Annotated in this window: 106 protein-coding genes, 1 tRNA gene and 1 other RNA gene (2 of these 108 running past the window's edge); 81 read left to right on the forward strand and 27 right to left on the reverse strand. The window is 73.6% G+C overall.

Annotated features, from left to right (window positions below; genetic code table 11):
• On the reverse strand, positions 1-261 hold the beginning of the coding sequence (locus ACTSKS_RS00270; protein WP_041104251.1) for a heparan-alpha-glucosaminide N-acetyltransferase domain-containing protein. 1,011 nt of this gene lie to the left of the window's left edge; 261 of the gene's 1,272 nt are visible here — the first part of the coding sequence; the start codon lies at positions 259-261; the stop codon falls past the left edge of the window.
• 41 nt (positions 262-302) lie between these two features.
• Between ACTSKS_RS00270 and dapA the strand changes: the two genes are divergently transcribed.
• From dapA to dapF, 13 genes are all read left to right on the forward strand, one after another.
• The gene (gene dapA, locus ACTSKS_RS00275; protein ID WP_036384223.1) at positions 303-1,220 is read left to right on the forward strand and encodes a 4-hydroxy-tetrahydrodipicolinate synthase; all 918 of its coding nucleotides are present in this window, start codon (positions 303-305) and stop codon (positions 1,218-1,220) included.
• Positions 1,221-1,234: 14 nt separating this feature from the next.
• Positions 1,235-2,920, forward strand: coding sequence for a ribonuclease J (locus ACTSKS_RS00280; RefSeq protein WP_134416528.1), 1,686 nt, complete (start codon positions 1,235-1,237; stop codon positions 2,918-2,920).
• Between the two features lie 54 nt (positions 2,921-2,974).
• Positions 2,975-6,121, forward strand: a complete 3,147-nt coding sequence (locus ACTSKS_RS00285; RefSeq protein ID WP_442927196.1) for a DNA translocase FtsK 4TM domain-containing protein — start codon at positions 2,975-2,977, stop codon at positions 6,119-6,121.
• Positions 6,118-6,732 (forward strand): CDP-alcohol phosphatidyltransferase family protein, encoded by a 615-nt coding sequence (locus ACTSKS_RS00290; protein ID WP_060974316.1) that lies wholly within the window; start codon positions 6,118-6,120, stop codon positions 6,730-6,732. The genes ACTSKS_RS00285 and ACTSKS_RS00290 overlap by 4 nt, the downstream gene beginning before the upstream one ends.
• Before the next feature lie 10 nt (positions 6,733-6,742).
• On the forward strand, positions 6,743-7,264 hold the full coding sequence (locus ACTSKS_RS00295) for a CinA family protein (protein WP_170721021.1): 522 nt from the start codon (positions 6,743-6,745) through the stop codon (positions 7,262-7,264).
• Between the two features lie 80 nt (positions 7,265-7,344).
• Positions 7,345-8,628 (forward strand): hypothetical protein, encoded by a 1,284-nt coding sequence (locus tag ACTSKS_RS00300; protein ID WP_442927197.1) that lies wholly within the window; start codon positions 7,345-7,347, stop codon positions 8,626-8,628.
• Positions 8,629-8,734: 106 nt separating this feature from the next.
• Positions 8,735-9,136 carry a helix-turn-helix domain-containing protein gene (locus tag ACTSKS_RS00305; RefSeq protein WP_036315027.1) on the forward strand — a complete coding sequence of 134 codons (402 nt, stop codon included), beginning with the start codon at positions 8,735-8,737 and terminating at the stop codon, positions 9,134-9,136.
• Between the two features lie 98 nt (positions 9,137-9,234).
• Positions 9,235-9,453, forward strand: coding sequence for a DUF3046 domain-containing protein (locus ACTSKS_RS00310; RefSeq protein WP_002856506.1), 219 nt, complete (start codon positions 9,235-9,237; stop codon positions 9,451-9,453).
• Between the two features lie 210 nt (positions 9,454-9,663).
• On the forward strand, positions 9,664-10,728 hold the full coding sequence (gene recA, locus ACTSKS_RS00315; RefSeq protein ID WP_041104259.1) for a recombinase RecA: 1,065 nt from the start codon (positions 9,664-9,666) through the stop codon (positions 10,726-10,728).
• Complete coding sequence (locus tag ACTSKS_RS00320; RefSeq protein WP_134416534.1) at positions 10,725-11,741, forward strand: regulatory protein RecX; 1,017 nt, start codon at positions 10,725-10,727, stop codon at positions 11,739-11,741. The genes recA and ACTSKS_RS00320 overlap by 4 nt, the downstream gene beginning before the upstream one ends.
• 39 nt (positions 11,742-11,780) lie before the next feature.
• Positions 11,781-13,328 carry a tRNA (N6-isopentenyl adenosine(37)-C2)-methylthiotransferase MiaB gene (miaB, locus tag ACTSKS_RS00325; protein WP_020628159.1) on the forward strand — a complete coding sequence of 516 codons (1,548 nt, stop codon included), beginning with the start codon at positions 11,781-11,783 and terminating at the stop codon, positions 13,326-13,328.
• A complete protein-coding gene (gene miaA / locus ACTSKS_RS00330) occupies positions 13,328-14,266 on the forward strand; it encodes a tRNA (adenosine(37)-N6)-dimethylallyltransferase MiaA (protein ID WP_256836270.1) in 939 nt (312 codons plus the stop codon). Before miaB ends, miaA begins: the two co-directional genes overlap by 1 nt.
• A 9-nt stretch (positions 14,267-14,275) precedes the next feature.
• Positions 14,276-15,229 (forward strand): diaminopimelate epimerase, encoded by a 954-nt coding sequence (gene dapF / locus ACTSKS_RS00335; RefSeq protein ID WP_442927198.1) that lies wholly within the window; start codon positions 14,276-14,278, stop codon positions 15,227-15,229.
• Positions 15,230-15,286: 57 nt separating this feature from the next.
• Here dapF and ACTSKS_RS00340 read toward each other — a convergent pair whose 3' ends face one another.
• Positions 15,287-15,922 carry a class I SAM-dependent methyltransferase gene (locus ACTSKS_RS00340; protein WP_134416538.1) on the reverse strand — a complete coding sequence of 212 codons (636 nt, stop codon included), beginning with the start codon at positions 15,920-15,922 and terminating at the stop codon, positions 15,287-15,289.
• 25 nt (positions 15,923-15,947) lie between these two features.
• Positions 15,948-17,111, reverse strand: coding sequence for an NAD(P)-binding domain-containing protein (locus tag ACTSKS_RS00345; protein WP_095695527.1), 1,164 nt, complete (start codon positions 17,109-17,111; stop codon positions 15,948-15,950).
• Positions 17,112-17,555: 444 nt separating this feature from the next.
• Between ACTSKS_RS00345 and hflX the strand changes: the two genes are divergently transcribed.
• Together hflX and ACTSKS_RS00355 are read left to right on the forward strand one after the other, a co-directional pair.
• Positions 17,556-19,196: a GTPase HflX gene (gene hflX, locus ACTSKS_RS00350; RefSeq protein ID WP_442927199.1), complete on the forward strand. Its 1,641-nt coding sequence runs from the start codon at positions 17,556-17,558 to the stop codon at positions 19,194-19,196.
• On the forward strand, positions 19,193-21,292 hold the full coding sequence (locus ACTSKS_RS00355) for an ATP-dependent DNA helicase (RefSeq protein WP_442927200.1): 2,100 nt from the start codon (positions 19,193-19,195) through the stop codon (positions 21,290-21,292). Before hflX ends, ACTSKS_RS00355 begins: the two co-directional genes overlap by 4 nt.
• A gap of 48 nt (positions 21,293-21,340) precedes the next feature.
• Here the strand turns inward: ACTSKS_RS00355 and lexA are convergent, their stop codons facing one another.
• A complete protein-coding gene (gene lexA, locus ACTSKS_RS00360; protein ID WP_063190303.1) occupies positions 21,341-22,057 on the reverse strand; it encodes a transcriptional repressor LexA in 717 nt (238 codons plus the stop codon).
• 293 nt (positions 22,058-22,350) lie between these two features.
• Between lexA and ACTSKS_RS00365 the strand changes: the two genes are divergently transcribed.
• From ACTSKS_RS00365 to ACTSKS_RS00400, 8 genes are all read left to right on the forward strand, one after another.
• Positions 22,351-22,725, forward strand: a complete 375-nt coding sequence (locus tag ACTSKS_RS00365; RefSeq protein WP_044658585.1) for a LysM peptidoglycan-binding domain-containing protein — start codon at positions 22,351-22,353, stop codon at positions 22,723-22,725.
• A gap of 43 nt (positions 22,726-22,768) precedes the next feature.
• The gene (locus ACTSKS_RS00370) at positions 22,769-23,890 is read left to right on the forward strand and encodes a histidinol-phosphate transaminase (protein WP_044658584.1); all 1,122 of its coding nucleotides are present in this window, start codon (positions 22,769-22,771) and stop codon (positions 23,888-23,890) included.
• Positions 23,891-24,071: 181 nt separating this feature from the next.
• Positions 24,072-24,653, forward strand: a complete 582-nt coding sequence (hisB, locus tag ACTSKS_RS00375) for an imidazoleglycerol-phosphate dehydratase HisB (RefSeq protein WP_152743305.1) — start codon at positions 24,072-24,074, stop codon at positions 24,651-24,653.
• A complete protein-coding gene (gene hisH / locus ACTSKS_RS00380) occupies positions 24,653-25,312 on the forward strand; it encodes an imidazole glycerol phosphate synthase subunit HisH (RefSeq protein WP_200968526.1) in 660 nt (219 codons plus the stop codon). The genes hisB and hisH overlap by 1 nt, the downstream gene beginning before the upstream one ends.
• Positions 25,312-25,470, forward strand: coding sequence for a hypothetical protein (locus tag ACTSKS_RS00385; RefSeq protein ID WP_004167696.1), 159 nt, complete (start codon positions 25,312-25,314; stop codon positions 25,468-25,470). Before hisH ends, ACTSKS_RS00385 begins: the two co-directional genes overlap by 1 nt.
• 32 nt (positions 25,471-25,502) lie before the next feature.
• Positions 25,503-26,288: a bifunctional 1-(5-phosphoribosyl)-5-((5-phosphoribosylamino)methylideneamino)imidazole-4-carboxamide isomerase/phosphoribosylanthranilate isomerase PriA gene (gene priA, locus ACTSKS_RS00390; RefSeq protein WP_200968527.1), complete on the forward strand. Its 786-nt coding sequence runs from the start codon at positions 25,503-25,505 to the stop codon at positions 26,286-26,288.
• Positions 26,285-27,286 carry an SseB family protein gene (locus ACTSKS_RS00395; RefSeq protein ID WP_282963420.1) on the forward strand — a complete coding sequence of 334 codons (1,002 nt, stop codon included), beginning with the start codon at positions 26,285-26,287 and terminating at the stop codon, positions 27,284-27,286. The genes priA and ACTSKS_RS00395 overlap by 4 nt, the downstream gene beginning before the upstream one ends.
• A 122-nt stretch (positions 27,287-27,408) precedes the next feature.
• Positions 27,409-28,653 carry a trypsin-like serine protease gene (locus tag ACTSKS_RS00400; protein WP_228062783.1) on the forward strand — a complete coding sequence of 415 codons (1,245 nt, stop codon included), beginning with the start codon at positions 27,409-27,411 and terminating at the stop codon, positions 28,651-28,653.
• A 99-nt stretch (positions 28,654-28,752) separates the two neighbouring features.
• Here ACTSKS_RS00400 and ACTSKS_RS00405 read toward each other — a convergent pair whose 3' ends face one another.
• The 3 genes from ACTSKS_RS00405 to ACTSKS_RS00415 are packed head-to-tail and all read right to left on the reverse strand — an operon-like array spanning position 28,753 to position 31,146.
• Positions 28,753-29,298, reverse strand: a complete 546-nt coding sequence (locus tag ACTSKS_RS00405) for a MarR family winged helix-turn-helix transcriptional regulator (RefSeq protein WP_227717910.1) — start codon at positions 29,296-29,298, stop codon at positions 28,753-28,755.
• Positions 29,270-29,959 carry an FMN reductase gene (locus ACTSKS_RS00410; protein WP_061867916.1) on the reverse strand — a complete coding sequence of 230 codons (690 nt, stop codon included), beginning with the start codon at positions 29,957-29,959 and terminating at the stop codon, positions 29,270-29,272. Before ACTSKS_RS00410 ends, ACTSKS_RS00405 begins: the two co-directional genes overlap by 29 nt.
• Positions 29,956-31,146: an LLM class flavin-dependent oxidoreductase gene (locus ACTSKS_RS00415; protein ID WP_036313995.1), complete on the reverse strand. Its 1,191-nt coding sequence runs from the start codon at positions 31,144-31,146 to the stop codon at positions 29,956-29,958. The genes ACTSKS_RS00410 and ACTSKS_RS00415 overlap by 4 nt, the downstream gene beginning before the upstream one ends.
• A 141-nt stretch (positions 31,147-31,287) precedes the next feature.
• Here ACTSKS_RS00415 and ACTSKS_RS00420 point away from each other — a divergent pair, with 141 nt between their 5' ends.
• Positions 31,288-31,869: an LURP-one-related/scramblase family protein gene (locus ACTSKS_RS00420; protein ID WP_036313994.1), complete on the forward strand. Its 582-nt coding sequence runs from the start codon at positions 31,288-31,290 to the stop codon at positions 31,867-31,869.
• 71 nt (positions 31,870-31,940) lie between these two features.
• Positions 31,941-33,344 carry an MFS transporter gene (locus ACTSKS_RS00425; RefSeq protein WP_135039693.1) on the forward strand — a complete coding sequence of 468 codons (1,404 nt, stop codon included), beginning with the start codon at positions 31,941-31,943 and terminating at the stop codon, positions 33,342-33,344.
• A gap of 19 nt (positions 33,345-33,363) precedes the next feature.
• Here the strand turns inward: ACTSKS_RS00425 and ACTSKS_RS00430 are convergent, their stop codons facing one another.
• Positions 33,364-33,942, reverse strand: coding sequence for a dienelactone hydrolase family protein (locus tag ACTSKS_RS00430; RefSeq protein ID WP_135039692.1), 579 nt, complete (start codon positions 33,940-33,942; stop codon positions 33,364-33,366).
• 531 nt (positions 33,943-34,473) lie between these two features.
• Complete coding sequence (locus tag ACTSKS_RS00435; RefSeq protein ID WP_141842602.1) at positions 34,474-37,473, reverse strand: FtsK/SpoIIIE domain-containing protein; 3,000 nt, start codon at positions 37,471-37,473, stop codon at positions 34,474-34,476.
• 237 nt (positions 37,474-37,710) lie between these two features.
• Here ACTSKS_RS00435 and ACTSKS_RS00440 point away from each other — a divergent pair, with 237 nt between their 5' ends.
• From ACTSKS_RS00440 to ssrA, 15 genes are all read left to right on the forward strand, one after another.
• Positions 37,711-38,937, forward strand: a complete 1,227-nt coding sequence (locus ACTSKS_RS00440; RefSeq protein WP_010079081.1) for a CpaF family protein — start codon at positions 37,711-37,713, stop codon at positions 38,935-38,937.
• Positions 38,937-39,794: a type II secretion system F family protein gene (locus tag ACTSKS_RS00445; RefSeq protein ID WP_010079080.1), complete on the forward strand. Its 858-nt coding sequence runs from the start codon at positions 38,937-38,939 to the stop codon at positions 39,792-39,794. The genes ACTSKS_RS00440 and ACTSKS_RS00445 overlap by 1 nt, the downstream gene beginning before the upstream one ends.
• Positions 39,795-39,805: 11 nt before the next feature.
• Positions 39,806-40,747: a type II secretion system F family protein gene (locus ACTSKS_RS00450; RefSeq protein WP_442927225.1), complete on the forward strand. Its 942-nt coding sequence runs from the start codon at positions 39,806-39,808 to the stop codon at positions 40,745-40,747.
• A gap of 87 nt (positions 40,748-40,834) precedes the next feature.
• Entirely contained in the window at positions 40,835-41,041 is a 207-nt protein-coding gene (locus tag ACTSKS_RS00455; protein ID WP_010079078.1) for a hypothetical protein, read from the forward strand.
• A gap of 2 nt (positions 41,042-41,043) precedes the next feature.
• Positions 41,044-41,472 (forward strand): TadE/TadG family type IV pilus assembly protein, encoded by a 429-nt coding sequence (locus tag ACTSKS_RS00460; protein ID WP_036381779.1) that lies wholly within the window; start codon positions 41,044-41,046, stop codon positions 41,470-41,472.
• A complete protein-coding gene (locus ACTSKS_RS00465; protein ID WP_036313982.1) occupies positions 41,456-41,884 on the forward strand; it encodes a hypothetical protein in 429 nt (142 codons plus the stop codon). The genes ACTSKS_RS00460 and ACTSKS_RS00465 overlap by 17 nt, the downstream gene beginning before the upstream one ends.
• The gene (locus ACTSKS_RS00470) at positions 41,884-42,342 is read left to right on the forward strand and encodes a Tad domain-containing protein (protein WP_036381775.1); all 459 of its coding nucleotides are present in this window, start codon (positions 41,884-41,886) and stop codon (positions 42,340-42,342) included. The genes ACTSKS_RS00465 and ACTSKS_RS00470 overlap by 1 nt, the downstream gene beginning before the upstream one ends.
• Entirely contained in the window at positions 42,339-43,073 is a 735-nt protein-coding gene (locus tag ACTSKS_RS00475; RefSeq protein WP_049147203.1) for an alpha/beta fold hydrolase, read from the forward strand. The genes ACTSKS_RS00470 and ACTSKS_RS00475 overlap by 4 nt, the downstream gene beginning before the upstream one ends.
• A gap of 12 nt (positions 43,074-43,085) precedes the next feature.
• The gene (prfB, locus tag ACTSKS_RS00480; protein ID WP_012750800.1) at positions 43,086-44,207 is read left to right on the forward strand and encodes a peptide chain release factor 2; all 1,122 of its coding nucleotides are present in this window, start codon (positions 43,086-43,088) and stop codon (positions 44,205-44,207) included.
• Positions 44,208-44,424: 217 nt separating this feature from the next.
• Complete coding sequence (locus ACTSKS_RS00485) at positions 44,425-45,492, forward strand: 2,3-butanediol dehydrogenase (protein WP_041104337.1); 1,068 nt, start codon at positions 44,425-44,427, stop codon at positions 45,490-45,492.
• Between the two features lie 190 nt (positions 45,493-45,682).
• Positions 45,683-46,891, forward strand: coding sequence for an acetyl-CoA C-acetyltransferase (locus tag ACTSKS_RS00490; RefSeq protein WP_041104293.1), 1,209 nt, complete (start codon positions 45,683-45,685; stop codon positions 46,889-46,891).
• 31 nt (positions 46,892-46,922) lie between these two features.
• Complete coding sequence (locus tag ACTSKS_RS00495) at positions 46,923-47,732, forward strand: CoA transferase subunit A (RefSeq protein WP_041104295.1); 810 nt, start codon at positions 46,923-46,925, stop codon at positions 47,730-47,732.
• A complete protein-coding gene (locus ACTSKS_RS00500; protein ID WP_036381762.1) occupies positions 47,729-48,394 on the forward strand; it encodes a CoA transferase subunit B in 666 nt (221 codons plus the stop codon). Before ACTSKS_RS00495 ends, ACTSKS_RS00500 begins: the two co-directional genes overlap by 4 nt.
• A 129-nt stretch (positions 48,395-48,523) precedes the next feature.
• Complete coding sequence (smpB, locus tag ACTSKS_RS00505; RefSeq protein WP_044659238.1) at positions 48,524-49,039, forward strand: SsrA-binding protein SmpB; 516 nt, start codon at positions 48,524-48,526, stop codon at positions 49,037-49,039.
• A 135-nt stretch (positions 49,040-49,174) separates the two neighbouring features.
• Positions 49,175-49,546, forward strand: a transfer-messenger RNA (tmRNA) gene (ssrA, locus tag ACTSKS_RS00510).
• A gap of 80 nt (positions 49,547-49,626) precedes the next feature.
• Here the strand turns inward: ssrA and ACTSKS_RS00515 are convergent.
• From ACTSKS_RS00515 to aroA, 5 genes are all read right to left on the reverse strand, one after another.
• Positions 49,627-50,073 (reverse strand): CrcB family protein, encoded by a 447-nt coding sequence (locus tag ACTSKS_RS00515; RefSeq protein WP_036381759.1) that lies wholly within the window; start codon positions 50,071-50,073, stop codon positions 49,627-49,629.
• A complete protein-coding gene (locus tag ACTSKS_RS00520; protein WP_061867906.1) occupies positions 50,070-50,555 on the reverse strand; it encodes a FluC/FEX family fluoride channel in 486 nt (161 codons plus the stop codon). The genes ACTSKS_RS00515 and ACTSKS_RS00520 overlap by 4 nt, the downstream gene beginning before the upstream one ends.
• Positions 50,556-50,632: 77 nt before the next feature.
• Positions 50,633-51,472: a histidinol-phosphatase gene (hisN, locus tag ACTSKS_RS00525; protein ID WP_036334996.1), complete on the reverse strand. Its 840-nt coding sequence runs from the start codon at positions 51,470-51,472 to the stop codon at positions 50,633-50,635.
• Between the two features lie 29 nt (positions 51,473-51,501).
• The gene (gene rsgA / locus ACTSKS_RS00530) at positions 51,502-52,602 is read right to left on the reverse strand and encodes a ribosome small subunit-dependent GTPase A (protein WP_044659234.1); all 1,101 of its coding nucleotides are present in this window, start codon (positions 52,600-52,602) and stop codon (positions 51,502-51,504) included.
• The gene (gene aroA, locus ACTSKS_RS00535; protein ID WP_135019364.1) at positions 52,602-54,032 is read right to left on the reverse strand and encodes a 3-phosphoshikimate 1-carboxyvinyltransferase; all 1,431 of its coding nucleotides are present in this window, start codon (positions 54,030-54,032) and stop codon (positions 52,602-52,604) included. The genes rsgA and aroA overlap by 1 nt, the downstream gene beginning before the upstream one ends.
• Before the next feature lie 200 nt (positions 54,033-54,232).
• Here aroA and ACTSKS_RS00540 point away from each other — a divergent pair, with 200 nt between their 5' ends.
• Entirely contained in the window at positions 54,233-54,949 is a 717-nt protein-coding gene (locus ACTSKS_RS00540; protein WP_036314006.1) for a sigma-70 family RNA polymerase sigma factor, read from the forward strand.
• Complete coding sequence (rsrA, locus tag ACTSKS_RS00545) at positions 54,946-55,224, forward strand: mycothiol system anti-sigma-R factor (protein ID WP_036381745.1); 279 nt, start codon at positions 54,946-54,948, stop codon at positions 55,222-55,224. The genes ACTSKS_RS00540 and rsrA overlap by 4 nt, the downstream gene beginning before the upstream one ends.
• 136 nt (positions 55,225-55,360) lie before the next feature.
• Here the strand turns inward: rsrA and ACTSKS_RS00550 are convergent, their stop codons facing one another.
• From ACTSKS_RS00550 to ACTSKS_RS00560, 3 genes are all read right to left on the reverse strand, one after another.
• A complete protein-coding gene (locus ACTSKS_RS00550) occupies positions 55,361-55,435 on the reverse strand; it encodes a 50S ribosomal protein bL37 (protein ID WP_095346645.1) in 75 nt (24 codons plus the stop codon).
• Positions 55,436-55,479: 44 nt separating this feature from the next.
• On the reverse strand, positions 55,480-56,085 hold the full coding sequence (locus tag ACTSKS_RS00555; RefSeq protein WP_041104309.1) for a GDSL-type esterase/lipase family protein: 606 nt from the start codon (positions 56,083-56,085) through the stop codon (positions 55,480-55,482).
• 76 nt (positions 56,086-56,161) lie between these two features.
• Positions 56,162-59,890, reverse strand: a complete 3,729-nt coding sequence (locus ACTSKS_RS00560) for a multifunctional oxoglutarate decarboxylase/oxoglutarate dehydrogenase thiamine pyrophosphate-binding subunit/dihydrolipoyllysine-residue succinyltransferase subunit (protein WP_135040049.1) — start codon at positions 59,888-59,890, stop codon at positions 56,162-56,164.
• A gap of 200 nt (positions 59,891-60,090) precedes the next feature.
• Here ACTSKS_RS00560 and ACTSKS_RS00565 point away from each other — a divergent pair, with 200 nt between their 5' ends.
• From ACTSKS_RS00565 to ACTSKS_RS00590, 6 genes are all read left to right on the forward strand, one after another.
• The gene (locus tag ACTSKS_RS00565; RefSeq protein ID WP_141842604.1) at positions 60,091-61,572 is read left to right on the forward strand and encodes a GuaB1 family IMP dehydrogenase-related protein; all 1,482 of its coding nucleotides are present in this window, start codon (positions 60,091-60,093) and stop codon (positions 61,570-61,572) included.
• Positions 61,573-61,756: 184 nt separating this feature from the next.
• A complete protein-coding gene (locus ACTSKS_RS00570; protein ID WP_041104315.1) occupies positions 61,757-63,073 on the forward strand; it encodes a hemolysin family protein in 1,317 nt (438 codons plus the stop codon).
• A complete protein-coding gene (locus ACTSKS_RS00575; protein WP_041104317.1) occupies positions 63,070-64,128 on the forward strand; it encodes a hemolysin family protein in 1,059 nt (352 codons plus the stop codon). Before ACTSKS_RS00570 ends, ACTSKS_RS00575 begins: the two co-directional genes overlap by 4 nt.
• Positions 64,129-64,203: 75 nt before the next feature.
• Positions 64,204-65,211: a metal ABC transporter substrate-binding protein gene (locus ACTSKS_RS00580; protein ID WP_041104319.1), complete on the forward strand. Its 1,008-nt coding sequence runs from the start codon at positions 64,204-64,206 to the stop codon at positions 65,209-65,211.
• Positions 65,212-65,213: 2 nt separating this feature from the next.
• Positions 65,214-66,113 (forward strand): metal ABC transporter permease, encoded by a 900-nt coding sequence (locus ACTSKS_RS00585; RefSeq protein WP_041104321.1) that lies wholly within the window; start codon positions 65,214-65,216, stop codon positions 66,111-66,113.
• Entirely contained in the window at positions 66,110-66,928 is an 819-nt protein-coding gene (locus ACTSKS_RS00590) for a metal ABC transporter ATP-binding protein (RefSeq protein WP_141842605.1), read from the forward strand. The genes ACTSKS_RS00585 and ACTSKS_RS00590 overlap by 4 nt, the downstream gene beginning before the upstream one ends.
• A gap of 18 nt (positions 66,929-66,946) precedes the next feature.
• Here the strand turns inward: ACTSKS_RS00590 and ACTSKS_RS00595 are convergent, their stop codons facing one another.
• Entirely contained in the window at positions 66,947-67,393 is a 447-nt protein-coding gene (locus tag ACTSKS_RS00595) for a Fur family transcriptional regulator (RefSeq protein WP_036381728.1), read from the reverse strand.
• A 111-nt stretch (positions 67,394-67,504) separates the two neighbouring features.
• Between ACTSKS_RS00595 and ACTSKS_RS00600 the strand changes: the two genes are divergently transcribed.
• On the forward strand, positions 67,505-68,632 hold the full coding sequence (locus ACTSKS_RS00600; RefSeq protein ID WP_036381724.1) for a sulfurtransferase: 1,128 nt from the start codon (positions 67,505-67,507) through the stop codon (positions 68,630-68,632).
• Between the two features lie 44 nt (positions 68,633-68,676).
• Positions 68,677-69,105: an HIT family protein gene (locus ACTSKS_RS00605; protein ID WP_036381721.1), complete on the forward strand. Its 429-nt coding sequence runs from the start codon at positions 68,677-68,679 to the stop codon at positions 69,103-69,105.
• Positions 69,106-69,129: 24 nt separating this feature from the next.
• Here the strand turns inward: ACTSKS_RS00605 and hrpA are convergent, their stop codons facing one another.
• Positions 69,130-73,233 carry an ATP-dependent RNA helicase HrpA gene (hrpA, locus tag ACTSKS_RS00610; protein ID WP_036381718.1) on the reverse strand — a complete coding sequence of 1,368 codons (4,104 nt, stop codon included), beginning with the start codon at positions 73,231-73,233 and terminating at the stop codon, positions 69,130-69,132.
• A 108-nt stretch (positions 73,234-73,341) separates the two neighbouring features.
• Here hrpA and putP point away from each other — a divergent pair, with 108 nt between their 5' ends.
• Together putP and ACTSKS_RS00620 are read left to right on the forward strand one after the other, a co-directional pair.
• Entirely contained in the window at positions 73,342-74,976 is a 1,635-nt protein-coding gene (gene putP / locus ACTSKS_RS00615; RefSeq protein WP_442927201.1) for a sodium/proline symporter PutP, read from the forward strand.
• A complete protein-coding gene (locus tag ACTSKS_RS00620) occupies positions 74,973-75,566 on the forward strand; it encodes a 2'-5' RNA ligase family protein (protein WP_049147185.1) in 594 nt (197 codons plus the stop codon). Before putP ends, ACTSKS_RS00620 begins: the two co-directional genes overlap by 4 nt.
• 54 nt (positions 75,567-75,620) lie before the next feature.
• Here the strand turns inward: ACTSKS_RS00620 and ACTSKS_RS00625 are convergent, their stop codons facing one another.
• From ACTSKS_RS00625 to ACTSKS_RS00640, 4 genes are all read right to left on the reverse strand, one after another.
• Positions 75,621-77,036 (reverse strand): NAD-dependent succinate-semialdehyde dehydrogenase, encoded by a 1,416-nt coding sequence (locus tag ACTSKS_RS00625; RefSeq protein WP_063190325.1) that lies wholly within the window; start codon positions 77,034-77,036, stop codon positions 75,621-75,623.
• Between the two features lie 63 nt (positions 77,037-77,099).
• Positions 77,100-77,849 carry a DNA-3-methyladenine glycosylase I gene (locus tag ACTSKS_RS00630; RefSeq protein ID WP_063190326.1) on the reverse strand — a complete coding sequence of 250 codons (750 nt, stop codon included), beginning with the start codon at positions 77,847-77,849 and terminating at the stop codon, positions 77,100-77,102.
• A gap of 294 nt (positions 77,850-78,143) precedes the next feature.
• The gene (gene thiC, locus ACTSKS_RS00635) at positions 78,144-79,967 is read right to left on the reverse strand and encodes a phosphomethylpyrimidine synthase ThiC (RefSeq protein WP_063190327.1); all 1,824 of its coding nucleotides are present in this window, start codon (positions 79,965-79,967) and stop codon (positions 78,144-78,146) included.
• 173 nt (positions 79,968-80,140) lie between these two features.
• Entirely contained in the window at positions 80,141-81,298 is a 1,158-nt protein-coding gene (locus ACTSKS_RS00640; protein ID WP_041105274.1) for a YkvI family membrane protein, read from the reverse strand.
• 73 nt (positions 81,299-81,371) lie between these two features.
• On the opposite strand from ACTSKS_RS00640, the gene thiD reads away from it, so the two are divergent.
• Positions 81,372-82,226, forward strand: coding sequence for a bifunctional hydroxymethylpyrimidine kinase/phosphomethylpyrimidine kinase (gene thiD / locus ACTSKS_RS00645; protein WP_041105272.1), 855 nt, complete (start codon positions 81,372-81,374; stop codon positions 82,224-82,226).
• A gap of 196 nt (positions 82,227-82,422) precedes the next feature.
• On the opposite strand, the gene ACTSKS_RS00650 is transcribed toward thiD, so the two are convergent.
• A tRNA-Arg gene (locus tag ACTSKS_RS00650) sits at positions 82,423-82,495 on the reverse strand.
• An 86-nt stretch (positions 82,496-82,581) separates the two neighbouring features.
• On the reverse strand, positions 82,582-83,325 hold the full coding sequence (thiE, locus tag ACTSKS_RS00655; RefSeq protein ID WP_036316591.1) for a thiamine phosphate synthase: 744 nt from the start codon (positions 83,323-83,325) through the stop codon (positions 82,582-82,584).
• Positions 83,326-83,470: 145 nt separating this feature from the next.
• Between thiE and ACTSKS_RS00660 the strand changes: the two genes are divergently transcribed.
• The 24 genes from ACTSKS_RS00660 to ACTSKS_RS00775 all read left to right on the forward strand — a co-directional run bounded on the left by ACTSKS_RS00660 (position 83,471) and on the right by ACTSKS_RS00775 (position 108,327).
• Positions 83,471-84,640, forward strand: coding sequence for an FAD-dependent oxidoreductase (locus ACTSKS_RS00660; RefSeq protein WP_036316589.1), 1,170 nt, complete (start codon positions 83,471-83,473; stop codon positions 84,638-84,640).
• Entirely contained in the window at positions 84,637-84,879 is a 243-nt protein-coding gene (thiS, locus tag ACTSKS_RS00665) for a sulfur carrier protein ThiS (RefSeq protein ID WP_041105270.1), read from the forward strand. Before ACTSKS_RS00660 ends, thiS begins: the two co-directional genes overlap by 4 nt.
• A gap of 3 nt (positions 84,880-84,882) precedes the next feature.
• Entirely contained in the window at positions 84,883-85,701 is an 819-nt protein-coding gene (locus tag ACTSKS_RS00670) for a thiazole synthase (protein WP_036316581.1), read from the forward strand.
• Positions 85,698-86,894 (forward strand): molybdopterin-synthase adenylyltransferase MoeB, encoded by a 1,197-nt coding sequence (moeB, locus tag ACTSKS_RS00675; RefSeq protein WP_041105268.1) that lies wholly within the window; start codon positions 85,698-85,700, stop codon positions 86,892-86,894. Before ACTSKS_RS00670 ends, moeB begins: the two co-directional genes overlap by 4 nt.
• Before the next feature lie 114 nt (positions 86,895-87,008).
• Complete coding sequence (gene argS, locus ACTSKS_RS00680) at positions 87,009-88,679, forward strand: arginine--tRNA ligase (RefSeq protein ID WP_041103245.1); 1,671 nt, start codon at positions 87,009-87,011, stop codon at positions 88,677-88,679.
• A gap of 8 nt (positions 88,680-88,687) precedes the next feature.
• The gene (gene lysA / locus ACTSKS_RS00685; RefSeq protein ID WP_041103243.1) at positions 88,688-90,160 is read left to right on the forward strand and encodes a diaminopimelate decarboxylase; all 1,473 of its coding nucleotides are present in this window, start codon (positions 88,688-88,690) and stop codon (positions 90,158-90,160) included.
• A 169-nt stretch (positions 90,161-90,329) separates the two neighbouring features.
• A complete protein-coding gene (locus ACTSKS_RS00690; protein ID WP_041103241.1) occupies positions 90,330-91,652 on the forward strand; it encodes a homoserine dehydrogenase in 1,323 nt (440 codons plus the stop codon).
• Positions 91,653-91,655: 3 nt separating this feature from the next.
• Positions 91,656-92,768, forward strand: coding sequence for a threonine synthase (gene thrC, locus ACTSKS_RS00695; RefSeq protein ID WP_036313078.1), 1,113 nt, complete (start codon positions 91,656-91,658; stop codon positions 92,766-92,768).
• 3 nt (positions 92,769-92,771) lie between these two features.
• On the forward strand, positions 92,772-93,725 hold the full coding sequence (gene thrB, locus ACTSKS_RS00700; protein WP_041103240.1) for a homoserine kinase: 954 nt from the start codon (positions 92,772-92,774) through the stop codon (positions 93,723-93,725).
• A 320-nt stretch (positions 93,726-94,045) separates the two neighbouring features.
• Positions 94,046-96,124, forward strand: coding sequence for a transcription termination factor Rho (gene rho, locus ACTSKS_RS00705; RefSeq protein ID WP_041103238.1), 2,079 nt, complete (start codon positions 94,046-94,048; stop codon positions 96,122-96,124).
• 115 nt (positions 96,125-96,239) lie between these two features.
• Entirely contained in the window at positions 96,240-97,349 is a 1,110-nt protein-coding gene (prfA, locus tag ACTSKS_RS00710; protein WP_221844891.1) for a peptide chain release factor 1, read from the forward strand.
• Positions 97,346-98,248 (forward strand): peptide chain release factor N(5)-glutamine methyltransferase, encoded by a 903-nt coding sequence (prmC, locus tag ACTSKS_RS00715; RefSeq protein ID WP_442927202.1) that lies wholly within the window; start codon positions 97,346-97,348, stop codon positions 98,246-98,248. The genes prfA and prmC overlap by 4 nt, the downstream gene beginning before the upstream one ends.
• The gene (locus tag ACTSKS_RS00720) at positions 98,245-98,979 is read left to right on the forward strand and encodes an L-threonylcarbamoyladenylate synthase (protein WP_036313064.1); all 735 of its coding nucleotides are present in this window, start codon (positions 98,245-98,247) and stop codon (positions 98,977-98,979) included. The genes prmC and ACTSKS_RS00720 overlap by 4 nt, the downstream gene beginning before the upstream one ends.
• Positions 98,980-98,988: 9 nt before the next feature.
• The gene (locus tag ACTSKS_RS00725; RefSeq protein ID WP_041103236.1) at positions 98,989-100,128 is read left to right on the forward strand and encodes an MraY family glycosyltransferase; all 1,140 of its coding nucleotides are present in this window, start codon (positions 98,989-98,991) and stop codon (positions 100,126-100,128) included.
• Positions 100,125-100,559 (forward strand): hypothetical protein, encoded by a 435-nt coding sequence (locus ACTSKS_RS00730; RefSeq protein WP_036382185.1) that lies wholly within the window; start codon positions 100,125-100,127, stop codon positions 100,557-100,559. The genes ACTSKS_RS00725 and ACTSKS_RS00730 overlap by 4 nt, the downstream gene beginning before the upstream one ends.
• Positions 100,560-100,790: 231 nt before the next feature.
• Positions 100,791-101,591 (forward strand): F0F1 ATP synthase subunit A, encoded by an 801-nt coding sequence (gene atpB / locus ACTSKS_RS00735; RefSeq protein WP_036382182.1) that lies wholly within the window; start codon positions 100,791-100,793, stop codon positions 101,589-101,591.
• Between the two features lie 150 nt (positions 101,592-101,741).
• Positions 101,742-101,957: an ATP synthase subunit C gene (locus ACTSKS_RS00740; protein ID WP_002857264.1), complete on the forward strand. Its 216-nt coding sequence runs from the start codon at positions 101,742-101,744 to the stop codon at positions 101,955-101,957.
• Between the two features lie 84 nt (positions 101,958-102,041).
• Positions 102,042-102,596 (forward strand): F0F1 ATP synthase subunit B, encoded by a 555-nt coding sequence (locus tag ACTSKS_RS00745; RefSeq protein ID WP_002857262.1) that lies wholly within the window; start codon positions 102,042-102,044, stop codon positions 102,594-102,596.
• Positions 102,593-103,408, forward strand: a complete 816-nt coding sequence (locus tag ACTSKS_RS00750) for a F0F1 ATP synthase subunit delta (protein ID WP_049145267.1) — start codon at positions 102,593-102,595, stop codon at positions 103,406-103,408. The genes ACTSKS_RS00745 and ACTSKS_RS00750 overlap by 4 nt, the downstream gene beginning before the upstream one ends.
• Positions 103,409-103,498: 90 nt before the next feature.
• Entirely contained in the window at positions 103,499-105,133 is a 1,635-nt protein-coding gene (atpA, locus tag ACTSKS_RS00755; RefSeq protein WP_036334989.1) for a F0F1 ATP synthase subunit alpha, read from the forward strand.
• 83 nt (positions 105,134-105,216) lie between these two features.
• Complete coding sequence (locus ACTSKS_RS00760) at positions 105,217-106,110, forward strand: F0F1 ATP synthase subunit gamma (protein WP_041103232.1); 894 nt, start codon at positions 105,217-105,219, stop codon at positions 106,108-106,110.
• Between the two features lie 53 nt (positions 106,111-106,163).
• Complete coding sequence (atpD, locus tag ACTSKS_RS00765) at positions 106,164-107,621, forward strand: F0F1 ATP synthase subunit beta (protein ID WP_041103230.1); 1,458 nt, start codon at positions 106,164-106,166, stop codon at positions 107,619-107,621.
• Between the two features lie 6 nt (positions 107,622-107,627).
• Entirely contained in the window at positions 107,628-107,903 is a 276-nt protein-coding gene (locus tag ACTSKS_RS00770) for a F0F1 ATP synthase subunit epsilon (protein ID WP_036313044.1), read from the forward strand.
• 34 nt (positions 107,904-107,937) lie between these two features.
• Positions 107,938-108,327, forward strand: a complete 390-nt coding sequence (locus tag ACTSKS_RS00775; RefSeq protein ID WP_230259842.1) for a DUF2550 family protein — start codon at positions 107,938-107,940, stop codon at positions 108,325-108,327.
• Between the two features lie 14 nt (positions 108,328-108,341).
• Here the strand turns inward: ACTSKS_RS00775 and nucS are convergent, their stop codons facing one another.
• Positions 108,342-109,037 (reverse strand): endonuclease NucS, encoded by a 696-nt coding sequence (gene nucS, locus ACTSKS_RS00780; protein ID WP_041103228.1) that lies wholly within the window; start codon positions 109,035-109,037, stop codon positions 108,342-108,344.
• 52 nt (positions 109,038-109,089) lie between these two features.
• Here nucS and ACTSKS_RS00785 point away from each other — a divergent pair, with 52 nt between their 5' ends.
• Positions 109,090-109,449 (forward strand): hypothetical protein, encoded by a 360-nt coding sequence (locus ACTSKS_RS00785; protein ID WP_041103226.1) that lies wholly within the window; start codon positions 109,090-109,092, stop codon positions 109,447-109,449.
• 33 nt (positions 109,450-109,482) lie between these two features.
• Here ACTSKS_RS00785 and ACTSKS_RS00790 read toward each other — a convergent pair whose 3' ends face one another.
• Positions 109,483-110,805, reverse strand: coding sequence for an AI-2E family transporter (locus ACTSKS_RS00790; RefSeq protein WP_041103224.1), 1,323 nt, complete (start codon positions 110,803-110,805; stop codon positions 109,483-109,485).
• Positions 110,806-110,930: 125 nt separating this feature from the next.
• On the opposite strand from ACTSKS_RS00790, the gene ACTSKS_RS00795 reads away from it, so the two are divergent.
• From ACTSKS_RS00795 to ACTSKS_RS00805, 3 genes are all read left to right on the forward strand, one after another.
• The gene (locus tag ACTSKS_RS00795) at positions 110,931-111,887 is read left to right on the forward strand and encodes a co-chaperone YbbN (protein ID WP_230956233.1); all 957 of its coding nucleotides are present in this window, start codon (positions 110,931-110,933) and stop codon (positions 111,885-111,887) included.
• A 64-nt stretch (positions 111,888-111,951) separates the two neighbouring features.
• Positions 111,952-112,776 carry an ABC transporter ATP-binding protein gene (locus ACTSKS_RS00800; protein ID WP_060973992.1) on the forward strand — a complete coding sequence of 275 codons (825 nt, stop codon included), beginning with the start codon at positions 111,952-111,954 and terminating at the stop codon, positions 112,774-112,776.
• Positions 112,767-113,200, forward strand: the beginning of a protein-coding gene (locus ACTSKS_RS00805; protein ID WP_060973991.1) for a hypothetical protein. The gene runs 1,168 nt beyond the window's last position; only the first 434 of its 1,602 coding nucleotides appear in the window; the start codon lies at positions 112,767-112,769; its stop codon lies beyond the right edge, outside the window. Before ACTSKS_RS00800 ends, ACTSKS_RS00805 begins: the two co-directional genes overlap by 10 nt.

A 113,200-nucleotide genomic window follows, 5' to 3' on the forward strand; every position in this document is an offset into this window, starting at 1 on the left:
GGCCAGCCCGACGCCGGCCAGCAGGACGAACAGCACCGAGGCGCGTCCGGCGAACCACAGGAACGCCGGGTGCGGCGCCCCGTCCGCCGTCGCCGGGTCGACGACGTGGACGGTGATCATGCCGAGCAGGGCGATCCCGCGGGCCGCGTCGACGCCGGGCAGCCGGCGACGCGCGGGCCGGTCCGGGCGGACGGCGGCGGGGGGCGGGGCGGGACGCAGGGCGGGCTCCTCTCGAGTCGCCGCGCGTCGCGGAGGGGCCACGGACGGCGCGGGCCCCCAGTCTCGCAGGTAGGGTGGGGCCCATGAGTGCCGTCCGTTCCGCCGTCATCCCCTCCGAGCTGCTCTTCGGCACGGTCGTGCCCGCCATGGTCACCCCCATGACGGACGAGGGCGCCGTGGACCTCGAGGCGGCCGCCGCGCTGGCAGAGCACCTGGTGGACCGCGGGGCCGACGGCCTCGTGGTCACCGGCACCACCGGCGAGACCTCCACGCTCACGGACGACGAGAACGTGGCGATGTTCCGCACCGTCGTCGAGGCCGTGGGGGACCGCGCCAGGGTCGTGGCCGGCACCGGCACCAACGACACGGCGCACACCCTCGAGCTGTCCCGCCGCGCGGCCGAGACGGGCGTGGACGGGCTGCTGCTCGTCACCCCGTACTACAACAAGCCCAACCAGGCCGGCATCCGCGCGCACTTCGAGGCCGTGGCCGACGGCGTGGACCTGCCGATCATGCTCTACGACATCCCGGGCCGCTCCGTGATGCCGATCGAGCCCGAGACGATCATCGCGCTCGCGCAGCACCCCAACATCCGTGCACTCAAGGACGCCAAGGGGGACCTGCAGTCCACCACCACCGTCCTGGCGCACACGGACCTCGACCTCTACTCCGGCGACGACGGCGCGACCCTGCCGCTCATGGCGCTCGGCGCCGTCGGGGTCGTCTCGGTGGCCGCGCACGCGGCCCCCGAGCTGTACCGCCAGCTCGTGGACGCCGTCCACGCCGGCGACCTGGCCGGTGCCCGTGACCACCACTTCGCGCTGGACCCCGTCCAGCGCGGCATCATGACCCACGTCCAGGGCGCGGTGGCCGCGAAGGCCGTCCTCGCCGCCCAGGGCGTCATCCCGTCCGCAGCCGTGCGGCTGCCCCTCGTCCAGGCCACGCCGGACGAGCTCTCCGTCATCCGAGCCGACCTCGCGGAGGCCGGCATCACCTTCTAGAAGGGACCCGTTCCATGACCGCAGGCACCCGCCTGTCCACCCCGCCCAAGCTCAAGCGGGGCACCTGCCGCATCGTCCAGCTGGGCGGCCTCGAGGAGGTCGGCCGCAACATGGTCACCTTCGAGATCGACGGCAAGATCCTCATCGTCGACTGCGGCGTCCTCTTCCCCGAGGAGCACCAGCCCGGCGTCGACCTGATCCTGCCGGACTTCGACTACATCCGGGACCGCGTGGACGACGTCGTCGGCATCGTCCTGACCCACGGCCACGAGGACCACATCGGTGCCGTGCCGTACCTGCTGCGCCTGCGCGACGACATCCCCGTGATCGGCTCCAAGCTGACCCTCGCCCTGATCGAGGCCAAGCTCGAGGAGCACCGGATCAAGCCGCGCACCCGCGTGGTCAAGGAAGACGACATAGTCGAGTTCGGCCCGTTCGAGTGCGAGTTCGTGGCCGTGAACCACTCGATCCCGGACGCGCTCGCCGTCGCCATCCACACGGACGCCGGCACCATCCTGCACACCGGCGACTTCAAGATGGACCAGCTGCCGCTCGACGGCCGCATCACGGACCTGCGCGCCTTCGCCCGTCTCGGCGAGGAGGGCGTGGACCTGTTCATGACCGACTCCACGAACGCCGAGGTCCCGGGGTTCACCACCACGGAGGCGGAGATCGGCCCCACCCTCGAGCGCTACTTCGCCACGGCGAAGCGCCGCATCGTGGTGGCCTCGTTCTCCTCCCACGTGCACCGCGTGCAGCAGGTCCTCGACGCCGCCCACAAGCACGGTCGCAAGGTGGCCTTCGGCGGGCGCTCCATGATCCGCAACATGACCATCGCGGCGAAGCTCGGCTACCTCGACGTGCCGAACGGGATCCTCGTGGACATCCGCAAGGTGGACAAGTACCGAGACGACGAGATCGTGCTCATGGTCACCGGCTCCCAGGGCGAGCCGATGGCGGCCCTGTCCCGCATGGCCAACGGGGACCACCAGGTGCAGCTGGAGGAGGGCGACCTCGTCGTGCTGGCCTCCTCCCTGATCCCGGGCAACGAGAACTCCGTGTTCCGCGTGATCAACGGGCTCATGAAGCTCGGCGCGACCGTGGTGCACAAGGGCATGGCCAAGGTGCACGTCTCCGGCCACGCCTCCGAGGGCGAGCTGCTGTACTGCTACAACATCGTCGAGCCCGAGTTCGTGATGCCGGTGCACGGCGAGACCCGCCACCTGATCGCCAACGGCCGGATCGCGGAGAAGACCGGCGTGCCGGCCGAGAACGTCATCCTGGCCGGCAACGGCACCGTGGTGGACATGACCGACGGCCTCGTGAAGGTCGTCGGCGAGGTGGAGTGCGGCTACGTGTACGTGGACGGCTCCTCCGTGGGTGAGATCTCCGACTCGGACCTCAAGGACCGCCGTGTCCTGGGCGAGGAGGGCTTCATCTCGATCATCACCGTGGTCAACCGGCAGACGGGCACGATCGTGTCCGGTCCGGACGTCCACGCCCGCGGCGTCGCCGAGGACGAGAAGGTGTTCGAGGAGATCAAGCCGAAGATCGTCCGGGCGCTCGAGGAGGCCGTGCAGTCCAGCAAGGACCACACCGCCCACCAGCTCCAGCAGGTGGTCCGCCGGACCGTCGGCACGTGGGTCAACCGCAAGCTGCGCCGGCGCCCGATGATCATCCCGGTGGTCCTGGAGGCCTGACCCCTCCGGGTCGCCATGCCTGCCGTGTCCGCGGTTCGCGGTAGTTTGGTGGGCATGGCGACCCGTACTTCCCCCACGCGTTCGTCGTCCTCCTCCTCCGCCACGTCCCGCTCCGGCTCCGCCGGACGCCGAGGCTCCGGACGGAAGGGGTCGACCGCGACCGTCCCCGAGGCCGACCGGCCCGCCGCGCCCCTGCGCGCCCTGCACACCCTGTGGATGGGGTTGGCCACACCGGTCGGCGCGGGCTTCCGCAAGCTCGGCCCGGACGTGCGCATCGACCGCGAGGAACGCCGTGACGGCACCGGCCTGGTCCTGCTGCTGCTCGCCGCGCTGATCGCGGCCGTGGAGTGGTGGGGCCTGCGCGGCACCGCCGTCGGCCGCGTGGTGCACGGGGTGGTGGGCGGCACCGTCGGGTGGTTCGCCCTCCTGGTGCCGATCGCCCTGCTCGTCGTGGCCGTGCGCTGCTTCCGCCACGCCACGGACCATCGCGCCAACGGACGCATCATCATCGGCCTGCTCATGGCCACCGTCGCGGGCTCCGGCATCGCCCACCTCGTGGGCGGCGTGCCCTCGGCCGCCGACGCCTTCGAGGACATGCTCGGCGCCGGGGGCATGGTCGGCTACCTCGCGACGGCGCCGTTGGCCTCCCTGCTGACACCCGTGCCCGTCTGGGTCCTCATGATCCTGCTGGCCTTCTTCTCGGTGCTCGTGCTCACCGCGACGCCCGTCGGCTCGATCCCGCAGCGGATCGCGGGCGGCTACGACTGGCTCACGGGCCAGGACCCCGAGGGTGCCTCCGAGCAGCGGGCCGCCCGCCGTGCCGAGCGGCGCCGGGCCCGGGAGGAGCGCCGCGAGGCCGAGGACCTCGCCACCCCGCTCTCCGTGGATGCGGAGACCGGGCGCACCCACCCGGACCACGACCAGTCCTACCTGGACGGCCCGGCCGCCGGCGCCCACGCCGCCGGGGCCTCCCGCCCCGGCCTGTTCGCGCGCCTGTTCGGCGGGCGCCGGGCACGCGAGGAGCAGGCCGCCGACGCCGCCCCGGAGCACACCGCCAGCACCGCCTACGACTCCCCGGTGATCCACGAGGCCGAGGCCGGCTCCCACGCCGCCCCCGAGGCGGAGACCACCCAGGTCCTGCCCCGGCCCGCCCCCCGGCGAGCCGCTCGCGGGGAGCAGGGCGTGTTCGACGCCGAGCAGGCCGCCGCGGACGCGCGGGACGCGGGCCGGGACGCCTCGGACGACTTCGACCCGTGGGTGGACGAGGACGACGCGCCCGAGGACGCGGACGCCGAGCCGCAGCCGCCCGCCGGAGTGCGCCGGCCCACGGCCGCGGACCGTGCCCTCGAGCAGGTCCGCGAGCATGCCCGCGCCCAGCGCGAGTCCGCCGCCCCGGCCGCCGCGCGCCAGGAGGGGGACGCGGGGGAGGACACCCCGTTCGCCCTGGACGACGCCCCGGGTCAGGGCTCCGGGGCCGCCGCGCCGTCGTCGTCCTCCGCCGTGCCCGCCAGCACCCCCGCGCCGGTGCCGCCGGTGACCGCCGAGCCGGCCCGCGGCACCCAGTCCGAGCTGGGCGGGGACGTGTCCTACACGCTGCCGCAGTCGGCCCTGCTCCCGGCCGGGCCCCAGCCGAAGGAGCGCTCCGAGGCCAACGACCGGGTCGTCGCCGCGCTGACCACCACGTTCACCGAGTTCAAGGTGGACGCCCAGGTCACCGGGTTCTCCCGCGGGCCGACGGTGACGCGCTACGAGGTCGAGGTCGCCCCCGGCACCAAGGTGGAGAAGGTGACGGCGCTGGAGAAGAACATCGCGTACGCGGTGGCCTCCTCGGACGTGCGGATCCTCAGCCCCATCCCGGGCAAGCGCGCGATCGGCATCGAGATCCCCAACACGGACAAGGAGGTCGTGGCCCTCGGCGACGTCCTGCGCTCGCAGGCCGCCCAGCGCACCGACCACCCGATGGTGATGGGCGTCGGCAAGGACGTGGAGGGCGGCTACGTGGTGGCCAACCTCGCGAAGATGCCCCACATGCTTGTGGCGGGCGCCACCGGCGCCGGCAAGTCCTCGTTCGTGAATTCGATGATCACCTCGATCCTCATGCGCTCCACCCCGGACGAGGTGCGCATGGTGATGGTGGACCCCAAGCGCGTCGAGCTCACCGCGTACGAGGGCGTGCCCCACCTGGTCACCCCGATCATCACGAGCCCGAAGAAGGCGGCCGAGGCGCTGCAGTGGGTCGTCAAGGAGATGGACACCCGCTACGACGACCTCGCGGCGTTCGGCTACAAGCACGTGGACGACTTCAACAAGGCCGTCCGGGCCGGCCAGGTGAAGCTGCCACCGGACTCCAAGCGCGTGCTGCGCCCGTACCCGTACCTGCTGGTCATCGTGGATGAGCTCGCGGACCTGATGATGGTCGCCCCGCGCGACGTCGAGGACGCGATCGTGCGCATCACCCAGCTGGCCCGTGCGGCCGGCATCCACCTCGTGCTCGCCACGCAGCGGCCGTCCGTGGACGTGGTCACGGGCCTGATCAAGGCCAACGTGCCCTCGCGCATGGCGTTCGCGACGTCGTCGGTCACGGACTCGCGCGTGGTCCTGGACCAGCCCGGCGCGGAGAAGCTGCTCGGCCAGGGCGACGCCCTGTTCCTGCCGATGGGCAAGTCCAAGCCCATGCGCGTGCAGGGGGCGTGGGTCAACGAGTCCGAGATCCACGCCGTCGTGGAGCACGTGAAGTCGCAGATGCAGGTCCAGTACCGCGAGGACGTGATCCCCGAGAAGACCGAGAAGGTCATCGACGAGGACATCGGCGACGATCTGGACCTGCTCCTGCAGGCCGTCGAACTCGTGGTCACCACGCAGTTCGGCTCCACGTCCATGCTGCAGCGCAAGCTGCGGGTGGGCTTCGCGAAGGCCGGCCGCCTCATGGACCTCATGGAGTCCCGCGGCGTCGTGGGCCCCTCCGAGGGCTCCAAGGCCCGCGACGTGCTGGTCAAGCCCGACGACCTCGCGGACGTGCTCGCCACCATCTCCGGAGACACCCCGCCCTCGACCGGAACCGGTGACGACGCCGCCTCGGCGTCCGCCGGTCCGCGCGACCTGGTGCAGGAGGACCTGGACTCGCGCCCGGCCGCCGTGGACTGGAACGATGAGGACGACGACGAGGGATCGGAGGACGCGTGGCAGCTGACGGGCAGATGAGCACGGCGGGTGGGGCGCAGCACGTGTCCGCCTGGAACCTGCCGAACATCCTGACCTCGGTGCGCATCCTGATGGTGCCCTTCTTCGCCTGGGCGCTGTGGGCCGGCGGGCCGTGGGGCGGCGACTCGCTCGTCGCCCGCTGGGTCGCGCTGGCGCTGTTCGCGGCGGCCATGTACACCGACAAGCTCGACGGGGACATCGCCCGCGCCCGCGGGTTGATCACCGACTTCGGCAAGATCGCGGACCCCATCGCGGACAAGCTGCTCACGGGCACGGCCCTCGTGCTGTTCTCCCTGCTGGGCGAGCTGTGGTGGTGGGTGACCATCGTGATCCTGGTGCGTGAATGGGGCATCACCCTGATGCGCTTCGTGGTGATCCGTTACGGCGTGATGCCGGCTGGCCGCGGCGGCAAGCTCAAGACCGTGCTGCAGACCGTGGGCATCGGCCTGCTGCTCCTGCCCCTGGCCCCGCTCGTGGGCGGCTGGTGGCCGTGGGCCGGATGGGTGGTCATCGGGGCCGCCACCGTGCTGACGGTGCTGACCGGTCTGGAGTACGTCAAGGACGCGTGGGTCCTGCGGCGGGACGCGCTCGCCGCCCAGCGGGGGGCCTGAGGCGATGACCATGGCGGCGGCCCGGGACGTGGTGCACGCGCTCGCGGACGCGGGCCTCACGGTGGCGACGGGGGAGTCCCTCACCGCCGGTCTGGTGGCCGCGCGCCTGGCCGACGTCCCCGGGGCGTCGGCCGTGCTGCACGGGGGCGTGGTGGCCTACCAGAACGCCGTGAAGACCGGCCTGCTGGGTGTGCCGGAGGACCTGCTCGCGCGGGTCGGGGCGGTGGACGCGGACGTGGCCCGGCGGATGGCCCTCGGCGCCCGGGCGGCCCTGGGCGCCGACGTCGGTGTGGCCACCACGGGCGTCGCCGGGCCCGAGCCGCACCAGGGCCAGCCGGTGGGCACCGTGTGGCTCGGCCTGGCCGTGCCCGACGCGGACGCGAGCGCGCTGGACGTGTTCGGCGGCGAGCGCGACGGCGCGGCCACCGCGATCCTCCTCCGGCTCGACGGCGACCGGGCCGCGATCCGGGAGGCCACCGTCGCCGCGGCGCTGCAGGCCCTGACGCGCCTGCTCGCCGGCCGCGGCCACTGAGGCTGCACGGGGGCGCCGACCGACCCGCCTCGGCGCCCCGTCCCTGGTGCCGGCCCGCCCCGCCGCGTAGGTTCGGCGCGATGGAGACCGCATCGCCTCCCACCCCGCCCGAGCATGCGCCGCAGGACGGCGACGACGCCCCGGGCCCCCGCGTCATCGGCCTCGTGGCCGACCCGGGCACCCCGTGGGCCCTCGTGCGCCGCATCGCCGGGGATGTCGAGGACCGGCTCGACGACCGCCTGTCGCAGCCCGGCGGCTGGCGGGTCGAGACCCGGCAGGAGTCGCTGCCGGTCGGTGCGACCGGGGGCATGGTCTTGGAGGAGCCGGTCCGCTCACTCGCGGACGGGCGGGGATGGGACACGGTGGTCGCCGTCGTCGACCTGCCCCGGTTCGACGACCGGCGCGGCGTGGTGGCGGACGTCGTGCCGCAGCTGCGGGTCGGCGTCGTGTGCGTCCCGGCGCTGGGGGTCATCACCCCGGCCCGCCGGCTGCGGGAGACGGTGCTGCGGATCGTCGAGCACATCGACACCGCCCCCCACGTGGACCCGCCGGACGGGGAGCTGGACGTGCAGTCCTCCGACGAGTCCGGCGAGGTGGAGGAGGACGACGACCGGTCCCCGACGGACGAGCCCCCTGAGCCCGACACGGACGCACTGCGGGGCATCGCCCCCCTGGTCGACGTCGACGCGGACGTGACCACGACCACCCGGATGGGCGGCGGGTCCCGGCGCACGTCCACGGTGTACGTGAAGGGCTGGACGGGCACGCTGCGTCTGCTGGCCGGGATGGTGATGGCCAACCGGCCGCTGCTCATGCCGCGGGACATGACGTTCACGATCGCCTCGGCCAGCGCGGCCGGTGCCTACGGCGTGTTCTTCGGCTCCATCTGGGTGCTCTCCAGCGTGATGTCCCCGGGGCGGCTCGCGGCGGTCAGCGTGCTGTCCGTCGTGCTGCTGGTGGCGTGGCTGGTCACCACGAACGGTCTGTGGACGCATGGTGCGGCCCACCGGCACAGCTCGCGGCTGGACGACCTCTCCACCGTGCTCACCGTGGGCCTGGCCTGCACCGTCGTCTACGTGCTGCTCTTCGTGACGCTGCTGCTGGTCGCGCTCATGATCATCCCCGTGGAGTATCTGGGGGAAGATCTCGACCAGCCCAGCGGCGTGGGCGACTACGTCCGGCTCGTGTGGCTCGCGGCGTCGATGGGCACGATGGCCGGGGCCGTCGGCTCGAGCCTGGACGACTCCGACCGCATCCGGAACGCCACGTACTCCCTGCGGGAACGGCATCGGCGCTCGGAGCGGCACGGGGGCGACGGGGCCGCGGAACGCCCGAGGGAGGGGGAGGCCGTGCCTCGGGAATGAACGCGACCCCGCCCGACGTTGAATGTAATGAGTCAAGAAGAGTGCCTCGCGGGATCAGGCCCGCGGCCCGGTGCCTTCAGGAAAAGTCCAGGAGCAGGCGATAGACATGATGCGACATCCCGTCCATTCCCACGGAATCACGCGCTGGGTCGATGACCAGCCCCGTCCCCGCGCGGCCGCCCCCGACATCAAGGAGCGCAGCATGCCCCTCCTCCGCCACGAGATCGGCGACGTCCTGCGCGACGTCCGGCAGCTCCAGGGCCGCACCCTGCGCGAGGTCTCGCACGATGCCCGTGTCTCGCTCGGCTACCTGTCGGAGGTGGAGCGCGGCCAGAAGGAGGCCTCCTCCGAGCTGCTGGCCTCGATCTGCCAGGCGCTGGACATCCCGCTGTCCTACCTGCTGCGGGAGGTCTCGGACCGGCTCGTGGAGCAGGAGGGCATGGTCGTCCCGGACACCCTGCCGGACGACCTCACGGACCCCAGCCTGGGCTCGCTGGCCGGCCGCTGACCCCGCCACACCCACGGCGCGGGCGCCCCGTCTCGGGGCGCCCGCGCCGTCTGCGTCCCCGTCCCTGACCCCGCGACCGACCACAGAGAGGACCGCCCGTGCGCGAGAGCGAGTTCCGCCGGCTGATGGACGAGGAGTTCGGCCCCGCCCGGGCCGGCCTCGTGGCCGACTCCCTGCACCTGCCCGGCCTGGACACCACCGCGACGGCGGCGCTCGCCGCCGGCGTGGACCCGCGGCGGGTCTGGCTGGCGGTCTGCGACCTGCATGAGATCCCGCAGGAGCGGCGTCTCGGTCGGGACGTGCCGCCGAAACGCTGACGCCGCGACGCGCTGGCGGGGCACTGCCCCTGTTCGAACACGTGTTCGAAGAATGCGGTAGAGTCCTGCACAGCAGTGCGACGGGGTGATCTCGTGCACAGGCGGGGCCGGCCACGCTTATCGTGTCCGCCGCCCCCCGTAGATTCACGGACATGACCGAGGCGGGCGCTCCAGCGTCCGCGGCAGCACCACCAGAGCTAGGGGTGAAGGATGAGCAAGGTGACGGATCGCGAGAAGGCCCTCGAGGCCGCTCTCGCCCAGATCGACAAGCAGTTCGGCAAGGGTTCCGTCATGCGGCTGGGGGACCAGACCCAGGCACCCGTCGAGGTCATCCCCACGGGCTCGGTGGCCATGGACGTGGCCCTGGGCATCGGCGGCCTGCCGCGCGGCCGCGTGGTGGAGATCTACGGCCCGGAGTCCTCGGGCAAGACCACCCTGGCCCTGCACGCGGTGGCCAACGCGCAGCGCAACGGCGGCATCGCGGCCTTCATCGACGCGGAGCACGCCCTGGACCCGGTCTACGCCCGCCAGCTCGGGGTGGACACGGACGCCCTGCTGGTCAGCCAGCCGGACACCGGCGAGCAGGCCCTGGAGATCATGGACATGCTCGTCTCCTCGGGCACCCTGGACATCGTCGTCATCGACTCCGTGGCCGCGCTGACCCCGCGCGCCGAGATCGAGGGCGAGATGGGCGACTCCCACGTCGGCCTGCAGGCCCGCCTCATGTCCCAGGCGCTGCGCAAGGTGACCGGCCGCCTGCACCAGACCAAGACCACGGCCATCTTCATCAACCAGCTGCGCGAGAAGATCGGCGTGTTCTTCGGCTCCCCGGAGACCACCACGGGCGGCAAGGCGCTCAAGTTCTATGCGTCCGTGCGCATCGACGTCCGCCGCATCGAGACCCTCAAGGAGGCCGGCAACCCCGTCGGCAACCGCACCCGCGTGAAGATCGTCAAGAACAAGATGGCCCCGCCCTTCAAGCAGGCCGAGTTCGACATCCTCTACGGGGTCGGCATCTCCCGCGAGGGCGGCCTGATCGACATGGGTGTCGAGGAGGGCATCGTCAAGAAGTCCGGCGCGTGGTTCACCTATGACGGGGACCAGCTCGGGCAGGGCAAGGAGAACGCCCGTCGCTTCCTCAAGGACAACCCGGACCTCGCCAACGAGATCGAGGAGCGCATCCTCACGAAGCTCGGCATCGGCGTGGCCCCGGAGGCCGAGGACGACGAGGCCCCGGCCCTGACCGCGGTTCCGGGGGACACCGCGGCCGGATGACCCGATCGCGCCGGAACGTCGGAGGCGGGGCCGCCCACCGGTCGGAGACGACCGGCCGGAGCGGCTCCGCTCCCGGTGCGTCCGCGTTCGACGACGCCCGGGACTCGGACGTGGGCCGGATGTGGCTCGATCTGGCCGGCGCACCGGAGCCGACGTCGTCCGACGCGGACGCCACGGAGGCCGCGCGGAACGCCGTGCCCGCGCACGATGCCGGGACCCCCGCGGGGGACGTCCCGGATCCCGCCCCCGGCGTGGCACCGGATCTCGGGGCCCTGCTGACTCGCGCGAGCGACCTGCCCAGCCCCGCGCCCGGCGCCGGGCCCCGGACGCTGCCCTGGTCCGGGCGCGAGGACACCCGGGCGGACATCGAGCGCCGGGGCCGGAAGCGGGCCACCACGCCCCCGCGGCGTGGCCGTCCTCGCGACGAGGGACGCCCGGCCGTGGATCCCCGCCCCGCCGTCGAGACCGACCGCCCCCGACGTCGCCCCGGCCCGGCGCCCCTGCCCACCGCACCGCGTGAGCGCGAGGAGGCCGCACGCGAGGTCGTCCTGCGCCAGCTCGCCCTGGGCCCCCGCTCCCGCGGCCAGCTCGAACGCAAGCTCGCCGAGCGCCAGGCCGAGCCCGAGCTGATCGAGCGCGTCCTCGACCGCTTCGAGGAGGTGCGCCTCGTGGACGACGCCGCCTTCGCCGAGGTCTGGGTCCGCAGCCGTCACCGAAGCAAGGGCCTGGCGCGCCGTGCCCTCGGGCACGAGCTCCAGCAGAAGGGCGTGGACCGGGAGATCGCCGCCGAGGCGCTCGAGGCCATCGACGGCGAGGACGAACGGGCCGCCGCCCTCGACCTCGTGCGCCGACGGCTGCGGGGCCGCACCGTCCCCGGCGGTGCCTCGCCGGAGGCCCGGGCCGAGCGGGACAAGGTGACCCGCCGCCTCGTCGGCATGCTGGGACGCAAGGGCTACGGCGGCGGCCTCGCGTTCGCCGTCGTGAAGGAGGTCCTCGCCGAGCACGAGGAGTGAGCGGACCCGGGCCGCGCCCGGAGTTCCTAGAATGGTGCGGTGACTCTGACGGACCCCACCCCCCGCACCACCCCGCTCGCGCAGGACGGCGCCGCCGCGCGCCCGCACGAGGGCCTGACCTATGAGGTCCGCACCTTCGGCTGCCAGATGAACGTGCACGACTCCGAGCGCATCTCCGGCCTGCTCGAGTCCACCGGCTACGCCCCGGTCGCCGAGGACGCCCAGGCCGACCTCGTGGTCTTCAACACGTGCGCGGTCCGCGAGAACGCGGACAACCGCCTGTACGGCAACCTCGGCAACCTGCGTGCGGTGAAGGACGCGCACCCGGGCATGCAGATCGCCGTCGGCGGGTGCCTCGCCCAGAAGGACCAGGCCGCCATCCAGCGCAGGGCCCCGTGGGTGGACGTCGTCTTCGGAACCCACAACATCGGCTCCCTGCCCGTGCTGCTGGAGCGCTCGCGCCACAACGCCGAGGCCGAGATCGAGATCCTCGAGTCGCTCGAGGTGTTCCCCTCCACCCTGCCCACCAAGCGCGACTCCACCCACTCCGGCTGGGTGTCCATCTCCGTGGGCTGCAACAACACGTGCACGTTCTGCATCGTCCCGTCGCTGCGCGGCAAGGAGAAGGACCGCCGCCCCGGGGAGATCCTCGCCGAGGTGCAGGCGCTCGTCGACGCCGGCGCCGTCGAGGTCACGCTGCTGGGCCAGAACGTGAACACCTACGGCGTCGAGTTCGGCGACCGCGGCGCGTTCGCCAAGCTGCTGCGCGCGTGCGGGGAGATCGAGGGCCTCGAACGCGTCCGCTTCACCAGCCCCCACCCGGCCGCGTTCACGGACGACGTCATCGACGCGATGGCCGAGACCCCCAACGTCATGCCGCAGCTGCACATGCCCCTGCAGTCGGGCTCGGACAAGGTGCTCAAGGACATGCGCCGCTCCTACCGGTCCGCGAAGTTCCTGCGGATCCTGGAGAAGGTGCGCGAGCGCATCCCGCACGCCGCCATCACCACGGACATCATCGTCGGCTTCCCCGGGGAGACCGAGGAGGACTTCGCCGAGACGATGCGGGTGGTCGAGGCCTCCCGCTTCTCTTCCGCGTTCACCTTCCAGTACTCCATCCGCCCGGGGACCCCGGCCGGGGAGATGGACCACCAGGTGCCCAAGGCCGTCGTCCAGGAGCGCTTCGAGCGCCTCGTGGCCCTGCAGGACCGGATCTCGGCCGAGGAGATGGCCACGCTCGTCGGCACCCGCCAGGAGCTGCTCGTCACCGCCGACTCCGGCTCCAAGGCCGCGGAGCGCGGCCGCCTGTCCGGGCGCGCACCCGACAACCGGCTCGTGCACTTCTCCGTGCCCGCCGGCGCCGAGACCCCCCGCCCCGGCGACTTCGTCACCGTGACGGTCACCGAGGCCCACCCGTTCTTCGCCGTCGCCGACCCGACCGCACAGGACTACGTCCTGCGCCGCTCCCGGGCCGGCGACGCGTGGGACCGCGCCCAGGCCGAGTCGTGCGGCGCGCCCGCCCCCGGCACGGCGGGCGGCTCCGGGGCCACGAGCCTCGGCATGCCGACCCTGCGCCCGCGGTCCTGATGTCCGCCGCCGCGGCCCGGCCGCCCGTCGTCGCCGTCGTCGGGGCGACGGCGACGGGCAAGTCCGCCCTCGCCGTCGCCCTGGCGCACGCGCTGGACGGCGAGGTGGTCAACGGGGACGCCCTGCAGTTCTACCGGGGGATGGACGTGGGCACGGCGAAGGTCACCCAGGCTGAACGCGAGGGCGTCCCGCACCATCAGCTGGACGTGCTCGACGTCGGCCAGGAGGCCTCGGTGGCGGCCTTCCAGTCCGCGGCCCGCGACCTGTTCGACCAGATCCGCGCGCGGGGTCGGACCCCGATCCTCGTGGGTGGCTCCGGGCTGTACGTGCGGGCGGCGCTGGACGTGCTCGAGTTCCCGCCCACGGACCCGGCGCTGCGGGCCGAGCTGGAGGCGCGCGCGCAGCGGGAGGGCCTGGCCGGGCTGAGGGCCGAGCTGGCCGCCCTGGACCCGGTCTCGGCGGAGCGGCTGCAGGACGCCCGCCGCATCGTGCGCGCGCTGGAGGTGTGCCGGCTGACGGGCCGCCCGTTCTCCGCGTTCATGCCGGAGCGCACGTACGCCCCGGAGGTCGCCCCCGTGGTGCAGCTCGGCCTGCGCCTGGACCGGGCCGAGCTGCACCGGCGGATCGCGGCCCGGGTGGAGCGCATGCTGGCCGAGGGCCTGCTGGACGAGGTCCGCCGCCTTGACGTCCCCGGGCCGGACGGGCTGCGGCAGGGACCGACCGCGTCCCGCGCGATCGGCTACGCCCAGATGCTCGCCGTCTTCGACGGCGAGCTCACCGAGGCGGAGGCGGCCGAGCAGACCGTCGTGGCCACGCGCCGGTTCGCCCGACGCCAGGAGACCTGGTTCCGGGCCGACCCGCGCGTCGTCTGGCTCGACGCGCAGGGCGAGGACGTCGTGGCGGAGGCGCTCGCCGTCGTCGCCGGGGGCGCCACCTAGACTGGGCCCATGACCGAGCAGCCCGCGGCGCCCGCCGCCCAGGACCCCCTCCACGCGAGCGCGCCGCGCGTGCCGTTCACGAAGGGCCATGGCACGGGCAACGACTTCGTGCTGATCGCCGACCCGGACGGCAACACGCAGCTCGACGCCCAGCGCGTCGCACGGCTGGCTGACCGGCACCGGGGGATCGGCGCCGACGGCGTCATCCGCGCCGTGCGGTCCGCGCGCCTGCCGGAGGGTGCGGCGCTGCTCGCCGAGCACCCCGAGGCCGAGTGGTTCATGGACTACCGCAACGGCGACGGCTCGATCGCCGAGATGTGCGGCAACGGGGTGCGCGTCTTCGTGCACTTCCTGGTCGAGAAGGGCCTCGTGGACCTGGCCCCCGGCCGGTCGATCACCATCGGCACGCGCGCCGGCGTGAAGGCCGTGACCCGGCTCGAGCACGGCTACGCGATCGACATGGGCCCCTGGTCGTACCTCAACCCCGAGCTGGCGGAGGAGGCGGCGTCGGACTCGATGGTCCTCGCCCACGGCCTCACCGATCCGCGTCCGGCGCTGAGCGTCTCGATGGGCAACCCCCACACCGTGGTCCCGCTGGCCTCCTTCGCCGACCTGCAGGGTCTGGACCTGGGCCGCGCCCCCGAGGTGGACCCGGCTCCGCCGCACGGCACGAACGTCGAGTTCGTGGCCGCGCACGAGCCGCTCGTGCGCGAGGGCGTCGGCCGCGTGCGGATGCGCGTGCACGAGCGCGGGGTGGGCGAGACCCAGTCCTGCGGGACGGGCGCGTGCGCGGCGGCTGTGGCGATGCGCGCGTGGTCGGGCGACCAGGGCTCGGACTCGTGGCTCGTCGAGGTGCCCGGTGGCGTGCTGGCCGTGGATGTCGTGCCGGGTCCGGAGGGGGCCGAGCACGTGGTCCTCTCGGGGCCGGCCGAGCTGGTCTTCGACGGCGAACTCACCGCCTGACCGCTTTCGTTCGGGAAACGGCGGGCCACGAACCGCTGTCGTTCGGGAAACGGCGCCTCAGCGCGCCCGCGCCACCCGCAGGATCCGGAAGCCCTTGACGCTGTCCGCCCGCTCCGCGGTGAACCGGCTGGGCGCGCGCTCCTCGAGCATCCGGCCGATCCACGGCAGCAGCGAGTCCGCGCCGAGGTTCTTCTGCACCACCAGCCAGGCTTCGCCGCCGGGGGCCAGTCGTGGCAGCCACCGCTCCAGCAGGGCGTGCAGCGCCGGCTTGCCGATCCGGATGGGCGGGTTGGACCAGATGAGGTCGAACTCCGCGCCCTCGGGGACGTCCTCCGGCCGCAGTGCCACGACATTGCCGAGGCCCAGCGCCGCGGCGTTGTCGCGGGTCAGCTGCAGGGAGCGGTCGTTGACCTCGACGGCGGTCACCTCCGCCTCGGGCGACCGCAGCGCCAGCGTGAGGGCGACCGGCCCCCAGCCCGCGCCGACGTCGAGGAACCGGCCCCTCGCCGGCGGCGCGGGCACGGCCGAGAACAGGGCCGCGGTGCCCTTGTCCAGACCGTCCGGGGAGAAGATCCCGTTGGCCGTCTGGACCTCGACGTCGCGGCCGGCCAGGCGGGTCCGCAGGGTGCGGCGCCGCTCGGGCGCGGAGGGGTCGGCGTCGAAGTAGTGGGATGCGGAGCTCACGGCGACCATGGTAGCCAGCAGGTCGTCGCGGCCCTCAGCCCGACGCCGGCCCGGCCAGGTCCGCGAGGATCGCGCGCGCTGCGTCGCGCCCGGCGCGGTTGGCCCCGACCGTGGACTGGGAGGGGCCGTAGCCGAGGAGGAACAGGCGCGGCTCGTCCAGGGCGCGCGCGCCCGCCACGCGGATGCCGCCGGCGGGCGTGCGCAGCCGCAGGGGAGCGAGGTGCCGGATCGCCGGCCGGAAGCCGGTGGCCCAGAGGATCACGTCCGCCGGTTCGAACGAGCCGTCGGGCATCCGCACCCCGTCCGGCTCGACGGCCGTGAACATGGGGTGGCGCACCAGCACGCCTCGTGTCTCGGCCTCGCGCACCCAGGACGAGCGGTGCATCCCGGTCGCCTCGACCACGGAGCCCGGCGGCAGGCCCGCACGGGTCCGTTCGTCCACCCCGCGCACCGACTCGGCCAGGGCGCCGGGCGCGGCCGAGTCCTGCCACTGCGGCTCGCGGCGGGTCACCCACAGGGTGTCCGCGACCGTGGAGGTCTCGGCCAGCAGCTGCGTCGCCGAGACGCCCATGCCCACGATCCCCACCCGCTGCCCGGCGAACTCGTCCTTGGACACGTAGTCATGGGTGTGCAGCTGCCGGCCGCGGAACGAGCGCATCCCGGGCACCGAGGGCCACCGCGGGGACGTCCAGGTGCCGGTCGCGTTGACCACGAAGTCCGCCCGCCACGTGCCCGGCGCCCCGTCCGTGCGGACGAAGAACCCGCGCGCACGTCCCGGCTCGCCGATCCGCTCGACGCGCCTCACGCGCACGGGCCGCCGGATCGGCAGGGCGAACCGTGCCTCGTAGTCCGCGAAGTAGGCCGGCAGCAGGGCGTTGGCGCGCGCGGCCGGGTCGGCCGGCGGCACCGGGTCGCCGGGCAGCTCGTGGATGTGGTTGACGGTGGCCATCGTGAGCGAGTCCCAGCGGTGCTGCCAGGCCCCGCCCGGGGCGGTCTCCGCGTCGAGCACCACGAACGTGCCGGGGGCGTCCTCGGGGACGCCGGCGGCGCCGTCGTCGTTCGGAGTCAGCCCCACGAAGCCGCGGCGGCGCAGGTGGTAGGCGGCGGACAGCCCCGCCTGGCCCGCGCCGATCACGACGACGGTCGCCCGGCCCGTCCGGCCGGGCTGCGGCGGGGCGGGGGAGGGGGACGCGGTCATGCCCGCAGGATACGTGCGCGTCGTCAGCGGACCGGGCGCCGGGGCCCCTGTCGCCCACACGCGCCGCCCGGTACACTCGACGCCCATGTGGATCTTCCTGCGCTGACGCCCCCGCGTCACTGCCCGCCCCCGCCCCCTCGCGCGCCCGCCTCGGATGAGGCCGTCGAGCGCGCCCCGGCACCTGATGGAGATCCCATCATGGACGATGTGGTCCGCCCCTGCACGCCCGCCGACGAGACTTCGTGGCTGCGGTGCCGCGTGCTCGCCTTCCTCCCGCGAACGGAGCCGCCGCGAGATCGTCGCAGCGCGGCGCCGACCCCTGCCCACACGGCCGTGCGCGTCACCCGTCACGTCCGCCCCCTGCGGACAGCCGCCTAACGCGTCCGCGCACCCCTTTACCCTGAGACCATCGGGCCACCCGACCGCGGCGGCCCAGAGGAGACCATGACTGAGAAGAACCAGCACACCCCCGGCCCCCAGGGCACCCACGGCTCCGAGGACGAGATCCAGGCCGTGATCGAGCGCATCCTGGCCGCCGATGACGCTCGCCGTGCCTCCGAGCGCGAGGCGACCGGGCGCGGCTCCGCGGTCAGCGTGGCCGCGGACGACGAGGGCGCCCCCGACGCCGGCACCCCGGACCGTTCCGGCGCGCTCGCGGGCCGCGCACTCGCCCTGAACGAGGGCGAGGACGGCCACACGGACGCCGACGGCGACCAGGACGAGCTCGCCGCGCGTCACTCGCTCAAGCGCGTGCAGGGCCTGTCCACCGAGCTCGAGGACATGACCGAGGTCGAGTACCGCCAGCTGCGCCTGGAGCGCGTGGTGCTGGCGGGCGTCTGGACCGAGGGCTCCGCGGAGGACGCGGAGAACTCCCTGAGGGAGCTCGCCGCGCTCGCCGAGACCGCGGGCTCGGAGGTGCTCGACGGCGTCATCCAGCGCCGTGCCACCCCGGACCCGGCCACGTTCCTCGGCAAGGGCAAGGCGCAGGAGCTCGCCGAGATCGTGGCGCTCTACGGCGCGGACACCGTGGTGGTGGACTCCGAGCTCGCCCCGTCCCAGCGCCGTGCGCTGGAGGACGTGGTGCGGGTGAAGGTGATCGACCGGACCGCGCTGATCCTGGACATCTTCGCCCAGCACGCGAGCTCGCGTGAGGGCCGCGCCCAGGTCGAGCTCGCGCAGCTCGAGTACCTGCTGCCGCGCCTGCGCGGCTGGGGCGATTCCATGTCCCGGCAGGCCGGCGGCCGTGCCGCCGCCGGCGAGGGCATCGGCTCCCGCGGCCCCGGCGAGACCAAGATCGAGCTGGACCGCCGCCGCATCCGCACCCGCATGGCGAAGCTGCGCCGGGACATCGCCGGGATGAAGCCGGCACGCGAGGCCAAGCGCGCCAACCGTCGTCGCAACCGGGTGCCGTCCGTGGCGATCGCCGGCTACACCAACGCCGGCAAGTCGTCCCTGCTCAACCGCCTCACCCACGCCGGGGTGCTCGTGGAGAACGCCCTGTTCGCCACCCTGGACCCCACCGTGCGCAAGGCCATGACGCCGGACGGCATCGGCTACACCCTCTCGGACACGGTCGGCTTCGTGCGGAACCTGCCCACGCAGCTGGTCGAGGCGTTCCGCTCCACCCTCGAGGAGGTCGCGGACGCGGACGTCATCCTGCACGTCGTGGACGGCTCGCACCCGGACCCCGAGGGCCAGATCGCCGCGGTGCGCTCCGTGTTCGCGGAGGTGGACGCGCACCGGATCCCCGAGATCATCGTGCTGAACAAGGCGGACGCGGCGGACCCGGCCGTCGTCGCCCGGATCCGGTCCAAGGAGCCCCACGCCGTGGTGGTCTCCGCGCGCACCGGCGAGGGCATCGACGAGCTCGAGCGCGCCATCGCGGCCACCATCCCGCGGCCTGACGTGCGGCTCGAACTGCTGATCCCGTTCACCCGGGGTGAGCTGGTCTCCCGCCTCCACTCGGCGGACGCGGAGATCCTGGCCGAGGGCTACGAGGAGGGCGGCACCCGCCTGTCCGTGCTGGTCCGTGAGGACATCGCGTTGGACTTCGCCGAGTTCGTCGTGGAGGCGGACGCGTTGTGAGCGGCGGGGCGGAGGAAGTCGGGGCGGGCGGCGCGCAGCCCCGCACGGAGCGCGAGCGCGAGGCGCTGCGCCTGCTGGACGCCGCGGTGCAGGCCACCGGCGGCCAGCATCGCGCGGGCCAGCGGGAGATGGTGCTGCAGGTGGCGCGCGCCCTCGAGTCGCGCCGCCACCTGCTCGTGCAGGCCGGCACCGGCACCGGCAAGTCCCTCGCCTACCTCATCCCCGCGATCCAGCACGCGATGACGCAGGAGGACCCCGTCGTCGTCGCCACGGCCACGCTCGCGCTGCAGGCCCAGATCATGAAGCGGGACGCCCCTCGGCTGGTCGAGGCGCTCAAGGACGAGCTGCCTCGCGAGCCCGTCGTCGCCCTGGTCAAGGGCCGCTCCAACTACCTGTGCCGGCACAAGGTGGACGGCGGCTACCCCGGGGACGAGGGCGAGGAGGCCCTCTTCACGGTCGCCGACGACGGCGGGGTGATCGGCTCCGCCACGGACGGCGCCGCCGGGCCCTCCTCCCTGTTGGGCAAGGAGGTGATGTACCTGCGGGCGTGGGCGGACCAGACCGAGACCGGGGACCGCGACGACCTCGAGGTCCCCGTCACCGACCGCGCGTGGCGGCAGGTCTCCGTCTCCGCGGTCGACTGCCTCGGCGCGTCCCGCTGCCCCCAGGCCGAGGAGTGCTTCTCCGAGCGGGCCCGCGCGGACGCGGCGGACGCGGACGTCGTGGTCACCAACCACGCGATGCTCGCCATCAGCGCCTTCGAGGGGCTCGCGGTGCTGCCGGCGTACTCGGCCGTCGTCGTGGACGAGGCCCACGAGCTGCAGGACCGGGTGACCGGTGCGGTCACCGGGCAGCTGTCCGGGTCGATCGTGCACGGCGCCGCCACCTCGCTGCGCCGTCACACCACCGTGGCCGTGGAGGACCTGATCGAAGCCGGGGCGGCCCTGGACCGCGCGTTCACGGACACCCCGTCCGGCCTGATCGCCGCCGGCCCGGACGAGGTGCAGGAGCAGGCCCTCACCGGCGTCCTCACGGCCGCGCGCCAGTGCCTGTCCGACCTCGGCCAGGACAAGGACAAGGAGGCCGACGCCGACGGCGGACGGCAGATGGCGCGCTCGCGGATCCTCGAGGTCCTCGAGGTGGTGGAGCGCATGCTCGCCGCCAGGCCCGAGGCCGACTTCCCCGAGGTGCTGTGGGCCACCCGCCCCGGCCACTTCGAGCCCGGCGTGGGCTGGCAGCCGGGGGACGAGACCGACCCGCCCCAGCTCTACGTGGCCCCGCTCTCGGTGGCCGGCAAGCTGCGGGAGGGCCTGTTCGGCAAGGCGACGACGGTGCTCACCTCCGCCACGCTCACCGTGGGCTCGGGGGAGCGCCGGTTCGACTCGGTGGCCGGCGACGTGGGCCTGGCCGGTCCGGACGCCCCGAAGTTCGAGGCCCTCGACGTCGGCAGCCCCTTCGACTACCCGCGTCAGGGGGTGCTCTACGTGGCCCGGCACCTGCCCCGGCCCGGCAGGACGGCCTCGCCGGAGTCCCTGGATGAGCTCGAGGCGCTCCTGAGGGCGTCGCGGGGCGGGGCCCTCGGCCTGTTCTCCTCGCGCCGGGCGGCCGAGGACGCCGCCGCCGAGATGCGCCGTCGGCTCGGGCCGAAGACCACGATCCTGTGCCAGGGGGACGCGACCCTCTCCGCCCTCGTGCGCCAGTTCGCCGAGGAGCCGGACACGTCCCTGCTCGGCACCATGAGCCTGTGGCAGGGCGTGGACGTGCCGGGGAACTCGCTGCGGCTGGTGGTGATCGACCGCATCCCGTTCCCGCGGCCGGACGACCCGCTCTCCCAGGCCCGCACCCGGGACGTCGCCCGGCACGGCGGCAACGGGTTCATGCGGATCTCCGCCACGCACGCGGCCGTGCGCATGGCCCAGGGCGCCGGGCGCCTCGTGCGCTCCGTGACGGACCGCGGCGTGGTGGCCGTGCTGGACCCCCGCCTGGCCACCGAGCGGTACGGCGGCTACATCACGAGCGCCCTGCCGGACTTCTGGCGCACCACGGACGGCGACGTCGTCCGTGGGGTGCTGGCACGGCTCGCCTCGGGCGATTGAGCTCGCTCGGCCTCGGGCCGTCAGCCCGGCCCGGTCGGAGGGAGCGGGTCAGAGCGAACGCAGGACCGTGACGACCCGCCCCATCACGGTGGCGTGATCGCCGAGGATGGGCTCGTAGGCCGTGTTCTGGGGGAGGAGCCAGGTGTGCCCGTCGCGGCGGCGGAAGGTCTTCACGGTGGCCTCGTCGTCGAGCAGGGCCGCGACGATGTCGCCGTTCTCCGCCGTCTCCTGCCGGCGCACCACCACCCAGTCGCCGTCGCAGATCGCGGCGTCCACCATCGAGTCACCCGTGACACGCAGCATGAACAGCTCGCCCTCGCCCGTGAGGCGTCGCGGGATCGCCATGACGTCCTCGACCTGCTGCTCGGCCAGGACGGGGCCGCCCGCCGCGATGCGGCCGACCCAGGGGACCGGCACGCTGTCCGCCTCGTCCGTGCCGGTGTGCCACGCGGGGATCGTGGAGACCTGCGACGACGGCGCAGCGGCGGGGGAGGCGGCCTCGCCCAGCGGGGTGCCGTCCACGTCGAGCAGCACCTCGAGGGCACGCGGGCGTCCGGGGTCGCGCCGGATGTAGCCGTGCCGCTCGAGACGGCCCAGCTGGTGCGTGACGGAGGAGAGCGAGGCCAGGCCCGCGGCGTCGCCGATCTCGCGCATGGAGGGCGGGTAGCCGTGGTCGGCGATCGCGTCCCGGATGGTCTGCACGATCCGCCGCTGGCGGTCGGTGAGCGGCGCGCGCGCCGCCGGCTGATCGTCGGTGGTGCTCATGGCTGCCGTCCGTTCTCCCGGGGTGATGGTGGCCGGACTCGTGTTCCGGCGTCCGGCTGCCGTCCGGACGCTTACCGTGTCCGCCCCCGCTGGTTGCCTGTGTCCTGGCGATCCCCGGGGGCGTTCCGGGGCGTCCGTGCATCGCTTCGAGCCTAGAGGAGAGCCGCCTCTCCTTCAAAGATATGTTCGATCTCGTCGTGGCGTGTCTCGAACACCTGTGCTAGAAAGGGATTCGAACGGATTCGAACATATGTTCGATCGCCTGGAGGGCATCCGCCCCGGAGGAGGACACCATGACGCTCACCACCGCCCAGTTCGCCGGTTCGCCCGCGACGGCGCGGCCGCGTCCGGCCACCATCCGTCTGACCCGCCGCGGCCGCCTCGTGCTGCGGGGGATCCCCGTGATCGCCGCGGCCGTGGCCGCCACGCTGGCGGCCGCCTTCTTCCTGGGTGTGCTGCTGTCGCCCGCCGCGGTGTCCGCGGACACCGCGGGACCGGCCACCCAGTCCGTCACGGTCATGCCCGGGGACAGCCTGTGGACCATCGCCGCCACGGTGGCGCCGGAGGCGGACGTCTACGAGGTGATCGCCACGATCGACGAGCTCAACGGGCTCGAGGGCCGGGCCCCCGCGCCGGGCGAGGAGCTGTTCGTCCCGGCCATGCGGTGACGCACGGCGGGCCTCGCCCTCCACGGTTCCTAGACTGGCGGCCATGACCGACCTCAGCTCCCTGCCCCTGCGCGAGAACCTCCGCGGCCTGAGCCCCTACGGCGCCCCCCAGCTGGACGTGCCGTACATGCTCAACACCAACGAGAACACGCATCCGGTGCCGCAGGAGGTCGCCACCGCCATCGCCGAGCGGGTCGCGGCCGTCGCCGGGGGGCTGAACCGCTACCCGGACCGCGAGTTCACGGGGCTGCGACGTGCGCTCGCCGGCTACCTCGGCCACGGCCTCACGGCGGACCACGTGTGGGCCGGCAACGGCTCCAACGAGATCCTGCAGCAGATCCTCCAGGCCTTCGGCGGCCCCGGACGGACACTGCTGAGCTTCCTGCCCTCGTACTCCATGTACCCGCTGCTGGCCGGCGGCACGGACACCGTGTTCGTGGACGGCGGCCGCGCCGCGGACCACACCCTCAGCGCCGAGCACGCGGCGGCCATGGTGCGGGAGCACCGTCCGCACGTCGTCTTCCTGGCCTCCCCCAACAACCCGACGGGCACGGCCCTGGACCTGGCGACCATCGAGGCCGTGTACGCCGCGCAGGCGCAGAACGAGGCCGCCGGCGGGCCCGGCGCGATGGTCGTCGTGGACGAGGCCTACGCGGAGTTCGCCCTCGCCGGCACCCGCTCCGCCCTTACGCTCCTGCCCGGCCGCGAGCGGCTGATCGTCACGCGCACCATGTCCAAGGCGTTCGCCCTGGCCGGCGCGCGCCTGGGCTACCTGGCCGCGGACCCCGCCGTCGCCGACGCCCTGCGCCTGGTGCGCCTGCCGTACCACCTCTCCGCGGTCACGCAGGCCACGGCGGAGGCCGCCCTCGACCACGTGGACGCGCTGCTGCGCACCGTGGAGGACATCAAGGCCCAGCGCGACCGCATCGTCTCCACCCTGCGCGGCCTGGGACTGAGGCCCTCGGTGTCCGACTCGAACTTCGTCTTCTTCGGTCACCTCGAGGACGCGTCCGACGTGTGGCGCCGCCTGCTCGACCGCGGCGTCCTCGTGCGGGACGTCGGCATCCCGCACCACCTGCGCGTCACCGCCGGCACCGAGGCGGAGACGACGGCGTTCCTCACCGCTCTCGCGGAGGTCCTCGGCGAGACCGGGGACCGGTCCTGAGGCGTCACCGGAGTCTCGGCGTCCGCCCGGCTCCCTAGGATAGGGACAGCGCGCGCGGCGCCCCGGCCCGCCGGCACCGGCCGCGCGCACCCGCATCCCCCCGCACCCGTCCCGGACCGGTGCGGACCCAGCCCGAGGAGGACCCGTGGCAGCCGAGTTGATCTCCGGACGCCGTGCGCGCATGACGCGCACCACGAGCGAGTCGGACGTGTACGTCGAGATGGATCTGGACGGCACCGGCCGCGCTGAGATCTCCACCACCGTGCCGTTCTACGACCACATGCTCACCGCGCTGTCCCGGCACTCCCAGATCGACCTGACGGTCCGTGCCACCGGGGACACGCACATCGACGTGCACCACACGGTCGAGGACGTCGCCATCACCCTGGGCGAGGTGCTCAAGACGGCGCTCGGGGACAAGTCCGGCATCCGCCGCTTCGGCGAGGCGTCCGTGCCGCTGGACGAGGCGCTGGCGCGCGCCGTCGTCGACGTCTCCGGCCGGCCGTACCTCGTGCACGAGGGCGAGCCCGAGGGGCAGCAGTACCACCTCATCGGCGGGCACTTCACCGGTTCCATGACCCGCCATGTGTTCGAGTCGATCACGTACCACGCGGCGATCTGCCTCCACATGGACGTCGTGCGGGGCCGGGATCCGCACCACATCGTCGAGGCGCAGTTCAAGGCCTTCGCCCGCGCCCTGCGCGCCGCCGTCGAGGACGACCCCCGCATGACCGGCGTGCCCTCCACCAAGGGCGCCCTCTGATGGCCCGCCCCACCACCGTCCCCGGCGTGCGGCCGCGCGTCGCCGTCCTGGACTACGGCTCGGGCAACGTGCACTCGGCGCTGCGTGCCGTGGAGCGGGCCGGCGCGGAGGTCGAGCTCACGCGCGATCCGCAGGCCGTGCAGGAGGCCGACGGGCTGCTCGTGCCCGGTGTCGGGGCGTACGCGTCCGTGATGCGGGCACTGACCGAGGTCGGCGGCACCCGCTGGATCGGCCGCCGCGTGGCCGGGGGCCGACCCGTCCTCGGCATCTGCGTGGGCCACCAGATCCTCTTCGACGCCGGCGTCGAGCACGGCGAGCGCACCGCGGGCATGGGGGAGTGGCCGGGTGTCGTCGCCGAGCTGCCCGCCAAGGTCCTGCCGCACATGGGCTGGAACACCGTCCGGCCGCCCGAGGGCAGCGCCCTCTTCGCGGGCATCGAGGACGAGCGGTTCTACTTCGTCCACTCCTACGGCGTGCTCGACTGGGAGTTCGACCAGACGATCTCCGCCATGCGTCCGCCCCAGGTCACCTGGGCGCACCACGGCGTGGACTTCATCGCCGCCGTGGAGAACGGCCCCCTGTCCGCCACGCAGTTCCACCCCGAGAAGTCCGGGGATGCCGGGCTGCAGCTGCTGCGCAACTGGCTGGAGACCCTCTGATGCCCTACTGGTCCGTCCTGTACCTCGCCCTCGGCGGGCTGCTGCTCGGCGCCGCCTGGTCCATGCGCACGCAGAAGGCGCCGCTGTGGGCCATCGTGATCGTCCTCGTGCTGGCCGGCATGGCCATCGCCGCCTCCTTCCTGACCGTCGGCGCCTGATCGCGCCGGCCGCCCCACCCGAGAGGAACCCCATGACCCCGAACGCCCCCGCCCTCGAGCTGCTGCCCGCCGTCGACGTCCAGGACGGCCAGGCCGTCCGCCTCGTCCAGGGCGAGGCCGGCAGCGCCACCTCGTACGGCGACCCGGTGACCGCCGCCCTGGACTGGCAGCGCGCCGGCGCGGAGTGGATCCACCTCGTGGACCTGGACGCCGCCTTCGGCCGCGGTGACAACCGTGAGGTCATGCGCCGTGTGGTGGAGGAGATCGGCGTGAAGATCGAGCTGTCCGGCGGCATCCGCGACGACGCCTCACTCGAGAACGCCCTCGAGATGGGCGCGGCGCGCGTGAACCTGGGCACCGCCGCCCTCGAGGACCCGGACTGGACCGCGCGCGTCATCGAGCGCTTCGGCGACCGGGTCGCCGTGGGCCTCGACGTGCGCGGCACCACGCTCGCCGCCCGCGGCTGGACGAAGGAGGGCGGCGACCTCTGGGAGGTGCTCGCCCGCCTCGAGGACGCCGGCTGCGCCCGCTACGTGGTCACCGACGTCACGAAGGACGGCACGCTCAAGGGGCCGAACACGGAGCTGCTGGCCCAGGTCTGCGCGAAGACCGCGAAGCCGGTCGTCGCCTCGGGCGGCATCTCCTCCCTCGAGGACGTCGCCGCGCTCGCGGCCATGACCGGCCAGGGCGTCGAGGGCGCGATCATGGGCAAGGCGCTGTACGCCGGCCGCTTCAGCCTGGAGCAGGCGCTGGCCGTCGCCGGCGGCGCCACGGTGGAGCAGGCGCGCACCGAGCAGCCCGGCCCGGTCGCCCCGTGACGGGCTCGCACGACGACGGCGGCCTGGCCCGCGGCGACGGGCTCGGCCCGATCGACCAGACGGTCGCGGTGCCGCATCCGGCGGCCCGGGAGCTGCCGGGGCACATCCGGGCCGCACTCGACCGCATGCGGGAGAAGACCGCGGGCGAGAGCACCGCGGACACCGCGGGCGTCCCGTGGCAGGGCCGTGACCTCTCCGGCCCCGGCGTGGACGGCTCCGCGAACCCGTTGCACGTGTTCGACGAGGACGACGGCACCAGCCCGGCCGAGTGGACCGCCGTCATGGCGGCCCTGACGGACGGCTCCGCCGGTGAGCGGGAGGTGACGGAGGTGCTCGCGCGCATCCGCGTGTTCGCCGCCGTCGTGCCCACCCTTGCCGTGGACGAGGGCGACGTCCACGACCACGCCGACCACACCGGTCACGAGCACGACGTCGCGGCGCACGGGGACAAGGCCGCGGACGTGGCCCTCGTGACCATGCGCGCGCCGGACGGCCGGCAGGCGCTGCCGGTGTTCACGAACGTGCCCGCGCTGACGGCATGGAACCCGGTCGCCCGACCCGTGGCCGTGTGGCTGCCGCGTGCCTGCCTGTCCGCCGTGGACGAGGGCTGTGAGCTCGTCGTCATCGACGCCGGCGCCGAGCACACGTACGTGGTGCGACGCCCGGCCGTGTGGTCGCTCGCCCAGCAGAGGGAGTGGACCCCCGCCTATCGGGACCAGGAGATCGCGGACGAGATCGCCGAGGTCGCCGACCTGGTCCCGAACCTGTTGAACCTGGGCCTCGCACCCGGGTCGGGGGTGGCCACGCACACGGGCTCCGGCGCGGTGATGAACGGAGGCGGGGCTGGGCCCGAGCTGCAGATCGTCGCGATGCCCACCCGGGACGCCGACGCGGCCGGGGTGCGCCTGATGACGGCCACGCTCAAGACCCTCCTGGCAGACCTGCCGCTGCTGGCCGAGCGGGCCGACTCCGTGGAGATCACGGTCCGCCGACCCTGATCGGTCGCCCGGCCTGTCCGGTACCGTTAAGGGGGAGGGGAGGGCCCGTGGTGGCCCCACCCCGTCCTGGAGGCCGTGCGCCGCGCGCCGGCCCCATGCCTCCCATCCTCCGAGGAGTACCCATGAGAACCAGAACCTTGACCGGCGTCGCCACCGCGGCGCTGGGCGCGGTGGTGGTGGCCGGCGCCGGCCCCGCCCTCGCGCAGACCACGCTCACCCAGGGCTCGGCGATCACCGCGCCGGCCGGGGCGTGCAGTCTGACCATCGTCGACGACGCCACCGCCTACACCGCGGCCCACTGTGGTGCGGGCCAATGGCAGATCGGCTCGACCGTCCGCGACGTCGACGGCACCGCGATCGGCACCGTCTCGGCACTGCCCGGCGATTCGGGCGTGGACGCGGTCCGCGTGGCCCTGGCCGACGACGTCGACGTCGTGGGCGACTGGTCCACGCGGCCGGCCTCGTCCATCGGTGTGGGCGAGACCGTCTACACCCACGGCTCGTCCGTGCCGCTGGGCGCGCCGAACACCGTGTCCCACACGCAGACCTTCGAGGCCGCCACGGTCTGCGACGACGCGTACGCGGATCAGGTTGCCCTCGACACCGCCTCGACCTACGCCGGCGACTCGGGCGGGGCCGTCTATGACGCCCAGCAGCGGGTGGTCGGGGTCATCTCGGGCATCGCCCCGGTGACCTTCGACGCCGAGGGCAACGTGGTGGGCTGCGACGCCCAGGCGATGTCCTCGATCATGGTCCCGGTCGAGTCCCTCGACGCGCTGGACGCCTCCGCGGCGCCCGCCGCCGAGACCGCCGCGGCCGCGGAGACCGCCGCGGCCGCGGAGACCGCTCCGGCCGCCGAGACCGCCCCGGCGATCGCCGACGTCGCGGGCCCCGTGGCCGACGAGGACCTGCCCACCGGCGGCGAGCCCGCCGTGGACGAGTCCGAGCTGACGGAGTTCACGCCGGCCGAGGAGGAGGCCATCGCGGCCGAGCTCAAGGCCCGCGCCGAGGCCGCCGCGGAGGAGGAGGCCGCCGAGGCGGCCCCCGCTGCTGAGACCCCGGCCGCCGAGGCCGCCGCGCCGGGCGTGACCGACGTCGTGGCCGCGCCCGCCGAGGGTGTCGCCTACGGCACCCAGGTGGTCGCGCAGACCGAACAGGGCGGCTTCGCCTCCGTCACCGTCACGGCCTATGACGCGGACGGCACCGTCCTGGGCCAGGACGGCCTGGACCTCACCGGCGAGTACCGCGCCTGGCTGCCCGTGCCGGCCGAGGTGCCCGCGGGCGGCTCCGTGGTGGTGACCGTGGTCGACGCGGCCGGCGCCGCCACGGACGCCACCGTGACCCTGGGCGGTCAGCTGGTCGGCTGATCGATTCCGCCCCCAACGGCACGACGAGGCCCGGTGATCCCGCACGGATCACCGGGCCTCGTGACGTCCCGGGGCGGCCCCGGCCAGGTGGGGACGCGGTCAGCACAGCCCCTCGAGTCGCCGCCCCAGGCGGGAGAAGATCCGGGTGAGGGACTCCGCCTCGCCCGGCGCCAGGTCGCCGAGGAAGAGCTCGTCCACCTGCCGGGCGTGCTCGATCGCAGCGCGTCGGAAGGCGGACCGGCCCTCGTCGGTGAGGACGGCCTCGAAGCCCCGCCGGTCACAGGCCACCGGGCGGCGGTCGATCAGGCCGCGGGCCACGAGCGTCTTCACCTGGTAGGTGATGCGGGACGGCGAGAAGACCATCCGGGACGCCAGCTCTCCCAGCCGGAGCCGGCCCTCGGGGGACTCGTAGAGGAGCAGCAGCAGGTTGTAGTCGGCCAGCGACATGCCGCAGTCCTGTTTCAGGCGGCGCTCCAGGACCTCCGTGAGCATCTGGGTGGCCTCGAAGTACGCGCGCCAGGCGCGCTTGGGCGGGTCCACCGGGCGGTGCGCCTCCGAGGCGGAGCCGAACCAGCCGCCGTCGGGCTCCGCCGGCGCCGCGTCCTGCGTGGCGGGCTCAGGGGCCGGGGTTGAGGAGCTGCTCAAAGGGGGTCACCTCCAGGTCGAGGTCCGCGGGCGCGGCGGCGCGTGCCCGCGGGGGGCGGTTCAGGGTGATCTCGGCCAGGTCGCGTCCGGCGGCCCGGATGCGGGACTGCAGCGGGTCGGTCCGCATCGAGGCCTGCACGCCGGCCGCCTCGCCCCAGTCGTCCGAGGCCGCGAAGACCGCGGTCGGCACGATGCGGGCCTTGAGGTAGGCGAACAGCGGCCGCATGGCGGTGTCGATCATGAGCGAGTGGCGGGCGGTGCCGCCGGTGGCGCCGAGGAGCACGGGCACCCCGACGACGGACGTGGGCTCCGCGAGGTCCCAGAAGGACTTGAACAGGCCCGAGTAGGAGGCCTTGTACGTGGGCGAGACCGCGATGACGGCGTCGGCCTGGGCGACCTCGTCCAGGGCGGCGCGCAGGGCCGGGGAGATCGCGAAGGTCACCAGGGCCTGCGCGATGTCCGTGGCGAGCTCCCGCAGCGTGATCAGGTGGATCTGCGGGACCACGCCGTGCTCGGAGAGCGCGGCCGAGGCGGACTCGGCCATGCGTTCGGCGAGCATGCGGGTCTGGGACGGGTCCCCGGATCCGCCGGAGACCACGGCGAGGTGCCGGGCCTGCGGCGTGAACGGGGCGGAGGCATCGGGGGCGCCGGGGGTGGTCACTGCGCGGCACCGCCCTTCGCGGCATCGGCGGTGGCGCGCTGCTCGGCGGCCGCCGCGCGGTCGAGCTGGGCCTGCGATCCCTCCTTGCCGCCGGGCACGGGAGCCTCGCCGCGGCGGGCGCGTGCCACGAGGAACTCGTGGGTCGGGGCCGCCGGGACGTCGTCCGGCTTCAGAGCGTCGAACTCCTTGCGCAGCACGGGCAGGACCTCCTCGCCGAAGAGGTCGATCTGCCGCAGGACGGTGTCCGTGGGCAGGCCGGCGTGGTCGATGAGGAACATCTGACGCTGGTAGTCGCCCACCCAGTCGCGGAACGTGAGCGTGCGCTCGATGACCTGCTGCGGCGAGCCGACCGTCAGGGGCGTCATCCTCGAGAAGTCCTCGAGGGACGGGCCGTGGCCGTAGACCGGCGCGTTGTCGAAGTAGGGGCGGAACTCCGCCACGGCGTCCTGCGAGTTCTTCGCCATGTAGGCCTGGCCGCCCAGGGCCACGTACGCCTGATGGGCCTTGCCGTGGCCGTAGTACTCGTAGCGCTGGCGGTACAGGCGCACCATCTGGATGACGTGCTCCTTGTTCCAGAAGATGTTGTTGTGGAAGTAGCCGTCGCCGTAGTAGGCGGCCTGCTCGGCGATCTCGGGGGAGCGGATGGAGCCGTGCCACACGAAGGGGGCGACGCCGTCCAGGGGCTGCGGGGTGAGGGTGAAGTCCTGCAGCGGGGTGCGGTGGTTGCCGCTCCAGTCCACGGTCTCCTCATGCCACAGGCGGTAGAGGAGGTTGTAGTTCTCCACGGCGAGTTGGATGCCCTGGCGGATGTCCTTGCCGAACCACGGGTACACGGGGCCGGTGTTGCCGCGGCCCATCGTCAGGTCCACGCGACCGTCGGCGAGGTGCTGCAGGTACGCGTAGTCCTCGGCCAGACGCACCGGGTCCATGGTGGTGATCAGGGTCGTCGCCGTGGAGAGCTGGAGGGTCTCGGTCTGCGCGGCCAGGTAGGCCAGCAGCGTGGGCGGGTTGCCCGGGGCCACGAAGGGCGGGTTGTGGTGCTGGCCGGTCGCGAACACCTCGAAGCCCGCCTGCTCGGCGTGGCGGGCGATCTTGACGGTGTCCTTGATCCGCTGATGCTCGGTGGGGGCGGTCCCGTTCGTCGGATCGGCGGTGATGTCGCCGATCGTGAAGACGCCGAACTGCATGGTGTGCTCCTCAGTGTGCCCGGGGGCGGGTCTCACGGTGCCGGCCGCGCCGTCGCCGTGTTCTTCAAAAATGAACTATACCGCACAACGAGCCGCCCCGTCCTGAATATTCCGCAGGGCCCGACACGGCAGACTGGTCCCATGAGCCCCGCCTTCGACGCCGGTCGCCTCGCCCACACGGACGTCCTCATCCTGCAGCAGGTGACGAGCTTCCTGTCCAACGACATCCAGGTGACGGACCCGGACGGGCGCACCGTCGTCTCGGTGGTCACTACGGGCGGGGGCCTGGGCCGAATGCTGATGGGGAACCGCAGCTTCGACGTGGTCGACGGTGACGACGGCCGCGTGCTCTTCCGCCTCGCCGACCCGGCCACGTTCGGCCGCGACCGCTTCGCGATCCTGGACGCCGACGGGCTGCCCCTGGCCCACCTCGTCCGCCAGTTCGCGTTCCTGCGGACGTCCGTGAACGTCGAGGTCGTGGACGGCACGTGCTTCGCGGTGACCGGCGACCTGTGGGACCATGACTACGCCATGACCGTGGGCCAGCAGCCGATCGCCCGCGTGACCGCGCGGTTCGGAGGCGTCATGAACGCCCTGGCCGGGCGCTCGCGGTATGAGATGCGCCTGGACCCCGGCATGCCGCCCGTGGTGCGCTGCGCCGTGCTCGGCACGGCCATCGCCCTCGACCTGATCAGGGCCAAGGACCGGCGCAGCAACGGCTGAGTCCGCCGAGCGCGCGGCCGTCTCGGCGGCGCCTCCGGGGCGTGCCTTGACGCCTCCCATAGGATTCGACGGTGGACTTCGGAGCGTACGGACGGCTGTTGCAGGACCCTCGGATCCGCCATCTGCTGGCGGTGGGGTTCATCGCCCGCTTCCCGCACACCGCGGCCGGGGTGATCCTCACCCTCCACGTGGCCCTCACGCTGGGCCTGGGCTACGGCCAGGCCGGCCTGGCCGGGGCGGCGATGACGCTGGGCATCGCAGTGGGCTCGCCGTGGCGGGGCCGCGTGGTGGACGCGAAGGGGCTGCGCCGTGCACTGCTGCCCTCCGTGATCGCGGAGGCGGTGATCTGGCCGATCGTCCCGTGGCTGCCGTTCTGGCCGATGCTCCTGGCCGTGTTCCTGGGCGGCGTGTTCTCGCTGCCGATCTTCTCGGTCGTCCGGCAGGGACTCGGCGTGCTCACCCACGGCAAGGACCGGCAGACGGCCTTCGCCCTGGACTCCATCGTCACGGAGACGATCTTCATGATGGGCCCGGCGCTGGGCGCCGTCGTCGCGGCCACGTGGTCGAGTGCCCTCGGCCTGACCATCGTGGGCCTGTCCAGCGCGCTGGGCGGCATCCTGCTGATGTGGTTCAACCCGCCCACGCGCTCGAGTCAGCTGGCCGTCGTCGGGCCGGCGACCGAGGACCCGTACACCGAGGAGCAGGACCGTCAGGAGGCGATCGCCCAGGCGGTGACCGCCGCGCCCATGCACGTGGAGATGGCCGCCCCCAGCCTGGCCACCGGCGCGCTGCCGGCGATCACCGAGGCCATCCCGATCGTCACCGGGGCGCTGCCGGTGATCGCCACGGACGGCTCCGGGCCGACGACGGCGCCGCGTCGGGCCCGGGCCGAGCGGCTGCGGCAGTGGCGGCGGAGCCACTTCTCCTGGGTCGGGTCGGAGGTGCTCGGCGTGCTCGTGGTGTCGATGGCGGCCGGGATCGTCATGGTCGGCACCGAGGTCTCGATGGTGGCCGAGCTGGAGTCCCAGGGCGCCGCGGCGTCGGTGGGTCTGGTGTATGCGTTCTGGTGCGGCGCCTCCGCCGTGGGCGGGCTGTTCTACGGGGCGTGGGGCCGCCAGGTGCACCCGTACCTGCTGATGGCGCTGTTCGCCGTGGCGACGGTGCCGCTCGCGGTCGTGGACGGGGTGTGGGCGCTCGCGCTGGCCTCGATCCCCTCGGGTCTGCTCACGGCGCCGACCTTGGCCTCGGCCTCGTCGCGGCTCTCGCACCTCGTGGTGGAGGAGCGGCGTGGCGAGGCGATGGGCTTCTACGGCTCGGCCATGACCGCGGGCGCCGCCATGGGCGCCCCGTTGGCCGGCGTGTTCATCGACGGCATCGCCCCGTCCGCGGGCTACGTGTTCGCGGCGGCCGCGGGCTTCGTGCTCGTGCTGCTGGCCGCCCTGGCGACGGTGGCGCGCGGGCGGCGCTCCGCCTGAGTCGGGCCCGCTCCGCGGCTCAGGCCAGGAGCTCGTGGATGCGTCGGATCAGCACGGCGGTGAGGTCCGCGTCGAAGTCCGCGGTGGAGGAGTCCATGAACAGGTGCCGGTCCGTGTCGTACTCGAAGAGGTCGGCGGGGCGGTCCGGGTGCTCGGCGGTGGCCGCGTAGGAGCGGGCGGTCTCGAGGTCGCCCTCGAGGGCCCAGGGGTCGCGGGTGCCGAGGTGGATCTGCAGGGCGGTGTGGGGCTGCCAGAGCGGGGCGTAGGCGTCGAGGGCCTCGGCGCCGGCCATGGCGATGCACGCGCGGAAGCCGGGGACCACCTGGGCGGCACGCCAGGCGGGCATCACACCCATGCTGATGCCCGCGACGACGGAGGCCTCCTGGTGCTGGGCACACGCCCGCATGCCGCGCCGGCCGATCTCCTCGAAGCCGATCTGTTGGGCGTGGGCGACACCCTCGTCCACGGTGGCGAAGGTGCGGCCGTCGTAGAGGTCAGGGGTGTGGACCGTGTGACCGCCGGCGGCGATCTGGTCGGCGAGCGCGCGCACGCCGTCCGTGAGACCGAGGGCGTGGTGGAAGAGGATGATCTGCGCCATGGGTCAGAGCGTAGACCGCGGTGAGCGGCTGCCCCATCGTGGGGGTGTGTGAGCGGGGGCGAAGACGTGAGGTGGCTCGCGTCTGTCGCCACGGGTGAGTTGGCGCTCATTGCGTGGAGGGCAAGCGCAGTGCTTCCCCGACTGGTGCCCTGGGTTCTCGTCTCGGCGGCCCCAGGACAGCACCGTCTCAGTCTTCACGTCGCGCGGTCGGAGACTGCGCGAGCGAGCGGCGAGGAATCTTCTGCATGAGTGCCGAGGCACTCGTGCGATCGGTCACGGGGCTGCTCGAGGCAGGAGCGGCCAGCGGCCTCCTGGCCTCATCCGTCCTGCGACCTTCGGGACGTCTTCGCCGGACGATGCCGCGGCCGCTTCGGACGTACGGCGACGAAGGGGCGCCCTGTCCGACTGCTCCTGGCGACCTCGACCACGGCATCCACGTTCGACGGAGGACGGGAGAACGTCTCGCCGGGTGGACGTCGGAGCTGAGTCCACCGTTCCGCTGCGGTCACACGGGAATCGCCGTCAGTGCGGTCACGCCGGGGCGGGAGACGCGAGCTGGCAGGGCATGCCGGGTTCGGGGACGGCGGGACTGATGTGCACGGCCCGCCCCGGCAGGGGCTCGACCTCGGTCAGCCGGGGCCAGATGAGCCGGTGCTCGGCGTTCGTCCCGGCCGGCACGAAGAAGCGGTGGGGCAGGTGCAGCAGCAGCCGGCCCGTCGCCAGCTCTCGGCCGCCGAACACCGCCAACCGCAGGCCGGCGGCGGTCGGACGGCCGAGCCAGTCGTGCACGTCCTCCTCGACCGTGCGGTAGGTGTCCCCGACGCGCAGGCCGGACCACGCGTTCCAGCCCGTGATCACCGCCGTGCCGCCGGCGGCCGCGAGCTCGCGCAGGCGGGCCAGGGCGGCCTCCCCGGCCCCCTCGACGTCCGGGGTCAGCACCGGCGTCCCGGACCGCGCGGCCGCCGCGGCCTCCCCGGTGCCGTCCAGCACGGCCACCGGCCGGCCGCTGCGCAGCGCCACTTCGACGACGGCGGCCAGCGTCTCCGCGCGACCGCCCGCGGCCTCGACGATCCATGCGGTGCGTCCCTCCGCGCCGGTCGGCCACCGCCAGGGACGGTGCCGGCCGTGGGCCGCGTCGTCGAGCAGGGCCAGGGCCGTGGCCTCCGCCCGGCGAGCGCGGTCCGGCACCCAGCGCTCCGGCAGGGCGGGGGTGACCACGGGCGGGGGTGTCGGCCAGTCACCCGCCGCGTACTTCTCCACCAGGACCGAGACGACGGCCTCCCAGGGGGCGACGGCCGGGGCGGCCGCGGCCTCGCCCAGCCGTCGCCACACGGGCGTGCCGCCGTCGACCGTCCACTGGGACGCGCGGAACGCGACCGTCGGGCGCCCCGCCGTCGAGAGGATCGCGGAGCCGGGGCGACGCGGGTCGAGCCGGGCCGCGGCGGCCGTGCCCACCAGGTCCCACGACTCCTGCTCCGTCGCGGTGCGCAGGGCGATCGTGCTGCCCAGGTTCGAGCGCAGGTCCGAGCCCACCGCGCCCGTGGCCCGCTGCGTGGCCAGGATGAGGTGGAAGCCGAGGGAACGGCCCGTGGCGGCCAGACGCTGCAGGACGGCGGCCGCGTCCGGGTGGTCGTCCACGAGCACGCGCAGTTCGTCGATCGCCACGACGAGCCGAGGCAGCGCCGCGTCCGGATGGCGGCGACGGAAACCGGGATAGTCGCTGACCCCGGCCTCTGCGAAGAGGGCCTCGCGGCGATGCAGCTCCGCCCGGATGGCGCTCAGCGCCCGCAACGAGGCCGTTCCCACGTGGTTGGTCTCCAGGCTCATCGTGTGGGGGAGCGCGCCCAGCGGACCGAACGACGCGCCGCCCTTGAAGTCCAGCAGCAGGAACGCGACCTCGGCCGGCGGGTGGTGCGCCGCAGCCCCCAGCAGGAGGGACAGCAGGAGATCCGACTTCCCGGATCCCGTGGTGCCCGCGATGAGCAGGTGCGGCCCGTCGGCGGCCAGGTCCATCTCGACGACGCCCGTCTCGTCGCCGCTACGGGCGAGGGTCACGGTGAGCCCGTCGACGGCATCGCGGGCGCCCACCTGCCCCGGTGGTGTGAGCGTGCCGTCGCCGTCGTCGGTGGGCAGCAGGCCGAGGTCCACGACGTCGTCGGCCAGCTCGGTCAGCCAGGCGACCAGGGTGCCGTCGGCGAGGCCGTCGGCGGTCACGTCCTCGAAGCGCTGTTGTTCGGCCGGGACCACGACGGTGCGCCCGCGCAGGTCGACGACGGCGTCCCCCGGCGCAGGCGACGGCCCGGTGAAGTCGTACCGCGTCCAGGGCAGATCCGCCCGGGCCGTGGGCGTCGTCCCCGCGTCGCCGCCGATGGCGGCCCGCCACGCTCGCCACGCCGGATCCAGTGCCGCGTCCTCAAGAGCCGACACCAGCAGCCGCGGGCCGGACCCGCCCGACCACCAGGTGCGGCGGACTCCACCGGCCTCCACCACGAACGCGCCGTCGGCGGCCACCGCGTGCCGCAGGAGCTGGAACACCGCCCACCGGCAGGCCCCGGCCACATCGCGCGGCGGCCCGAGCACGACGACGCGCGACTCCGGCGGTGACGTCGTCATCACGGTGCGCCGCGACGTGACGGCCTCCACCCATGCCTCGTCCGGGTCGTCCCGCGACAGGGACAGCGCCCCGACGCCGGAACCCCACGAGACCGCCACGGCCTCGTCGGCCCCCGACGTCAGCCCGAAGCGGTCCGTCGCGCCGGAGCGGACGGCGCGGGCCACCGCACCGGGGCTCAGTGCCGCCTGAGCCCGCCGGCGCACGACCGCGTCCGCGCGGGCGGCGAGCAGCCGCGCATGCCGCAGCCGGGTACGGCGCTGCATCGCCAGCATGACCAGCGCCACCGTCACGGACAGCACACCGAACAGCAGGAACACCGGGTTGCCCATCATCAGGACCAGGGCGACCCCGAGCACCAGCGGGCCCAGGGCCGCCACCAGCGGGATCACGACGGACTGCCGGGCCGGTGGGGATCCGAGGTCGACGGCGGGCGGCTCCGGCGTGACCGGCCGCGGCAGGGCGGCCCCGGGCCCGCGGACCAGGCCCAGGGCGGTCCGGCCCACAGGGAGCGGGCTGCGGCCGTCCCACAGGCGTCCGGTGTCCCGAGGACCGTCGTGGACGTGCAGCCCGGTGGGCGCGAGCCGCAGACGCATCGGCCGCGACGGGGCAGAGGGGTCGTCCAGCAGCAGCCGCGCCCCACCGCGTCCCGTGCTCAACCCGCCCTCCCCCAGAGGGACGAGGCGGCCGGCGTCGGGTCCGTGCTCGGTGACCACCGCGAGCTCCGGCCCCCGGGCCGGTGCACTCCCGACCCGTTCCGCGTACGTCACGCTGCGCGGCCCGGCAGCGCACCGGTGCAGCGACCGGGCGGGAAAACGTTCCCGCACCGCCCGGTCCTGCTCGTCCGCGTCGGCGGGGAAGTGCTCCACCCGCCATGTCTCGGGAGCGGCCCCGCCCAGGATCCGCACGCTCCAGGCCATCCCCGCCCCTCCCTCCTGAGACCGGCGACCGGCCCGTCCGGCCGCCTGGGGACGACCCTGCCACGGCCTGATGGCGGTTCGGGCGGCCTGTGGACAACTCCCCGTCGAACGGGACCGCCGCCACGTTGTCCACAGTCATGGTGTCCTGGACCACACGCATCGACGGAACGGGGTATCTTCCTGATCGAGACATGTGCGGCGCTGGGGATGGCGCCGAATCGGGCACAGGAGGGACACATGGATGCGGTGCGCATTCTCGAGGACGAGATCCGGGAGATCGTCCGGCGGCAGGGCATCGACCCGCAGCGTGAGCACGCCCGGGTCCTGACGCTCATCCAGGACGCGGCCGCGGACTACGAGTCCCGCGCGATGGTCAGCTCGCTGCCGGACCTGGAGGATCCCGTGGCGGCGCGGCAGGACCTGTTCGACCGCATCGCGGGCCTCGGGCCGCTCCAGCGGCTCATGGACGATCCCTCCGTGGAGGAGATCTGGCTGAACGCGCCGGACGCCGTCTACTGCGCGCGGTCCGGCCGCTCCGAGCTGACGGGCATCGTCCTGACCGAGGAGGAGGTGCAGGACCTCGTCGAAGTCATGTTGAAGTCCTCGGGCCGGCGGCTGGACCTGTCGATGCCGTTCGTCGACGCGGCCCTGCCAGACGGTTCGCGCCTGCACGTGGCCATCCCCGACATCACGCGGCGGCACTGGGCCGTGAACATCCGGAAGTTCATCGCCCGGGCGCGCCGGCTGGACGACCTCGTCCGGGGCGGTTCCCTCACTCCGACGGCGGCCCGCTTCCTGGACGCGGCCGTGGACGCGGGCATGAACATCCTCGTCAGCGGGGCCACCCAGGCGGGCAAGACCACCCTGCTCAACTGCCTGGCTTCGGCCATCGGCCCGCGGGAGCGGGTGATCACCGTGGAGGAGATCTTCGAGCTGCAGATCCCGGTGCGCGACGTCGTCGGGCTGCAGTGCCGCCAGCCGAACCTGGAGGGCCACGGCGAGATCCCGCTGCGTCGCCTCGTCAAGGAGGCGCTGCGGATGCGCCCGGACCGCCTGATCGTCGGCGAGGTGCGCGAGGCCGAGGCGCTGGACATGCTCGTCGCTCTGAACTCCGGCCTGGCCGGCATGTGCACGATCCACGCGAACTCGGCCGCGGACGCGCTCACGAAGCTCTGCACGCTGCCGCTGCTGGCCGGGGAGAACATCTCCCGGGACTTCGTCGTCCCGACGGTCGCCACGTGCATCGACGTCGTCGTGCACTGCGAGCGCGACCGTCAGGGCCGCCGGCGGGTGCGGGAGATCCTCACCGTCGGCTCACGGGTGGAGGGCGGGGTCATCGAGACGTCGGCGCTCTTCCAGCGTGACGCCGAGGGCGACCTGCGCCTCAACGAGGGTGCGAACCTGGAGTTCGAGGCGCTCGCCCGTCGCGGCGTGGACGTCCACGAGCTGGTGGGGCTGCGCTGATGGCCGCGCTGCTGGGGCTCGCGCTCGGCTGCGGCCTGTTCCTGCTGTGGTGGTCCCTCTGGTCCCCTCCCACGGAGAAACCCGGGGCCGCCCGCCCCGACTCGCGCCTGCGTGTGCTGATCGCCCAGTCCGGCATCCAGCGTCTCAGCCCGGCCGGCGTCGTGTCCGCCATGGCCGTCGGCGGTCTCGTGGTCGGGCTGCTCGTCCTGTCGCTGACCAGTACGTGGACCATCGCCGCGTGCTTCGCCGTCTTCGGCGCGGCCGTGCCCTGGCTGCTGTTGTCCTGGCAGGCCCGCCGGCGGTCCACGGCACTGCGCGAGCTGTGGCCGGACGCGATCGACCACGCCCGGTCGGCCATCCGCGCGGGCCTGACTCTCCCGGAGGCGCTCATCCAGCTCGGGGAGACCGGGCCGGAGGGGCTGCGCGAGCCGTTCCAGCAGTTCGCCCGGGACTACCGGGCCGGAGCCCGCTTCGTGGACGCACTGGACCGGCTCAAGGCCCGGATGGCCGACCCCGTCGCGGACCGCCTGGTGGTCTCGCTGCGCCTGACCCGCGAGGTCGGCGGCGCCGACATCGGCCGTCTGCTGCAGACCCTCTCCGAGTTCCTCCGGCAGGACGCCCGCATCCGCGCCGAGCTCGAGGCCCGGCAGTCGTGGACCGTGAACGCGGCCCGGTTGGCGGTGTGCGCCCCGTGGCTCGTGCTCCTGCTGCTGGGGACCCAGCCCGCCGCGGTCGCGGCCTACCGGTCCGCCGCCGGCGGGGCCGTGCTCCTCGCCGGCATGGTGGCCTCCGTCGTCTGCTACCGCGTCATGCTCCGCATCGGCGCGCTGCCCCGGGAGAAGCGGGTGTTCGCATGACGTCCGCGCTGATCTGGGCCGCGCTGATCTGGGCCGCGCTCCTGGGCCTCACCCTCGGGGCGGGACTGCTCCTCATCCTGGTCACCCAGCCGGTGGGCTGGCGCCCCAGCCTCGAGCAACGGGTCGAACCGCAGCTGCGCCACCACATCCCGGCCTCCCGCCTCCTCGAGGAGGAACGTGCGGGCGCCTCACCCTGGGGAGCGTGGGGACGCATCCTCGATCCCGTGGTGCAGGCCGGAGTCGGCTGGGTCCAGCGCATCTCCCCGGGCGGGGTGGCGCTCGACCGCAAGCTGGCCGCCGCGGGGCTCGCGGTCACGTCGACGGACTTCCGTGCCCAGCAGGTCCTGAGCGGAGCCGCGGGGGCCGCCGTGGCGGCCGTCCTCGCGCTCAGCCTCACCGTCACGGGCCGCGTGCCGGTGATCACGGGGGTCGCCCTCGTGATCGCCGGCGGCATGGCCGGGTTCCTGCTCCGGGAGCAGCTGCTCTCCCTGCGGGTGCGACGGCGGCGCGAGGCCATCCTCTCCGAGTTCCCGTCCGTGGCCGAGCTGTTCGCGCTCTCGGTGGGCGCGGGGGAGAGCGCCGCCGGAGCGCTCGAACGCATCGCGGGGACGGCGCGCGGGGAGCTGGCCGGCGAGTTCCGCACCACGCTCGCCGACATGCGTGCCGGGGCGTCGCTGTCCGCGGCGCTCAAGGCCATGGGACGGCGCGTGCAGCTGGCCCCCGTCGAACGGTTCATCGGGGGCGTGCTCATCGCGCTCGACCGCGGCACGCCCCTCGCCGACGTCCTGCGCGCGCAGGCCCAGGACGTGCGTGAGATGGGTCGCCGCGAGCTCATGGAGGCCGCCGGCCGGAAGGAGATACAGATGATGGTGCCCCTCGTGTTCGGCATCCTCCCGCTCACGGTGATCTTCGCCGTCTTCCCCGGCATCTCCCTGATGCGCCTGGGGTTCTGAAGACCCACAACTGAATAGTCCATCCATCCACCCACGATCACCATCCACTCCGGCCGCACGGGCGGCCGGCCACCCGAGGAGGGGACCATGCTCCACCACCACGCCATCACCGTCCTGGCCGCCCTGCGCGCCCTCATCCACGACGACGTCCGCGACGAGCGCGGCGACGTCCCCGGCTGGGTGATGATCACCCTCATGTCCGCCGTGCTCGTGGCCGGCCTGCTGGCCCTCGCCCTGCCGGCGCTCCAGGGACTGTTCAACCAGGCCATCTCCCAGGTGTCCCAGGGCGGCTGAGCATGCCCCGGGGTGCTGCCCACGGCGCGCAGGCGCCCCGTGGCGGCCACACGGGTGTCCGCTGGCGGGACGACCGGGGCGCCGCGGTGGCCGAGTCCACCATGGTGATGACCCTGGTCGTCCTGCTCTTCGCGGCGCTGCTCCAGGCCGGCGTCGTGATCCACACGCGCAACGTGATGATCGACGCCGCCTCCGCCGGCGCCCGGTACGGGGCGCTCGCGGACCGGAGCCCCGAGGACGGCGTCCAGCGGGCTCGGGAGCTGCTCTCGGCCGGCGTGCCCGGCCAGTCCGGGGCCGACGTCGCCGCGGAGCTCACCAGCCAGGACGGGGTCCCGGTCCTGCGCGTCACGGTCTCGAGCTCGCTGCCCGGCCTGGGGTTCCTGCCGGGCCCGATCCCCGTGGAGGTGAGCGGTCATGCGTTCCGTCAATGACGTCCGCGACGAGCGGGGAGCGGCCACGGTCGAATTCCTGGGCCTCACCCTCGTCCTGTTGATCCCCGTGGTGTACCTGATGATCTACGTCTCCCAGGTCCAGGCCGCGGCGTTCGCCTCGGTCGCCGCCGCTGACCAGGCCGTCAAGGCCGTGGTCGCCGAGGCTGATCACCCCAGCGCAGGCGCCGCCCACGCCACCGTCGAGCTCACGCTGGCCGACTACGGCGTGGGCGCCGGCCAGTACGACCTGACCGTCGGCTGCGATCAGGGCGGCTGTGGCACGCTCGAACCGGGCGAGGTCGTCGCCGTGCGGGTGGACGTGGGGGTGCCCGTCCCTCTCACGCCGGCAGCGTGGTCGCTGACCCCCGTGACGGTGGGTTCCGACGCCCGGCAGACTGTGCCGAGGTTCTGATGCGCCGCCGCCTCACCGCTCGCCTGGGTCACGACGACGGGCAGACCACCGTCCTCACCGTCGGCCTGTGCGCCGTGCTCGTGGCCCTCATGCTGGTCATGCTCGCGGTCACCACCGTGCAGTTGCAGCACCGCCGCCTGCAGTCGCTCGCGGACTCGGCCGCCATCGCCGGGGCAGAGGAGCTCGGCTTCCGGCTGGGGGAGGACCCGGGCGTCGTGCTCTCCGACGACGACGTCGCCGCCTCCGCCAGCGCACACCTCGCGGCCGTCGGTGCCCAGGAGGCCGTGCCCGGGCTCGGCGGGATGAACGCCCGCGTGGCCGACGACGGCACCACCGTCGTCGTCACCCTCGACGCCCGGGCCGATCTGTTCGCCATGACCGGCCCGTTCGCGGGGACACTGCCCCTGTCGGTCCCCCTCGAGGCGACGGGCAGCAGTCGCACTAGCCTGGCCCGGTGATCCGCTTCCTCCACGGCATCGGTGGCCGGCCCGCCCACTTCGAGCCCCTTGCTGACGCCCTCGGCGCCGTGGCCGACCTCGCCGCCTCGCCCGCCCTGCCCGGCCACCCGGGCACGGACGCCGGCGGTCAGGGCCGCCCCCGGGCCGCACGGCCGGCGACCGATGCGGACCCCGTCCTCGACGCCGCCCGCACCTGGGCGGCGCAGGCCGGCCCCGTGCCGGGGCTGCTGATCGGCCACAGCACGGGCGGGGTCATCGCGCTGCGCGCCGTCGCCGACGGGCTGGTGCGGCCCCGCGCCCTCGTGGTCATCGACTCGAACGTCCCGGTGACGGACACCGCCCTGGCCGCCCGGGCGGCCAAGGCCCGCCTCGCCGCCCGCCCGGACTGGCGGAGCGTGCTCCGCGCCTCGCTCGCGCGGGACCTCCTCGTCCCGGAGCCGTGGCGCGAGCGGATCCTGACCGACCTGGACGCCACGCCGGACCATCCGATGCGCGAGCTCTGGGCCGCCGTCCTCGCCGCGGACACCCGTGCCCTCTGGGCCGGCATCACCGTCCCGACGCTATACGTGCGCAGCACCCGGGACGTCCACCAACGGGACCTGGACGCGGTCACGCAGCACGCCACCGTCGTCGATGTCAGCACGGGCCACTGGCCGCACGTCACGGAGCCCGAGGCCGTCGCGGCGGCGATCCGCCGCTGGCACACGACCGGCGTCCACCCCACGCGGTAGGCTGGCCGAATCATGGCTGACACTGACTTCTCCGCGGAGATCGACTCCCTGCGCCACACCCTGGCCTCCATCGAGCAGGTCTCGGACCTCGACCGCATCAAGGCGGACATCGCCGAACTGGAGCAGCAGGCCTCCGCACCGGACCTCTGGGACGACCCGGAGGAGGCCCAGAAGGTCACCTCCAAGCTCTCCCACCGTCAGACGGACCTCAAGCGCATCACCTCCCTGGAGAGCCGCATCGAGGACCTGGAGACCATGGTCGAGCTCGCCGCGGAGGAGGACGAGCCCTCCCTCCTCGACGACGCGAACCAGGAGCTGACCTCCATCCGCAAGGCCCTGGAGGAACTCGAGGTCGTCACGCTGCTCAGCGGCGAGTACGACCAGCGCGACGCCGTCGTGACCATCCGCGCGGGCGCCGGCGGCGTGGACGCGGCCGACTTCGCCGAGACCCTCATGCGCATGTACCTGCGCTGGGCTGAGCAGCGCGGCTGGTCCACCAAGGTCATGGACACCTCCTACGCGGAGGAGGCCGGCCTGAAGTCCGTCACCTTCGAGGTCAACGCGCCCTTCGCGTTCGGCACCCTCTCCGTGGAGGCCGGCACGCACCGCCTCGTGCGCATCAGCCCCTTCGACAACCAGGGCCGCCGCCAGACGTCCTTCGCGGCGGTCGAGGTGGTGCCGCTGATCGAGTCGGACGACTCCATCGAGATCCCCGAGTCCGAGATCAAGGTGGACGTGTTCCGCTCCTCGGGCCCCGGCGGCCAGTCCGTGAACACCACGGACTCCGCCGTCCGCATGACGCACCTGCCCACCGGCATCGTCGTGTCCATGCAGAACGAGAAGTCGCAGATCCAGAACCGTGCCGCCGCCCTGCGCGTGCTCCAGTCTCGCCTGCTGCTGCTGCGCAAGGCCGAGGAGGACGCGAAGAAGAAGGAGATGGCCGGCGACGTCAAGGCGTCCTGGGGCGACCAGATGCGCTCCTACGTGCTGAACCCGTACCAGATGGTCAAGGACCTGCGCACGGGCCACGAGGAGGGCAACCCCTCCTCCGTGTTCGACGGCCACATCGACGATTTCGTGGACGCCGGGATCCGCTGGCGCGCCGAGCAGGTCAAGGCCGCCCAGGAGGACTGAGCCCCGCGGCACGGCCCCGTCGCCCGGGCCACCACGACGCCGGCCCGCACCTCCGCAGTGAGGCGCCGGCCGGCGTCGCCGTTCAAGCCCCCGCAGGGGCCTCGGGCCTGGCCCGGGAGACCGGCCCGGTGGGATGCTCGAAGCACCGGGCAGGCGCCCCCGCGCGCCGGTCCGGCACCAGACTCCATTCCCACCCAGGAGGTCGACCAGCATGACCATGCGCGCCGCCCGTTGGCACGGCAAGAAGGACATCCGCATCGAGGAGATCGACTCGCCCACGGCCGGCCCGGGGCAGGTCCTCGTGGACGTCGCGTGGTGCGGCATCTGCGGCACGGACCTGCACGAGTACCTCGAGGGCCCGATCTTCATCCCGCCGGCCGGGCACCCGCACCCGATCTCCGGCGACGCCGCCCCCGTCACGCTCGGCCACGAGATGTCCGGCACCGTCGCCGCCCTGGGCGAGGGCGTCACGGACCTCGAGGTCGGCCAGAAGGTCGTCGTGGAGCCGTACATCGTGCGCGAGGAGGACCGGGACCGACCGGACTACAACCTCGCGCCGGACATGAACTTCATCGGCCTGGGCGGCGACGGCGGCGGACTGGCCGAGCAGATCGCGGTGCAGCGCCGCTGGGTCCACCCGGTGGCCGACTCCGTGCCTCTCGACCAGGCCGCGCTCATCGAGCCGCTCTCCGTGGCCCACCACGCGTGGGTGCGGGCCGGCTCTCCGACGTCGGGCGTGGCAGTGATCGGTGGCGCCGGCCCCATCGGCGCGCTCACGGCGGCCGTGCTCAAGGGCAAGGGCCTGACGGTGTACGTCTCCGAGCTCTCGGAGCTGCGCCGCCAGAAGGTGCTCGAGGCCGGCGTGGTAGACGAGGCATTCGACCCCCGCGAGGTGGACGTGCCCGCGAAGATCCGCGAGCTGCACGACGGCCAGGGCGCGGACGTGGGCTTCGAGTGCACCTCGGTGGACGTGGTGCTGGACATGCTGCTGGACGCGGTGCGTCCCGGCGGGGTGATCGTCAACGAGTCCATCTGGGGCCACGAGCCCGCCGTGGCCCTGCACAAGCTGGTGATGAAGGAGATCGACCTGCGCGGCACCATCGCGTACGCGAACGACCACGCGGACACCATCCGCATGGTCGAGGACGGCGCCGTGGACCTCGCGCCGTTCATCACCGGCAAGATCGGCCTCGACGACCTGGTCGACCAGGGCTTCGAGACCCTCATCCACCACAACGAGACGGCCGTGAAGATCCTCGTCTCGCCCACCGGCCAGGGCCTCTGAGGCTCCGGCCCGATCCCCGGACGTCCCGACGACGGCCCGCACCCGCGCGCTGCGGGTGCGGGCCGTCGTGGTCCCTGTGCCGCGGCGCGCCGTCACAGACGCGTCGCTCCCTGGCGCGCCTGTGACCGGGGTCATAGACTGCATTTGAGTGAATCGTGATGAACCGAGTTGAACGTCCCAGGAGGACCGCATGACCGCCGAGCTGCCCCAGCCTCAGCCCACCGATGCCGTGATCGTGGGCGGTGCCCGCACGCCCTTCACCCGGCTGCTCTCGCAGCAGGCCGACCTGCGCGCCGTGGACCTGGGCGCCCACGCGATCACGCACGCGCTCGAGCGCGCCGGCGTGGCCCCCGAGGACGTGGACATGGTCTACATGGGCCAGGTCGTGCAGGCCGGCGCGGGCCAGAACCCGGCCCGCCAGTCCGCGCTCGCCGCGGGCATCCCGTTGAACGTCCCGGCCATGACGATCAACAAGGTGTGCCTGTCCGGCCTCACCGCCGTGATCGACGCCGCCCGTCTCATCCGCCTCGGCGAGGCGGACGTGGTGGTGGCCGGCGGTCAGGAGTCCATGACCAACGCCCCGCACCTGCTGCCCGGCGCGCGCAAGGGCTTCAAGTACGGCCCGGCCACCATGCTCGACGCCGTCGCGTGGGACGGCCTCACCGACTCCCTGAGCCACGAGGCCATGGGCGAGCTGACCGAGTCCGGCAACGGCGAGCGGAACATCGCCCGCGCCGAGCAGGACGAGGTCGCCGCGGCCTCGCACCAGCGGGCCGCCCGGGCCCAGTCCGAGGGCGTCTTCGAGGGCGAGATCGCCCCGGTGGAGATCCCGCAGCGCAAGGGCGACCCGCTGGTCGTCTCCCAGGACGAAGGGGTCCGCCCGGACACGACCGCCGAGTCGCTGGGCGCCCTGCGCCCGGCGTTCGCGAAGGACGGCACCATCACGGCCGGCAACTCCTCGCCCCTGTCCGACGGCGCCGCCGCCCTCGTGGTGACCTCGCGGGCCTTCGCCGAGGAGAAGGGCCTGACGATCCTCGCCACGGTGGGCGCACCCGGCCAGACCGCCGGCCCGGACAGCTCGCAGCTGCACTCGCAGCCTTCGGACGCGATCGCCGCGGCGGTGCGGAAGCAGGGCTGGGACGTGGCCGACCTTGACTTCATCGAGATCAACGAGGCGTTCGGCGCGGTGGCCGTGCAGTCCCTGCGCGACCTCGGCTACCCGCACGAGAAGACCAACATCCACGGCGGCGCCATCGCCCTGGGCCACCCGATCGGCGCCTCCGGCGCCCGGCTGGCCCTGCACGCCGCCCTCGAGCTCGACCGGCGCGACGGCGGCCGCGCGGCCGTCTCGCTCTGCGGCGGCGGCGGCCAGGGCGAGGCCCTGATCCTCTTCCGCTGACAGACCGCCCCTGACAGAAAGGACCCCGGACATGGCTCTCGACAAGACCGTGGCCACGCCCGCCGAGGCGGTGGCGGACGTGCCGGACGGCGCGTCCCTGGCCGTCGGCGGCTTCGGGCTCTCCGGCAACCCCGTGCAGCTCATCGAGGCCCTGCTCGAGCAGGGCGCCACGGACCTGTCCGTCGTCTCCAACAACTGCGGCGTGGACGGCTGGGGCCTGGGCATCCTGCTCGGCGCGCGCCGGCTGCGGAAGATGACCTCCTCCTATGTGGGGGAGAACAAGGAGTTCGCCCGCCAGTACCTCAAGGGCGAGCTCGAGGTGGAGCTCGTCCCGCAGGGCACCCTCGCGGAGAAGCTCCGCGCCGGCGGCGCCGGCATCCCGGCGTTCTACACCCGCTCCGGCGTCGGCACCCAGGTGGCCGAAGGCGGCCTGCCCATGCGCTACGACGCGGACGGCACCGTGGTGAAGTCCTCGCAGGCCAAGCCCACGGACACGTTCGTGCTCGGCGAGGGCTACCTCAGCCAGACCCCGGACGAGCCCGAGACCTATGTGCTCGAACGCTCCATCGTCACCGACTTCTCCCTCGTGCACGCGTGGAAGGGCGACCGCCACGGCAACCTCGTGTTCCGCAAGGCCACCCGCCAGTTCGGCCCGCCCGCGGCCATGGCCGGCCGCGTGTGCATCGCGCAGGTGGAGGAGCTCGTCGAGCCCGGCGAGATCGACCCGGATGACGTGCACCTGCCCGGTGTCTTCGTGCACCGGATCGTGGAGGTCGGCACGGACATCGAGAAGCGGATCGAGAAGCGCACCGTGCGCGCGTCGGGGGAGGGGCGGGCATGAGCGAGCAGACCACCGGGCGCCCCCGGGGCCTGAGCCGCGACCAGATGGCGGCCCGCGCCGCGCAGGAGCTGCCGGACGGCGCCTACGTCAACCTCGGCATCGGCATGCCCACGCTGATCCCCAACCACATCCCCGCCGGGCGGTCCGTGGTGCTGCAGTCCGAGAACGGCATCCTCGGCACGGGCCCGTACCCCACGGAGGACGCCGTGGACCCGGACCTGATCAACGCGGGCAAGGAGACCGTCACCGTGAACCCGGGGGCGTCCTTCTTCGACTCCGCGCTGAGCTTCGGCATGATCCGCGGCGGCAAGATCGACGTCGCCGTCCTGGGCGGCATGGAGGTCTCCGCCGCGGGCGACCTGGCCAACTGGATGGTGCCCGGCAAGATGGTCAAGGGCATGGGCGGTGCGATGGACCTCGTCCACGGCGCCGGCCGCGTGATCGTCATGATGGACCACGTGTCCAAGGACGGCACCCCCAAGATCGTCGACCAGTGCACCCTGCCGCTGACCGGCCGCGCCGTCGTCGACCGCATCATCACGGACCTGGCCGTGATCGACGTCGTCGGCACCCCGGAACAGCCCCGCCTGGCGCTCGTGGAGACCGCGCCCGGCATCACCGAGGAGCAGGTCCGCGCGCTCACCGGCGCGCCGCTGGACTGAGCCGACGACGCCGCCCCGCGGCCCCGGCGCACCGCCTCGGCGGGCATCGGGCCGGCACGGGATAGACTGGACGGCCGCGCCCTGATCGGGGCGCGGCCGTCGCCGTGGACGCTGGAAGGACGTGAGGCCATGGGCAAGAACAGCAAGGGCAAGGCCGCCAAGCAGCCGGCCCCCGGCGAACGCCAGGTGATCGCCAACAACAAGAAGGCGCGCCACGACTACACCATCCTCGACACGTACGAGGCCGGCATGGTGCTCACCGGCACCGAGGTGAAGTCGCTGCGCGAGGGCAAGGCCTCGCTCGTGGACGGCTTCGCGGTCTTCTACCGGGACGAGCTGTGGCTCGAGCAGGTCTACATCCCGGAGTACCTCAACGGCTCGTGGACCAACCACGCCGCCCGCCGCCGCCGCAAGCTGCTGCTGCACCGCGCCGAGCTGACGAAGATCTCCCGCCAGATCCAGGATCCGGGCCTGACCATCGTGCCGCTGTCCCTGTACTTCCTGAACGGGCGCGTGAAGGTGGAGATCGGCGTCGCGCGCGGCAACCGCGAATACGACAAGCGGCACAAGCTGCGCGAGCAGCAGGACAACCGCGAGGCCCAGCGGGCCATGCGGATGCGCAACCGGCGCGCCGGCGTGGCCTGAGCGCGGTGGACCCCTTGGGAATGCCTCGGGGGCGTGCTACGTTGTATCTCTCGCAGGGCCGGTTTCAGGACCGGCGGGCCTCGCGCCCTCCGCCTGCAGTGGTGATTGACAACCTCATAGAGGAGTCGCCCCCATGGGGCCGATCGGTTTCGACGGTGTGTGTCGCGTCGGGAGAAGCGGGCCGAGGATGCAGAGTCATCTCGTCAAACGCTCTCTGCAAACCAATAAGTGCCGAATCCAAGCGCACTGACTTCGCTCTCGCTGCCTGATCAGTGATCGAGTCCGTCACCCCGAGGTCGCTGTCGCCTCGGATCGTGGCGTCAGCTAGATAGCCACTGGGCGTCACCCTCGCCGGGGGTCGTGACGCCGACATCAATCCGGCTGGGTCCGGGTTGGCCGCCCGTCTGCGGGACGGCCAGGACCGAGCAACACCCACAGCAGACTGCGCCCGGAGAAGACCTGGCAACACCTCATCGGACGCGGGTTCAATTCCCGCCGGCTCCACTCACCACCACGGGAAGGCCCCGGAATCGTCACGATTCCGGGGCCTTCGTCGTGTCCGCGCCCGGTGTGCGGCGGCCCGTCCCTCAGCCGGCCAGGACGGTGTGCAGCCCCAGGCCGGCGCCCCAGCCGACGACGACGGCCACCAGCCCCAGCCCCAGATGCGCGGCCCACAGGCGGGCGGCCGCGCCCCATCGACGGGCGAGCACGGCGTCGGCGGCCTCAGCGGCCACGGTGGACCACGTCCCCAGGGCGAGGCAGAACCCGGACACCACGGCGGACACCGCCGCGACGAGCATGAGCGCCTGCCCGTCGCCCCAGCCCCCGGACGCGTACACCAGCTCCGGCACGGCCAGGCCGACGGTGACGCCGAGGAGCAGGGCCGCCGTCGTGTTGGCGGTGAGCAGACCCCGGGGGCCGAGCCGGTCGGTCAGGCGCCCGCGCGCCAGGGCGCCGAGCGCCCCGCCCGCCGCGAGGCAGGCCAGGAGGGCCCCCTGGAAGAGAGCGAAGACCTCGTATCCCGCGCCGCTCATGCGTCCTCCTCCGAACGATCCGTCCCGACCACGCGCGACCCCGGGGCGCCCCCGGCGTGCAGGCCGAGCACGGCCGCCGCCGTCGAGAGTGCAGCCATCAGCGCGAGCACCAGCAGCACCGAGGCCGCCGCGGCGAGGACGACACCCGCCCCGGACGCCGCGGCGCCCAGCCGCACCGGCCACAGCGCCAGGGCGACGGCGCTGGAGATGGTGGTGAACGCACCGAGGAAGCCGGTTCCCAGCCCCGCCACCAGGCGTGGACGCCAGTCCGGCCCGCGGCGTCGCGAGGCCGCCCACAGCAGGCCGAGCAGGAACGAGCCGAGCACGTTCACCACGAACAGCGGCAGGGCCTGGACGAGGACGTCGACCACCCCGAACGCGCCGCCGAACGCGCCGCGGAAGTTCGGCGCCCCGGCCAGCGCGGTCACCGCGTTCATCACCCCCACACCGCACAGCACGCCCGCGGCACCGCCGAGGGCCACCGCACCCGCAGTGCGGGGCCGGCGATCTGTCCCGCGCCCGCCCCTCCGGTCGGCCGCCGGCTCCCCCCGCGCGGCCATCAGGCGCCGTCCTCGGTTTCGTCACCCGTGCGCAGGCGGGCGAGGACGTCGTCGTGGAGCAGGCCGTTCGTGGCCAGCGCGTGCCCGCCGAACGGGCCGTCCTCGCCGTCCAGCGAGGTGAAGCGGCCGCCGGCCTCGCGCACGATCGGCACCAGAGCGGCCATGTCATGCAGCTCGAGCTCGGGCTCGGCCGCGATGTCCACGGCGCCCTCGGCGACGAGCATGTAGGACCAGAAGTCGCCGAAGCCGCGCACGCGCCACACGTCCGAGGTGAGCTGCAGGAACGCGCGGATCGAGCCGCGTTCGCGCCAGCCCTCGATCGAGGAGAAGGACAGCGACGCGTCCTCGACCCGGTCCACGCCGGACACGGTGATCCGCTGAGCACGCGTGAGCGAGGTGCCCGCGAAGGCGCCCTGGCCGGCCGCGGCCCACCAGCGACGGTGCAGGGCGGGGGCGGAGACGACGCCGACGACGGGCTCGCCGTCGATCAGCAGCGCGATGAGGGTGGCCCACACGGGCACGCCGCGCACGAAGTTCTTGGTGCCGTCGATGGGGTCGACCACCCACTGCCGGCCGGAGCGGCTCAGAGATCCGCCGAACTCCTCACCCACGATGCCGTCGCGCGCCCGGGCACGGGACAGGGTCGAGCGGATGGACTCCTCGGCGGCGCGGTCCGCATCCGTGACAGGGGTGAGATCCGGCTTGGTGCTGACCTCGAGGTCCTGGGCCTTGAACCGGGACATCGTGATCGAGTCCACGTTGTCCGCCAGCATGTGGGCCAGCCGCAGGTCCTCCGTGAGGTCGCGGCCGCGGGTCGCAGGGTTCTCAGGTCGCTCCATGCCGCCCACGCTATACCGCGCGGGCCGCCTCAGTCCTCGGACGACGCCGCGTCCTCCGCCCCCGAGGGGGCCAGCCGGTTGCCGAGCAGACGCCGCAGCGAGGCCAGGCGTGCCGCTCCCGAGGGGCCGGCGTGGCCCGCGGCCACCCATGCGTCCAGGCCGCAGCCGGGGGAGTCGGCGGTGTGGGTGCAGCCGCGCGGGCAGTCCGCCAGCCCGCCGGCGAGGTCGTCGAACGCCTCCACCACGCGGTCCGGCTCGACCCAGCCCAGCCCGAAGGACCGGATGCCGGGGGTGTCCACCACCCAGGTGTCCGGCAGGGGGGCGCCGTCGTCGCCCGTCAGCGGCAGTGCGAGCGCGGACGAGGAGGTGTGCCGGCCCCGGCCGGTGACGGCGTTGACGTGGCCGGTGGCCCGTTCCGCGCCGGTGAGCGCGTTCAGCAGCGTGGACTTGCCGACGCCGGAGGGCCCCACGAACGCGCTCGTGTGCCCGATCAGCCGCTCGGCCACCCGGGCCACGAGCGAGGCGTCCAGGGCGGTGTCCCCGGTCTCGGCCTCGAAGGTCGCCGCACCGGAGGTCATCACCTCCAGGTCCAGGGCCTCGTAGTGCGCCACCAGCGCGGCCGGATCACGCAGGTCGGTCTTCGTGATGAGCAGCACCGGGTGGATGCCGGCGTCGTAGCAGGCGACCAGGGCGCGGTCGATGAAGCCGGTCCGGGGCTCCGGATTGGCCGCGGCCACCATGATCACCAGCAGGTCGGCGTTGGCCACCACCACCCGCTCGACCTCGTCCGAGTCGTCCGCCGACCGGCGCAGGACCGTGCTGCGCTCCTCGACACGGACGATGCGTGCGAGCGTGCCCTCGTCCCCGGAGAGGTCCCCGACGACGGCCACCCGGTCGCCCGTGGCGATCGGCGTGCGGCGCAGCTCGCGGGCGCGCATCGCCGTGATCCGCTCGTCCAGGCGATCCGGCAGCACCACGGCGTACCGGCCGCGGTCCACCGTGGTGACCATGCCGACCTGCGCATCCTCGTGCTTGGGCCGCTCCTTGGTGCGCGGGCGGGTGCCGCGTTTGGACGGGCGCACCCGGACATCGGACTCGTCCCACGCCGAGGGATCGAGGCGCCGGGCCATCAGCGGGCCTCCTCGGCCGCGTCGCCGGGTGCCACGAGCGCGGTCCACAGTGCGGGGAAGTCCGGCATCGTCTTCGCGGTGGTCGCCACGTCCACGATGCCGGTCCCCGGCACGCGCAGGCCGACGACGGCGGCGAAGGTCGCCATCCGGTGGTCGTGGTAGGTCTCGAGGGCGGCCGGCGACAGCGGCCCCGACGCGTCCGTGCCCGGGAAGCCGAGCGTCGTCTCTCCCTCGTCCACGGTGACCCCCAGGCGGGCGGCCTCGGCGGTGAGCGCGGCGAGCCGGTCCGTCTCATGGCCCCGCAGATGGCCGATCCCCGTCAGGCGGGTGGGCCCGGAGGCCAGCAGGGCGAGCGCGGCCGCGGTGGGGGCGAGCTCGGCCGTGTCCGCGATCTCACCGGCGCCGGTGATGCGGGGCGTGCCGTCGTCCTGGACCACCCCGGTCACCGTGAGGCGGCCGCGGGAGCGGTCCGTGCGGTCGACCGTGAGCGCCACGCTCGCCCCGAACTGCGGCAGGATCCGCCGCCAGCGGTCGCCGATCTGCGTCGTGCGGGTCGGCCAGTCCGGCACCGTCACGGAGCCGCCCGTGGCCACGGCGGCGGCCAGGAAGGGGCCCGCGTTGGACAGGTCCGGCTCGACGGTCGCCTCGTGCCCCGGGATGCGCCCCGGGGCCACGGTCCACGCCCCGGGGCCCGTCTCGGCGACGTCCACCTCGAGCGCGCGCAGCACCCCGACGGTCATCGCGACGTGCTCCGGGCTCGGCACGGTCTCCCCGGTGTGCCGCAGCCGAAGACCGCGCGGCATCCCCGCGGCCGCCAGCAGCGCGGCGGACAGGAACTGGGAGGAGCCGGAGGCGTCGACCGCGACCTCCGGCACGTCGCCGTCGGGGGCCACCGTGGCCGCGTCCGCGCGGGTCGTCGTCGTGAAGGGCAGGCGACCGGGCTCACCCTCCTCGACGACGGCCACCCCGAGCTGGCGCAGCGCGTCCAGGACCGGGGCCATCGGGCGCAGGCGCGCGCCGGTGTCGCCGTCGAAGCGGACCCGGCCGGGCCGCAGCGCGGCGACGAACGGGACGAAGCGCATGACCGTCCCCGCCAGTCCGCAGTCCACGGCGACATCCCCGGCCAGCGGCGCGCCGACCGGCATCGGATGCACCCGCAGTCCGCCGTCGGACAGGGGCTCGAACCGGGCCCCGAGCGCTGTGAGCGCCGTGCGCATCAATGCCGTGTCCCGCGACTCGAGGACGCCGTGCAGGACGCACGGACCGTCGGCGAGCGCGGCGAGCACGAGATGCCGGTTCGTCAGCGACTTCGATCCCGGCAGCCGCACCTCTCCGCGCACCGGGCCGCGCGCCACGGGCGCGGGCCAGGTCTCGGCGGCGTCGGGACGGGGGGCGGGGGAGTGCGCGGCGGCACGCGTGGGGCGGGTCACCGGACCAGCCTATCCGGCGGCTGTCGGCCGGGGTCGGCCTGTCGCGGGGGAATACCTGGAACGCTCCTGGCGCTCCACTGGACGACCCCGTACCCGTGTCGGCGCACCGGTCCCGCTCGCCGCGGACCGCAGCCGGAGAGGAGCCCCGCATGAGCGCCGCCCTGCTGACGCATCCCTCCCGGACCGTAGACTGGCCCGCGATGAGCACTGACAACAGCCGGCCGGAATTCGCCCGGCCCGAGGACGCCCCCGAGCACGACCGCGCCGACATCGACGTCGCCGCCGAGTCCGAACAGCAGCGCCGTGCCCGGTTCGAGCGTGACGCCCTCGAGTTCGTGGACCAGTTGTACTCCGCTGCGCTGCGCATGACGCGCAACCCGCAGGACGCCGAGGACCTGGTCCAGGAGGCGTACACGAAGGCCTACTCCTCGTTCCACCAGTACCGGCCCGGCACCAACCTCAAGGCCTGGCTCTACCGGATCCTCACGAACACGTACATCAACCTCTACCGCAAGCGGCAGCGCCAGCCCCTCGAGGCGGACAACCCTGAGGTGGAGGACTGGCAGATGGCCCGGGCCGCCGAGCACACCTCCGGTGGCCTGCGCTCGGCCGAGACGGAGGCCCTCGACCGGCTGCCCGACTCCCAGGTGAAGGACGCCCTGCAGGCGATCCCGGAGGAGTTCCGGCTCGCCGTCTACTTCGCGGACGTGGAGGGCTTCGCCTACAAGGAGATCGCCGAGATCCTCGACGTGCCGATCGGCACCGTCATGTCGCGGCTGCACCGCGGCCGCAAGCAGCTGCGCGAGCGCCTCGCGGACTACGCGGCCGCGCGCGGCATCAAGGCCCAGCCGAAGAAGAAGACCGGGCGCGGCGGCACGAAGCAGACCGAGACGAGCACGAAGGAGGCCACGCGATGACCGCGGACCAGCACGGCCATGAGTGCCGCGACGCCCAGGACGCCTCCCTGGAGCGGCTGTACCAGTACCTGGACGGCGCCCTGACGCCCGAGGACATCGAGCAGGTGCGCGCCCACGTGGCGGAGTGTCCGGACTGCCGGCACCAGAAGGAGCTCGAGGAGCTCATCCGCTCGGCGGTGCGTCGGTGCTGCCAGGAGAAGGCGCCCGCGCAGCTGCGGGCCACCATCATGACCCGCATCACCCAGATCTCGACGACGACCGTCACCTGGGGCTGACACCGCGACATGCGGACCCGTGGGCACCCGATCGGGCGCCCCGACGATGACGAAGGGCCGTCCCCTGAGGGGACGGCCCTTCGTGGTCTGCGGTCGCCGGGTGGCACCCGGCCGGTCCGCGACGCCGATCAGCGGATCAGGCGTTGGGACGCTTGCCGTGGTTGGCGCCGTTCCTGCGGCGGTCGCGACGCTTGCGTGCACGCTTGCTCATGACGTCTCCCTTCAACGAGTCGGTCGGTGGTCCATTCTGTCACATCAGGCCGTGGGCTCAGGCAGACCGAGCCACTGGTACCAGCCCCGGTGCAGCACGAGCCACGCGATGAGCCCGTGGCCCGCCTGGCCCGGCCGGCCCTGGCCGGAGGCGAGGTCCGCGCGCCACTGCTCGTGTCCCACCAGCGGGGTGAACGTGTCCACGTACACGTGGTTGCGCCGGTCGGCCACATCCAGGTAGGCGGCGTTGAGCTCGGCGAGCCGGGCGTTGCGCTGCTCGTCCAGGGTGGGCGTGGGGCCCACCACGAGCACCGGGATGTTCCGCTGCGAGGCGGTGTCCAGGACGTTGGCCAGGTTCAGCCGCGAGCGGGCGGTCGAGGTGGCCTCCAGGTCCAGGTCCGCGTCGGACAGGGCCACGACGAGGCGGTTCTCCGTCTCCTCGGAGAAGCGCCGCGAGGCCTCGCCCCACCAGCGCTCGTTGAGGTCCTCGGTGGTCTCGTGCGGCACGGCCAGCACGTAGTTCTCCAGCTCCACGTCGGGGGCCTGGGTGCGGGCGAGCACGCGGCCCCACCAGCCGATGGCGCGGGCGTCGCCCGCACCGGCCAGCAGCTGGTCGCCGACGGCGGCGATCCGGATCCGGCGGTTGTGCACAGTGTGTCCTTTCGTCGGCCGATCCGGCGCCGCCGCCGCACCGGAGGGTGCGGCGGCGGCGCAGGGTCGGTCCGGGTCAGCGGCCGAAGGCGGCGTCCAGCAGCGTGCTGAGCTCCTGGTCGTGGCGGCCCTTGGTGCCCGCGGAGGTCGCGGCCGAGGCCGGGCGGGACACGAGGGTCACGGGGCCGTCGAGCTGCGGCACGAGGTTCAGTGCCATGAACGGCCACGGGCCCTGGTTCGCGGGCTCGTCCTGCACCCAGGTGACGTCGGCGACCGGGTAGGCGCGGAGCGCCTTGCGGATCTCGTCGAGCGGCAGCGGGTAGAGCTGCTCCACCCGCACGATCGCGGTGGACGTGTCACCGGACTTCTCGCGGCGGGCGAGCAGGTCGTAGTACAGCCGGCCGGAGACCAGCACCACGCGCGTGACGTCCTTGGCGTCCACCCCGGCGTCCGGGATGACCGGCTGGAAGCCGCCCTCGGTGAAGTCCTCCACCGAGTTCGCGGCGGCCTTGAGGCGCAGCAGCTGCTTCGGGGTGAACACGATGAGGGGCCGACGCGGGCGGGCGTAGGCGTGCTCGCGCAGCAGGTGGAAGTGGTTCGCGCCCGTGGAGGGGTTGACCACGCGCATGTTGTCCTCGGCGCACATCTGCAGGAAGCGCTCGATGCGGGCGGAGGAGTGGTCCGGCCCCTGTCCCTCGTAGCCGTGGGGGAGGAGCAGGACCACGGACGAGGTCTGCGACCACTTCTGATCGGCCGAGGAGATGAACTCGTCGATGATCGTCTGCGCGCCGTTCACGAAGTCGCCGAACTGGGCCTCCCACAGCACGAGGGCGTCGGAGCGCTCCACGGAGTAGCCGTACTCGAAGCCGAGGGCGGCGTACTCGGACAGCAGCGAGTTGTAGACCCAGAACTTCGCCTGGTCCTCGGAGAGGTGCCTCAGCGGCGCCCACGTGTCGCCGGTGATCCGGTCGTGGAACACCGAGTGGCGCTGCGTGAAGGTGCCGCGCTGGGAGTCCTGGCCCGCCAGGCGGACCGGCACGCCCTCCATGAGCAGCGAGCCGAAGGCCGCCAGCTCGGCGAAGCCCCAGTCGATGCCGCCGTCGACGGCCATCTTGGCGCGGCGCTCGAGCAGGGCCGCGAGCTTGGGGTGGACCGTAAAGCCCTCGGGCACGTCGATGTGCGCCTGCCCGATGGCCCGCAGCGTCTCGGCCGAGATGGCCGTGGACGCCGGCGCCTCCGGGGCCGCGTCCCGGTCCTCGGCCGGGCGGAGGCCCTCGTCGCCGGAGGTGGGCGCGTCCTCGTGGGTCTCCGCGAAGACCCGCTCCAGCTGCTGCTGGTAGTCCTTCAGGGCGCTGTCCGCCTCCTCCTGCGTGATGTCGCCGCGGCCCACGAGGGACTCGACGTACAGCTTGCGGGTGGAGCGCTTCTGCTCGATGAGGTTGTACATGCGCGGCTGCGTCATCGACGGGTCGTCGCCCTCGTTGTGGCCGCGGCGGCGGTAGCAGACGAGGTCGATGACGACGTCCTTGTTGAACCGCTGGCGGTACTCGAAGGCGAGCTGGGCCACGTGCACCACGGACTCCGGCTCGTCGCCGTTGACGTGGAAGATCGGGGCCTGGATGGTCTTGGCCACGTCGGTGGAGTACACCGCGGAGCGCGCCTGGGTCGGCGGCGTGGTGAAGCCCACCTGGTTGTTCACGATCACGTGGATCGTGCCGCCGGTGCGGTAGCCGGGCAGCTGCGAGAGCTGCAGGACCTCGGTCACGACGCCCTGGCCCGCGAAGGCCGCGTCGCCGTGCACGAGGATCGGCAGCACGGAGAAGGAGTCCGGGCGCTGGCCACCCAGATCGAGGCGGTCCTGCTTGGCGCGCACGACGCCCTCGAGGACCGGGTCCACAGCCTCCAGATGCGAGGGGTTCGCGGCGAGATACACGCGGGTGCTGTTGCCGGCGTCGGACACGAAGGTGCCCTCGGTGCCCATGTGGTACTTCACGTCGCCCGAGCCCGAGGCGCCGCCCGGGGTGGCCCCCTCGAACTCGCGGAAGACCTGGCTGTAGGTCTTGCCGGCGATGTTGGTGAGCACGTTCAGGCGACCGCGGTGCGCCATGCCGATGGCGACCTCGTCCAGTCCGGCGTCGGCGGCGTCGCCGAGGATGCCGTCCAGCAGCGGGATGAGGGACTCGCCGCCCTCCAGGGAGAAGCGCTTCTGGCCGATGTACTTGGTCTGCAGGAACGTCTCGAACGCCTCCGCGGCGTTGAGGCGGCCCAGGATGCGCAGCTGCTCCTCGCGGGTGGGCTTGGCGTACGGCTGCTCGAGCTTCTCCTGCAACCAGGCGCGCTCGGCCGGGTCCTGGATGTGCATGTACTCGACGCCGATGGCGCGGCAGTACGCGTCACGCAGCACGCCGAGGATCTTGCGCAGGGTCAGGCTGCTCGCCCCGCCGAAGCCGCCGGTGGGCCACTCGCGGTCCAGGTCCCACAGGGTGAGCCCGTGCTCGCGGATGTCGAGGTCCGGGTGGTAGGCCATCGAGTACTCGAGCGGGTCCACGTTGGCCAGCAGGTGGCCGCGGTCCCGGTATGCGTGGATGAGCTGCTGGATGCGGGCGACCTTGCCGACCTGCTCCTCCGGGTTCACCTGCACGTCCTGGGCCCAGCGGACGGGCTCGTAGGGGATGCGCAGGGAGTGGAAGACCTCGTCGTAGAAGCCGTCCTCGCCCAGCAGGAGGCCGTGCACGATCTTCAGGAACTCGCCCGAGCCGGCGCCCTGGATCACGCGGTGGTCGTACGTGGAGGTGAGGGTGATCGTCTTGGAGATCGCCAGGTCGTGCAGCGTGGACTCGGCGGCGCCCTGGAAGGCGGCCGGATAGGTCAGCGCGCCGACGCCGATGATGGCGGCCTGGCCCTGGGACAGGCGGGGCACCGAGTGCACGGTGCCGATGCCGCCCGGGTTGGTCAGGGAGACCGTGGTGCCGGCGTAGTCGTCCATCGTCAGCTTGTTCTTGCGGGCGCGCTGGACGAGGTCGTCGTACGCCTTCCAGAAGCCGCGGAAGTCGAGGGTCTCGGCGGCCTTCACGTTCGGGACCACGAGCGCGCGGGTGCCGTCCGGGCGGGGCAGGTCGATGGCCAGGCCGAAGTTCACGTGGGCCGGCTCCACCATGGTGGGCTTGCCGTCGCGCTCCTCGTAGGTCACGTTCATCGAGGGCATGGCCGCGAGCGCGCGGACCACGGCGTAGCCGATGAGGTGGGTGAAGGAGACCTTGCCGCCGCGGGTGCGGGCCAGGTGGCTGTTGATGACCACGCGGTTGTCGATCAGCACCTTGGCCGGCAGGTCGCGCACGGTGGTGGCGGTGGGCATGGATAGGGAGGCGTCCATGTTCGTGGCCACGGCCTTGGCCATGCCCTTGAGGACGGTGGCCTTCTCCTGCTTCTCGTCCGCGGTGGTGGCGGTGTCGGCGGGCTCGGAGGGCACGGCCTGGGCCGCCGGGGTCTTCTTGGGCTTGGGGCCGGTGCTGACCGAGGTCTCCTTGGGCTGCGCACCCCGGGCCGGGGCGGTCGCCGCCTTCGGCTCGGTCACCTTGGCGGTGGCCTTCGGCTCGGCCTTGGCGGCGGTCTTCGGCTCGGTCTTGGCGGCGGCCTTCGGCTCGGCCTCGGCGGCGGGGGCGCTGGCCTCGAGACGGGCGAAGATCTGTGCCCACTGCCGGTCCACGGAACCGGAGTCCTCGCGGTACTTCCGGTAGATCTCGGCCACCAGCCGTTCGTTCCCCGGGAACTCCTGTGCGAGCCGGTCCGACGTGAGTTCTGGCACTGTGTAACGCCTCTTCCTGAGCCTTGGGATGCGATGTGCTGCGCCGGGCCACCCGCGCGGCGCGCGTGGGGCCGGGAACGCCTCGAGACATCATAGTTCTTCGACGCCCCCGGTCGGAATGCCGCGGCCTCGGCTCGACTCCGCTCCCGGCGGACGCGCGGGGGCCTCACGGCGTCCGCCTCGTCTGGGAGACTGACGCCATGCGCTTCCTCACCGACCCGGCCGTCGACCTGACGTACAACGACGTCTTCCTCGTGCCCTCACACTCGGACGTCGCCAGTCGCATGGACGTGGACATCGCCCCGGATGACGGCACGGGCGCCACCATCCCCCTGGTCTCCGCCAACATGACCGCCGTCACCGGGCGCCGGATGGTCGAGACCATGGCCCGGCGCGGCGGTCTCGGGATCCTGCCGCAGGACATCCCGGCGGACGTGATCCGGGACGTCGTGCGTCGGGTGAAGGCGGCCCACCCCGTGGCGGACACCGCCCTGACCGTCGGCCCGCAGGACACGGTGCTGGACCTGCTCCACCTCGTGGACCGCCGCAACCACGGGGCCGTCTGCGTGGTGGACGCGCACGGCGGGCTGCTCGGCGTGGTCCGCCCCCAGGACTGCGAGGACGTGGACCGCTTCACCTCGGCCGCCTCCGTCATGCACCCTCCGGTGGTGACCCTCACGCTCGCCGAGCTCGGCGGCACGGACGGCGCCCCGGACAAGGACGCGCTGCGGGCGGCCTTCGAGCGCCTGCACGCCGCGCACCAGGAGATGGCCCCCGTCGTGGACCCGGCGGTGGGCACCGCCGCCCCCGTGCTGCGCGGGGTCGTCACCGCGGCGGGCCTGCTGCGCTCGTCCTTGTTCACGCCCGGTCTCGACGACGGCGGACGGCTCCGGGTCGGCGCCGCCGTCGGCATCAACGGGGCGGTGGGGGAGAAGGCCGCCGCCCTGGTCGAGGCCGGCGTCGACGTGCTCGTCGTGGACACCGCGCACGGTCATCAGCAGACCATGCTGGATGCGCTCGCCGCCGTGCGGGCCCTCGACCCCGGTGTGCCCGTGGTGGCCGGCAACGTCGTCTCCGGCGACGGCGTCCGGGACCTGGTCGCGGCGGGCGCGGACATCGTCAAGGTGGGCGTGGGCCCGGGCGCGATGTGCACCACGCGCATGCAGACCGCGGTGGGCCGACCGCAGTTCTCGGCGGTCCTGGAGTGCGCCGCCGCGGCCCGCGAGCTCGGGGCACGCGTGTGGGCGGACGGCGGGGTGAAGCACCCGCGGGACGTGGCGCTCGCGCTGGCCGCCGGAGCCAGCTCGGTGATGATCGGCTCGTGGTTCGCGGGGACGCTCGAGTCTCCGGGCGACCTCGTGCACGGTCCGGACGGTCGGCGGTACAAGGAGAGCTTCGGCATGGCCTCGGCCCGCGCGGTCCAGCACCGCACCCGCCACGAGGACGCCTTCACCAAGGCCCGCAAGGCGATGTTCGAGGAGGGCATCTCCTCCTCGCGCATGTACGTGGACCCGCGCCGCCCCTCGGTGGAGGACCTGCTGGACACCATCACGTCCGGTGTGCGCTCGTCGCTGACCTACGCCGGCGCCCACGACCTGGCGGAGTTCCGTGAGCGCGCCGTCGTCGGCCTGCAGTCCGCGGCGGGCTACGAGGAGGGCCGGCCGGTCGCCTCGTCGTGGTGAGGCGGCCGCATGCCCCTGCTCGTTCCGCCGGGGCCTGACGCCCCTATACTGGGCGGACTATGGATCACCCTGACACCTGTGTGCCAGACCGCTCGTCCGCCCACGCGGACGCGGCCGGATCGGAGCCTTCCAGTCCCGGTGCCCCGCACCGCCGCCCGGCCCGCCGTCGAGGGGGTGAGGTCGGGTGGAGTGGCTCCTGCTGATCCTCGGCCTGGCCCTGATCGTGGGCACCGGGTTCTTCGTGGCCGTCGAGTTCGCCATGATCGCGATCGACGTGCCCACCGTGCAGCGCATGGTGGACGCGGGTGACCGCGGCGCCGAGCCCCTGCTGCGCTGTCTCAAGTCACTCTCGACCCAGCTCTCCGCGTGCCAGCTGGGCATCACCCTGACCACACTGCTCACCGGCTACGTGATGGACCCGGCGATCAGCCGGCTCATCGACCCGCTGCTGCTCCAGGTGGGGCTGCCGGCCGGCGTGGTGGGCACCGTCTCGCTCGTCGTCGCGATGGTCGTGGCGACCCTGCTCTCGATGCTCCTCGGCGAGCTGATCCCCAAGAACATGTCCATCGCCGAGCCCATGGCGATCGGCCGCGCACTCGCCCGGCCCCAGCTCGTGTTCAGCACCGTGTTCAAGCCGGCGATCCTGGTCCTGAACGGGTTCTCCAACGGCGTGCTGGCCCGCGTGGGCATCGAGGCCAAGGAGGAGATCTCCGGCGCCCGCAGCCCCGAGGAGCTCTCCTCGCTGGTCCGCCGCTCGGCCCAGCTGGGCACGCTCGACGCGCAGACCGCCACGTTCCTGGACCGGACGCTGCGCTTCGCGGACCGCACCGCCGCGGACGTGATGACCCCGCGCATCCGCGTGGAGACGGTGAGGGAGGACCAGGCTCTGCCCGAGGTCCTGGACCTGGCCCGCAGCACCGGCTACTCGCGGTTCCCCGTGATCGGCGACTCCTCGGACGACATCCGCGGCGTGGTGCACGTGAAGAAGGTCGTGGCCGTGCCGCGGGAGCGCCGCGCCGACCTCGAGGCCGGTGCACTGATGACGGAGGTCATCCGCGTGCCGGAGACCGTGCACCTGGACCAGCTGCTGGCCGAGCTGCGCGACGCGAACCTGCAGATGGCCGTCGTCGTGGACGAGTACGGGGGCACCGCAGGGGTGGTCACGCTCGAGGACGTGGTGGAGGAGATCGTCGGCGAGGTCGCGGACGAGCACGACCGCGTCACCCCGGGGGTCCTCCAGACGGCCTCCGGCCGCTGGTACTTCCCGGCGGAGCTGCGGCCCGACGAGGTGCGGACCCAGATCCCGGCCCTCGTGGTGCCGGAGGACGGGGCCTACGAGACCGTCGGCGGGTACATCCTGGCCCGACTGGGGCGCCTGGCGGAGGTCGGGGACGTGGTGGACGTGGACGGCGGCACCCTGACGGTCGAGCGGATGGACGGCCGCCGCATCGAGCGCGTGCGCTTCGACCCGGCCGCTGAGGACGAGGAGACGCGCGCATGAACGGGGACGTCGTCGGACTGCTGTGGCTGGTGGTCCTGTTGGCCGCCAACGCCTTCTTCGTGGCGGGCGAGTTCGCCGTCATGGGCGCCCGCCGGGCGCAGATCGAGCCGCGGGCCGAGGCCGGCTCCCGCCAGGCCCAGGTGGCGCTCTACGCGATGGAGCACGTCTCCCAGATGCTGGCCGTCTGCCAGCTCGGCATCACGGTGTGCTCCCTGCTCATCCTCAACGTGTCCGAGCCGGCGCTGCACCACCTGCTCGTCGTCCCGATGGCCGCCCTCGGGGTCCCGTCCGCGGCGGCGGACGTGACCGCCTTCGTGCTCGCGCTGCTGGTGGTCACCTTCCTGCACGTGACCCTGGGCGAGATGGTGCCCAAGAACGCCGCCGTCTCGTTCGCGGACCGCGCCGTGATGCTGCTGGCCCAGCCGCTCGTGTGGCTCTCGAAGCTGCTGCATCCCGTCGTGGCCGCGCTGAACTGGACGGCCAACCTCGTGCTGCACGCCCTGCGCATCGAGCCGAAGGACGAGGTGGCCTCCTCCTACACGCTCGAGGAGGTGCAGTCGATCGTGGCCGAGTCCACCCGCTCGGGCACCCTGGAGGACGAGTCCGGCGTGCTGCACTCGGCCCTCGAGTTCTCGGACCACCGGGCCGGGGACGTGATGGTGCCGCTCGAGCGGGTCGTCACCGTCCCCGAGGGGATCACGCCGCACGACTTCGAGTGGACCGTGGGCCGCGTGGGCTTCTCCCGGTTCGTGGTCGAGGACCCCGACGGCGGCTACACCGGCTACCTGCACCTGAAGGACGTCCTCACCGTGGGCCCGTCGGGACACGACGAGCCGATCCCGCTCACGCGCGTGCGCTCGCTGGCCAACGTGCGGCTCGAGGACGAGGTCGAGGACGCACTCGCGCTCATGCAGCGCACGGGCTCCCACCTCGCCCGGGTCATCACGCCCGAGGGCGAGACCGCGGGCATCCTCTTCCTCGAGGACGTGCTCGAGGAGCTCGTCGGGGAGATCAACGACGTGACGCAGTCGCCACGTCGGTTCCGGCCCGCGTGAGCGTCGCGCGGGCGGCGCGGTGCTACTGTTGAGAACCGATTTCACACATCCTCCCGACACGAACGAGGTCGCCCCATGCTCCGCCGCCGTCGTCTGCCCGCCCTGACCGGGGCCCTCACCGCGCTCACCCTGAGCCTCGCCGCGTGCGGCGGGACCAGCGGCGACTCCGCGGGCGAGCAGGCCGCGGGCGCCTCTGCTGCCGCCGGGTCCGGCTCGGCCGCGGGCGCGCCCGTGGCCGTCGCCACGACGACGCAGCTCGGCTCCGTGCTCGACCGCGTGGTCGCGTGCGCCGACGCCCGCAGCGTCACGGTGATGGGCCCGGGGGATGATCCGCACGACTTCTCCGCCTCGTCCGCGCAGGTGAAGGACATGGTCTCCTCCGGCCTCGTGTTCTCCAACGGCCTCGGCCTCGAGGGCGGCATGGAGTCCGCCCTCGCCAACGCCGAGGCGGACGGCGCGACCGTCGTCGAGGTGGCGCCCCAGCTGGATCCGCTGCCCTTCGGCGGCCATGACCACGCCGAGGAGGGGGCGGGCCACGAGGGCCATGACCACGGGTCCGAGGACCCGCACGTCTGGATGGACGTCGCCCGCATGGCGAGGGCCGCCGAGCTGATGGGCGACACGCTCGCCCAGGAGCGGGGTGACGAGAGGTTCGCCGAGTGCGGCGCGACCGTGCGCGGGGAGCTCGAGCAGACGGACACGCAGGTCCGGGAGATCCTCGCCGGGGTCCCGGAGGACCGCCGCACGCTGGTCACGGACCACGACGCCTACGGCTACTTCAGCGAGGCCTACGACTTCACCGTGTCCGGCGTCGTCGTCCCGGGCGGCTCCACCGACGGCGAGCCCTCCTCCCAGGAGATCGCCGAGCTCGCCCGGTCCATCCGCGACGGCGGCGCAGACGCCGTGATCACGTCCGTGGGCGCGCGCAACAGCCTCGTGGACACCGTGGCCGAGGAGGCCGGCGACCTGCCGGTCATCGAGGTCTACGAGGGCGGCGTCGGCCCGAAGGACACCCCGGAGGCGGACTACGCCGAGGCCATGCTCCTCAACGCCCGCACCCTCGCCGACGCGCTGGAGGGCTGAGGATGGACTGGCTGCTCGAGCCCTTCCAGATGGGATTCCAGCAGCGCGCCCTCGTCGGCGGACTCATCGCCGTGGTGATGTGCTCGGTCGTGGGCACGTGGCTGGTGCTGCGCGGGATGAGCTTCTTCGGGGACGCGTTCGTGCACGGTGTCCTGCCGGGCATCGCCCTGGCGGTCGTCACCGGTGGCAGCCCCCACCTCGGTGCGGCGGTGGCCGCCGTCGTCATGATGGCGGGCATCTCGCTGGTGCACCGGGCCACCACCCTCAAGGAGGACACCGCCATCGGCCTGCTCTTCGTGGGGATGATGGCCCTGGGCGTGGTGATCATCTCCAAGTCGGACTCCTACACGGGATCGCTCACGTCGATCCTGTTCGGCGATGTGCTGGGGGTCAGCGTGGACGGCATCGTGACCCAGGCGGTCATCGCCGTCGTGGTGATCGCCCTGGCCCTGCTGCTCTACCGGCCCCTGCTGGCACTGAGCTTCTCCGAGGTCAAGGCGCGCTCGCTGGGCATGCGACCGGGGCTGACGCACACGCTGCTGCTGGTGATGATCGGCGCGGCCGTGATCGGTTCGTTCCAGGCGGTGGGCACGGTGCTCGTGTTCGGCCTCCTCGTGGGACCGCCCGCGACGGCGGCGCTGCTGACGCGCAGCGTGCCCCAGATGATGCTCGTCTCCGTCGTGATCGGCGCGGCGTGCGTCGTCACCGGGCTCACCCTCAGCTACCGGCTGGGCACGGCGGGTTCGGCCACCATGGCGCTCATGCCGATCCTGCTGTTCTTCGTGGTGCTCGCCGTCCGCGCCGCCGTGCTGGCGCTCCTGGGCCGGCACGTGCGCTCGCGCGCGCAGCGTGAGCAGGAGGCGCCGGTCGTGGCCCTGCCCGGAGCGGAGGCCCCCCGATGAACGCGTCCTTCCCCGCGGGCGCCGCGGCGACCCCGCCTCCCCTCGCGGTCGCCCGGGCGCTCGAACTGCGCCACGGCTCGCACGTGGCCGTCCGACCCTCCGACTTCACCCTGCCGGCCCGGCGGCTGATCGCGGTGATCGGGCCCAACGGCTCCGGCAAGTCCACGCTGCTGACCGCCCTGGCGGGCCTGAGCGACCCGGCCTCCGGTGCGCTGGAGGTGCTCGGCGAGAACCCGCGGCGGCGCTCGCAGCGCACCTCCTTCGTGATGCAGTCCATCGGCGTGCCCCAGGGAGTGCCGGTGACGGTGCGCGACGTCGTCGGGATGGGCCGGTACCCCACGCTCGGGTGGTTCCGCCCGTTCCGGAAGCAGGACCGGGACATCGTGCGGGCCGCCATGGAGCGCATGCAGGTCGCGGACCTGGCACGGCGGCACCTCGACCAGCTCTCCGGCGGCCAGCGCCAGCGCGCCTACGTGGCCCAGGGCCTCGCCCAGGACCACGACGTGCTGCTGCTCGACGAGCCGATGACGGGCCTCGACATCGTCTCCGCCCGCACGATCGACGACCTCCTCCACGAGGAGCCGACGCGCGGGGTGTCCGTGGTCTACACGACCCACGATCTCGACGAGGCCGCGGAGGCGGACCATGTGGTCCTGATGGGCGGGCGTGTCGTGGCCTCCGGCCCGCCGCGGAACGTGCTCACGGTCGAGAACCTGGACATCGCCTACGGCCGGGGCGCCCTGCACGGGCCCTCCACGGCGGTCGAGGACCCGGCGGACTTCCTGGACGACCCCGCGGGCGGCATCCGCCACTGACCGGGGCCCGGCCCGGGGTCAGGCCGCGCGGGTGCGCCCCTCGGCCCGGCAGCGGGCACACACACCGGTGATCTCCACCGTGTGGTCCGCGTCCGTGAAGCCGTGCTCCGCGGCGACGGCGGTGGCCCATGCCTCGACGTGGGGGGCGGTGACCTCGACGGTGGTCCAGCAGATCCGGCACACCAGGTGGTGATGGTGGCCCTCGTCCTCGCACCGGCGGTACACGGACTCGCCGTCGTCGCGGCGGAGCATGTCCACGAGCCCGTCGTCGAGCTGCTGCTGCAGGGTCCGGTACACGGTGGCCAGCGAGACGCGTTCGCCCTGGTCCTGGAGGCGGGCATGGAGCTCCTGCGCGCTCACGAAGTCCGGGATGCGGTCCAGGGCTCGGTCGACGGCGGCCTTCTGCCGGGTCGCCCGGGGACGGGCGGCACGGGGGCTGGGCTCGGGGGCGCTCACGGTGCTCACGACTCCTTCTGCGGCGGCTGCCGCCTCCTCCGCGCGGTCCGGAACAGGTCCGCGCGGGCCATCCTCCAGGTTATCAGCGACGCCGAAGGGGGCGTGGAGTAGGGTGTCCGGGTGCACAGCGAGACCCCGGACCCATCCCCTGTCCCGGACCGCGACGGCGCCGCCCCCGATCGACCCGACCCGCTGATCGTCGTCGACGAGGGGCAGGGCCGCGTCGTCCCGGCGCCCACGGCGGCCCCGTCCTCGCCCCATGACGCCGGCGGCGACCCCGACGCGGACGCCGACGGCGTCGATCCCGAGGCTGCCGTGCCGCCCACCCTGGTGACGGTGGACGTGCTGGCCGGCTGGCTCGGCCTGGCCCCCGTCGAGGACCTGCCGCCGGTGCCCGAGGGCCCGGCCTACGCCCAGCCGGGACGATGCCGCCCGAACCGGGTGATCCTGCTCGACGTCCGGTTCCGGGCCACGGCGGGCGGGCCCGACCACGCCGCCTATCTCCAGGGCCATCTGCCGGGCGCCGTCTACGTCTCCCTGCCCAGCCAGCTCGCCGGCCACGCCGGCCCGGCGGCGGGGCGTCACCCCCTGCCGGACGCGCGCCAGTTCGCGGAGACCGTGCGGATGTGGGGGATCGACGAGGGCGACACCATCGTGGTCTACGACGACGACCACGGCCTGTCCGCCGCGCGCGCCTGGTGGCTGCTGCGCCACGCGGGGCTGCGGGACTCCATGCTCCTGGACGGCGGCCTCGAGGCGTGGCGCGCCGCGGGCCTGCCCCTGCAGCCCGGCGAGGTCATCCCGGTGCCCGGCACCGCCCGGCCGTCGTGGGGCCGCATGCCCGTCGTGGACACGGCCGGCGCGGAGGCGATGGCCTCCGGCGGTCTGCTCCTCGACGCGCGGGCGGCCGAGCGGTACCGCGGGGAGGTCGAGCCCTTCGACCCCGTGGCCGGTCACATCCCCGGGGCGCGGAACGTGTCCACGGCGGAGAGCATCGCCGAGGACGGCCGCCTGCGGCCCGCCGCGGAGCTGGCGGAGCGGTTCGACGCCGTCGGCGTGGACGACGCCACTCCCGTGGCCGTGTACTGCGGCTCGGGCATCACCGCGGCGCACGCCGTGCTCACCCTGGCCGTCGCGGGGCGACCCGGAGTGGCGCTCTACCCGGGTTCGTGGTCAGCATGGGTCCAGGACCCGTCCAACGCCGTCGCGGTCGGCCCCGAGCCCGACGGCGCGTCCGGCCGGGACTGACGAGCCCCGGGGCCCCGCCCCGCCGACCCCCAGGAGGACCCTCCATGGCCACCGTCTTCAGCAGGATCATCGCCGGCGAGCTGCCCGCCCGCTTCGTGTGGCAGGACCAGACGTGCGTCGCGTTCCTGTCCGCCGCGCCGCTCCAGCCGGGGCACGCGCTCGTGGTGCCCCGTGCGGAGGTGGACGAATGGGTGGAGGTCGACCCGGCGCTGGTCACGCACCTGACGACGGTCGCCCAGCAGATCGGCAAGGCGCAGGTGGCGGCGTTCTCCGCCCGCCGGGCCGGGCTCATGATCGCCGGCTATGAGATCCCGCACCTGCACGTGCACGTGTGGCCCTCCACCTCGCTGGCCGACTTCGACCTGGCCCGCGTGGACAACGCCCCCGATCCGGCGGACCTGGACGCCGCCGCCGCCCGCCTCCGCGCGGCCCTGCGGGACCTGGGCCACGGCGAGGTCGTCCCGCAGGACTGACGGCCCGCGCCGCCCGGGCCCGACTCAGGCGCGCGTGGCCCGGGCGAGCGCCTGACGCACCCGCTTCTCGGAGACCGAGACCGCCGTGCCCAGCTCCTGGGCGAAGAACGAGACGCGCAGCTCCTCGATGAGCCAGCGCACCCGCTCCAGCTCCGCGGGCACGGGCGTGCCCGCGAACCGGGCGCGATGGGCCGCGACGGCGGCGTCGAACTCGTCCTCGAGCCCCTGCACCACCGCCATGTGCTGCCCGTCGCGCTGCAGGTGGCCGCCGGCGTCCAGCCGGTCCAGGCGCGTCAGCATGCCCTGCAGGTAGCGCGGCAGGTGCTGCAGCCGCTCCCAGCCCGTGGCGGCCACGAAGCCGGGGAACACGAGCTGCTCGAGGTGTGCCTTCACGTCCGACAGCGCCGGTGCGAGGGCGAGCGAGACCGAGCCCTTGAGCCGGCGTCGCACCTGCGCGGCCCGGGAGAGCACCTGCTCCACCAGGGACGTGACGGCGAAGACCGTGTCGATCAGGTCGGCCCGCACCCGGTCGAACAGGGCGCGGAACGCGGCCTCGTCGAACGGCAGCTCGTCCCCGACGAGACGGTCCACGGCGGCCTGGGTGCAGTCCGCGACGAGGGAGTCCACCGAGCCGTGCGGGTTCTGGGTGAAGGTGAGCTTCTCCCTGTTGTCCAGGTGGTCCAGCACGTAGCGCTGGGGGCTGGGCAGGGTGGCCAGCAGCAGCCGGATCACCCCGGCCCGGTGCCAGGCCGCCTGGTCCTCCGCGGACCGGGCCACGGTCAGGCCGGCCGCGGGGCCGCCGTCGGGCGTGGTCTCGGGCACCAGGCTCGGGTAGCCCGTGATGGCGGGGCCGCGCGCCCCGGCCGCGGTGGAGACGGTCTTCGGCACCGTGCCGATGCTCCACGAGGTCAGCCCGTGCCGCTCCTCGAAGGCCGGCGTCGCGCCGGACCGCCCGGGGCCCTCCGGGCGACGGCGTCCCTCGGCCCCGGCCCGCGCGTCGGCCTGGGCACGGCCGCCGCGGCCCTTGCCGCGCGGCCCCGGCCGGGCCGAGGCGGGGTCGTCGGTGCCGGCGAGCCGGGCGGCGATCGCGGAGCGGTTGGCCTGCGCGAGCCGGGCCTGCAGCGCGGGCAGGTCCTGGCCGGCGCCCATCACGGCGCCGCGGGCGTCCACGACGCGGTAGTCCATCCGCAGGTGCAGGGGCACCGCGTCCGGGGCCCACAGTCCGGGCTCCACCACCACGCCGCGCACCCGACGCACGGCCGCGGACAGCGCCTCCGGCAGCTCGTCCCGCAGCGGGTCGGCGTGGGCCTCGAGGTCCGCCACGAGCTGCTGGGCCACGTCCGGGGCGGGCACGAGGTTCTTGCGCACCGCCTTGGGCAACGCCTTGATGAGGGCGGTGACGAGCTCGACCCGCAGGCCGGGGACCAGCCATGCGAAGGGACCGGGGGAGACCTGGTTGAGCAGCAGGATCGGCACGGCCACGGTCACGCCGTCGGTGCCGGCCGCGCCGGTCGGGTCGAACGTGTACTCGAGGTCGAGCTCCACGTCGCCGCCGGGCATCGGATACGAGAACGTGGTGGGGAACGCGTCGGTGTCCAGGTCCTCGGCGTCGGCGGTGAGCAGGGCGGCGACGTCGAGGTCTAGCAGGTCCGGCTGCTCCTGGCGCGCCTTCTTCCACCACGCGTCGAAGTGCCGCTCGGAGACGACGTTCGCCGGGATCCGCGCGTCGTAGAAGGCGAACAGGTCCTCGTCCCCGATCCGCAGGTCGCGGCGGCGCAGGCGCGTCTCGAGGGCGTCGACCTCCTCGAGCGCGGCCCGGTTGCGGGCGAAGAACCGGTGGCGCGTGCGCCAGTCGCCCTCCACGAGGGCGTGCCGGATGAACAGCTCGCGGGAGAGCTCCGGGTCGATGCGGCCGTACCGGACCGAGCGGTCCGGGATCAGGGTGACGCCGAACAGCGTCACCTTCTCGCGCGCGACGACGGAGCCCGCCCGCCGCGACCAGTGCGGCTCGTTGTAGGCCCGCTTGACGAGGTGGCCGGCGACCTCCTCGGCCCACTCCGGCTCGATCCGGGCCACCGTGCGCGCCCACAGCCGTGAGGTCTCCACGAGCTCGGCGGCCATGACGAACGGGTGGCGCTTCTTGAACAGGGCGGAGCCGGGGAACACGGCGAAACGGGTGCCGCGGGCGCCCGCGTACTCGCGACGGCGCTCGTCGTAGGCGCCGATCTGCGCGAGCAGGCCGGTGAGCAGGGACTTGTGCACCGCCTCGTGCCGGCCCACCGGGTCCACGGGTCCGGCCTCGACGGTGAGGCCCACGTCCTTGGCGAGCTGGCGCAGCTGGCGCACCAGGTCCTGCCACTCCTGCACGCGCAGCCAGTTGATGTGCTCGCGGCGGCACAGCTTCCGGAACTGGGAGCCGGAGAGCTCCTGCTGCCGTTCGCGCAGGTAGGCCCACAGGTTCAGGATCGCGGAGAAGTCCGAGTTCTCGTCCGCGAACCGGCGGTGCAGCTCGTCCGCGGCCTCACGCTGCTCCGTGGGGCGCTCGCGGGGATCCTGGATGGTCAGGGCCGCGGCGATCACCATGACCTCCCGGACGCAGCCGCGCTCACCGGCCTCGAGGATCATGCGACCCAGCCGCGGGTCCACCGGCAGTCGGGCCAGGCGGCGTCCGACCCGGGTGATGGTGCCCGCGCGGGCGCCGCCGGCCTCGAGCGCGCCGAGCTCGGTGAGCGTGGTGGCGCCGTCGGTGACCTGGCGGCCGTCCGGCGGCTGGACGAAGGGGAACTCCTGGACGTCGCCCGGGGTGCGGGCCACGCCGAGGGAGAGCATCTGCAGGATCACCGAGGCCAGGGAGGTGCGCAGGATCTCCGGGTCCGTGAACTCGGGGCGGGAGAGGTAGTCCTCCTCCGAGTACAGGCGGATCGCGATGCCGTCCGAGGTGCGGCCGGACCGGCCCGAGCGCTGGTTCGCGCTGGCCTGGGAGACGCGCTCGATCGGCAGGCGCTGCACCTTGGTGCGGTTCGAGTACCGCGAGATGCGCGCGGTGCCCGTGTCGATCACGTACTTGATGCCCGGCACGGTCAGGGACGTCTCGGCGACGTTCGTGGCCAGCACGATCCGCCGGCGCACCCCGGCCCCGGCGCGGCCGAACACGCGGTGCTGCTCCGCCATGGACAGGCGGCCGAACAGCGGCAGGATCTCCGTGCCGGCCAGGCGCGTGGTGCCGGCGACGACGCCGGTCAGGTGGTCCGCGGCCTCGCGGATCTCCCGCTCGCCCGGCAGGAACACGAGGATGTCGCCCGGCGGCTCGGCGGCCAGCTCGAGGACGGCGTCGCCGATCGCGTCGAGGGGGTCGCGGGTCTCGGCGGCGTCGTCCGCGTCGTCCTCGGGGTCGTCCGGGGAGGGCTCGTCGGTCAGCGGCCGGTAGCGGATCTCGACGGGGTAGGTACGCCCCGAGACCTCGATGATCGGCGCCGGGACCACGTGTCCGCCGTCGTCGGCCTCCACCGCGTCCGCATGGTCCTCGCCCTCGGCCAGCGGCCGGCCGAAGTGGCGGGCGAAGCGCTCCGGGTCGATGGTGGCCGAGGTGATGATCACCTTCAGGTCCGGGCGCTGGGGCAGCAGGTTGCGCAGGTAGCCCAGGAGGAAGTCGATGTTGAGGCTGCGCTCGTGGGCCTCGTCCACGATGATCACGGAGTAGCGGCGCAGCTGCGGGTCATGGGGGATCTCGGCCAGCAGGATGCCGTCCGTCATGACCTTGACCCGGGTGGCCTTCGAGGTCTGGGCCGTGAAGCGGACCTGGTAGCCGACCGTCTGCCCGATCTCCTCGCCCAGCTCCTGCGCGATGCGCTCGGCCACGGAGCGGGCGGCGATGCGCCGGGGCTGGGTGTGGCCGATCGAGCCGACCTCCCCGAGCCCGAGGGCCAGGCACATCTTCGGCAGCTGCGTCGTCTTGCCCGAGCCGGTCTCACCCGCGACGATCACCACCTGGTGGTCGCGGATCGCGGCCATGATCTCCTCGCGACGCTCCGCCACCGGCAGGTGTTCGGGGAACGTGATCGCGGCGGCGTCGTGGGGTGTCGCCGACGGCTGCGCGGCGGGCGTGGAGGGCGGGGGAGTCTGCGTCATGACGGCCTCCATCCTAGGCGCGCGGGGGCCCGGGCCGACCCGGACGGGGACGAATCGGGGCGGATCTGGGACTGGGGCTGAGAGTTCGAATGTGATTCTCTGGAGCCCATGGACACGAACACCGTCTCCCTGTTAGCGGCGATCGGCCTCTATTTCCTCGCGATGATCGCGATCGGCCTGTACGCCTCCCGCAAGAACACCGACCTCGACGACTACATGCTCGCCGGACGCGACATGAAGCCGTCCGTCGCGGCGCTCTCCGCGGGTGCGTCCGACATGTCCGGCTGGCTCCTGATGGGCCTGCCCGGCGCGATCTACGCCGCGGGCCTGGTCGAGGGCTGGATGGCGGTCGGCCTGACCGTGGGCGCGTGGGTGAACTGGCGCGTGGTCGCCCCCCGCCTGCGCTCCTACACCGAGGTGGCCGGGAACTCGATCACGATCCCGTCCTTCCTCGAGAACCGGTTCAAGGACCGCACGCACATCCTGCGGATCGTGGCCGGCCTGATCATCCTCGTGTTCTTCACCTTCTACGTCTCCTCGGGCATGGTGGCCGGCGGCAAGTTCGTCGAGTCGACCTTCGGCCCCGAGTCCTTCTACGCCCAGGGCATCAGCATCAACTACCTCACCGGCATGCTCGTGGTCGCGGGCATCACGGTGCTCTACACCCTGTTCGGCGGCTTCCTCGGCGCCTCGCTGACGGACGTGGCCCAGGGCGTCCTCATGTTCCTCTCGCTGCTGGCCGTCCCCATCGTCGTGATCCTGACCATGGGAGGCTGGGACGCCGTCGTCGAGGGCATCCGCGCCGCCGACGCCGCCGGCGGCGGAGTGAACCACTTCTCGATGTTCGAGAACGCCACGCTGATCGGCGTCCTGTCCTCCCTCGCCTGGGGCCTGGGCTACTTCGGCCAGCCGCACATCATCGTCCGCTTCATGGCCCTGCGCACCCCGCACGACGCGGCCGTCGCCCGGCGCGTCGGCATCGGCTGGATGGCGCTGTCCGTGTTCGGCGCCGTGATGGTCGCCCTCGTCGGCATCGCCTACTTCCAGGCCAACCCCGGCACCACGCTCGAGGACCCGGAGACCGTGTTCCTGGTGCTGGCCTCGATCATGTTCCACCCGTTCGTGGCCGGCCTGGTGCTGGCCGCCGTCCTCGCCGCGATCATGTCCACGCTCTCCTCGCAGCTGATCGTGTGCTCCTCCGCCCTGGTGGAGGACCTCTACATGCTGCGCGGGCGCACCGGTTCCCCGACGTTCACCCTGTGGCTCGGCCGCATCGGCGTGCTGGTGGTGGCGCTCGTGGCGGGGCTGCTCGCCCTCAACCCGGACTCCTCCGTGCTCGAGCTCGTCTCCTTCGCGTGGGCCGGCTTCGGCGCCGCCTTCGGCCCTGTGATCCTGCTCGCCCTGTACTGGCCGCGGTTCACCTCGTGGGGGGCGATGGCCGCCATGGTCACCGGCGCCGCCGTCGCCTGGGTGTGGTCCGAGGCCAGTGCCGAGACGTGGGAGTGGTTCGGCCTGTACGAGCTGCTGCCGGGCTTCGTCGCCGCCTTCGTGGTGGGTGTGGTGGTGTCCCTCGTGACCCAGCGCTCGCGCCGGGTGCAGCGGCGGATCGACGCCGAGTTCACCGGCGCGATCGACATCGTGGCCGGCCGCGAGCCGGACCCGGACGTGGCCCCGGCCGCCATGACGCGCGACGCCGCCGGGGGCTCGACCGCAGCCGCCGCGGATCCGCGCGCGCAGGCGTGAGGCTCTTCCTCGCGATCCGTCCGCCGAGGGCCGCGCTCGACCACCTCGAGCCGGCCCTCGACGGCGTCCGGGACCGGGCCGGACGCGCGCTGTGCTGGACCGAGCCGGAGCAGCGGCACCTGACGCTGGCGTTCCACCCGGAGGTGCCCGCCGGCGCCGTGGACGACGTCGTCGCCGTCGCCGGCCGCATCGCGGCGGGACATGGCCCGCTGGACCTGCACCTGGCCGGAGCGGGGGAGTTCTCGCACCGCACGCTCTGGGTGGGGGTGGGTGGGCAGGTCCGGGAGCTCGGCGCGCTCCTGGCGGAGCCCTGGCTCGCCGACGACGACGGCCGGGACCGCCGGCGCGCCCACCTCACCGTGGCGCCGGTCTCGGGGGCCGCGCTCCGACCTCGGGGTCGGAGGCGGGGCGAGCCCCGTCCGCCGGCGCCGGCCACCGTCCTGCTGGCCGAGGCCGTGCGCGCGCTCGCCGTGTACCGCGGGCCGGAGTGGACCGCCGACGAGGTCGAGGTCGTGGCGTCCCGGCTCGGCGAGGGCCGGTCCGGCGGGCCGCTGCACGAGGTGCTGGCGACCGTCCCGCTGCGCGGCTGAGGGGCCGACGGGCCGGCCGGAGCGGGAGACCCGCCGGGCCGACCCGGCCCCGGGTCAGCCCTCCAGCGGGCCCTGCACCGCGTACAGGCGCTTGTTGGCGAACTCGTCCACGGCCATGGGGCCGAGCTCGCGGCCGAAGCCCGAGCGCTTCACGCCGCCGAAGGGCAGGTTCGCGCCGGCGGCGGAGGCGAGGTTCACGTTCGCCATGCCCACCTCGAGCTGGTCGGCCACGCGCTTGGCCTCGTCCAGGTCCGTGGAGAAGACGGCGCCGCCGAGACCGTACTGGGAGTCGTTGGCCAGGGCCACGGCCTCCTCGGCCGAGGACACCTTGTACACCACGGCGGCCATGCCGAACAGCTCCTGCGTGTAGGCGGGGTTCTCCTGGTCCACGTCCGTGATCACGGCCGGGGAGACGTAGAAGCCCTCGCCCTCGGGGCCGGAGACGCGCTCGCCGCCCACGTGGACGGTGGCGCCGGCCTCCTTGGCCGCGGCGATCTGCTCGGCGAGCCCGTCGGCCGCGGACTCGGAGGACAGCGGGCCGTAGACGTCGGCGTCACGCGAGGTCGGGTCACCGGGCTTCATCGCCGAGGAGCGCTGGACCAGCTCGTCCACGAAGTCGTCGTAGAGGTCCTCCATGACGATCATGCGCTTGTTCGAGTTGCAGGCCTGGCCCCAGTTGCCCATCCGGGTGGCCAGTGCGTCGCGGGCGGCGGCGCGGGCGTCCGGCGCGGAGAGCACGATGTACGGATCGGAGCCGCCGAGCTCGAGGACGACCTTCTTGAGGTGCCGGCCGGCCTGCTCGGCGACGGCGGCGCCGGCCCGCTCCGAACCGGTGAGGGACACGCCCTGCACGCGCGGATCGGCGATGATCGTGGAGATCTGGTCGTGGGTGGCGAACACGTTCTGGTACACGCCCTCCGGCAGTCCGGCCTCGGTGAAGAGCTCTTCCAGCAGCTGCGCCACCTGGGGGTTGATCTCGGCGTGCTTGAGCAGGATGGTGTTGCCGAGCATGAGGTTCGGCGCCACGAAACGGGCCACCTGGTACACCGGGAAGTTCCACGGCATGATCCCCAGCAGCGGGCCGATCGGCAGCCGCTGGACGAACGCCTCCTGCCCGGAGAACTGCTTGATCGGCTGGTCCGCGAGCAGCTCCTCGGCCTCGTCCGCGTAGTACCCGAAGATCTGGGCGCTGTAGCGCACCTCGCCGACCGCCGCGCCGAGGGACTTGCCCATCTCCGTGGTGATCACCGCGGCAATGTCCTTGGACCGCTCGGCCAGCAGCTCGGAGATCCGCTTCACGACGGCGGCGCGCTCGGCCACCGACTTCCGGGACCACTGCTCGTAGGCGGCCTGCGAGGCGTCGAGGGCGTCGGCGATCTGCTGATCCGTGGCGTTGTCGAAGGACTTCAGCAGCTCCCCGGTGGCCGGGTTGATTGTGCGGTAGCCCTGAGAGGCGGAGGTGGTGGTCATCAGTCGTCACCCTTTCGTGTGGACGTCCTGCGTTGAGTTCCCCATCCTGCCGGAGGCCCCCGCTCACTCCCAGATCCCGGACGCCCCTCTTCGCCACGAGCCGAGAAGGTGGGTGTCCACGATCCCGGCGGCCTCCAGCAGGGCGAAGCAAGTGGTCGGCCCCACGAATCGGCAGCCATGCGCCTTCAGCGCCCTCGCGAGCGCGCGCGACTCGTCCGAGGTCGAGGGGACCTGCGCCACCGTCTCCGGCCGTGGGGTCGCGGCAGGCTGGTGAGCCCAGACCAGCCCCGGCAGGCCGGTGGCGGGACGGTCGCCGTCGCCGTGCCAGGCGGGGCCCGCGCCGGGGGAGCCCGGGTGCAGCGGGGCGAACCGCTCGCCGCGCATCCCGACGACGGCTTGTGCGTTCGCGACCGCGGCCTCGATCTTGCGCCGGTTCCGGATGATGCCGGGGTCCGCCAGCAGTGCCTCGACCTCCGCGTCCCCGAACGCCGCGACGGCGTCCGGGTCGAAGCCCGCGAACACCTCCCGGAACCGCGGCCGCTTGGCCAGGACGGTCCGCCAGCTCAGGCCCGACTGGAACGCCTCGAGCACGAGGCGCTCGAACAGGCCCCGCTCGTCCGTGACGGGCAGGCCCCACTCCGTGTCGTAGTACTCCCGCAGCAGCGGATCCCGTGCCGCCCACGGCGGGCGGGCCCGCCCGTCCTCACCCACGACGACGCCACTCGGCGGCGCCTGTCGCCCGTCGGCCGGTGGATCCTCGGCGAGGGTGGAGACGGGGGCGGGGAGGCCGTCGTCGGCGTGGTGCGCGCTCATGCACCCGAGCCTAAGAGCGGCCCCGGACATCCGGAGCCGGAACGCGACGCCCGGGGACGCAACGCCGTCTGCGGACACCTGTGCAGGAGGCGCGGCCGGACCTCGTCACTCGAGCCGCCCGGCCCGCAGCGGCACGTGCGGCGAGGGGGGGAGATGCTGGGGGCGACCGCGGTCGGGGCCACGCCAGCCGGGAGCGCGCCCAGGGCAGGCCGACCGGCGAGGGCAGGCTCGCGCCGCGCGCGGGGGAGGTGCTCAAGGCCGGCACCCTGGCCCCCGCGCCGCGGCACGGGCCGCTCAGTCCCTCGCGAGCACCGCGTCCCCCTCGGGCCGGCGCAGACTCGGCTCGGGCAGGTACACGGACCCGCCGGCGGCCCGGAACTCCGCGGACTTGGCGGCCATGCCGGCCTCGGCGATCCGCGCCTGCTCGGACGCGCCGCCGAATTCGCTGCGGATGTCCTGGCTGATGCGCATGGAGCAGAACTTCGGCCCGCACATCGAGCAGAAGTGGGCGGTCTTGGCGGGCTCGGCCGGCAGCGTCTCGTCGTGGTACTCCTCGGCGAGCTGCGGGTCCAGGCCGAGGCCGAACTGGTCGCGCCAGCGGAACTCGAAGCGCGCCTTGGACAGGGCGTCGTCGCGGTCGCGGGCGCCGGGGTGGCCCTTGGCGACGTCGGCGGCGTGCGCGGCGATCTTGTAGGTGATCACACCCGTCTTCACGTCGTCCCGGTTCGGCAGGCCCAGGTGCTCCTTGGGCGTGACGTAGCAGAGCATCGCGGTGCCGTAGCGGGCGATCTCGGTGGCGCCGATGGCCGAGGTGATGTGGTCGTACGCCGGGGCGATGTCCGTGACGAGGGGGCCGAGCGTGTAGAACGGGGCGCCCTTGCACAGCTCCTGCTGGCGCTCCACGTTCTCCCGCACCAGGTGCAACGGGATATGGCCGGGGCCCTCCACCATGACCTGGACGTCGTACGCCCACGCCCGCTCCGTCAGCTCGGCCAGCGTGTCGAGCTCGGCGAACTGGGCGGCGTCGTTGGCGTCGGCCACGGAGCCCGGCCGCAGGCCGTCGCCCAGGGAGAACGCGACGTCGTAGCGCGCGAAGATCTCGCAGAGCTCGTCGTAGTTCTCGTAGAGGAAGTTCTCCTTGTGGTGGCCCAGGCACCAGCCGGCCATGATCGAGCCGCCGCGGGAGACGATGCCGGTCACGCGGTCCGCGGACAGCGGCACGTGGCGCAGCAGCACGCCGGCGTGCACGGTCATGTAGTCCACGCCCTGCTCGCACTGCTCGATCACGGTGTCGCGGAAGATCTCCCAGGTCAGGGCCTGGTGGTCGCCGCCGACCTTCTCGAGGGCCTGGTAGATCGGCACGGTGCCGATCGGCACGGGGGAGTTGCGCAGGATCCACTCGCGGGTGGTGTGGATGTCGTCGCCCGTGGACAGGTCCATCACGGTGTCCGCGCCCCAGCGGGTGGCCCACTGCAGCTTCGAGACCTCCTCGGCGATCGACGACGTCACCGCCGAGTTGCCGATGTTCGCGTTGACCTTCACGGCGAACGCCTTGCCGATGATCATCGGCTCCGACTCGGGGTGGTTCACGTTCGCCGGGATGATGGCGCGGCCGGCCGCGACCTCGGAGCGCACCAGCTCCACGTCCACGCCCTCGCGCAGGGCGACGTAGCGCATCTCCGGGGTGATCTCGCCGCGCCGGGCGTAGTGCATCTGGGTGACGCGCGCGCCCTCCTTGGCGCGCAGCGGGGCGCGGCGCTCGCCGGCCCACTCCTGCGAGGCGGCGCCGCGGCGCACGGCCGAGCGGCCGTCGTCGAGCAGGTCGCGCTCGCGGCCCTCGTACTCCTCGACGTCGCCGCGGGCGCGGATCCACTCGGCGCGCTGGGCGGGCAGGCCGCGCTCGGGCACGGAGCCCGGGCCCATGGTGCGGTAGACGGTCAGGGGCGCGTTGGGCGTGCCGTCGGGGGAGTCGTCCTGGTGGACCTCGGTGACGGGCACGCGGATGCCGTGCTCGGCATCCTCGAGCCAGCCCAGACGGTGCGTGGGGTAGTTCTCCTCGGCGACGACCTCGGCCGTCGACTCGGCTGCGGGCAGGGGGGTGTGCTCGGAAACGGACATGGCCGCGGCTCCTTCTTCCTTCGCCGGAATGACCCGGACAGGTTCAGACGGTCTCCGGGCGGCGTCAGCCCGGTCTCAGCCCCGTGCCGTGGGGCTCCCGTGGGATGCGAGCGACCCTAGCACGTCCCCTGCGGGGCCTCACCGCCGTCGGCAGCGGCCATGCGGCGGGCCGCTCAGGCGCGCGCCGCGCGGGCCGCCCGCCGGCGCACCGTGGTGCGCTCGACGATCCACGTCACGATGAGCATCACGATGATGACGATGCCGGCGTACCCGAGGACGGGGTAGACGGTGCCCACGAGGTCGGAGAAGCCGACGCTCGAGAGCAGGGTGGCGGCCAGGGCAGTGACGACGGCGATGGCCCAGCCCGGCACGCGGCGCATCGAGGACAGCAGGGCGATCCGCTCCACACCGCCGTACAGGCACGAGACCGCCGTCGTGAACTGCGCCAGCAGCAGGACGACCGTGTACAGCAGGGCGGCCCAGCCGCCGATCATCGCGGCCAGCTCGACCATGGGCAGCTCGGCACGGCCGATGAGCTGGGCGTGGACGGTCAGCGCGGCCATCACCGCGCCGGCCATCACCACGAGGCCCAGTGCCCCGAGCCCGGCCCCGGCGACGAGGGAGCGGCCCGACGAGGAGCTCTCCTCGCCGATCGGGGCGAGCACCGCGTAGGCCAGCTGGATGTTGAAGGCCACGTACAGCACGCCCGAGAGCCACCACTGGTTGATCAGCGGGGACGAGGTCACGAGCGCGGCGACGTCGTCCACCGCGGCCCCCGGGTTCGCCAACCCCCACACCGCGACGCCGACGGCGACCACGATGATCAGGGGGACCACCACGGCCTGGACGCGCACGAGGCCCGTGATGCCGGCCAGCACCGAGACCACGCAGACGGCGGCCATCACCAGCGAGCCCACGAGCGAGGGCAGCCCGAACGCGGTGTGCACCGCCGCCCCGGCCCCGGCCAGCATGATCACCAGCGTCCCCAGCAGGGACGTGGTGATGCACAGGTCCGCGAACCAGGTGGGCACGCGCGACGTCGTGGGGTTCACGATCCGGTGGATGTCCGTGGTCCGCAGCTTCTGCGCCAGCCGCAGCACGATCACCGCGAGCAGGAAGAACAGCGCGCCGGCGATCACGAGCGCCCCCGTGCCGCCCCAGAGGCCGAAGCTCACGAAGTACTGCAGGATCTCGTTGCCCGAGGCGTACCCGGCGCCGATGGTGGTGCCGATGAACGTGGCGGCGATCCCGAGCGGGGAGGTCGGCCGCAGCGGCGCCGACTCCTCGGCTCGGCCGGGGTGCGCGGGGGAGCTCTCTGTGACGTGGGACATGCGACTACATTCTCATGGGCGGGATCGGCCCGGCCCGGGCGGCCGATCCGCCCCGACCCGAAGGAGCCCCCGCATGACCCCCGCCGTCCCCCGTGTGCTCAGCATCGCCGGCTCCGACTCCGGCGGCGGCGCCGGTGTCCAGGCCGACCTGAAGACCATCGCCGCGTGGGGCGGCTACGGGATGACCGCGATCACCGCGATCACCGCCCAGAACACGCAGGGCGTGCAGGCCGTCCACCCGCTGCCGGTGGACGTGGTGCGCGCCCAGCTCGACTCGGTCGCCGCCGACATCGCCGTGGACGCCGTGAAGATCGGCATGCTCGGCACGGTGGAGCTCATGCGGGCCGTCGCCGGCTGGCTCGAGGAGACCCGGCCCGCCGTCGTCGTGCTGGACCCGGTCATGGTGGCCTCGAGCGGGGACGCCCTCACCGCGGTCGGCGACGACGACGGGCGCGCCGCGTGGGCCCGGCTGCTGCGGGTGGCGCACCTGGTGACACCCAACCTGCCCGAGCTGGCCCGGCTGACCGGGCGGGACGCGACGGACTGGGACGCCGCCCTCGACGCGGCGCGGGGCCTGGCCGCCGAGCACGGGGTGACGGTGCTGCTCAAGGGCGGGCACCTGGACGAGACCGAGGCGCCCGAGGCCGCAGCGGCGGAGGTGCCGGACGCCGTCGTGCGCGTGGGCGGGGCCGTGCACGAGGTGCGCGGCCCGCGCGTGACGACCCGCGCCTCGCACGGCACCGGCTGCACCCTCTCCTCGGCCCTGGCCACGCTGGCCGGGGCGGGCCTGAGCTGGGACGACGCACTCGAGCGGGCCAAGCCGTGGCTGGCCGACGCGATGCGGGCGGGGGAGGCGCTCGCGGTCGGGGACGCCTCGCGGCCGACGTGGCACGGGCCCGTCGACCACGGTCATGCGCAGCGGGGCTGAGGGCGGGACCTCCGGGCTTCGACACGTTCGAGGCGGGAAATCCGGCGAATACGCACCTCGGGACGTCCCATGAGGTCGATTTCCCGCCTCGAATGCCGGTGACCCGGACCTCCCGCTCCGCTCGAGCGTCCGGGTCCGCAGAACCCAGAAGAGCCGGACCACCGTGTCGCCACGGGGGTCCGGCTCTGTTCGCTCGTGCCCCCGGCAGGATTCGAACCTGCGGCCTTCTGCTCCGGAGGCAGACGCTCTATCCCCTGAGCTACGGAGGCGGGGGTCGCGACGCGTCGAGCGCGTTGCGGACTCGTCGACTCTACACCATCAGGACGGCCCGTCCGTGACCTCCCCGCGGGGCGCGTCAGCCGGGCAGGCCCGCGCGCAGGGTCCGGGCCGCGGCCTCGGGGTCCTCGGCCTGCGTCACGGCGCGGACCACCACGATCCGTTCCGCCCCGGCCGCGCGGACCTCGGGCAGCCGGTCCGCGTCGACGCCGCCGATGGCGAACCACGGCCGCGCCCCCGCCGGGTCCTCCGCGTCCAGGCGTGCGGCGAGGGTCGGCAGTTCCAGTCCGACGGCGGCCCGGCCCGGCTTCGTGGGCGTCGCCCACACCGGCCCCGTGCAGAAGTAGTCCAGGCCGTCCTCCGCGCGGGCGCCGCGCACCTGCGCCTCGGTGTGGCACGAGCGGCCGAGCACCACGTCCGGGCCCAGCAGGGCGCGGCACTGCGCGGTGGTCAGGTCGGTCTGGCCCGTGTGGAACACGTCCACCCCGGCCAGGGCGGCGACGTCGGCGCGGTCGTTGGCGGCCGAGAGCGCCCCGTGCTCCCGGGCCAGCGGGACGAGCGTGGCGAACGCGGCCAGCTCGACCGCCACGTCCACGGCCTTGTCCCGCACCTGGATCACGTCTACTCCGCCGCGGAACGCCGCCGCGCAGAAGTCGGCGAACGCGGCCGTGTCGAGCGTGCCGTCCGGGCGCAGGAACCGCTGCAGGTCGGTGCAGACGTACAGCCGGGAGGCGGCGAGGCGGGCGCGGCGGCGCGCGCCGGGGCCGGTGCCGCCGTCGTCGCGGCCGGCCGCGGTCATCAGGAGCGGATCGGGGGAGTGCATGCGCCCACTGTGGCAGACTGGCCGCTGTTCCATGGGAGCCCGGGCCGCACACGCCGGGCTGAGAGGGCCGCAGGGGCGCACCGCGCCGGCGCGGCCGACCATCACCACTCGATGCGGGTCATGCCGCCGTGAGGAGGACCGGTCCGTGCACGTGGCCGTCGTCGGGGCCGGGATCATCGGCCTCACCGCCGCCGTGCGTCTGCGTGCCGCAGGCCACGCCGTCACCCTGATCGCCCCCGAGCTGGACGCCGCCGGGCGCCCGCACGCCGTGGCCGGGGCCACCCACGCCGCGGCGGGGATGCTCGCGCCGCTCGCCGAGACCCAGTTCAGCCAGGACGACCTCGCCCCGCTGCTGCAGGCCGGCTGGGAGGCCTACCCGGCCCTCGTGGACCTGCTCGCCGCCTTCACCGATGTGGAGACGGGCTTCCTCGCACAGGGCGCCTGGATCGTGGCCGCGGACCCCTCGGACGCCCGCGCCTGGGACCACGTGCTCGAGCACGCCTCGATCCTCGGTCGCCGGGTCGAGCCCGTCTCCGTCCGCGCGCTGCGCCGCGCCGAGCCCGCCCTGGCCCCGGGCCTGGCCGCCGGCTTCGACGCCCCGGACGACCATCAGGTGGACCCGCGACGGCTCGCCGCCGCCTGCGTCGCCGCCCTGCGCGCCGAGACCGGACCCGACGGCGGCCCGCTCCCGGTCGGCGCCGGACCCGCCGCCCGGTTCGTGGCCGGACGCGTCACCGCCGCCGGCCCGGAGGGCGAGGGGGTGCGCCTCACGCTGGCCGACGGGGGCGTCCTCACCGCCGACGGCGCGGTCCTCGCCGCGGGCCTGGGCCACCGCGGGATCGGCGGCGCGGCCACCGCCGTCGAGGTCCCGCTGCGCCCCGTCCACGGCGACGTGCTGCGTCTGCGGGTGCGCCCCGAGCAGCTGCTGCCGGGGGAGTCGCACCTGATCACCCGCACCGTCCGCGGCCTCGTCCACGGGCGCCAGGTCTACCTCGTGCCCCGCGCGGACGGCACCCTCGTGGTCGGCGCCTCGGCCCGCGAGGACGGCCTGGCCGGCACCTCCGCCGGGGCCGTGCTGGACCTGCTCGCCGACGCCGCCGCGATCCTGCCCGCCGTCCGCGAGTGCGAGCTGGTCGAGATCACCACCGCCGCCCGCCCCGGCACCCCCGACGACGCCCCGCGCGTGCTCGCCGTGCCCGAGGCTCCGGGCGCCGTCGTCGCCACCGGCTTCCACCGTCACGGGATCCTGCTCGCCCCCTGGGCGGCCGGGCGGATCCTCGAGCTGCTGCACGCCCGCCTGAAGGAGATCGCATGAGCACCCTCCCCCTGACCCTCAACGGAGAGCCCGCCGAGCTGGCCGTGGCCACCGTCCGCGACGTCGTCGCGCACGTCACCGGGCGCGCGATCGGCGAGGACGGCGCCGCCGCGGATGGGCGGCGGCTCGGCGTGGCCGTGGCGGTCGGCGGCGAGGTCGTGCCCCGGTCGGCCTGGGCCACCCGGGAGCTGGCCGCCGGGGACGAGGTCGACGTCGTCACCGCGGTGCAGGGGGGCTGAGCGATGGCCGAGCACCGCACCCCGCCCGCCGCCCCCGCGATCCCGCCGCTGCGGATCGGCGGCTACGACCTGGCCTCCCGGCTCATCATGGGCACGGGCGGCATCACCGACCTGACCGCCCTCGAGGGCGCCCTCGTCGCCTCCGGCACCACGCTCACCACCGTGGCGCTGCGCCGCTGGTCCGCGGACACCCGTGACGGCCTGGTCGCGCTGCTGGACCGCCTCGGCATCGACGTGCTGCCCAACACCGCCGGCTGCTACACCGCCCGGGACGCCGTGCTCACCGCCCGGCTCGGCCGGGAGGCGCTCGAGACCGACCTCGTGAAGGTCGAGGTCATCGCCGATGAGCGCACCCTGCTGCCCGACGTCGTCGAGACCCTCGAGGCCACCGAGCGGCTCGCCGCCGACGGCTTCACCGTCCTGGCCTACACCTCGGACGACCCCGCCATGGCGCTGCGCCTCGAGCAGGCCGGCGCCGCCGCCGTCATGCCGCTGGGCTCGCCGATCGGCTCGGGGCTGGGCATCCTCAACCGCGCACACCTGGAGCTGATCGTCTCCCGCGCCTCCGTGCCGATCGTGCTCGACGCCGGCGTGGGCACCGCCTCGGACGTCGCCCTGGCGATGGAGGCCGGCTGCGACGCCGTGCTCGCCGCCTCGGCGATCACGCGCGCCGCCGAGCCCGCCCGCATGGCCCACGCGTGCCGGCTCGCGCTCGAGGCGGGCTTCCACGCCCGCCGTGCCGGGCGCATCCCGCGCCGCGAGCACGCCCTGGCCTCCTCGCCGATGGCCGGGCGGGTCACGGCCGAGGAGGACGAGCGGTGACCGCCGCCCTGGACCCCGCCGCCCGCGAGCCCCGCGACCTCACCGCGCTGTCCGACACCCAGCTGGAGCGCTTCGCCCGCCACCTGAGCCTGGACGGCTTCGGCCCCGAGGCCCAGCTGGCGCTGCTGCGCTCCCGCGTCCTCGTGGTCGGCGCCGGCGGCCTCGGGGCGCCCGTGCTGACCTACCTCGCCGCCGCGGGCGTGGGGGAGGTCCACGTGATCGACGACGACATGGTGGACCGCTCCAACCTGCACCGCCAGGTGATCCACGCCGAGGCGGACCTCGGCCGCCCCAAGACCGCCTCCGCCGCCGCGACGATGCGCGGCCTGCACCCCGAGGTGCGCGTGGTCGAGCACCGCGAACGCCTGACCGCGGCCAACGCGCTCGAACGGGTCGGCGCCGTGGACCTCGTGCTCGACGGCACGGACAACTACGCGACCCGCTACCTCGTGGCCGACGCGTGCGAGATCGCGGGCGTGCCCGTGGTGTGGGGCGCGATCCTGCGGTTCGCGGGGCAGGTGAGCGTGTTCGCCCCGGGCGGGCCGCTGTACCGGGACGTGTTCCCGGAGCGGCCCGAACCCGGCGAGGTGCCCTCGTGCGCGCAGGCCGGAGTGCTCGGGGTGCTGCCCGGGATCATCGGCTCCCTCATGGCGGCCGAGGCGATCAAGCTGCTCTCCGGGGTGGGTGAGCCCCTGGTCGGGCGGCTGCTCTCCGTGGACGCCCTGACGATGCGCTTCCGTGAGCTGCGGCTCGTGCCCGACCCCGAGCGGACCCCCGTGACGGACCTGTCCGCCCACGCGGACCAGGCCCCCCGCCCGGACGACGCCGGCGCCCCCGGCTCGGCGGAGGCGTGCGGCGCCGCGGGCGGGGAGATCGCCCCCGCCGCGCTGGCCGCCCTGCTCGCCGACCCCGCCCGGGCCGCGTCCCTCACCCTGCTCGACGTCCGCGAGGACTGGGAGCGCCGCCTGCGCCGGGTTGAGGCCCCCGCGACGGTGGCCGATCGGCACGTCCCGCTCGAGGCCGTCCTCGCGGAGCCGGCGGCCCTCGCGCCCGGGCAGGACCGCGTCCTGGTGGTCTACTGCGCCGCCGGAGCCCGGTCGGCCCGGGCGCGGGACGCCGTCGTCGGGGCCGACCCGAGCGCCGGCGGGCGCGTCCTGTCCCTCGCCGGCGGCCTCGCCGCCTGGCCCGCCTGACCCCCACCCCGACGAACCCTGCGAGATGGCCCCCACCGCGGGCCGGAGGGGGCCATCTCGCAGGGTTCGTTCGCACGCGCACGGGCGCGGCGGCCCTTCCGTAGACTTGCGCGGGTGAAGCCCGAAGACCTCTCCGCCCTGCTGTCCGCTGTCCTCACCGACGCCGTCGATGCCGGTGACCTCCCCGCCGCGCTGCGGGAGGAGATCACCCCCGCGCGCGTGAAGGTGGAGCGACCCCGCAGCCGCGAGCACGGCGACTGGGCCACCAACGTCGCCCTCCAGCTGGGCAAGAAGGCCGGGATGGCCCCGCGCGACCTCGCCGGGCTCGTAGCCGAGCGCCTGACCGACAAGCCGGGCATCGCCGCCGTCGACGTCGCCGGCCCCGGCTTTCTCAACGTCACCCTGGACGCGGCCTCGGCCGGCGCCCTGGCCCGCGAGATCGTCGAGGCCGGCCCGGAGTACGGCCGCAACGACGCCCTGGCCGGGCACACCGTGAACATGGAGTTCGTCTCCGCCAACCCCACCGGCCCGCTGCACATCGGACACACCCGCTGGGCCGCGCTGGGCGACGCGATCGCCCGCCTCCTGCGCGCCTCCGGCGCGGACGTCACCGCCGAGTACTACGTCAACGACGCCGGCAACCAGATGAACGTGTTCGCCGACTCGGTCCTCGCCCGCCTGCACGGCCGCGACGTCCCCGCGGGCGGCTACCCGGGCGCGTACGTGCAGGAGCTGGCCGACGCCGTCGCCCTCGAGCACCCGGACGTGCGCGAGCTGACGGACGAGGCCGCCCGCCCGGTGGTCCGCGAGGCCGCGTACCGGCTCCAGATGCAGGACATCAAGGACACGCTCGCCGCCTTCGACGTGCACTTCGACGTGTTCACCTCGGAGCAGACGCTCCACGACTCCGGCGCGATCGACCAGGCCGTGCAGCGGCTGCGCGAGCAGGGCCACATCGAGGACCGCGAGGGCGCCGTGTGGCTCAAGACCACCGACTTCGGCGACGACAAGGACCGCGTGCTCATCCGCGCCAACGGGGAGCCCACCTACTTCGCCGCCGACGCCGCCTACTACCTCCACAAGCGCGACCGCGGCTTCGAGGAGAAGGTGTACCTGCTCGGCGCCGACCACCACGGCTACGTGAACCGCCTCAAGGCGATCGCCGCCGCCGCCGGCGACGACCCGGCGACGAACATCGAGATCCTCATCGGCCAGCTCATCTCGGTCAACGGCGCGAAGCTCTCCAAGCGCGCCGGCAACATCATCGAGCTCAAGGACCTCGTGGAGTGGCTCGGCCGCGACGCCCTGCGCTACGACCTGGCCCGCTACCCCGCGGACTCGCCCCTGACGATCGACCCCGAGCTGCTGCGCTCCGCCACGAACGACAACCCCGTCTACTACGTGCAGTACGCCCACGCCCGCGCCTCGGGCGCGGCGCGCACCGCGCAGGCCCACGGCGTGGACCGCTCCGAGTTCGACGCCGCCCTGCTCACCCACGCCACCGAGTCGGAGCTGCTGGCCCAGCTGGCGGAGTTCCCGGCCGTCGTCGGCGCGGCGGCGCGCCTGCGCGAGCCCCACCGCGTGGCCCGCCACCTCGAGGTGATCGCCGGGGCCTACCACTCGTGGTACGCCGCCTGCCGCATCGTGCCCATGCCCACCGACGACGGGACGCCGCGTCCCGTGGAGACCCTCAACCGCACCCGCCTGTGGCTCAACGACGCCACCGCCCAGGTGCTGGCCAACGGTCTCGGCCTGCTCGGCGTGACCGCCCCGGAGAAGATGTGAGCGCCCGGATGACGACGCCGCAGCCCGCCCCCGCCTCCCCGCTCGCCCCCGCCTGGCTCCCCGCGCCGGGGGACCCGGACGCGCTCGTGCCCGGCCTGTGGGCCGCCGGCGTGGACCGCGCCGCCGACGGCGAGCTCACCGTCCAGGGCCTGCGCGCGAGCGCGCTCGCCGCGGAGTTCGGCACGCCGCTGCTCGTGGTGGACGAGGACGACTTCCGCGCCCGCGCCCGCGCGTTCCGCGAGGGCTTCGACGCCGCGTTCGCCGACCTGTGCGGGGGAGCGGACGTCTACTACGCCGGCAAGTCCATGCTCACCCTCTCCACCGCCCGCTGGGCGGCCGAGGAGGGCCTGCGCGTGGACACCGCCTCCGGCGGCGAGCTGGCGATCGCGCTGGCCGCCGGCGTCGACCCGGCCCACATCGGCCTGCACGGCAACAACAAGTCGGACGCCGAGCTGCGCACCGCCCTCGAGGCGGGCGTGGGCCGGATCATCGTGGACTCGCTCGACGAGCTCACCCACCTGGCCGCGCTCGCGGCCGAGGTCGGCCGCCGCGCCCCCGTGATGCTCCGGCTGACCCCGGGCGTGCACGCGCACACCCACGACTTCATCGCCACCGCGCACGAGGACCAGAAGTTCGGCCTCTCCCTGGCCCCGGCCTCCACCGACCGGGACGGCAACGTGGCCGGCCGCTCGCCGGCCGCCGTCGCCGTGGCCGCGGCCCTGGCGGCCGAGTCGATCGACCTGCTGGGCGTGCACTGCCACATCGGGTCCCAGATCTTCGAGGCCGAGGGCTTCGGGCTGGCGGCCGGACGCGTGCTCGAGTTCCTCGCCGAGGTCAAGGCCGAGCACGGGGTGGAGCTGGCCGAGCTTGACCTCGGTGGCGGCCACGGCATCGCCTACACGGCCGTGGACGAGCCGCGCCCGGCCGCGGAGATCGCCGACGCCCTCGCCGACGACGTCCAGAAGACCGTCGAGCGCCTCGGCCTGAGGTGCCCGCGGGTCTCGCTCGAGCCGGGGCGGGCCATCTCAGGCCCCGCGGGCCTGACCCTCTACACGGTCGGGGTGACCAAGACCGTGGACGCGGACGCCCCCGACGGCGCAACCGCGGCCCGCCGCTACGTCGCCGTGGACGGCGGCATGTCCGACAACCCGCGTCCCGTGCTCTACGACGCCGACTACACCGCCGTCTCCGCGCGCCGCACCTCGGAGGCCGAGCCGGTGCTCTCCCGTGTGGTGGGCAAGCACTGTGAGTCCGGCGACATCCTGGTCCGCGACGTGTACCTGCGGGCCGACCTGGGCCGCGGCGACCTGCTGGCGGTGCCGGCCACGGGCGCGTACACGCACGTGATGTCCTCGAACTACAACGCGCTGGCCCGCCCGGCCGTCGTCGCGGTCTCCGGCGGGCAGGCGCGGGTGATCATCCGCCGCGAGACGCAGGAGGACCTGTTCGCCCGCGAGGCCGATCCGCGCCTCGCCCGCTGAGGACGCAGAAGCCCGGCCCGGCCGCCGGCCTCGCGGCCGGGCGTGGGCGTCCCGCTCTGCGGACACCGAGTGTCGCGCGGCGGGACGCGTCCGCCCGCCGCGCTAGATTCGAGGCCAGCCGAGCCGCGCGGTCGCGCGGCGTCGCCCCCACCCTGGACCACGGAGGACCATGGCCGAGCACACCGACGCCCCCACCGCACTCAAGGTCGCCCTGCTGGGCGGCGGGACCGTGGGGTCCCAGACCGCACGGATCCTCACCGAGGACGCCGACATCCTGCGGGACCGCGTGGGCGCCGACCTCGAGCTCACGGGCATCGCGGTGCGCCACACGGGCGCGACGCGCGACTGGCAGGCGGACCCGGCGCTCTACACGACCGACGCCGAGGCACTCGTGGACGGCGCCGACGTCGTCATCGAGCTGATGGGCGGCATCGAGCCGGCCCGCACCCTGATCCTGCGCGCCCTGGCCGCCGGCACGTCCGTGGTGACCGGCAACAAGGCGCTGCTCGCCCAGCACGGCGAGGAGCTCTATGCCGCGGCCGCCGCCACCGGCGCACAGCTCAGCTTCGAGGCCGCCGTCGCCGGCGCCATCCCGATCCTGCGCCCGCTGCGCGACTCCCTGGGCGGCGACCGCGTCACCCGTGTGATGGGCATCGCCAACGGCACCACCAACTTCATCCTGGACCGCATGGACACCGAGGGGGCGGACTTCGACGACGCCCTGGCCGAGGCCCAGCGGCTCGGCTACGCCGAGGCCGACCCGACCGCCGACGTCGAGGGCCACGACGCCGCCGCGAAGGCCGCGATCCTGGCGACCATCGCGTTCGGCGCGCCGTACACCCTGGACCAGGTGGCCGTCGCGGGCATCACCGCGATCACGGCCGAGGACAACGCCGCCGCCGCGGAGGCGGGCTACGTCATCAAGCTGCTGGCGATCGCCGAGCGCGGCCGCGCCGCCGACGGCGCCGAGGGTGCGGTCCTGCGCGTGCACCCTACCCTGCTGCCGCGGGAGCACCCGCTGGCCTCCGTGCGCGGGGCGTTCAACGCTGTCTTCGTGGAGGCCGAGAACGCCGGCGAGCTCATGTTCTACGGTCCCGGCGCCGGCGGCGCCCCCACCGCGTCCGCGGTGATGGGCGACGTCGTCTCGATCGCCCAGCGCATCGTGCGCGGCGGCCCGGCGCGCCTGCGCACCCCCGTCACCGCCCTGCCCGCCCTGGACCCGGCCGAGGCCCACACCTCCTTCATGGTCGTGCTGCGCGCGGCGGACCAGCCCGGCGTGCTGCGCCGCGTCGCCGGGGTGTTCGAGGAGCACGGCGTCTCCATTGAGACGCTGCGCCAGGTCCCGTCCGAGCGCGAGGACGCCCCCGGCGCGTCCCTGCGGCTGATCACCCACCGTGCGCGGCAGCGCGACCTCGACGCCACCGTCGAGGCGCTCGCCGCCCTGGACGTCGTCCACGAGGTCGCGTCCGTCCTCCGAGTCGAAGGGAACTGACCCATGGCCCACCAGTGGCGCGGCGTCGTCCGCGAGTACGCCGACCGCCTGCCCGTCACCGAGGACACGCGCGTGATCACCCTCGGCGAGGGCGGCACCCCGCTCATCCACGCCCCCCACCTCTCCGAGCTGGTGCAGGGCACCGTGCACGTGAAGTTCGAGGGCATGAACCCGACCGGTTCCTTCAAGGACCGCGGCATGACCATGGCGATCACCGCCGCCGTCGCGGACGGCGCGAAGGCCGTCGTCTGCGCGTCCACCGGCAACACGTCCGCCTCGGCGGCGGCCTACGCCGCGCAGGCCGGGATCACGTGCGCCGTGCTCGTGCCCGAGGGGAAGATCTCGATGGGCAAGATGTCCCAGGCCGTGGCCCACGGCGCGGAGATCCTCCAGGTGCAGGGCAACTTCGACGACTGCCTCGAGGTGGCCCGCAAGCTGGCCGAGAACTACCCCGTGTTCCTCGTGAACTCCGTCAACCCGGCCCGCATCGAGGGGCAGAAGACCGGCGCGTTCGAGGTCGTGGACACCCTCGGCGACGCCCCGGACTACCACCTGCTGCCCGTGGGCAACGCGGGCAACATCACCGCGTACTGGAAGGGCTACCGCGAGTACGCCGCCCCCTACGTGAACCCGCACGAGGGCGCCTCGGACGCCGAGCTGCCCGCGGTGGCCACGAAGACCCCCGTGATGTGGGGCTTCCAGGCCGCGGGCGCCGCCCCGATCGTCCAGGGCCACCCCGTGACCGACCCGGACACGATCGCCACCGCCATCCGGATCGGCAACCCGGCCTCGTGGGAGCAGGCCGAGGCCGCCCGCGACGAGTCCGGCGGGATGATCGACTCCGTCACGGACGAGGAGATCCTCGAGGCCCATCGCTGGCTCTCCGCGAAGGAGGGCGTGTTCGTCGAGCCCGCCTCCGCCGCCGGCGTCGCCGGGCTGCTCAAGCACCACGCCGCCGGGAACGTGCCGGCCGGCAAGAGCTGGGTCATCACCGTCACCGGCCACGGCCTCAAGGACCCGCAGTGGGCCCTGCGCGGCGCCGACGGCGCCGACGTGACCCCGCGCTCGGTGCCGTTCGACGTGGTCACCGTCGCCCAGGCCCTCGGCCTGAGCTGAGCCATGGCCGCACCGCAGCCGCTGGCGCCCGGGACCGCCGCGTCCGTCTCCGTCCCCGCCACCTCCGCCAACCTCGGCCCCGGCTTCGACTCGATGGGCCTGGCCCTGGAGCTGCGCGACGAGGTGACGCTCACGGTCGTGGCGGGCCCCGACGTCGCGGAGGTCGAGGGGGAGGGCGCGGCCACCCTGCCGCGGGACGGCGCGCACCTGATCCTGCGCCTGGCGCACGAGCACCTGCGGGACCGCGGGTTCACCGCGCCGGGGCTGCACCTGCGCGCCGTGAACCGGATCCCGCACGCCCGCGGACTCGGCTCGTCCGCGGCCGCCGTCGTCGCGGCCTACGCCGCGGCCGAGGCCCTGCTGCCGGCCGCGCTGCGCCGGGCGCCCGCGGACCTGCTCGAGGCGGCCACCCGCTTCGAGGGGCACCCGGACAACGTCGCCCCCGCGCTCGTGGGCGGGGCCACCGTCTCCTGGACCCGTGACGACGTCCCCGGCCCGGCCACGGCGCGGCTGCGGCTGCACGAGCGCGTGGTGCCGGTGGTCGCGATCCCGGACACCGAGCTGTCCACCCACGTCGCCCGGGGCGTGCTGCCCGCCGAGGTGCCCCACGCCGTGGCGGCGGCCCAGGCCGGCCGTGCCGCGCTGCTCGTCCACGCGCTGGCGGAGGACCCCGCGCTGCTGCCGGCCGCCACGCGCGACTGGCTGCACCAGGAGCCGCGCGCCGTGACCATGCCGGCCAGCGCCGCACTGGTCGCGGGGCTGCGCGAGCGCGGCCACGCCGCCGTCGTCTCCGGCGCGGGTCCCACGGTGCTCGCGCTGTGCGACGGCGTCCAGGCGGCCGAGCACGCCACGGAGGCGGCGCGTGCTCTGACGGCGGACGGGGCGGCCGCCTGGCGCGTGCTGGTGCCGTGCGTGGCCGTGGACGGTGTTAGGGTGGAATCACTCCACCACGGCTGACCCCACCGCCTCGCGCGGCCCGGGTCTCCGGTGCCCGGGCCTGTGACGGCCGGACGCACCGTGCGCCGTCGGCCGGAACCCCGCCGCGATCCATCCCGTGCTGCGCACGGCCGGCGTGCGGGATCCGCTCCGGCTCGGTCGAGTCCGGACGCCTCCGCCCCGTCACGCAGCGACTGCGCACGATCAGGGGAGGCGCCACTGCTGAGTTCACACCATGAAACCCGGTTTTCTGGGGCGCCGCTGCGCGGCCCGACCGGATGCACACCGCAGCCCGACGCGCCACGCGCCGCCGGGCCGCATTCGAGGGAGAAGGAACCTTCGTGACCGAATCCACGGAACAGACCACGCCGACGAACGGCGGTGGCCTGGCCTCGCTCAAGCTCGCCCAGCTCCAGGCCCTGGCCTCCCAGCTCGGCATCGCCGGCGGCTCGCGCATGCGCAAGGCCGACCTGGTGACCGCGATCTCCGACCACCAGCGCGGCGGCTCCGTGGCGGACCGCGACGCCGCCGAGCGCGCGGCCCAGGCCCCCGCGGCCCCCGCCGCCGAGACCGCCCCGGCGGCCGCGTCCTCAGAGGACGCCGCCCCGGCCGCCGAGCGCCCGGCCCGCCGCCGCTCGCGCCGCGCCGACGCCGACACCTCCGCTCCGGCCGCCGCCCAGGACGGGCAGCCCCAGGCCGAGGCCCGCGAGGCCCAGACCGAGCAGGCCCCCCGGGAGACCGCCTCGGACCAGGATCGGTCCGGGGGGTCCGAGACCCGCGACGAGGGCGAGGACCGCCCGCAGTCCGAGCGCCGTTCCCGCGGCCGCCGCCGCGCCGGCGACGACGACGCCCAGCAGGGTCAGGACCGTCGCTCCGACGGCGCCCAGGGCGAGGACGGCGCCGACGCGGACCGCCGCGGCGACCGGGAGGACCGTGACGACAACGGGCGCGAGAACGGCCGCGGCCGCAACGGCCGCAACGGGCGGGACCGCGACAACGGCCGCGACCGCGAGAACGGCCGCGAGAACAACCGGGACCGTGAGAACGGCCGCGACGGCTCGCGCGAGCAGCGCGGCGACAAGTCCGAGGACGGTGGCCGGGGCGACGGCGGACGCGGGGACCGCAGCCGCCGCGACGACCGCGACGACGAGGGCGGCCGCAACCGTCGCAACCGCCGCAACCGCAACGAGCGCGGCCGCAACCGCCGTGGCCGCGGCGGCCCCGAGGTCGACGAGACCGAGCTGACCGAGGACGACGTCCTGCAGCCCGTGGCCGGCATCCTCGACGTGCTGGACAACTACGCGTTCGTCCGCACCTCCGGCTACCTGCCGGGCCCGAACGACGTCTACGTCTCCCTGGCCATGGTGAAGAAGTACGGTCTGCGCAAGGGCGACGCCGTCGTCGGCGCGATCCGCGCCCCGCGCGACGGTGAGAAGCAGCAGCACCACGGCGGCGGCTCCAACCGTCAGAAGTTCAACGCCCTGGTGAAGATCTCCTCGGTCAACGGTCAGCCCGCCGTCGAGCACCCGCAGCGCGTGGAGTTCGGCAAGCTCGTGCCGCTGTACCCGCAGGAGCGCCTGCGCCTGGAGACCGATCCCAAGCTGATCGGCCCCCGCGTGATCGATCTGGTCAGCCCCATCGGCAAGGGCCAGCGCGGCCTCATCGTCTCCCCGCCCAAGGCCGGCAAGACGATGATCCTGCAGTCGATCGCCAACGCGATCAAGACGAACAATCCCGAGGTCCACCTCATGATGGTGCTCGTCGACGAGCGCCCCGAGGAGGTCACCGACATGCAGCGGTCGGTGGACGGCGAGGTCATCGCCTCCACGTTCGACCGCCCGGCGGACGACCACACCACCCTCGCCGAGCTGGCCATCGAGCGCGCCAAGCGCCTCGTGGAGATGGGCCGCGACGTCGTCGTGCTGCTCGACTCCATGACCCGCCTGGGCCGCGCCTACAACCTGGCCGCCCCGGCCTCGGGCCGCATCCTCTCCGGCGGTGTGGACTCCTCGGCGCTGTACCCGCCGAAGAAGTTCTTCGGCGCCGCCCGCAACATCGAGAACGGCGGCTCGCTGACCATCCTGGCCACCGCGCTGGTCGAGACCGGCTCGCGCATGGACGAGGTGATCTTCGAGGAGTTCAAGGGCACCGGCAACATGGAGCTGCGCCTGTCCCGTCACCTCGCGGAGCGCCGCATCTTTCCGGCGGTGGACGTCAACGCGTCCGGCACCCGCCGCGAGGAGGCCCTGCTCTCGCAGGAGGAGGTCAAGATCATGTGGAAGCTGCGCCGGGTGCTCTCTGGCCTCGAGCAGCAGCAGGCCCTCGACCTGCTCACCAACAAGATCAAGGACACCGCGTCCAACGCCGAGTTCCTCATGCTGGTCTCCAAGACCACGCTGGGGTCCAAGGGCGACGACTGACCGCCCCGTCGCACGGCCCCGTCCCGCCCGGGGGAGCTCGTCTCCGCCGGACGGGGCGGGGCCGTCCGCGTCGGACAGCCCGGCCCGCTGAGGCCGGAGGAGGAGAGGCACGCACGTGTTCGATTCGGAGCAGCGGCGCGAGGCCGTGGATCGGCTCCTGGCGGAGCATCGCGAGCTGACGGCGCGCCTGTCCGACCCGGCGGTGCACCAGGACCCGGCGCTCGCCCGGAGGCTGAACCGGCGGTTCGCCGAGCTCGGCGCCGTGGTGACGGCGCACCGCGCCTGGTCGGCGGCCGCGGAGGAGCTGGCCGACGCGCGGGAGCTGGCCGCGGCCGGCGACGACGACGCGGCGGCCTTCGCGGCCGAGGTGCCCGGTCTGGAGGCGGCCGAGGCCGAGGCCGCCGAACGGCTGCGCCGGCTGCTGATCCCGCGCGACCCCGACGACGCGCGTGACGTGATCCTCGAGATCAAGGGCGGCGAGGGCGGCGAGGAGGCGGCCCTGTTCGCCGGCGACCTGCTGCGCATGTACCTGCGCTACGCCGAGTCCCGGGGCTGGAAGACGGAGGTCCTCTCCGCCACGCACTCCGACCTGGGCGGCTACAAGGACGTCCACGTGGCGGTGCGGGGGAGCGCGGCCGACCCGGCCGACGGCGTCTACGCCCGGCTCAAGTTCGAGGGCGGCGTGCACCGAGTGCAGCGCGTGCCCGTCACCGAGTCCCAGGGCCGCATCCACACCTCCGCCGCCGGCGTGCTCGTGCTGCCCGAGGTGGACGCCCCGGACGAGGTCCACCTCGATCCGAACGACCTCAAAGTGGACGTCTTCCGCTCCTCCGGGCCGGGCGGCCAGTCCGTCAACACGACCGACTCCGCGGTGCGTCTGACGCATCTGCCCACGGGGATCGTCGTCTCCATGCAGAACGAGAAGTCCCAGATCCAGAACCGCGAGGCCGCGCTGCGCGTGCTGCGGTCGCGGCTGCTCGAGCGGCAGCGGGCGGAGCAGGACGCCGAGGACTCCGCGGCGCGCGCCGCGCAGGTGCGCACCATGGACCGCTCGGAACGCATCCGGACCTACAACTTCCCGGAGAACCGGATCGCGGACCACCGCACCGGCTACAAGGCGCACAACCTCGACGCGGTCCTCGACGGCGACCTCGAGGCCGTGATCGCCTCCTGCCTCGCCCTCGACGAGGAGCGGCGGCTCGCCGCGCTGGGCGGGGACGCGTGAGCGCACCGGCCTGGTCCGCGCTGCTGCGCGACGCCGCCGCCCGCCTGACCGCGGTGGGCATCGACTCGTCGCGTGTGGACGCCGAGCTGCTGCTGGCCCACGTGCTCGGCCTCGACCGCGGCGCGCTGCTGGCCCGGGTGTTCGCCGGGGCCGTGGCCGAGCCCGCGCAGGCGGCGGCCTTCGAGGCGCTCGTCGGGCGCCGCGCCGCCCGCGAGCCCGTCCAGCACCTGACCGGCGTCGCGCACTTCCACGGGCTCGACCTGGCGGTCGGCCCAGGCGTCTTCGTCCCGCGGCCGGAGACCGAGCTGCTCGTGGAGACCGTCGTGGCCGACTTGGCCGCGCGGCCCGCGGCGGGCGCCGTGGTGGACCTGTGCACCGGCTCCGGCGCGATCGCCGCGGCCGTCGCGGCGTGGGGCGAGGCGCGGGGCCGCCCGCTCGCCGTCACCGCCGTCGAGCTCGACCCGACGGCGGCCGACTGGGCCCGGCGGAACCTCGCCCCGCGCGGGGTCGACCTGCGACAAGCCGATGCCCTTGTCGCGTGCCCCAACCTCGAGGGCCGCGTGGACGTCGTCGTGAGCAACCCGCCCTACGTGCCCGAGGCCGAGGTGCCCGCCCAGCCCGAGGCCCGACTGGACCCGGCGCGGGCGCTCTACGGCGGGGACGCGCCCGGGCTGCGGATCCCGCGCGCCATCGCGCACCGGGCGGCGGACCTGCTCGTCCCGGGCGGCCTGTTCGCCATGGAGCACCACGAGACGCAGGGCCCGGCCCTCCTGGCCGCCCTCGGCGCGGACCGGCGGTTCACGGGCGTCCGAGTCCACCAGGACCTCACCGGACGAGACCGGTTCCTCACGGCGCGCCGGTCCTGCGACGCCGTGGCGGGCGCGGAGGTGGAAGAATGACCGACGTGAGTGACTTCATCGACGTCTCGGATCCGGCCGCCCTCGAGGATGCCGTGGCCCGCGCCCGCGAGGTCCTCGCGGACCGCGGCTGCGTGGTCCTGCCCACGGACACCGTCTACGGCATCGGAGCGGACGCGTTCTCCCCGCTGGCCGTGGCCGTGCTGCTGGCCGCCAAGGGCCGTGGCCGCACCATGCCGCCGCCCGTGCTCATCGCGGACCGCCGCGTCATGGCCGGCCTCGCGTACGACGTGCCGGAGGAGGCCGAGGCCCTCGCCGGGCGCTTCTGGCCCGGCGCCCTCACGCTCATCCTCAAGTCCCAGCCCACGCTGACCTGGGACCTCGGCGAGACCCGCGGCACCGTCGCCCTGCGCGTGCCCGACGACGCGGTGGCCCGCGAACTGCTCTACGCCGTCGGCCCCATGGCCGTCTCCAGCGCGAACCGCACCGGCATGGACGCCGCCACCACCGCCGACGCCGCCCGCTCGATGCTGGGGGAGTCCGTGGCCCTCTACCTCGACGCCGGCCCCCGCGAGAGCCGGGATCCCTCGACGATCGTGGACTGCACCGTCACCCCGTTCCGCGTGGCCCGGCAGGGCTCCGTGCCCCTGGAGGAGCTGCGCGCGGTGGTGCCGGACCTGCTCGCCGAGGGCGAGGAGCCGCCGGTCGCCGCCGAGCGGATCGCGGCCGCCGACGACGCCGCCGCGGCGCGCCCCGCCGACCGGGAGGCCTGACCGGCCCCCATGCGCGCGTATCTCGTCCTGGTCATGGTCACGGCCGTCGCCTGCGGGGCCCTGACGCCCCTCATGCGCCGGCTGGGGCTGGGCGCGCGCGTGTTCACCCCGCTGCGCCAGCGGGATGTGCACCGGCACCCCGTGCCGAAGCTGGGCGGCGTGGCCATGGCCGCGGCCGTGCTGGTGGGATTCGCCGTCGGGGGAGTCGTGCCGTTCCTCCAGGGGATCTACGCGGACGACGCCGCGATGCGCGGGCTCCTGGTCGCCGTCGCCGTCGTGCTCGTCGTGGGCATCGCCGACGACATGTGGGACCTGCGCTGGTGGGTGAAGATGGCCGGCCAGGTGCTGGCCGGACTCGCGGTGGCCCTGGGCGGGATCCGCATCGAGGCGATGCCGGTGGGCTGGATCCCGGTGGGGAACGAGACCACGCAGGTCATCCTCACGGTGTTCGCCGTGGTGCTGACGATGAACGCGATCAACTTCGTGGACGGTCTGGACGGCCTGGCGGCGGGCGTCGCGCTGATCGGCGGCTCGGCCTTCTTCGTCTACTCGTATCTGCTGACGCGGACCATCAACCAGTTCGACTACGCCAACCTCGCCACCCTGCTCATGGCCCTGCTCGTCGGCGCGTGCGTGGGCTTCCTGCCGTGGAACCTGTCCCCGGCCCGCATCTTCATGGGCGAGGTGGGGGCCATGCTCATCGGCCTGCTGATGGCCGCGGCCGCGGTCGCCGTGACCGCCGACGTCAACGCCCTGGACGGGATGCGCTTCCGCAACGTCCCCGCCTACACGCCGATCCTGCTGCCCGTCGCCGTCCTCGCCCTGCCGCTCGCGGACCTCGCCCTGGCCGTGCTGCGGCGCACGGCCAAGGGCACCAGCCCCTTCTCGGCGGACCGCGGGCACCTGCACCACAAGCTCGTGGACGGCGGCTACACCCAGGCGCAGGCCGTCGCGCTGCTCTGGCTCTGGGCGTTCCTCGTGGCATGGGGCGCGGTGTCCCTGAACTTCGTGGACCACATGATCGTCCTACCCGTGCTCGCCGTGGCCCTGGCCGGAGCCGGCTACCTCACCCTGCATCCGATCGTGGAGCGCCGTCGCGCGGACCGGCACGACGCCGCGGCCCACCCGGACGAGCGGGGGGACGCGTGACCGGGGCGGGCGGCCGCCGACGCCGGCGCCGCTGGGAGAACCGCCGCGGCTGGTGGGGGATCCTCGGGTGGTCCCTGACCGCGGCGGGGGCTGCCCTGGCGATCACGTGCGCCGCGTGGCTGCTCTCCGTCGGCGGGGAGGCGGCCGGGAGCGCCCTGCTGGGCGGCGGCGCGGTGCTCGCGCTCTCGGCGCTCACCGGGGCGACGACGGCACTCGTGTGGGACCGGGCGCGCGAGGCGGCGCTGCCGGTCAGCGTGGGGCTGTTCGTGCTCAAGATCGCGGTGTTCGCGGTGCTGCTGGGGGTCCTGCCCCGCCCCGGCTGGGTCCGGGCGGACGCGGCGGCGATCGCCGCCCTCGTGACGATCCTCGTCTGGCAGGCCGCGGAGGTCCTCGTCTTCGCGCGGACCCGCCGCGGGATCTACACCGACTGACCCGCCCGAGGGGCGAAGACACCGAGCCGGGGGCCATGTCGTGGGCCCCTTCTGCGGTACGGAGCACGGGTCACCGTTTGGTATCGTTGGCGGCGAACACTTCGACGGCGCCCACCTGCCGCCATCCGTGTCTCGCATCGCACCGGTACCCCCGCAATGTCGCGGCGCCCGCCTGTGGTCCGGGGACGAGGCTGCGGTCCCGTCGACTGCATCACTTCGGAGAGGAACCGCGTGCTGACCCTCGTGCTGGCCAACGCATCATTCGTGCCCCCCACCATCTCTGATGGTCACCTCCCGGAGATCTTCCCCTGGGGTGCGGAGTACGGCACCGGCTTCGGCAAGCAGATGCTGCTCGTCCTGCTCTCCGTAGTGCTCATCACCGCCTTCTTCGCGTGGGCCATGCGCCGTCCCCGGCTCGTGCCCGGCAAGGCCCAGTGGCTCGCCGAGTCCGGCTACTCCTTCGTCCGGAACGACATCGCGAAGGACATCCTGGGCGAGAAGAACTTCAAGCAGTGGGTCCCGCTGCTCTTCTCCATCTTCTTCTTCGTGCTGCTGAACAACCTGTTCGGCGCCATCCCGGTGCTGCAGCTGCCGACCTTCTCCCACGCGGGCGCCGCCTACGGCCTGGCCCTCATCGTCTACGCGATCTGGATCGGCGTCGGCATCAAGCGCCACGGCGTGCGCTACCTGAAGCTGGCCGTCGTGCCCTCGGGTGTGCCCGGCTGGATCCTGCCGCTGCTCGTGCCGCTGGAGATCATCTCCAACTTCATCGTGCGCCCGCTGACCCACTCCCTGCGTCTGATGGCCACCATGCTCTCCGGCCACATGATCGTGATGCTCGCCGGCGCCGGCGCCGCCTACCTGATCACGCAGACCGGCAGCCTGGCCCTGCAGGGCACCGGCATCCTGGTCATCCTCGGCTCGGTGGCCCTGTACTTCCTCGAGCTGCTGATCATGTACCTGCAGGCCTTCGTCTTCACGCTGCTGACCGCGATCTACATCCAGGGCGCGATCGACGCGAACGACCACTGATCTTCCGGGGCCGCCTCGGGCACGACCCAGGCGGCTGCGGTACGGCGGGAGAGCCCGCCACCAGTCTTCCCGGCCCTCCGCAGGAGGACCACCCGGGAGGCCGACCCTCCACAACCCGGCCGGACACCTCGGCCTCGTGAAAGGAACACCATGGAACTGCACGGTTCGCTCAACATGATCGGCTACGGCCTCGCCGCCATCGGCTCCGCCATCGGCGTGGGCCTGATCTTCGCCGCCTACATCAACGGCGTCGCCCGTCAGCCGGAGGCCCAGCGCATCCTGCAGCCGATCGCCCTCCTGGGCTTCGCGCTCGCCGAGGCCCTCGCCATCCTGGGCCTCGTCTTCGCCTTCGTCATCGGCGCCTGACGCGCCGCGTCCACGGAGCGCCCGCACGGTGAGACCGTCGGTGCTCCCTCTCCACAGGACTCTTGACCGAAGGATGGTTGAAACATGATCAGCAACGGACTGATCCTCGCGGCGGCTGAGGGGGCCAACCCCCTGATCCCCAACCCGTGGGAGATCCTCGTCGTCGTGGTGGGCTTCGCCCTGCTCATGTTCATCGTCATCAAGTTCATCGTCCCGACCCTCGAGAAGTCCTACCAGGACCGTGTCGAGGCGATCGAGGGCGGTCTGGCCAAGGCTGAGAAGGCCCAGGCCGAGGCGAACGCGATGATGGCGGACTACGAGTCGCAGCTGGCGGACGCCCGCACCGAGGCGAACCGCATCCGCGAGGATGCCCGCACCGAGGCCGCCGAGATCGTGGCCGAGGCGCGCGAGCGCGCGACCGCCGAGGCGACGCGCATCTCCGAGCAGGCGCAGGCGCAGATCGCCGCCGAGCGTCAGCAGGCCGCCGCGCAGCTCAAGGGCGAGGTCGGCTCGCTGGCCACGACCCTGGCCGGCAAGATCGTGGGCGAGTCCCTCGAGGACGACGCCCGCTCGCAGCGCGTGGTCGACCGCTTCCTGGCTGACCTGGACCGTCACCAGAGCGCAGGTGTCGCCGAATGATGACGGGCGCATCGAGGGACTCCCTGGCCGCCTCCCTGGAGGCCGTCGGTCCGGTGCTGGACGAGGGCGGCGTGGCCCTGGCACGCGAGCTGTTCGGCGCGCTGGACGTGGTGGACGAGCACGGCGCCCTGCGCCGCGCCCTGACCGACCCCGCCTGGACCACCGAGCGCCGTCACGGCCTCGTCGACTCGCTGTTCGGCGCCCGGGTGACCCCCGGTGCACTGCAGGTCCTCAAGGACCTGGCCGGCCGCCGCTGGTCGGCGGAGCGCGATCTCGGGGACGCCCTCGAGACGGTGGCCGCGCACGCGGCCGCCGCTGAGGCCGCACGCGGCGGACACGCGGGCCTGGCCGCCCTCTCGGGCGAGCTGCTGGCCTTCAACCGCACGGTGGAGGACTCGCACGAGGTGCAGCGGGCGCTCACCGACCAGCACGCACCCCTCGAGGCACGGGCCGCTCTGGCCGGTCGCCTCCTGGGCGAGTCGGCCAGCCCGGCCGGCCGACTGCTGGTCGAGCGCGCCGTCTCGGCCCCGCGCGGCCTGAAGCCGTCCGCCGCCGTCCGCAAGGCCGCGGACGTCGTCGCCGAGCGGCAGCGCCAGTGGATCGCCGAGGTGACCGTGGCCCGGCCGCTCGAGGCCGAGCAGCAGGAGCGGCTGGCCCTGGGCCTGCGCCGCGCCTTCGGCCGCGATCTCGTCATGGACGTGACGGTGGACCCCCACGTGGTGGGCGGCATCCGCGTCCAGGTCGGCGACGACGTCGTCGACGGGTCCATGGCCGCGCGCCTCCACGACCTCCAGCGGCGGATGGCCGGCTGACGCCGGCTCCCGCCCGCATCCGGAACACCCACGAACGTAAGCATCATCGTCACGTCGATGATCACCAAGCACAGAGAGCAGGGACTGCAGATGGCCGAATTGACCATCAACGCTGACGATGTCCGCAATGCCTTGAACGATTTCGCGGCATCGTACGAACCGTCGGGCACCGATCGCACCGAGGTCGGCCGTGTCATCTCCGCGGCGGACGGCATCGCTCGTGTGGAGGGTCTGCCCTCCGTCATGGCGAACGAGCTGCTGCGCTTCGAGAACGGCATCCAGGGCCTGGCCCAGAACCTCGACACCCGTGAGATCGGTGTCGTCGTCCTCGGCGAGTTCCAGGAGATCCGCGAGGGCATGGAGGTGCAGCGCACCGGCGAGATCCTCTCCGTCCCGGTGGGCGACGCCTTCCTGGGCCGTGTGGTGGACCCGCTGGGCCAGCCCATCGACGACCTGGGCCCGATCGAGGCCGAGGGCCGCCGTGCCCTCGAGCTGCAGGCGCCGACCGTGACCGAGCGCAAGTCGGTCCACGAGCCGCTGCAGACCGGCATGAAGGCCATCGACGCCATGATCCCGATCGGCCGTGGCCAGCGTCAGCTGATCATCGGTGACCGCCAGACCGGCAAGACCGCGATCGCCGTCGACACGATCCTCAACCAGAAGGCCAACTGGGAGTCGGGCGACGTCGAGAAGCAGGTCCGCTGCGTCTACGTGGCCGTGGGCCAGAAGGCCTCCACCATCGCCGGCGTCCGCGCCACGCTGGAGGAGCACGGCGCTCTGGAGTACACCACCATCGTGGCCTCCCCGGCGTCCGACCCGGCCGGCTTCAAGTACCTCGCCCCCTACGCCGGCTCGGCCATCGGCCAGCACTGGATGTACGGCGGCAAGCACGTGCTGATCATCTTCGACGACCTGTCGAAGCAGGCCGAGGCCTACCGCGCCGTCTCCCTGCTGCTGCGCCGCCCGCCGGGCCGCGAGGCCTACCCGGGTGACGTCTTCTACCTGCACTCCCGGCTCCTCGAGCGCTGCGCCAAGCTCTCGGACGAGATGGGCGCGGGCTCGATGACCGGCCTGCCGATCATCGAGACCAAGGCGAACGACGTGTCGGCCTACATCCCGACCAACGTCATCTCCATCACCGACGGCCAGATCTTCCTGCAGTCGGACCTGTTCAACGCCAACCAGCGTCCCGCCGTGGACGTGGGCATCTCGGTGTCCCGCGTGGGCGGCGCCGCCCAGGTCAAGGCCATGAAGAAGGTCTCCGGCACGCTGAAGCTGGACCTGGCGCAGTACCGCGACCAGCAGGCGTTCTCCATGTTCGCCTCCGACCTGGACCCGGCCACCCGCCGCCAGCTCGCCCGCGGTGAGCGCCTCATGGAGCTGCTCAAGCAGCCGCAGTACTCGCCCTACCCGGTCGAGGAGCAGGTCGTGTCCATCTGGGCCGGCTCCAAGGGCCACCTCGACGAGGTGCCGGTGCAGGACGTGCTGCGCTTCGAGCGCGAGTTCATCGACCACCTGCGTCGCCACACCTCCGTCCTGACCGACATCGCCTCCACCGGCAAGCTCGAGGACGGCACCGTGTCCGCGCTCGAGTCGGCCGTCGCCGAGTTCTCCAAGGGCTTCCAGTCCTCCGAGGACGGCGGCGTGCAGGCCGGCCACGAGGAGCACCGCGCGATCGAGCAGGACCAGGTCGCGCAGGAGCAGATCACCAAGCAGAAGCGCTGACCGCCGGTCGGTGAGGGAGCGGTCCGGCGTCGGACCCCACGGGGACGACGCCGGGCCGCCCTCCCGCCAGGGAAAGGACCACCATGGGAGCCCAGATCCGGGTCTACCGTCAGAAGATCGCGTCGACGTCGTCGATGAAGAAGATCTTCAAGGCGATGGAGCTGATCGCCACGTCTCGCATCACCAAGGCACGTGAGCGCGTCAGCGCGTCGCTGCCCTACGCGAACGCGATCACCCGCGCCGTCTCGGCCGTGTCGAGCCAGCACGACATCGATCATGTCCTCACCACGGAGCCCGAGAACCCGACCCGGGCGGCCGTGCTCATCATGTCCTCGGACCGCGGCCTCGCCGGCGCGTACTCCGCGAACGTGCTGCGCAAGGCCGAGCAGCTCCTCACCCGCCTCGGCGAGGAGGGCAAGGACGTGGACGTGTACGTCGTCGGCCGCAAGGCGCAGACGTACTTCGACTTCCGCGGCCGCGGCTACAAGAAGCTGTGGACCGGTCAGACGGACGCCCCCGTCGCCGAGCGCGCCGCCGAGATCGGCGAGGTGCTCGTGGATGCGTTCCTCACGGACACGGCGGACGGCGGCGTGGACGAGATCCACGTCGTGTTCACCGAGTTCGTCTCGCTCGTGAAGCAGAACCCCCACGTGGTGCGCCTGCTGCCCCTCGAGGTCGTCGAGGAGGAGGCCGCCACCGCCGAGGACGTGCTGCCGCTCTACGAGTACGAGCCGGACGCGGAGGAGGTCCTCGACGCGCTGCTGCCCAAGTACATCGAGTCGCGCATCTTCAACGCGATGCTGCAGTCGGCGGCCTCGGAGCTCGCCAACCGTCAGCGCGCCATGAAGTCGGCGGGCGACAACGCCACGAGCCTCATCAAGGACTACACCCTCCTGATGAACAACGCCCGTCAGGCCGAGATCACCCAGGAGCTCACCGAGCTCATCGCGGGCGCGGACGCGCTCAACAACTCCTGAGCCCGTTCGGGACTCACCAGACTCGCCATCCACACACGATAGAAGTGAGAGAGATGACTGCCACCATCACTGACCAGGGCACCGGGACCCCCACCGGCGGTGCCACCGGACGCGTGTCCCGCGTCATCGGCCCCGTGATCGACGCCGAGTTCCCGGCCAACGCGATGCCGGAGATCTACAACGCGCTGACCACCGAGATCGACTTCAACGGCCAGCGCCGCACGGTCACCTTCGAGGTCGCCCAGCACCTCGGCGACAACATGGTCCGCGCCATCTCCCTGCAGTCCACCGACGGCCTGGTGCGCGGCACCGACGTCGTGGACACCGGTGCCCCCATCTCGGTGCCGGTCGGCGACGCCGTGAAGGGCCACATCTTCAACGTGCTCGGCGAGACCCTGGACATGCCGACCTCGCAGCTGCAGGCCGAGGACCGCTGGCCGATCCACCGCCCGGCCCCGAACTTCGCGTCCCTCGAGGGCTCCACCGAGATGCTGGAGACCGGCATCAAGGTCATCGACCTGCTGACCCCCTACATCAAGGGCGGCAAGATCGGCCTGTTCGGCGGCGCCGGCGTGGGCAAGACCGTGCTCATCCAGGAGATGATCACCCGTGTGGCCCGCAACTTCGGCGGCACCTCCGTGTTCGCCGGCGTCGGCGAGCGCACCCGTGAGGGCAACGACCTCTGGGTCGAGATGGACGAGGCGGACGTCCTGAAGGACACCGCCCTCGTGTTCGGCCAGATGGACGAGCCGCCGGGCACGCGTCTGCGTGTGGCCCTGTCCGCGCTGACCATGGCGGAGTACTTCCGCGATGTGCAGAACCAGGACGTGCTGCTGTTCATCGACAACATCTTCCGCTTCTCGCAGGCCGGTTCCGAGGTCTCCACGCTGCTGGGCCGCATGCCCTCCGCCGTGGGCTACCAGCCGAACCTGGCGGACGAGATGGGTGTGCTCCAGGAGCGCATCACCTCGACCCGCGGCCACTCCATCACCTCGATGCAGGCCGTGTACGTCCCCGCGGACGACTACACCGACCCGGCCCCGGCCAACGTGTTCGCGCACCTGGACGCGACCACCAACCTGACCCGTGACCTCGCGTCCCGTGGCCTGTACCCGGCCGTGGACCCGCTGGCCTCGACCTCGCGCATCCTCGACCCGCAGTACGTGGGCCAGGACCACTACGACGTGGCCATCCGCGTGAAGCAGATCCTGCAGAAGAACAAGGAGCTGCAGGACATCATCGCGATCCTCGGTGTGGACGAGCTCTCCGAGGAGGACAAGATCACCGTGGGCCGCGCCCGCAAGATCGAGCAGTTCCTCTCGCAGAACACCTACACCGCCAAGCAGTTCACCGGCGTCGAGGGCTCCACCGTGCCGGTCAAGGACACCGTCGAGGGCTTTAAGGCCATCGCCGACGGCGACCTGGACCACGTCGCGGAGCAGGCCTTCTACAACGTGGGCGGCCTGGACGACGTCGAGCGCGAGTGGGCCAAGATCCAGGCCGAGGGCTGATCGATCATGGCTGAGCTCAACGTCGAGATCGTCTCCGAGGAGCGGTCCATCTGGTCGGGCGCCGCGTCGGCCGTGTCGGCGCGCACCGTCAACGGTGAGATCGGCATCCTCCCGGGCCACACCCCGATGCTCGCCGTCCTCGGCGACGGCGAGGTCGTGGTGCGGACCACGGACGGCGGCACCGTCACCGCGCAGGCCCGCGGCGGCTTCTTCTCCGTGGACCACGACCGTGTCGTGATCGCCGCGACGTCCGCCCGGCTGGGCGACGCCGCGGCGGCCTGACGCGGCGCGGCAGGACCTGACGGTGGAGGGCCCGGTGCTCATCGCCTCGGCGACCGTGGTGGCAGTCATCGTGCTGTCGGCACTCGCCCTGGTGATGCGGCGCCGGGCCCTCGCCCGTGTCACGGCCGCCTTCCCTGCGGTCCTGGAGCGGGAGGGCCCGGGGCGTGAGCGTGTGATCGGCGTGTACGACGAGTCCCGCCTGCGCCTCACCGGGGGCTGGCGCCTCTCGCGGGAGCGCTGGAGCGCGGACCGGAGCCGCCTGCAGATCGACCGCCTCCCGGCGGACGAGGCCGGCCGGGCCGTCCTGGAGCTGAGCGCCGGCACACGTCCGGTGCGCGTCGTCGTCGACCCCGACGACGCCGGCGCCCTGCGCGCCTGGAGCGAGGCGGGGCCGTCCGCGGCGTCGTCCTTCTGGCGCCGCTGAGCCCGCCCGGCGCCTCAGAACAGGCGGGACTCGGCGTCGTCCACGCCGCGCATCGCGTCGTAGTCGAGGGTGACGCAGCGGATGCCGCGGTCCTCGGCGAGGGTGCGGGCCTGGGGCTTGATCTGCTGGGCCGCGAACACGCCGCGCACGGGCGCCAGGAGCGGGTCCCGGTTCATCAGCTCGAGGTAGCGGGTGAGCTGCTCGACCCCGTCGATGTCCCCGCGGCGCTTGAGCTCGACCGCCACGGTGCCGCCGTCGGCGTCGCGGGCCAGGATGTCCACGGGGCCGATCGCCGTCATGTACTCGCGGCGCACGAGGGTGTGGCCGTCGCCGAGCAGGCTGATCTGCTCGGCCAGCAGACGCTGCAGATCCGCCTCCACGCCGTCCTTGACGAGGCCGGGGTCCACGCCGAGCTCGTGGGAGTCGTCCGCCAGGACCTCCTCGATGAGCACGATGAGCCGGTCGTCGGACTTCTTGGCCTGCACGCGCCAGACCTGCGTCACCCCCTGGTCGGCCTGGTCGGGGAAGGGCTCCTCCACGTGCAGGGTCGCGGGCGGCGACATCCAGTTGAGGGGCTTGTAGGAGCCGCCGTCGGAGTGCACCAGCACCGAGCCGTCCGCCTTCACCATGAGCAGGCGGGTGGCGGTGGGCAGGTGGGCGTTCAGGCGGCCCTCATAGGTCACGGAGCAGCGGGCAATGACGAGTCGCACCGGTCCATCCTAGGCGGACCGCGCCCACCGGCTCTTGTGCCAGCATGGAGGCATGCCCCGTTCGAACCGCCCCCGCCGCTCGTCCGCGCCTCGGCGGAGCGAGCGCGGGGCCTCCGGCGCCTCCCGGCGGTCCCGGCCGTCGCCGGGGCGCGCCGACCCGCTCGAGGAGCTCCTCGGCCTGGACGCGGGCTACTCGCGCCAGTCCGGGTCCGACGGCGGATGGCACGTCCGGCAGATCCCCGCGTGGCGCGCGGTGAAGGACTACACGTGCCCCGGCTGCGGTCAGGTGATCCGGCAGGGCCAGGCGCACCTCGTGGCCTGGCGCGCCGACTGGATCATGGGGGATGAGGACGCGGGGGCGGACCGGCGGCACTGGCACCCGGTGTGCTGGCGCACCCGACCGGGCCGCTGACCGCGCGGTCCGGGCCGCGCCGCCGTCGTGGGCCTACCGGGCGTCCTGGCGGGGGATGAAGACCTCGCGGACCAGCAGCAGCAGCGCGGCGGCGAGCGGGATCGCCATGAGGGCGCCGAGGACGCCCAGCAGCGCGCCACCGGCGATCACCGCGATCACGGCCACGGCCGCCGGCACGGACACCGCGCGCGCCATGACACGCGGCGAGATGACGTAGGCCTCGATCTGCAGGTAGACGAAGTAGATGGCCGCGAACACGGCGGCGGTCTGCCACGAGGTCAGCAGGCTCACGAGGGTCAGCAGCGTACCGCCGATCGCGGCGCCCACCAGCGGGATGAACGCCATGAAGGCGGCGATCGCGGCGAGCAGGACGGCGAAGGGGGCGCCGGCGATGGCCAGCGCCGTGAACGCCACCGCGCCGTTGAGGGCGGCCACGAAGGACTGGCCCATCACGTAGTGGCCGACCGAGGAGGTGATCTGCTCGGACAGCGCCTCGATCCGGGGCCGGCGCGAACGCGGTGCGAGCCGGTAGGCCCAGTACTTCATGTGCGGCAGGGAGGAGAGGAAGTACAGCGTCAGCACGACCACCACGAGCACCGAGAAGACGGCGTTCAGCACGGTCTGGCCGAAGCCGAGGAGCCCGCCGAACAGGTCGGTGACGGCGACGCCGTCGGCGGCGAGGCGCTCGGTCTGGGCGCGAACGGCCTCCTGGAGGTGGAACTCCTCGTCGAGTTGCACGAACCACTCGGCGGTCATCACCCCGTCGATGATGGCCGGCAGGTCCTGGACCAGCTGCGTGGACTGCTCGATCACCGTGGGGACCAGGAGGGCGACGAACGCCCCGGCCACGGCGGCCAGGCCGAGCGCGGCCGTGAGCACGCCGACCCAGCGGGGCGCGCCCCAGGACTCGACCCGGCGCACCAGCGGATCCAGGCCCAGGGCGATGAACAGGGCCGCGGCGATCCACACGATGAGGTGTCCGTTCGTGCGCAGCACCGAGACGACGCCGATGGCCAGGGCCACGCCCACCGCGAGCAGGAAGCCGGTCAGCACGGGGGACTCGAGAGCCACGGCCGCGACCGCCGGATCCTCGGCGCCGTCGACGGGGACCGACTCGGGGTCCACCCGGTCCTCCTCGAGGAAGGGTCGGCGCCGCCGCAGGACGGAGCCCAGGCGGGGCAGTCGACGACGCCCGGCGGGCGTCGGCCCGTGCGACGGCGGCGCGGCGGCCACCCCGACCGGCTCCACGGGGATGCCGGCCACGGGCGGCTGCTCGGTGCCCTCGGGCTCGGCCGGGGCGCGGACGTCGGCGACGCCGGCGGCGTCCGGGCCGGATGCGGTCTCCTTCTCCTCCACGCGCTCAGCGTACGTCAGGGCCCCGGCCTGACCGCGCCGCGCCGGGGAGGCTACCGTGGGGCGCAGTGACAACGCCTCTCGCCCCGGCGACGGGGCGGACCCGGACCGGAAGGATCGTGACCGACGTGACCGCCCAGCCCCCCTCCGACGCCCCGTCCCACCTGCGCGGCGCCGTCGACCTGTCCTCGCTCGGCACCCCGGCCCCGGCCGGGCGGACCGCCCCGGGGGCCGACGCCGGCGCCGGCGGCGGCTCGTGGGTGATCGCGGACGCCGACCAGGGTCTGCTGCAGCAGCTGGTCCAGCTCTCCGCCCAGGTGCCGGTGCTGCTGCACCTGCACGTGCCCGGGGACGCGGCGAGCGAGGCGCTCTACCGGCAGTTCGCGGACGCGGTCGACGCCCAGGCGGGACGGCTCGTGCTCGCGCGTCTGGACGTGGCGAAGGAGCCCACCGTGCTGCAGGCGCTGGGCCTGGGGGCCGGCCCCGCGGTCATGGCCGTGGTGGCGGGGCAGCCGGTGCCGCTGGTCAATCAGGAGGTGCCGGAGGAGACGCTGCGCCAGCTCATGGGGGAGATCCTCGAGGTGGCCCGTCAGAACGGCGTCGCCGGCACCGTGCCCCCCGTCGCTCCGGCGCGCCAGGACGCCGGCGCCGCGGCCGCGGAGGCCCCGCCCGTGCCGCCGCTGCACCGGGCCGCCCATGAGGCCCTCGCCGCCGACGACCTGCCCGGGGCCGTCTCGGCGTGGGAGGCGGCGCTGGCCGACAGCCCCGCGGACGCCGTGGCCCAGCAGGGCCTGTCCGCGGCCCGCCTCATGCTGCGCACCCGCGACGCCGACGCCGCGGCGGTGCGCGCGGCCGCCGCGGACGGCCCGGACGACGTCGCCGCCCAGCTCGCCGTCGCCGACCTGGACGTGCTCGGTGGCCACGTGGAGGACGCCTTCGCCCGGCTCGTGCGGTTCATCGCCCTCCACCCCGGCGACGACCGGGAGACGGCGCGCGCCCACCTCGTGGACCTCTACACCGTGGTGGGCACGGACGATCCCCGTGTGCAGGCCTCGCGGCGTCGGCTGGCCGCAGCGCTGTTCTGAGGGACCCACAGTTCATCCCTGAGGAGGACGCCGTGTCCGCTTGACGGTGGGTAACGTCCCAGGCATGACTCCGCATGCGCCCGAGCCTGCCCCCGCCCACCTGGCGGCCGCCGCCCGTCGTCGCGCGGTGGACGCCCCCGATCCGGACCTCGCCTTCGTCACGCGCGGGCTGACCCAGCGGTTCGGGGACAAGCTGGCGCTCGACGCGCTGGACCTGGACGTCCCGGCCGGATCGTTCTTCGGGGTGGTCGGGCCCAACGGGGCGGGCAAGACCACCGCCCTGTCCATGGCCACCGGGCTGCTGCGCCCGGACCACGGCCGCGCCTGGATCCACGGCGTCGACGTGTGGGAGCAGCCCCTCGAGGCCAAGCGACGGGTCGGCGTGCTCGCCGACGGCGTGCGCACCTTCGACCGCCTCACGGGCGCGCAGCTCGTGACCTACGCCGGGCTGCTGCACGGGCTCGACGCGGACACCGTGGCCGAGCGGACCACGGACCTGCTGCGGGTGATGGACCTGGAGGACGCCGGCCGCAAGCTCGTGGCCGACTACTCCGCCGGCATGACCAAGAAGGTGTCCCTGGCGGCCGCCATGGTCCACGCCCCGGACCTGCTCGTCCTGGACGAGCCGTTCGAGGCCGTGGACCCGGTCTCCGCCGCGAACATCCGGGACATCCTGCACTCGTACGTGGAGCGGGGCGGCACCGTGATCGTCTCGAGCCACGTGATGGACCTCGTCCAGCGCATGTGCACCCACGTCGCCGTGATCGCGGCCGGGACGCTGCGGGCCGCCGACACGCTCGAGGAGGTCCGGGACGGGCGCGACCTCGAGGACCGCTTCGTGGACCTCGTCGGCGGCCGCCACGGCTCGGAGGGGCTGGCATGGCTCTGACGCTCGTCCGACTGCGCTGGACGCTGACCCTGAACCAGTGGCGCCGGTCCCCGTTCACCCTGGTGATGAGCGTGCTCGGCGCGCTGTACGTGCTCGGCATGGCCGCCGTGGCGGTGACGCTGCTCGTCACGGGCCTGCCCGCCCTGCCGGACGAGGCCCGCGGCGCCACGACCGTGCTGGCCGCCGCCGTCGTGGTGCTCGCCTGGCTCGTCATCCCGCCGTTCGTCACGGGCGTCGACGCCACGCTCGACCCGCACAGCTTCGTGCTCTTCCCCGTCCCGGCCCGCACCCTCATCGCCGGGCTGGTCCTGAGCGCCTTCACGACGCCGGTCGGGCTCGCCACGCTGGCCGTGCTGGTGGGCCTGGGGGCCAGCTGGTGGGACCGGCCGGCCGCGCTGGCGGTGGGCCTGGTCGGGGGCGCGCT

It is taken from the genome of Micrococcus sp. TCR-5, from assembly GCF_052220525.1.
In the GTDB taxonomy this organism is placed as follows: domain Bacteria; phylum Actinomycetota; class Actinomycetes; order Actinomycetales; family Micrococcaceae; genus Micrococcus; species Micrococcus luteus.

Bases quoted from the DNA above. Each gene is read 5' to 3' on its own strand.
- dapA (WP_036384223.1), top strand. From the start codon at position 303: ATGAGTGCCGTCCGTTCCGCCGTCATCCCCTCCGAGCTGCTCTTCGGC.
- ACTSKS_RS00280 (WP_134416528.1), top strand. From the start codon at position 1,235: ATGACCGCAGGCACCCGCCTGTCCACCCCGCCCAAGCTCAAGCGGGGC.
- ACTSKS_RS00285 (WP_442927196.1), top strand. From the start codon at position 2,975: ATGGCGACCCGTACTTCCCCCACGCGTTCGTCGTCCTCCTCCTCCGCC.
- ACTSKS_RS00290 (WP_060974316.1), top strand. From the start codon at position 6,118: ATGAGCACGGCGGGTGGGGCGCAGCACGTGTCCGCCTGGAACCTGCCG.
- ACTSKS_RS00295 (WP_170721021.1), top strand. From the start codon at position 6,743: ATGGCGGCGGCCCGGGACGTGGTGCACGCGCTCGCGGACGCGGGCCTC.
- ACTSKS_RS00300 (WP_442927197.1), top strand. From the start codon at position 7,345: ATGGAGACCGCATCGCCTCCCACCCCGCCCGAGCATGCGCCGCAGGAC.
- ACTSKS_RS00305 (WP_036315027.1), top strand. From the start codon at position 8,735: ATGATGCGACATCCCGTCCATTCCCACGGAATCACGCGCTGGGTCGAT.
- recA (WP_041104259.1), top strand. From the start codon at position 9,664: ATGAGCAAGGTGACGGATCGCGAGAAGGCCCTCGAGGCCGCTCTCGCC.
- ACTSKS_RS00320 (WP_134416534.1), top strand. From the start codon at position 10,725: ATGACCCGATCGCGCCGGAACGTCGGAGGCGGGGCCGCCCACCGGTCG.
- miaA (WP_256836270.1), top strand. From the start codon at position 13,328: ATGTCCGCCGCCGCGGCCCGGCCGCCCGTCGTCGCCGTCGTCGGGGCG.
- dapF (WP_442927198.1), top strand. From the start codon at position 14,276: ATGACCGAGCAGCCCGCGGCGCCCGCCGCCCAGGACCCCCTCCACGCG.
- ACTSKS_RS00340 (WP_134416538.1), bottom strand. From the start codon at position 15,922: ATGGTCGCCGTGAGCTCCGCATCCCACTACTTCGACGCCGACCCCTCC.
- ACTSKS_RS00345 (WP_095695527.1), bottom strand. From the start codon at position 17,111: ATGACCGCGTCCCCCTCCCCCGCCCCGCCGCAGCCCGGCCGGACGGGC.
- hflX (WP_442927199.1), top strand. From the start codon at position 17,556: ATGACTGAGAAGAACCAGCACACCCCCGGCCCCCAGGGCACCCACGGC.
- lexA (WP_063190303.1), bottom strand. From the start codon at position 22,057: ATGAGCACCACCGACGATCAGCCGGCGGCGCGCGCGCCGCTCACCGAC.
- ACTSKS_RS00365 (WP_044658585.1), top strand. From the start codon at position 22,351: ATGACGCTCACCACCGCCCAGTTCGCCGGTTCGCCCGCGACGGCGCGG.
- ACTSKS_RS00370 (WP_044658584.1), top strand. From the start codon at position 22,769: ATGACCGACCTCAGCTCCCTGCCCCTGCGCGAGAACCTCCGCGGCCTG.
- hisB (WP_152743305.1), top strand. From the start codon at position 24,072: ATGACGCGCACCACGAGCGAGTCGGACGTGTACGTCGAGATGGATCTG.
- hisH (WP_200968526.1), top strand. From the start codon at position 24,653: ATGGCCCGCCCCACCACCGTCCCCGGCGTGCGGCCGCGCGTCGCCGTC.
- ACTSKS_RS00385 (WP_004167696.1), top strand. From the start codon at position 25,312: ATGCCCTACTGGTCCGTCCTGTACCTCGCCCTCGGCGGGCTGCTGCTC.
- priA (WP_200968527.1), top strand. From the start codon at position 25,503: ATGACCCCGAACGCCCCCGCCCTCGAGCTGCTGCCCGCCGTCGACGTC.
- ACTSKS_RS00400 (WP_228062783.1), top strand. From the start codon at position 27,409: ATGAGAACCAGAACCTTGACCGGCGTCGCCACCGCGGCGCTGGGCGCG.
- ACTSKS_RS00415 (WP_036313995.1), bottom strand. From the start codon at position 31,146: ATGCAGTTCGGCGTCTTCACGATCGGCGACATCACCGCCGATCCGACG.
- ACTSKS_RS00420 (WP_036313994.1), top strand. From the start codon at position 31,288: ATGAGCCCCGCCTTCGACGCCGGTCGCCTCGCCCACACGGACGTCCTC.
- ACTSKS_RS00430 (WP_135039692.1), bottom strand. From the start codon at position 33,942: ATGGCGCAGATCATCCTCTTCCACCACGCCCTCGGTCTCACGGACGGC.
- ACTSKS_RS00435 (WP_141842602.1), bottom strand. From the start codon at position 37,473: ATGGCCTGGAGCGTGCGGATCCTGGGCGGGGCCGCTCCCGAGACATGG.
- ACTSKS_RS00440 (WP_010079081.1), top strand. From the start codon at position 37,711: ATGGATGCGGTGCGCATTCTCGAGGACGAGATCCGGGAGATCGTCCGG.
- ACTSKS_RS00445 (WP_010079080.1), top strand. From the start codon at position 38,937: ATGGCCGCGCTGCTGGGGCTCGCGCTCGGCTGCGGCCTGTTCCTGCTG.
- ACTSKS_RS00455 (WP_010079078.1), top strand. From the start codon at position 40,835: ATGCTCCACCACCACGCCATCACCGTCCTGGCCGCCCTGCGCGCCCTC.
- ACTSKS_RS00460 (WP_036381779.1), top strand. From the start codon at position 41,044: ATGCCCCGGGGTGCTGCCCACGGCGCGCAGGCGCCCCGTGGCGGCCAC.
- ACTSKS_RS00465 (WP_036313982.1), top strand. From the start codon at position 41,456: ATGCGTTCCGTCAATGACGTCCGCGACGAGCGGGGAGCGGCCACGGTC.
- ACTSKS_RS00470 (WP_036381775.1), top strand. From the start codon at position 41,884: ATGCGCCGCCGCCTCACCGCTCGCCTGGGTCACGACGACGGGCAGACC.
- prfB (WP_012750800.1), top strand. From the start codon at position 43,086: ATGGCTGACACTGACTTCTCCGCGGAGATCGACTCCCTGCGCCACACC.
- ACTSKS_RS00485 (WP_041104337.1), top strand. From the start codon at position 44,425: ATGCGCGCCGCCCGTTGGCACGGCAAGAAGGACATCCGCATCGAGGAG.
- ACTSKS_RS00490 (WP_041104293.1), top strand. From the start codon at position 45,683: ATGACCGCCGAGCTGCCCCAGCCTCAGCCCACCGATGCCGTGATCGTG.
- ACTSKS_RS00495 (WP_041104295.1), top strand. From the start codon at position 46,923: ATGGCTCTCGACAAGACCGTGGCCACGCCCGCCGAGGCGGTGGCGGAC.
- ACTSKS_RS00500 (WP_036381762.1), top strand. From the start codon at position 47,729: ATGAGCGAGCAGACCACCGGGCGCCCCCGGGGCCTGAGCCGCGACCAG.
- smpB (WP_044659238.1), top strand. From the start codon at position 48,524: ATGGGCAAGAACAGCAAGGGCAAGGCCGCCAAGCAGCCGGCCCCCGGC.
- ACTSKS_RS00515 (WP_036381759.1), bottom strand. From the start codon at position 50,073: ATGAGCGGCGCGGGATACGAGGTCTTCGCTCTCTTCCAGGGGGCCCTC.
- hisN (WP_036334996.1), bottom strand. From the start codon at position 51,472: ATGGAGCGACCTGAGAACCCTGCGACCCGCGGCCGCGACCTCACGGAG.
- rsgA (WP_044659234.1), bottom strand. From the start codon at position 52,602: ATGGCCCGGCGCCTCGATCCCTCGGCGTGGGACGAGTCCGATGTCCGG.
- ACTSKS_RS00540 (WP_036314006.1), top strand. From the start codon at position 54,233: ATGAGCACTGACAACAGCCGGCCGGAATTCGCCCGGCCCGAGGACGCC.
- rsrA (WP_036381745.1), top strand. From the start codon at position 54,946: ATGACCGCGGACCAGCACGGCCATGAGTGCCGCGACGCCCAGGACGCC.
- ACTSKS_RS00565 (WP_141842604.1), top strand. From the start codon at position 60,091: ATGCGCTTCCTCACCGACCCGGCCGTCGACCTGACGTACAACGACGTC.
- ACTSKS_RS00575 (WP_041104317.1), top strand. From the start codon at position 63,070: ATGAACGGGGACGTCGTCGGACTGCTGTGGCTGGTGGTCCTGTTGGCC.
- ACTSKS_RS00580 (WP_041104319.1), top strand. From the start codon at position 64,204: ATGCTCCGCCGCCGTCGTCTGCCCGCCCTGACCGGGGCCCTCACCGCG.
- ACTSKS_RS00585 (WP_041104321.1), top strand. From the start codon at position 65,214: ATGGACTGGCTGCTCGAGCCCTTCCAGATGGGATTCCAGCAGCGCGCC.
- ACTSKS_RS00590 (WP_141842605.1), top strand. From the start codon at position 66,110: ATGAACGCGTCCTTCCCCGCGGGCGCCGCGGCGACCCCGCCTCCCCTC.
- ACTSKS_RS00605 (WP_036381721.1), top strand. From the start codon at position 68,677: ATGGCCACCGTCTTCAGCAGGATCATCGCCGGCGAGCTGCCCGCCCGC.
- hrpA (WP_036381718.1), bottom strand. From the start codon at position 73,233: ATGACGCAGACTCCCCCGCCCTCCACGCCCGCCGCGCAGCCGTCGGCG.
- putP (WP_442927201.1), top strand. From the start codon at position 73,342: ATGGACACGAACACCGTCTCCCTGTTAGCGGCGATCGGCCTCTATTTC.
- ACTSKS_RS00625 (WP_063190325.1), bottom strand. From the start codon at position 77,036: ATGACCACCACCTCCGCCTCTCAGGGCTACCGCACAATCAACCCGGCC.
- ACTSKS_RS00630 (WP_063190326.1), bottom strand. From the start codon at position 77,849: ATGAGCGCGCACCACGCCGACGACGGCCTCCCCGCCCCCGTCTCCACC.
- thiC (WP_063190327.1), bottom strand. From the start codon at position 79,967: ATGTCCGTTTCCGAGCACACCCCCCTGCCCGCAGCCGAGTCGACGGCC.
- ACTSKS_RS00640 (WP_041105274.1), bottom strand. From the start codon at position 81,298: ATGTCCCACGTCACAGAGAGCTCCCCCGCGCACCCCGGCCGAGCCGAG.
- thiD (WP_041105272.1), top strand. From the start codon at position 81,372: ATGACCCCCGCCGTCCCCCGTGTGCTCAGCATCGCCGGCTCCGACTCC.
- thiE (WP_036316591.1), bottom strand. From the start codon at position 83,325: ATGCACTCCCCCGATCCGCTCCTGATGACCGCGGCCGGCCGCGACGAC.
- thiS (WP_041105270.1), top strand. From the start codon at position 84,637: ATGAGCACCCTCCCCCTGACCCTCAACGGAGAGCCCGCCGAGCTGGCC.
- ACTSKS_RS00670 (WP_036316581.1), top strand. From the start codon at position 84,883: ATGGCCGAGCACCGCACCCCGCCCGCCGCCCCCGCGATCCCGCCGCTG.
- lysA (WP_041103243.1), top strand. From the start codon at position 88,688: ATGACGACGCCGCAGCCCGCCCCCGCCTCCCCGCTCGCCCCCGCCTGG.
- ACTSKS_RS00690 (WP_041103241.1), top strand. From the start codon at position 90,330: ATGGCCGAGCACACCGACGCCCCCACCGCACTCAAGGTCGCCCTGCTG.
- thrC (WP_036313078.1), top strand. From the start codon at position 91,656: ATGGCCCACCAGTGGCGCGGCGTCGTCCGCGAGTACGCCGACCGCCTG.
- thrB (WP_041103240.1), top strand. From the start codon at position 92,772: ATGGCCGCACCGCAGCCGCTGGCGCCCGGGACCGCCGCGTCCGTCTCC.
- ACTSKS_RS00720 (WP_036313064.1), top strand. From the start codon at position 98,245: ATGACCGACGTGAGTGACTTCATCGACGTCTCGGATCCGGCCGCCCTC.
- ACTSKS_RS00725 (WP_041103236.1), top strand. From the start codon at position 98,989: ATGCGCGCGTATCTCGTCCTGGTCATGGTCACGGCCGTCGCCTGCGGG.
- ACTSKS_RS00740 (WP_002857264.1), top strand. From the start codon at position 101,742: ATGGAACTGCACGGTTCGCTCAACATGATCGGCTACGGCCTCGCCGCC.
- ACTSKS_RS00745 (WP_002857262.1), top strand. From the start codon at position 102,042: ATGATCAGCAACGGACTGATCCTCGCGGCGGCTGAGGGGGCCAACCCC.
- ACTSKS_RS00750 (WP_049145267.1), top strand. From the start codon at position 102,593: ATGATGACGGGCGCATCGAGGGACTCCCTGGCCGCCTCCCTGGAGGCC.
- atpA (WP_036334989.1), top strand. From the start codon at position 103,499: ATGGCCGAATTGACCATCAACGCTGACGATGTCCGCAATGCCTTGAAC.
- ACTSKS_RS00760 (WP_041103232.1), top strand. From the start codon at position 105,217: ATGGGAGCCCAGATCCGGGTCTACCGTCAGAAGATCGCGTCGACGTCG.
- atpD (WP_041103230.1), top strand. From the start codon at position 106,164: ATGACTGCCACCATCACTGACCAGGGCACCGGGACCCCCACCGGCGGT.
- ACTSKS_RS00770 (WP_036313044.1), top strand. From the start codon at position 107,628: ATGGCTGAGCTCAACGTCGAGATCGTCTCCGAGGAGCGGTCCATCTGG.
- ACTSKS_RS00785 (WP_041103226.1), top strand. From the start codon at position 109,090: ATGCCCCGTTCGAACCGCCCCCGCCGCTCGTCCGCGCCTCGGCGGAGC.
- ACTSKS_RS00800 (WP_060973992.1), top strand. From the start codon at position 111,952: ATGACTCCGCATGCGCCCGAGCCTGCCCCCGCCCACCTGGCGGCCGCC.